This window comes from Pseudomonas fildesensis (genome assembly GCF_001050345.1).
GTDB classification, from domain to species: Bacteria; Pseudomonadota; Gammaproteobacteria; order Pseudomonadales; family Pseudomonadaceae; genus Aquipseudomonas; species Aquipseudomonas fildesensis.
In genome coordinates this window covers 110,308-225,125 of sequence record NZ_LFMW01000012.1, presented here as the reverse complement: position 1 = coordinate 225,125, position 114,818 = coordinate 110,308, and the positions used below count along the sequence as shown (strand labels likewise).

General features: G+C 59.9%; 102 protein-coding genes, 3 tRNA genes and 4 pseudogenes (2 of these 109 only partly in view). 56 read left to right on the top strand and 53 right to left on the bottom strand.

The window, feature by feature from the left end; all coding sequences use genetic code 11:
• The 4 genes from ACR52_RS18200 to ACR52_RS18185 all read right to left on the bottom strand — a co-directional run.
• Positions 1-151 carry the start of a virulence factor family protein gene (locus ACR52_RS18200; RefSeq protein WP_048727237.1) on the bottom strand. Its footprint begins 1,136 nt before the window's first position, so the window shows 151 of its 1,287 coding nt (coding positions 1-151); the start codon lies at positions 149-151; the stop codon falls past the left edge of the window.
• On the bottom strand, positions 151-2,793 hold the full coding sequence (mprF, locus tag ACR52_RS18195; protein ID WP_048727234.1) for a bifunctional lysylphosphatidylglycerol flippase/synthetase MprF: 2,643 nt from the start codon (positions 2,791-2,793) through the stop codon (positions 151-153). The genes ACR52_RS18200 and mprF overlap by 1 nt, the downstream gene beginning before the upstream one ends.
• A 266-nt stretch (positions 2,794-3,059) precedes the next feature.
• Positions 3,060-3,136 (bottom strand) — tRNA-Met (locus tag ACR52_RS18190).
• A gap of 194 nt (positions 3,137-3,330) precedes the next feature.
• Positions 3,331-3,407, bottom strand: a tRNA-Met gene (locus tag ACR52_RS18185).
• A gap of 279 nt (positions 3,408-3,686) precedes the next feature.
• Here ACR52_RS18185 and dinB point away from each other — a divergent pair.
• A complete protein-coding gene (gene dinB / locus ACR52_RS18180) occupies positions 3,687-4,748 on the top strand; it encodes a DNA polymerase IV (RefSeq protein ID WP_048727231.1) in 1,062 nt (353 codons plus the stop codon).
• A gap of 150 nt (positions 4,749-4,898) precedes the next feature.
• Here the strand turns inward: dinB and ACR52_RS18175 are convergent, their stop codons facing one another.
• From ACR52_RS18175 to ACR52_RS18160, 4 genes are all read right to left on the bottom strand, one after another.
• Positions 4,899-5,852, bottom strand: a complete 954-nt coding sequence (locus ACR52_RS18175) for a hypothetical protein (RefSeq protein WP_048727228.1) — start codon at positions 5,850-5,852, stop codon at positions 4,899-4,901.
• A gap of 20 nt (positions 5,853-5,872) precedes the next feature.
• The gene (locus ACR52_RS18170; RefSeq protein ID WP_048727225.1) at positions 5,873-7,588 is read right to left on the bottom strand and encodes a proline--tRNA ligase; all 1,716 of its coding nucleotides are present in this window, start codon (positions 7,586-7,588) and stop codon (positions 5,873-5,875) included.
• Positions 7,589-7,810: 222 nt separating this feature from the next.
• On the bottom strand, positions 7,811-9,343 hold the full coding sequence (locus tag ACR52_RS18165; RefSeq protein ID WP_048727223.1) for an AmpG family muropeptide MFS transporter: 1,533 nt from the start codon (positions 9,341-9,343) through the stop codon (positions 7,811-7,813).
• 43 nt (positions 9,344-9,386) lie between these two features.
• Positions 9,387-9,749, bottom strand: a complete 363-nt coding sequence (locus ACR52_RS18160) for an MGMT family protein (RefSeq protein WP_048727219.1) — start codon at positions 9,747-9,749, stop codon at positions 9,387-9,389.
• Between the two features lie 145 nt (positions 9,750-9,894).
• On the opposite strand from ACR52_RS18160, the gene ACR52_RS18155 reads away from it, so the two are divergent.
• From ACR52_RS18155 to groL, 5 genes are all read left to right on the top strand, one after another.
• Entirely contained in the window at positions 9,895-10,902 is a 1,008-nt protein-coding gene (locus tag ACR52_RS18155) for a DUF481 domain-containing protein (protein ID WP_048727218.1), read from the top strand.
• 116 nt (positions 10,903-11,018) lie between these two features.
• Positions 11,019-11,750: a HugZ family pyridoxamine 5'-phosphate oxidase gene (locus tag ACR52_RS18150; protein ID WP_048727215.1), complete on the top strand. Its 732-nt coding sequence runs from the start codon at positions 11,019-11,021 to the stop codon at positions 11,748-11,750.
• 66 nt (positions 11,751-11,816) lie between these two features.
• Positions 11,817-12,293 carry an FxsA family protein gene (locus ACR52_RS18145; protein WP_016975517.1) on the top strand — a complete coding sequence of 159 codons (477 nt, stop codon included), beginning with the start codon at positions 11,817-11,819 and terminating at the stop codon, positions 12,291-12,293.
• Between the two features lie 246 nt (positions 12,294-12,539).
• Positions 12,540-12,836 carry a co-chaperone GroES gene (locus ACR52_RS18140; protein WP_003175874.1) on the top strand — a complete coding sequence of 99 codons (297 nt, stop codon included), beginning with the start codon at positions 12,540-12,542 and terminating at the stop codon, positions 12,834-12,836.
• A gap of 50 nt (positions 12,837-12,886) precedes the next feature.
• The gene (gene groL / locus ACR52_RS18135) at positions 12,887-14,533 is read left to right on the top strand and encodes a chaperonin GroEL (RefSeq protein WP_048727209.1); all 1,647 of its coding nucleotides are present in this window, start codon (positions 12,887-12,889) and stop codon (positions 14,531-14,533) included.
• Between the two features lie 84 nt (positions 14,534-14,617).
• Here the strand turns inward: groL and ACR52_RS18130 are convergent, their stop codons facing one another.
• The gene (locus tag ACR52_RS18130; RefSeq protein ID WP_048727207.1) at positions 14,618-15,331 is read right to left on the bottom strand and encodes a phosphatase PAP2 family protein; all 714 of its coding nucleotides are present in this window, start codon (positions 15,329-15,331) and stop codon (positions 14,618-14,620) included.
• 51 nt (positions 15,332-15,382) lie between these two features.
• Positions 15,383-17,332, bottom strand: coding sequence for an LTA synthase family protein (locus tag ACR52_RS18125; protein WP_048727205.1), 1,950 nt, complete (start codon positions 17,330-17,332; stop codon positions 15,383-15,385).
• Positions 17,333-17,533: 201 nt separating this feature from the next.
• Between ACR52_RS18125 and colR the strand changes: the two genes are divergently transcribed.
• The 5 genes from colR (at position 17,534) to ACR52_RS18100 (ending at position 21,304) form a co-directional block, all read left to right on the top strand.
• On the top strand, positions 17,534-18,217 hold the full coding sequence (gene colR, locus ACR52_RS18120) for a two-component system response regulator ColR (protein ID WP_003208587.1): 684 nt from the start codon (positions 17,534-17,536) through the stop codon (positions 18,215-18,217).
• On the top strand, positions 18,207-19,487 hold the full coding sequence (locus ACR52_RS18115) for a sensor histidine kinase (protein ID WP_048727203.1): 1,281 nt from the start codon (positions 18,207-18,209) through the stop codon (positions 19,485-19,487). Before colR ends, ACR52_RS18115 begins: the two co-directional genes overlap by 11 nt.
• 188 nt (positions 19,488-19,675) lie before the next feature.
• Complete coding sequence (locus ACR52_RS18110) at positions 19,676-20,356, top strand: class I SAM-dependent methyltransferase (protein WP_048727201.1); 681 nt, start codon at positions 19,676-19,678, stop codon at positions 20,354-20,356.
• A gap of 4 nt (positions 20,357-20,360) precedes the next feature.
• On the top strand, positions 20,361-21,080 hold the full coding sequence (locus ACR52_RS18105; RefSeq protein ID WP_048727198.1) for a lipopolysaccharide kinase InaA family protein: 720 nt from the start codon (positions 20,361-20,363) through the stop codon (positions 21,078-21,080).
• Entirely contained in the window at positions 21,077-21,304 is a 228-nt protein-coding gene (locus ACR52_RS18100; protein ID WP_048727194.1) for a hypothetical protein, read from the top strand. Before ACR52_RS18105 ends, ACR52_RS18100 begins: the two co-directional genes overlap by 4 nt.
• Before the next feature lie 109 nt (positions 21,305-21,413).
• On the opposite strand, the gene ACR52_RS18095 is transcribed toward ACR52_RS18100, so the two are convergent.
• The 7 genes and pseudogenes from ACR52_RS18095 to ACR52_RS18065 form a co-directional block, all read right to left on the bottom strand.
• Positions 21,414-24,440 carry a multidrug efflux RND transporter permease subunit gene (locus ACR52_RS18095; protein WP_048727192.1) on the bottom strand — a complete coding sequence of 1,009 codons (3,027 nt, stop codon included), beginning with the start codon at positions 24,438-24,440 and terminating at the stop codon, positions 21,414-21,416.
• A 3-nt stretch (positions 24,441-24,443) separates the two neighbouring features.
• Complete coding sequence (locus tag ACR52_RS18090) at positions 24,444-25,574, bottom strand: efflux RND transporter periplasmic adaptor subunit (RefSeq protein WP_048727189.1); 1,131 nt, start codon at positions 25,572-25,574, stop codon at positions 24,444-24,446.
• A 214-nt stretch (positions 25,575-25,788) separates the two neighbouring features.
• A pseudogene (locus ACR52_RS18085) lies at positions 25,789-28,806 on the bottom strand (multidrug efflux RND transporter permease subunit); the annotation flags it as partial.
• A complete protein-coding gene (locus tag ACR52_RS18080; RefSeq protein WP_048727186.1) occupies positions 28,803-29,954 on the bottom strand; it encodes an efflux RND transporter periplasmic adaptor subunit in 1,152 nt (383 codons plus the stop codon). The gene ACR52_RS18080 and the pseudogene ACR52_RS18085, both read right to left, overlap by 4 nt.
• 193 nt (positions 29,955-30,147) lie before the next feature.
• Positions 30,148-31,260 (bottom strand): DUF1513 domain-containing protein, encoded by a 1,113-nt coding sequence (locus tag ACR52_RS18075; protein WP_048727183.1) that lies wholly within the window; start codon positions 31,258-31,260, stop codon positions 30,148-30,150.
• 2 nt (positions 31,261-31,262) lie between these two features.
• Positions 31,263-32,327 (bottom strand): imelysin family protein, encoded by a 1,065-nt coding sequence (locus ACR52_RS18070; protein ID WP_048727182.1) that lies wholly within the window; start codon positions 32,325-32,327, stop codon positions 31,263-31,265.
• Between the two features lie 31 nt (positions 32,328-32,358).
• On the bottom strand, positions 32,359-33,801 hold the full coding sequence (locus ACR52_RS18065; protein WP_048727181.1) for a di-heme oxidoreductase family protein: 1,443 nt from the start codon (positions 33,799-33,801) through the stop codon (positions 32,359-32,361).
• A 139-nt stretch (positions 33,802-33,940) separates the two neighbouring features.
• On the opposite strand from ACR52_RS18065, the gene ACR52_RS18060 reads away from it, so the two are divergent.
• Positions 33,941-34,504, top strand: coding sequence for an NAD(P)H nitroreductase (locus tag ACR52_RS18060; RefSeq protein WP_048727179.1), 564 nt, complete (start codon positions 33,941-33,943; stop codon positions 34,502-34,504).
• 163 nt (positions 34,505-34,667) lie between these two features.
• On the opposite strand, the gene ACR52_RS31800 is transcribed toward ACR52_RS18060, so the two are convergent.
• The 8 genes and pseudogenes from ACR52_RS31800 to gap all read right to left on the bottom strand — a co-directional run bounded on the left by ACR52_RS31800 (position 34,668) and on the right by gap (position 43,672).
• Positions 34,668-35,423: a methyl-accepting chemotaxis protein gene (locus tag ACR52_RS31800; protein ID WP_406956230.1), complete on the bottom strand. Its 756-nt coding sequence runs from the start codon at positions 35,421-35,423 to the stop codon at positions 34,668-34,670.
• Positions 35,424-35,525: 102 nt separating this feature from the next.
• Positions 35,526-36,665 (bottom strand): annotated as a pseudogene (locus ACR52_RS31795) (PDC sensor domain-containing protein); the annotation flags it as partial.
• A 275-nt stretch (positions 36,666-36,940) separates the two neighbouring features.
• On the bottom strand, positions 36,941-37,342 hold the full coding sequence (locus tag ACR52_RS18050; protein WP_048727173.1) for a YbaN family protein: 402 nt from the start codon (positions 37,340-37,342) through the stop codon (positions 36,941-36,943).
• 142 nt (positions 37,343-37,484) lie between these two features.
• Complete coding sequence (locus tag ACR52_RS18045) at positions 37,485-38,093, bottom strand: biliverdin-producing heme oxygenase (protein ID WP_048727172.1); 609 nt, start codon at positions 38,091-38,093, stop codon at positions 37,485-37,487.
• Between the two features lie 137 nt (positions 38,094-38,230).
• Positions 38,231-40,795 (bottom strand): TonB-dependent receptor, encoded by a 2,565-nt coding sequence (locus ACR52_RS18040; RefSeq protein WP_048727170.1) that lies wholly within the window; start codon positions 40,793-40,795, stop codon positions 38,231-38,233.
• A 116-nt stretch (positions 40,796-40,911) separates the two neighbouring features.
• On the bottom strand, positions 40,912-41,880 hold the full coding sequence (locus tag ACR52_RS18035; RefSeq protein WP_048727168.1) for a FecR family protein: 969 nt from the start codon (positions 41,878-41,880) through the stop codon (positions 40,912-40,914).
• Between the two features lie 74 nt (positions 41,881-41,954).
• Positions 41,955-42,473 carry an RNA polymerase sigma factor gene (locus tag ACR52_RS18030; protein WP_048727167.1) on the bottom strand — a complete coding sequence of 173 codons (519 nt, stop codon included), beginning with the start codon at positions 42,471-42,473 and terminating at the stop codon, positions 41,955-41,957.
• A 197-nt stretch (positions 42,474-42,670) separates the two neighbouring features.
• A complete protein-coding gene (gene gap, locus ACR52_RS18025; protein ID WP_048727164.1) occupies positions 42,671-43,672 on the bottom strand; it encodes a type I glyceraldehyde-3-phosphate dehydrogenase in 1,002 nt (333 codons plus the stop codon).
• A gap of 221 nt (positions 43,673-43,893) precedes the next feature.
• Between gap and edd the strand changes: the two genes are divergently transcribed.
• The 4 genes from edd to ACR52_RS18005 all read left to right on the top strand — a co-directional run bounded on the left by edd (position 43,894) and on the right by ACR52_RS18005 (position 49,004).
• Positions 43,894-45,720 carry a phosphogluconate dehydratase gene (edd, locus tag ACR52_RS18020; protein WP_048727161.1) on the top strand — a complete coding sequence of 609 codons (1,827 nt, stop codon included), beginning with the start codon at positions 43,894-43,896 and terminating at the stop codon, positions 45,718-45,720.
• Positions 45,717-46,673: a glucokinase gene (locus ACR52_RS18015; protein WP_048727158.1), complete on the top strand. Its 957-nt coding sequence runs from the start codon at positions 45,717-45,719 to the stop codon at positions 46,671-46,673. The genes edd and ACR52_RS18015 overlap by 4 nt, the downstream gene beginning before the upstream one ends.
• A gap of 137 nt (positions 46,674-46,810) precedes the next feature.
• On the top strand, positions 46,811-47,545 hold the full coding sequence (locus ACR52_RS18010) for a response regulator (protein WP_024077192.1): 735 nt from the start codon (positions 46,811-46,813) through the stop codon (positions 47,543-47,545).
• On the top strand, positions 47,535-49,004 hold the full coding sequence (locus tag ACR52_RS18005; protein ID WP_048727154.1) for an ATP-binding protein: 1,470 nt from the start codon (positions 47,535-47,537) through the stop codon (positions 49,002-49,004). The genes ACR52_RS18010 and ACR52_RS18005 overlap by 11 nt, the downstream gene beginning before the upstream one ends.
• A gap of 154 nt (positions 49,005-49,158) precedes the next feature.
• Here ACR52_RS18005 and ACR52_RS18000 read toward each other — a convergent pair whose 3' ends face one another.
• Positions 49,159-50,088: an AraC family transcriptional regulator gene (locus tag ACR52_RS18000; RefSeq protein WP_048727152.1), complete on the bottom strand. Its 930-nt coding sequence runs from the start codon at positions 50,086-50,088 to the stop codon at positions 49,159-49,161.
• Positions 50,089-50,416: 328 nt separating this feature from the next.
• Between ACR52_RS18000 and ACR52_RS17995 the strand changes: the two genes are divergently transcribed.
• A complete protein-coding gene (locus ACR52_RS17995) occupies positions 50,417-50,758 on the top strand; it encodes an antibiotic biosynthesis monooxygenase family protein (RefSeq protein ID WP_048727150.1) in 342 nt (113 codons plus the stop codon).
• Between the two features lie 43 nt (positions 50,759-50,801).
• Positions 50,802-51,050, top strand: coding sequence for a hypothetical protein (locus ACR52_RS17990; protein WP_048727149.1), 249 nt, complete (start codon positions 50,802-50,804; stop codon positions 51,048-51,050).
• Positions 51,051-51,087: 37 nt separating this feature from the next.
• Here the strand turns inward: ACR52_RS17990 and ACR52_RS17985 are convergent, their stop codons facing one another.
• Entirely contained in the window at positions 51,088-51,720 is a 633-nt protein-coding gene (locus tag ACR52_RS17985; RefSeq protein WP_048727147.1) for a flavin reductase family protein, read from the bottom strand.
• Between the two features lie 194 nt (positions 51,721-51,914).
• On the opposite strand from ACR52_RS17985, the gene ACR52_RS17980 reads away from it, so the two are divergent.
• Positions 51,915-52,670, top strand: coding sequence for a COG4705 family protein (locus ACR52_RS17980; protein ID WP_048727144.1), 756 nt, complete (start codon positions 51,915-51,917; stop codon positions 52,668-52,670).
• Positions 52,671-52,735: 65 nt separating this feature from the next.
• Here the strand turns inward: ACR52_RS17980 and ACR52_RS17975 are convergent, their stop codons facing one another.
• The 4 genes from ACR52_RS17975 to ACR52_RS17960 all read right to left on the bottom strand — a co-directional run bounded on the left by ACR52_RS17975 (position 52,736) and on the right by ACR52_RS17960 (position 59,155).
• The gene (locus ACR52_RS17975; protein ID WP_048727142.1) at positions 52,736-54,055 is read right to left on the bottom strand and encodes an MFS transporter; all 1,320 of its coding nucleotides are present in this window, start codon (positions 54,053-54,055) and stop codon (positions 52,736-52,738) included.
• Positions 54,056-54,351: 296 nt separating this feature from the next.
• Positions 54,352-55,677, bottom strand: coding sequence for a sigma-54-dependent transcriptional regulator (locus ACR52_RS17970; RefSeq protein ID WP_048727139.1), 1,326 nt, complete (start codon positions 55,675-55,677; stop codon positions 54,352-54,354).
• The gene (locus tag ACR52_RS17965) at positions 55,671-57,437 is read right to left on the bottom strand and encodes an ATP-binding protein (RefSeq protein ID WP_048727137.1); all 1,767 of its coding nucleotides are present in this window, start codon (positions 57,435-57,437) and stop codon (positions 55,671-55,673) included. Before ACR52_RS17965 ends, ACR52_RS17970 begins: the two co-directional genes overlap by 7 nt.
• Positions 57,438-57,631: 194 nt before the next feature.
• Positions 57,632-59,155 carry a fumarate hydratase gene (locus ACR52_RS17960; protein ID WP_048727135.1) on the bottom strand — a complete coding sequence of 508 codons (1,524 nt, stop codon included), beginning with the start codon at positions 59,153-59,155 and terminating at the stop codon, positions 57,632-57,634.
• Between the two features lie 314 nt (positions 59,156-59,469).
• Here ACR52_RS17960 and ACR52_RS17955 point away from each other — a divergent pair, with 314 nt between their 5' ends.
• The 3 genes from ACR52_RS17955 to ACR52_RS17945 all read left to right on the top strand — a co-directional run bounded on the left by ACR52_RS17955 (position 59,470) and on the right by ACR52_RS17945 (position 61,496).
• The gene (locus ACR52_RS17955) at positions 59,470-60,402 is read left to right on the top strand and encodes an iron-sulfur-binding ferredoxin reductase (protein ID WP_048727132.1); all 933 of its coding nucleotides are present in this window, start codon (positions 59,470-59,472) and stop codon (positions 60,400-60,402) included.
• Between the two features lie 30 nt (positions 60,403-60,432).
• Complete coding sequence (locus ACR52_RS17950) at positions 60,433-61,182, top strand: enoyl-CoA hydratase-related protein (protein WP_048727130.1); 750 nt, start codon at positions 60,433-60,435, stop codon at positions 61,180-61,182.
• A gap of 134 nt (positions 61,183-61,316) precedes the next feature.
• Positions 61,317-61,496, top strand: coding sequence for a hypothetical protein (locus ACR52_RS17945; protein WP_048727127.1), 180 nt, complete (start codon positions 61,317-61,319; stop codon positions 61,494-61,496).
• A gap of 429 nt (positions 61,497-61,925) precedes the next feature.
• Here ACR52_RS17945 and pyk read toward each other — a convergent pair whose 3' ends face one another.
• Entirely contained in the window at positions 61,926-63,377 is a 1,452-nt protein-coding gene (gene pyk / locus ACR52_RS17935) for a pyruvate kinase (RefSeq protein WP_048727122.1), read from the bottom strand.
• A gap of 175 nt (positions 63,378-63,552) precedes the next feature.
• Here pyk and ACR52_RS17930 point away from each other — a divergent pair, with 175 nt between their 5' ends.
• Complete coding sequence (locus ACR52_RS17930; RefSeq protein ID WP_048727115.1) at positions 63,553-63,930, top strand: tetratricopeptide repeat protein; 378 nt, start codon at positions 63,553-63,555, stop codon at positions 63,928-63,930.
• A gap of 226 nt (positions 63,931-64,156) precedes the next feature.
• On the top strand, positions 64,157-64,516 hold the full coding sequence (locus ACR52_RS17925; RefSeq protein ID WP_048728168.1) for a PilZ domain-containing protein: 360 nt from the start codon (positions 64,157-64,159) through the stop codon (positions 64,514-64,516).
• Between the two features lie 57 nt (positions 64,517-64,573).
• On the opposite strand, the gene ACR52_RS17920 is transcribed toward ACR52_RS17925, so the two are convergent.
• From ACR52_RS17920 to ACR52_RS17895, 6 genes are read right to left on the bottom strand one after another with little or no spacing between them, the layout of a single operon-like run.
• Positions 64,574-65,905 carry a DUF58 domain-containing protein gene (locus ACR52_RS17920; RefSeq protein WP_048727113.1) on the bottom strand — a complete coding sequence of 444 codons (1,332 nt, stop codon included), beginning with the start codon at positions 65,903-65,905 and terminating at the stop codon, positions 64,574-64,576.
• Between the two features lie 7 nt (positions 65,906-65,912).
• A complete protein-coding gene (locus ACR52_RS17915) occupies positions 65,913-66,908 on the bottom strand; it encodes an AAA family ATPase (RefSeq protein WP_048727109.1) in 996 nt (331 codons plus the stop codon).
• Positions 66,905-68,062, bottom strand: a complete 1,158-nt coding sequence (locus ACR52_RS17910) for a DUF4350 domain-containing protein (protein WP_048727107.1) — start codon at positions 68,060-68,062, stop codon at positions 66,905-66,907. Before ACR52_RS17910 ends, ACR52_RS17915 begins: the two co-directional genes overlap by 4 nt.
• Entirely contained in the window at positions 68,059-69,588 is a 1,530-nt protein-coding gene (locus ACR52_RS17905; protein ID WP_048727105.1) for a DUF4129 domain-containing protein, read from the bottom strand. The genes ACR52_RS17910 and ACR52_RS17905 overlap by 4 nt, the downstream gene beginning before the upstream one ends.
• On the bottom strand, positions 69,575-70,555 hold the full coding sequence (locus ACR52_RS17900) for a stage II sporulation protein M (protein WP_048728165.1): 981 nt from the start codon (positions 70,553-70,555) through the stop codon (positions 69,575-69,577). Before ACR52_RS17900 ends, ACR52_RS17905 begins: the two co-directional genes overlap by 14 nt.
• Complete coding sequence (locus ACR52_RS17895) at positions 70,552-71,244, bottom strand: RDD family protein (protein ID WP_048727102.1); 693 nt, start codon at positions 71,242-71,244, stop codon at positions 70,552-70,554. The genes ACR52_RS17900 and ACR52_RS17895 overlap by 4 nt, the downstream gene beginning before the upstream one ends.
• Positions 71,245-71,411: 167 nt before the next feature.
• On the opposite strand from ACR52_RS17895, the gene sbcB reads away from it, so the two are divergent.
• The gene (gene sbcB / locus ACR52_RS17890) at positions 71,412-72,839 is read left to right on the top strand and encodes an exodeoxyribonuclease I (protein ID WP_048727099.1); all 1,428 of its coding nucleotides are present in this window, start codon (positions 71,412-71,414) and stop codon (positions 72,837-72,839) included.
• A gap of 89 nt (positions 72,840-72,928) precedes the next feature.
• On the opposite strand, the gene mvaT is transcribed toward sbcB, so the two are convergent.
• Positions 72,929-73,303 carry a histone-like nucleoid-structuring protein MvaT gene (mvaT, locus tag ACR52_RS17885; protein WP_005790963.1) on the bottom strand — a complete coding sequence of 125 codons (375 nt, stop codon included), beginning with the start codon at positions 73,301-73,303 and terminating at the stop codon, positions 72,929-72,931.
• 351 nt (positions 73,304-73,654) lie between these two features.
• Between mvaT and purU the strand changes: the two genes are divergently transcribed.
• A complete protein-coding gene (gene purU, locus ACR52_RS17880) occupies positions 73,655-74,503 on the top strand; it encodes a formyltetrahydrofolate deformylase (protein ID WP_015885632.1) in 849 nt (282 codons plus the stop codon).
• A gap of 86 nt (positions 74,504-74,589) precedes the next feature.
• Positions 74,590-74,760: a hypothetical protein gene (locus ACR52_RS30945; protein ID WP_173439276.1), complete on the top strand. Its 171-nt coding sequence runs from the start codon at positions 74,590-74,592 to the stop codon at positions 74,758-74,760.
• A 35-nt stretch (positions 74,761-74,795) separates the two neighbouring features.
• On the opposite strand, the gene ACR52_RS31790 is transcribed toward ACR52_RS30945, so the two are convergent.
• Together ACR52_RS31790 and ACR52_RS31785 are read right to left on the bottom strand one after the other, a co-directional pair.
• Complete coding sequence (locus ACR52_RS31790; RefSeq protein ID WP_408003344.1) at positions 74,796-75,560, bottom strand: methyl-accepting chemotaxis protein; 765 nt, start codon at positions 75,558-75,560, stop codon at positions 74,796-74,798.
• A 93-nt stretch (positions 75,561-75,653) separates the two neighbouring features.
• Positions 75,654-76,685, bottom strand: a pseudogene (locus tag ACR52_RS31785) (HAMP domain-containing protein); the annotation flags it as partial.
• A gap of 194 nt (positions 76,686-76,879) precedes the next feature.
• Between ACR52_RS31785 and ACR52_RS17870 the strand changes: the two are divergent.
• Positions 76,880-78,358, top strand: a complete 1,479-nt coding sequence (locus ACR52_RS17870) for a helicase HerA-like domain-containing protein (RefSeq protein WP_048728162.1) — start codon at positions 76,880-76,882, stop codon at positions 78,356-78,358.
• A gap of 4 nt (positions 78,359-78,362) precedes the next feature.
• On the opposite strand, the gene ACR52_RS17865 is transcribed toward ACR52_RS17870, so the two are convergent.
• Positions 78,363-78,818, bottom strand: a complete 456-nt coding sequence (locus ACR52_RS17865; protein WP_048727087.1) for a DUF721 domain-containing protein — start codon at positions 78,816-78,818, stop codon at positions 78,363-78,365.
• Positions 78,819-79,124: 306 nt separating this feature from the next.
• On the opposite strand from ACR52_RS17865, the gene secA reads away from it, so the two are divergent.
• The 3 genes from secA (at position 79,125) to ACR52_RS17850 (ending at position 84,165) form a co-directional block, all read left to right on the top strand.
• A complete protein-coding gene (gene secA, locus ACR52_RS17860) occupies positions 79,125-81,860 on the top strand; it encodes a preprotein translocase subunit SecA (RefSeq protein ID WP_048727085.1) in 2,736 nt (911 codons plus the stop codon).
• A 122-nt stretch (positions 81,861-81,982) separates the two neighbouring features.
• Positions 81,983-83,200 (top strand): bifunctional glutamate N-acetyltransferase/amino-acid acetyltransferase ArgJ, encoded by a 1,218-nt coding sequence (gene argJ / locus ACR52_RS17855; RefSeq protein ID WP_048727082.1) that lies wholly within the window; start codon positions 81,983-81,985, stop codon positions 83,198-83,200.
• A 20-nt stretch (positions 83,201-83,220) separates the two neighbouring features.
• Positions 83,221-84,165 carry a Nudix family hydrolase gene (locus ACR52_RS17850; RefSeq protein ID WP_048727078.1) on the top strand — a complete coding sequence of 315 codons (945 nt, stop codon included), beginning with the start codon at positions 83,221-83,223 and terminating at the stop codon, positions 84,163-84,165.
• A 136-nt stretch (positions 84,166-84,301) separates the two neighbouring features.
• On the opposite strand, the gene ACR52_RS17845 is transcribed toward ACR52_RS17850, so the two are convergent.
• From ACR52_RS17845 to ACR52_RS17835, 3 genes are read right to left on the bottom strand one after another with little or no spacing between them, the layout of a single operon-like run.
• Entirely contained in the window at positions 84,302-84,880 is a 579-nt protein-coding gene (locus tag ACR52_RS17845) for a cob(I)yrinic acid a,c-diamide adenosyltransferase (protein ID WP_048727076.1), read from the bottom strand.
• Between the two features lie 2 nt (positions 84,881-84,882).
• Complete coding sequence (locus tag ACR52_RS17840) at positions 84,883-86,919, bottom strand: sensor histidine kinase (RefSeq protein ID WP_048727073.1); 2,037 nt, start codon at positions 86,917-86,919, stop codon at positions 84,883-84,885.
• Between the two features lie 46 nt (positions 86,920-86,965).
• Positions 86,966-87,883: a putative 2-dehydropantoate 2-reductase gene (locus ACR52_RS17835; RefSeq protein WP_048728160.1), complete on the bottom strand. Its 918-nt coding sequence runs from the start codon at positions 87,881-87,883 to the stop codon at positions 86,966-86,968.
• A 123-nt stretch (positions 87,884-88,006) separates the two neighbouring features.
• Here ACR52_RS17835 and ACR52_RS17830 point away from each other — a divergent pair, with 123 nt between their 5' ends.
• Both ACR52_RS17830 and ACR52_RS17825 read left to right on the top strand, forming a co-directional pair.
• Positions 88,007-88,492, top strand: a complete 486-nt coding sequence (locus ACR52_RS17830) for a YajQ family cyclic di-GMP-binding protein (protein WP_048727071.1) — start codon at positions 88,007-88,009, stop codon at positions 88,490-88,492.
• 136 nt (positions 88,493-88,628) lie between these two features.
• Positions 88,629-89,471 (top strand): mechanosensitive ion channel family protein, encoded by an 843-nt coding sequence (locus tag ACR52_RS17825; RefSeq protein WP_048727068.1) that lies wholly within the window; start codon positions 88,629-88,631, stop codon positions 89,469-89,471.
• Positions 89,472-89,651: 180 nt separating this feature from the next.
• Here ACR52_RS17825 and ACR52_RS17820 read toward each other — a convergent pair whose 3' ends face one another.
• Complete coding sequence (locus tag ACR52_RS17820) at positions 89,652-90,944, bottom strand: OprD family porin (protein WP_048727065.1); 1,293 nt, start codon at positions 90,942-90,944, stop codon at positions 89,652-89,654.
• A gap of 743 nt (positions 90,945-91,687) precedes the next feature.
• Between ACR52_RS17820 and ACR52_RS17815 the strand changes: the two genes are divergently transcribed.
• Together ACR52_RS17815 and ACR52_RS17810 are read left to right on the top strand one after the other, a co-directional pair.
• Complete coding sequence (locus ACR52_RS17815; protein WP_048727061.1) at positions 91,688-92,113, top strand: HIT domain-containing protein; 426 nt, start codon at positions 91,688-91,690, stop codon at positions 92,111-92,113.
• Between the two features lie 3 nt (positions 92,114-92,116).
• Positions 92,117-92,323 carry a SlyX family protein gene (locus ACR52_RS17810; protein WP_027605535.1) on the top strand — a complete coding sequence of 69 codons (207 nt, stop codon included), beginning with the start codon at positions 92,117-92,119 and terminating at the stop codon, positions 92,321-92,323.
• Positions 92,324-92,406: 83 nt separating this feature from the next.
• Here ACR52_RS17810 and ACR52_RS31605 read toward each other — a convergent pair whose 3' ends face one another.
• Positions 92,407-93,009, bottom strand: a complete 603-nt coding sequence (locus ACR52_RS31605; protein ID WP_048727057.1) for a cold-shock protein — start codon at positions 93,007-93,009, stop codon at positions 92,407-92,409.
• A 428-nt stretch (positions 93,010-93,437) separates the two neighbouring features.
• Here ACR52_RS31605 and ACR52_RS17800 point away from each other — a divergent pair, with 428 nt between their 5' ends.
• The 20 genes from ACR52_RS17800 (at position 93,438) to ACR52_RS17705 (ending at position 108,823) form a co-directional block, all read left to right on the top strand.
• Positions 93,438-93,911 carry a Dps family protein gene (locus ACR52_RS17800; RefSeq protein ID WP_003193874.1) on the top strand — a complete coding sequence of 158 codons (474 nt, stop codon included), beginning with the start codon at positions 93,438-93,440 and terminating at the stop codon, positions 93,909-93,911.
• Positions 93,912-94,091: 180 nt separating this feature from the next.
• Complete coding sequence (locus tag ACR52_RS17795; protein ID WP_048727053.1) at positions 94,092-94,433, top strand: ribbon-helix-helix domain-containing protein; 342 nt, start codon at positions 94,092-94,094, stop codon at positions 94,431-94,433.
• 169 nt (positions 94,434-94,602) lie between these two features.
• Complete coding sequence (locus ACR52_RS17790; RefSeq protein ID WP_048727052.1) at positions 94,603-94,824, top strand: FmdB family zinc ribbon protein; 222 nt, start codon at positions 94,603-94,605, stop codon at positions 94,822-94,824.
• 107 nt (positions 94,825-94,931) lie between these two features.
• Positions 94,932-96,707, top strand: a complete 1,776-nt coding sequence (gene aspS, locus ACR52_RS17785; RefSeq protein ID WP_048727049.1) for an aspartate--tRNA ligase — start codon at positions 94,932-94,934, stop codon at positions 96,705-96,707.
• A 149-nt stretch (positions 96,708-96,856) separates the two neighbouring features.
• Positions 96,857-97,603: a YebC/PmpR family DNA-binding transcriptional regulator gene (locus ACR52_RS17780; RefSeq protein ID WP_048727046.1), complete on the top strand. Its 747-nt coding sequence runs from the start codon at positions 96,857-96,859 to the stop codon at positions 97,601-97,603.
• Positions 97,604-97,769: 166 nt separating this feature from the next.
• The gene (gene ruvC, locus ACR52_RS17775) at positions 97,770-98,294 is read left to right on the top strand and encodes a crossover junction endodeoxyribonuclease RuvC (protein ID WP_048727044.1); all 525 of its coding nucleotides are present in this window, start codon (positions 97,770-97,772) and stop codon (positions 98,292-98,294) included.
• A 67-nt stretch (positions 98,295-98,361) separates the two neighbouring features.
• Positions 98,362-98,973 carry a Holliday junction branch migration protein RuvA gene (gene ruvA, locus ACR52_RS17770; RefSeq protein WP_048727042.1) on the top strand — a complete coding sequence of 204 codons (612 nt, stop codon included), beginning with the start codon at positions 98,362-98,364 and terminating at the stop codon, positions 98,971-98,973.
• Positions 98,974-100,032 carry a Holliday junction branch migration DNA helicase RuvB gene (ruvB, locus tag ACR52_RS17765; RefSeq protein WP_048727040.1) on the top strand — a complete coding sequence of 353 codons (1,059 nt, stop codon included), beginning with the start codon at positions 98,974-98,976 and terminating at the stop codon, positions 100,030-100,032.
• A 139-nt stretch (positions 100,033-100,171) separates the two neighbouring features.
• Entirely contained in the window at positions 100,172-100,627 is a 456-nt protein-coding gene (gene ybgC, locus ACR52_RS17760) for a tol-pal system-associated acyl-CoA thioesterase (RefSeq protein WP_048727038.1), read from the top strand.
• A 1-nt stretch (position 100,628) separates the two neighbouring features.
• Positions 100,629-101,324 (top strand): protein TolQ, encoded by a 696-nt coding sequence (gene tolQ, locus ACR52_RS17755; RefSeq protein WP_048727035.1) that lies wholly within the window; start codon positions 100,629-100,631, stop codon positions 101,322-101,324.
• 23 nt (positions 101,325-101,347) lie between these two features.
• Positions 101,348-101,800, top strand: a complete 453-nt coding sequence (gene tolR, locus ACR52_RS17750; RefSeq protein ID WP_161630238.1) for a protein TolR — start codon at positions 101,348-101,350, stop codon at positions 101,798-101,800.
• The gene (gene tolA, locus ACR52_RS17745; protein WP_048727029.1) at positions 101,800-102,873 is read left to right on the top strand and encodes a cell envelope integrity protein TolA; all 1,074 of its coding nucleotides are present in this window, start codon (positions 101,800-101,802) and stop codon (positions 102,871-102,873) included. The genes tolR and tolA overlap by 1 nt, the downstream gene beginning before the upstream one ends.
• A 17-nt stretch (positions 102,874-102,890) precedes the next feature.
• A complete protein-coding gene (gene tolB / locus ACR52_RS17740; protein WP_173439274.1) occupies positions 102,891-104,171 on the top strand; it encodes a Tol-Pal system beta propeller repeat protein TolB in 1,281 nt (426 codons plus the stop codon).
• Positions 104,172-104,227: 56 nt separating this feature from the next.
• On the top strand, positions 104,228-104,728 hold the full coding sequence (gene pal, locus ACR52_RS17735; RefSeq protein ID WP_048727024.1) for a peptidoglycan-associated lipoprotein Pal: 501 nt from the start codon (positions 104,228-104,230) through the stop codon (positions 104,726-104,728).
• A 6-nt stretch (positions 104,729-104,734) separates the two neighbouring features.
• On the top strand, positions 104,735-105,568 hold the full coding sequence (ybgF, locus tag ACR52_RS17730; protein ID WP_048727021.1) for a tol-pal system protein YbgF: 834 nt from the start codon (positions 104,735-104,737) through the stop codon (positions 105,566-105,568).
• A 164-nt stretch (positions 105,569-105,732) separates the two neighbouring features.
• Complete coding sequence (gene queE, locus ACR52_RS17725; protein WP_048727019.1) at positions 105,733-106,380, top strand: 7-carboxy-7-deazaguanine synthase QueE; 648 nt, start codon at positions 105,733-105,735, stop codon at positions 106,378-106,380.
• 16 nt (positions 106,381-106,396) lie between these two features.
• Positions 106,397-107,071: a 7-cyano-7-deazaguanine synthase QueC gene (queC, locus tag ACR52_RS17720; protein WP_161799306.1), complete on the top strand. Its 675-nt coding sequence runs from the start codon at positions 106,397-106,399 to the stop codon at positions 107,069-107,071.
• A 63-nt stretch (positions 107,072-107,134) separates the two neighbouring features.
• Positions 107,135-107,210, top strand: a tRNA-Lys gene (locus ACR52_RS17715).
• A 487-nt stretch (positions 107,211-107,697) separates the two neighbouring features.
• A complete protein-coding gene (locus ACR52_RS17710) occupies positions 107,698-108,276 on the top strand; it encodes an NAD(P)H-dependent oxidoreductase (RefSeq protein ID WP_048727015.1) in 579 nt (192 codons plus the stop codon).
• Between the two features lie 163 nt (positions 108,277-108,439).
• Positions 108,440-108,823: a MerR family transcriptional regulator gene (locus ACR52_RS17705; RefSeq protein WP_048727012.1), complete on the top strand. Its 384-nt coding sequence runs from the start codon at positions 108,440-108,442 to the stop codon at positions 108,821-108,823.
• Between the two features lie 102 nt (positions 108,824-108,925).
• On the opposite strand, the pseudogene ACR52_RS17700 reads toward ACR52_RS17705, so the two are convergent.
• Both ACR52_RS17700 and ACR52_RS17695 read right to left on the bottom strand, forming a co-directional pair.
• Positions 108,926-109,207: pseudogene (locus tag ACR52_RS17700) on the bottom strand (MMPL family transporter); the annotation flags it as partial.
• A 47-nt stretch (positions 109,208-109,254) separates the two neighbouring features.
• Entirely contained in the window at positions 109,255-109,824 is a 570-nt protein-coding gene (locus ACR52_RS17695) for an acyl carrier protein (RefSeq protein ID WP_048727006.1), read from the bottom strand.
• 326 nt (positions 109,825-110,150) lie between these two features.
• Here ACR52_RS17695 and nadA point away from each other — a divergent pair, with 326 nt between their 5' ends.
• Positions 110,151-111,209 (top strand): quinolinate synthase NadA, encoded by a 1,059-nt coding sequence (nadA, locus tag ACR52_RS17690; protein ID WP_048727004.1) that lies wholly within the window; start codon positions 110,151-110,153, stop codon positions 111,207-111,209.
• Between the two features lie 137 nt (positions 111,210-111,346).
• On the opposite strand, the gene ACR52_RS17685 is transcribed toward nadA, so the two are convergent.
• The 4 genes from ACR52_RS17685 to ACR52_RS17670 form a co-directional block, all read right to left on the bottom strand.
• Entirely contained in the window at positions 111,347-111,835 is a 489-nt protein-coding gene (locus ACR52_RS17685; protein ID WP_048727001.1) for an RDD family protein, read from the bottom strand.
• Between the two features lie 106 nt (positions 111,836-111,941).
• The gene (locus ACR52_RS17680) at positions 111,942-112,154 is read right to left on the bottom strand and encodes a cold-shock protein (protein WP_014339904.1); all 213 of its coding nucleotides are present in this window, start codon (positions 112,152-112,154) and stop codon (positions 111,942-111,944) included.
• 394 nt (positions 112,155-112,548) lie between these two features.
• Complete coding sequence (gene gcvT, locus ACR52_RS17675) at positions 112,549-113,673, bottom strand: glycine cleavage system aminomethyltransferase GcvT (RefSeq protein WP_048726985.1); 1,125 nt, start codon at positions 113,671-113,673, stop codon at positions 112,549-112,551.
• A gap of 39 nt (positions 113,674-113,712) precedes the next feature.
• Positions 113,713-114,818 carry the 3' portion of an L-serine ammonia-lyase gene (locus ACR52_RS17670; protein WP_048726982.1) on the bottom strand. It continues 271 nt past the right edge of the window, so only the last 1,106 of its 1,377 coding nucleotides appear in the window; its start codon lies off the right edge, out of view; it ends in the stop codon at positions 113,713-113,715.

Below are 114,818 nucleotides of genomic sequence, written 5' to 3'. Positions count from 1 at the left end.
TCACGCGGGTCATCACCGAACCGTCCGCCTGGGGCAGTTGCTCCAGGGTCGGCTGTGGGGCAGGGCGGTTCCAGTACCAATAGCCGCCACCCACGACCAGGGCGAGCAGCACTACAAAGGCCAATACATACCGCCACGAGCGTCGAATCATCAGCGTTTCACCAATCCAGTCAGGCCACCCGCGATCAGGGCGGCGGTATCGGCCAGTGCCACCAGCGGATCAAGTCCTGCGGGCACGGCCATGTAACGGGGTTCCCAGTCAGGCTGGAACTTGTCTTTGAAGCGGCGCAAGCCTTGGAAGTTATACAGTTGCTCGCCGCGGCGGAAAACCATCGAGCCCAGGCGTTGGGTCAGCGGTGCGCCACGTCGCGGTTGCAGGCCCGACAACGGCACCATGCCGAGGCTGAAGCGGGCGTAGCCGTGATTCTTATAGTGTTGAATCAGGCCGACCATCATGAACTCCATGGTCAGCTTCGGCGCGTCCGGGTGGGCACGCATCAGGTCGAGACTGGCCAGGTCGTGGTTGTAGGTCTCGAGCAGGTTGGCGAAGGCTACCGGGTGCCCTTCGAAGCGAATGATCGCGATGCGAAAGTGCTTGAGGTAGTCGTCGCTGAATCGTCCCAGGGAAAAGCCTTTTTCCCGCACGTTCTTGCCGGTCAGCCAGGCATCGGAGATGACTTTGAGCTCATCCATCGGCGCCGTGCCCGGTTCATGGATCTCCAGGGACAGGCCGTCCCGGGTGCCACGGTTCCAGGTATAGCGCAGGTCTTTCATCTCTTTGCCCTTGGCTTCCAGGTCAAAGCGTTTCAGGTCGACGCGGGCTTCTTCGCCCAGCTTGATCGCGGTGAGGCCGATGTCCATGTAGTACGGCAGGTTCTCGGCCCGTACCTGGTAGAACACCGGGCGCGCGTGGTGGATGTCGCACAGGTCGCGGAACTGCCAGATCATCTCGGCCCGTGGTTGGGTCGGCCCGATCGGGTCGTACAAGGCAACCAGGCTGCGCCCGCGACGGGCGTACATCAAGAAGGCTTCATCGTTGGGATGGAACAGCAGCGCTTTGTCACCGGTCAGCGCCAGGCCGCCGTCGGGCTGTGACGAAGCCATCAGGATCTTGGTGGCGCGTTCCAGTTCGTCCGGGGTTGGCAGGTGGATGACCGGGCGTGCAGTGCGCAGCAGCCAGGTCAGCGACACGATCACCAGCAGCACCGCGGCACCCAGCAGCGAGCGCAGGCCGCGCGGAGCGTTGGCGTCGAGGGTGAACTGCCACCAGAGTTGGTGGCTGTAAGGCACGTCCTGATAAGCGAACAGCAGCAGCCAGATGGAGGCACCGAGTACGCAGACACTGGCCACCAGGTACAGCGGCGAGAAGGGCAGTTCGGTCAAGCGGCTGGCGCGGTAGAACGAGCGTCGGAAGATCGCCAGCAGCACCGCGGTCAGGGTCATCAGGCTGGCTTCTTCCCAGTCGAAACCTTTGAGCAACGAGAGCAGGGCGCCGGTCAGCAGCAGCACCATGGTGAGCATCCAGGCGGCCGACAGGCGACGACGCAGGCCCTGGGCCAGCAACAGGCACAACACGCCGATCAGGCTGGCACCAAAGTGCGAAGCGTCAATCAGGCGGTGGGGAATCAGGAAGCCGATGTTTTCCAGGCGTGAGTCGATTTCTGGCGTGGCGCCGGAAAACAGCAGGACCACGCCTGACAAAAAAACCAGCACGGCCAGCACTGGCGCCGCCAGGCCCGAGGCAACCCGCAGGCTCTGCTGGGTCTGGAACAGGCGCTGGGCCTCGTTGACCAGCAGGAACACGCAGGCGATCAGCAGTGGCAACACCACGTAGATCATGCGGTACAGCAGCAGGGCGGCGGCCAATGGCGCGGCGCCGAGTTTGTCGGCAAACGCGGCCAGCAGGATCGCCTCGAATACCCCAACGCCACCCGGCACATGACTGAGTACGCCAGCCGCCAGGGCCAGCAGGTAAACCAGCAGGAACGGGCCGAAGGGCGGCGCTTCCGGCAGCAGCATATAAAGGACGGTGGCGGCAGCGGCGACGTCCAGTGCGGTGATGATCAGTTGCAGCAAGGTCAGGCGTCGGCCGGGCAGGCGCAGGGTGCGGCGCCCGGCCTTGACCAGCAGGTTGTCCGGGTAAGGTTGTTCGGGCAGGCGGCGGCGATAAATGCCGATGCACAGCACGACCGACAGCAGCAACACGGCGCCGGCGATGCCGCCGAGCAAACCTTGGGATACATGCAGGGCGGACGACGCTGCCGGCAAGTTGCTCAGCGTTGCCAGGGCGGCCAGCGGCGGCAGGGCGCAGCCCAGGGCGAGGCTGGCGAACACCGTCATGCGGGCGACTTCCGAAGCCCCGATGCCGTGGCGTGCATATAAACGGTAGCGCACCGAACCACCGGAGAGCATCGATAGGCCAATGGCGTTGCCGATGGCAAAGGCAGTAAAACCACCGAGGGCCAGGGTTTTGGCGGGCAGTTTCACCCCGGCAAAGCGTGCGCCGGAAAACTCATAGCCCAAGAGAATGATGAAACCGGCAACTGCAGCGGCGAACGCTCCCAGCAAGGCGGGCTTGGGCACTTCCAGAATCGAGTCGTGGAGAGCGTAGAGATCCAGTTCCAGCAGCAGGTGCCGGCAGGCGATCAGGGCGATTGCGAACAGCAACAGAGTCACGGCCAGCCCGATGGGTTGACGGTACTTGCTCAACAGATCCAGCCAGCGCAAACGGGTGGGAGTGATCGGTTGTGTCGCTGTGACGGTGTCTTGTGGTTCAGACGAGTTGGCGCGCATCAATCACCTCGTGGATTGTGCGCGACAGGATGGGGGTATCCAGCCAAGTTACCAATCCCTATGGACAAAATAATTACAAATATTAACGCGTATCACCGGGTGCGGCGACAGCGGCCATTGGTCGTAGAGGATTAAGCATAGCGTGCGATGAGATGGACTCTACAAACCGTGTACGGTTTCATGAAAGATGCCATGCCATTGTTTCAGAAGAACTTTTTTACCGGATACAAAAAAGGCCACTCTTTCGAGTAGCCTTTTTTGATGTTTGGTTGCGGGAGCCGGATTTGAACCGACGACCTTCGGGTTATGAGCCCGACGAGCTACCAGACTGCTCCATCCCGCGTCTGTGGGCGGCATTCTACAGCCCAGCGGCGAGGTGTCAACCGTTAATGGGCTGATGGGTCAAATAAGTGTGAATTAGCGGTTTATCACCGCGCACATTCGCTAAGTGCGCGAGAGAGAAAGGTTTTTTGTCGGACAATCGAAAACATGCACGCACAAAAAAGGCCACTCTTTCGAGTAGCCTTTTTTGATGTTTGGTTGCGGGAGCCGGATTTGAACCGACGACCTTCGGGTTATGAGCCCGACGAGCTACCAGACTGCTCCATCCCGCGTCTGTGTGTCGGCATTCTACAGAGGAACGCAGGTGTGTCAACCTGTTAATAGAAGAAAAGCGCTTGTGGTTCAATCGCTTAGGTCTCCATTGGCACCTCTTGAGCCCCTCGGGGCCAGTCTGGCCGAGGGTTTCAGCTCTATCGGGATGCCAATTTCGATTGAGAAAATAAATTCATGTGGGAAATTTCCTACCGCTTAAGGGGAAGAATCAAACTACTGGTGCTATATACAGGGGTGAGTGCGATACTGGCCATCCGTTGGACTACACCTCCTTATATATGACGCAGCGCAAAATCATCCACGTCGACTGTGACTGCTTCTACGCCGCCATTGAGATGCGCGACGACCCGAGCCTGGCGCAAAAACCTTTGGCTGTGGGTGGCTCAGCGGACCGACGCGGTGTGATCGCTACCTGCAACTATGAGGCGCGGGCTTACGGCGTGCGTTCGGCGATGTCGTCACGGCATGCCTTGAAGCTGTGCCCGGACCTGACGATCGTCAAGCCGCGGATGGATGCTTATAAAGAAGCGTCAAAAGAAATCCAGACGATCTTTCGCGACTACACCGACCTTATCGAGCCGTTGTCGCTGGACGAAGCCTATCTGGACGTCTCGGAATGTTCACATTTTGGCGGCAGTGCCACGCGCATCGCCCAGGACATTCGCCGCCGGGTCTCCAATCAGTTGCACATCACCGTGTCGGCCGGCGTGGCGCCGAACAAGTTTCTGGCCAAGATCGCCAGCGATTGGAAAAAACCCAACGGGTTGTTTGTGATTACCCCGGATCAGGTCGAAGACTTTGTCTCCCAGTTGCAGGTCAGCAAATTGCACGGCGTGGGCAAGGTCACGGCCGACAAGCTGGCACGCTTGGGTATTGAAGACTGCCTGCAACTGCGCGAGTGGAACAAATTGGCGTTGGTGCGGGAATTTGGCAGTTTTGGCGAGCGGCTGTGGAGCCTTGCGCGTGGGATTGATGACCGTGCGGTGCAGAACGACAGCCGTCGGCAATCCATCAGTGTGGAAAATACCTACGATGTGGACCTGCCCGACCTTTCAAGTTGCCTGGCGAAGCTTCCCGAGCTGATGGACACCTTGGCCGGGCGTATAGCTCGCATCGACAGCAGTTACCGTGCGGGCAAGCCGTTCGTCAAAGTGAAGTTTCATGACTTTACCCAGACAACGTTGGAGCAGGCGGGCGCAGGGCGGGATCTGGAGAGTTATCAACAGCTGCTGACGCAGGCGTTCAATCGGGGCGGGAAGCCGGTGCGGTTGCTGGGGATTGGGGTGCGGTTGCTCGACCTTAGTGGTGGTAATGAACAGCTGGAGCTGTTCAGCCGATGATTGCTCATACCCACGCTCTGCGTGGGCATGCCACCCTGGGCGCCCCGCGTCCTGCTGGCGATGCAAGGTTCACGTTTTGCGCAAGGGTGACGCGGAGCGTCACGGGATGCATCCCCACGCGGAGCGTGGGAACGATCACACATTCAGGTCTTAGCGTGCGCCGGGGTCTGCGACTAATCGCCCTGCATCCTTGGTCAGCGCTTGCAGGAATTCCTGCTGCAACTCGGGATCATTGCGGGTCAGTTCGATCAGGCTTTGTTCCAGTTCGCTGGCTTCTTCTTCCAGGCCCAGTTCCGACAGGCGCTTGACCCGGTGCACCCACTGGCTCACTTCGTCATCTTCCAGGTCGTCGTAGATCAGGCCATGGGCTTCCAGCAACTTGCCGCGCAGCGTGTTGCTCACCGCCAGGGTCGAGTCCGAATGCACGTCGTCCTGGCCATCTTCCACGCTGATCTTCAAGGTCGTGACGCGGTTCAGGTCCTGTTCGGCAAACGGGCTGTCCAACAGCTTCAGGCGCAGTACGCCGTTGCGGTCGGTGGTCAGATCAAAGACCTGTTTGCCAGCGGTAACCTGGACCGGACGCTCGCTCCAGGGCAGGCTCGAATACTCCACGCGCTTGTCGCGCTGGACTTCATCGATACCCGCGAGATTCTGCTGCGCACGGCCGTGGGACTGCACGTTCATGAACGGGTTGAGGCCGTCCACACCGTAGGTCAGCCAATCGTGGGTCATGCTGGTGGGGAGGTTGCCGAGGGCGAAGATATTCGCCACGTTGGCGCCCGCGCCCGCCACCAAAGCGACCGCACCCAGGGGCATCTCATAGAGTTTGCGCCAGGGCTGGTAGGGCGTGTAGCGATCGTAACGGCGGGTGACTTCGAACTCGGTGACCTCAAAGGTCTTTTGCTCGTGAATGCGCACCCGGCGTTGCGGCAGCTCCAGCACTTTGGGCTCGCCTACATCGATCTGCAGGCTGTGGTCGAGCAACTTACGCTCAACCCGCTCCTCGTGCTCACTGCGTTGCGACATTTGGTTGGCGCAGCCGCTGACCAGCAGGGCGCCGCACAAGGCGGCGCCCCCCAGGGCTCTGGTGTTTCGCTTGAACATGACTTCTCTTGATCTGGTTTTCAGCGACGAATACGCGCCTGAAGGAAAGACAGCACGTCAGCCACCGGCAACGGTTGGGCTTCGGCTTCGGTCCGGCTTTTGTATTCCAGATTGCCATCGGCCAGGCCGCGGTCACTGACCACGATACGGTGCGGGATGCCAATCAGTTCCATGTCGGCGAACTTGATGCCCGGGCTGGTTTTCTTGTCCCGGTCATCCAGCAGCACTTCAAAACCGGCGGCCGTCAGTTCGGCGTACAGTTTGTCGGTGGCTTCGCGTACTTGTTCGGTTTCATAACGCAGCGGTACCAGAGCGACCTGGAATGGCGCCAGGGTGTCACTCCAGATGATGCCGTTCGCGTCGTTGTTCTGTTCGATGGCCGCCGCAACGACACGGGATACGCCAATGCCGTAGCAGCCCATTTCGAGGATGACCGGCTTGCCGTTCTCGCCCAGCACTTTGCAGTTCATCGCTTGGCTGTACTTGTTGCCCAGCTGGAAGATGTGCCCGACTTCGATGCCGCGCTTGATTTCCAGGGTGCCCTTGCCATCCGGGCTTGGGTCGCCGGCGACCACGTTACGCAGGTCGGCCACGGTCGGAACTGGCAGGTCACGCTCCCAGTTCACGCCGAAGTAGTGCTTGTCGTCGATGTTCGCGCCGATACCAAAGTCGCTCATCAGCTCGACCGAACGGTCGATGATGATCGGCAGCGGCAAGTTCAGCGGGCCCAGCGAGCCAGCACCGGCACCAATGGCGTCGCGCAGTTCGGCATCGGAGGCCATGACCAGCGGGCTGGCCACGCCAGGTTGCTGGGCGGCCTTGATTTCGTTGAGTTCGTGGTCGCCACGAATTACCAGGGCGATCAGCTTGCCTTCTTCTTCGGCGTGCACGATCAGAGTCTTGATGGTCTTTTCAATCGGTAGATTGAATTTTTCCACCAGGGCCGCGATGGTCTTGGTCTCAGGGGTGTCCACCAAACGCAGCTCTTCAGCCGGCGCTGGACGGGCCGTTTCCCGTGGCACAGCTTCGGCTTTCTCGATGTTCGCTGCGTAGTCGGAACCGTTGCTGAAGACGATATCGTCTTCGCCGGATTCGGCCAGTACGTGGAACTCGTGGGAGCCTGCACCGCCGATGGAACCGTTGTCCGCTTCAACCGGGCGGAATTTCAGGCCCAGGCGCGTAAACACGTTGCAATAGGCCTGGTGCATGCGGTCGTAGGTGACCTGCAGGGACGCCTGGTCAGCGTGGAACGAATAGGCATCCTTCATGATGAATTCACGGCCGCGCATCAAACCGAAGCGTGGGCGGATTTCGTCACGGAATTTGGTCTGGATCTGGTACAGGTTGAGGGGCAGCTGCTTGTAGCTGCTCAACTCATTGCGCATCAGGTCGGTGATCACTTCTTCGTGGGTCGGGCCGGCGCAGAAATCGCGGCCATGTCGATCCTTGAAGCGCAGCAACTCAGGGCCGTACTCTTCCCAGCGCCCGGATTCCTGCCACAGCTCGGCCGGTTGGGTGCTCGGCATCAACACTTCCAGAGAGCCGGCGGCGTTCATTTCTTCGCGAACGATCGCTTCGACCTTGCGCATCACCTTCAAGCCCATGGGCAGCCAGGTGTACAGGCCGGAGGCCAGTTTGCGGATCATACCGGCGCGCAGCATCAGCTGATGGCTGATCACAACCGCGTCGGAAGGCGTTTCTTTCTGTGTGGCGAGCAAATATTGACTGGTACGCATGGTAGGCCGTTGTCGGTTGCTTGGACTTGAAATGACTTGGGATTGTACGGGCGGTTGCTACTGGAGTACAGGATGGCGGCAGACATGTAACTGTAGGAGCCGGCTTGCTGTGGCGAGCAAGCTTGCTTGCGCTGGGGTGCGACGCCCCTCCAAAAGGCCGACTCCAGCTGCGCTGTCGAACGTGCGCGAGCTGCCTCGCCACAGCAAGCCCGCGTCCAGAGGTCAGTCTTCCTCGGGAGGGTTCAACCGAATCCGCCGATTTTCCTGGAACCAGTGCAACGCAATCAGCAGCAGCGTCGGTACACCGAGCATGCAAGTGATCAGGAAGAAGTTGTGGTACCCAAACTTCTCCACCATCACCCCCGAATACCCGCCGATCAGGCGCGGCAGCAACAGCATGATCGAGCTGAGCAGGGCGTATTGGGTGGCGGAGAACTTGAGGTTGGTCAGGCTCGACAGGTAGGCGACAAACGCCGAGGTCGCCAGGCCCGAGCTGAAGTTATCCAGGGAAATGGTGAAAATCAGCATCTGCAGGTCCGGGCCCATGTCGGCCAGCATCACGAACAGCAGGTTGGTACCGGCCGAGGCTATGCCGCCGATAAACAGGATCGGCAGGATACCGAAACGCACAATCAGCAGGCCGCCCATGCCGGCGCCGACCAGGGTCATGATCAGGCCGAAAACCTTGCTGACCCCGGCAATCTGGTCCTTGGTAAAGCCTTGATCGATGTAGAACACGTTGGCCATCACGCCCATCACGGTGTCGGACATGCGATAGGTGGCAATCAACCCGAGCAGCAGCAGCGCCTGCCAGCGGTAGCGCATGATGAAGTCGTTGACCGGCGTCAGCACCGGCGCCAGGCCTCGGCGGCCCATGGCCGAGAGGCACATCGCGGTGAGGATGATATAGAGGATGGCGCGCAGGAAGGCGCGGTCTTCCATCAGCAGTTCCCACGGGCTGACGCCGTGAAACAGCACGCTGGCGAAGTCTGTGTTGTAAAGCTGGGTGAACATCGCCGGTACCGACACCAGCAGCACGATCAGCACGAACACCGACATCAGTTGATGCATGAAGCTGTACCGGCCGGCCTGCAACTGGGTGCGCAGGGGCACATTCGGTTCGCGCATGAACAGGGTGGTCAGCAGCGCCGGAACCATCAGCAAACCGAACAGCACGTAGGTGCCGGTCCATGCCGAGTGCTTATAGTTGAAGCCGGTAGAGCCGAAACCTTCGGCGAAGAACAGGGCACCGGCAGTGGCCAGCAGGGCAGCGATGCGGTAGCCGGACATATAGCTTGCAGCCAGCGCAGCCTGGCGGCTGTCATCGGCGATTTCCAGGCGATAGGCGTCGACCGCGATATCCTGAGTGGCCGAAGCAAAGGCGACCACAACCGCGATAGCGATCAGCCAGGACAGGTGTTTCTGCGGATCGCAGAACCCCATGCCGATCAATCCAAGGATCACCAGCGATTGGGCAAGCACCAGCCAGGAGCGACGACGTCCGAGTTTGCCGAGCAGCGGCAGGCGCCATTGGTCGAGCAGCGGCGACCAGACCCATTTAAAGGCATACGCCAAACCGATCAGGCTCGCATAGCCGATGGTCTCGCGGGCCACACCGGCCTCACGCAACCACACCGAAAGCGTCGAGAACACCAACATGTAAGGCAAGCCGGCGGCAAAGCCGAGCAACAACAGCACTAACGTCGAGGGGCTGGCATAGGCGGCGAGCGCGGCGCGCCAGGTTTTACGGGGCATGGGCTGGAGTCTGCCTCAGATTCACGGAAACAAAGCGCGCACTCTAACCGCTGTGCTCTACCGGGCGCCAGCCATGGCGCTGAATATCAACGCGATTATTCAGGATAGTGACGCCTTCGCCGCGCAAACGCGCGCGTTGCTCGTCACCCGAGGCACTGCCCACTGGCAGACTTATCCGACCACCGGCACCCAGCACCCGGTGCCACGGCAAACGTGTGTCCTCGGGTAGCTGGCTCAACGTGCGCCCCACCCATCGCGCGGCGCGGCCGAGCCCGGCCAGATGTGCGAGTTCGCCGTAGCTCACCACACAGCCTGCGGGCACTTGCGCCAAGGTTAGGTATAGCGCGGTGCGGCGCATTTCGGCAGGGCTTTGCGGCGTGTCGGCAGGTGGATTCACTGTGGGCATATCCGTTTAGATCGTCGGTCTTTTTGTAAGAAACGTCTGTAAACATGGTGCTGAGGATGGAACTCAACATAAATCCTTGAGTCAGTCCTAGCTATCTAACACGATAACGCCCCTTTTTCGCCAACCTCGAGCCCCGTATCTGCTTATGTTGTCCAGAACCCTGCTGTGCCTCGCTGTTTTCAGCGCCTCCACGCCCTTGCTGGCCGATACCGTCTGGTTGAAGAACGGTGACCGCCTGACCGGCAAAATCAAGGTCTTCGATGGTGGCAAGCTGCTGATCCAGACCGACTACGCGGGCGCGATCCCGGTGGACTGGAAACAGGTGAAAACCCTGGAAAGCGATCAGGAATTGCTGGTCAAGCAAGACGCCTACACCGGCGAGAAAGCCAAATCCCTGCAAGCAGCGGATGACGGCAAGGTGGTGCTGGCCAATGGCGAGGCGCCCAAGACCGTGGACCTGGCCAGTATCCAGCAGATCATCAAGCCCAAGCCTGTGATCGAAGACCTGGTGTGGAAAGGTAATGTCGACATGGCGCTGGACTACAAGCGCGCCGAGAAAGATACCAACGACTACGACATCGACTTCAAGACCACCGCGCGTCATGGCCAATGGCGCCACACCGGGCTGGGCGAATACAACCGCGAGTTCCAGGACGACGTCACCACCACCGACAACTGGGCCCTGGAGTACGACCTGGACCGGTTCATCACCGAGCACTGGTTCTGGCAGGGCCGCCTGACCTACAAGCGCGACAAGGTTGAAGACCTGGCCCGCCAGCGCACCGTGGGCACGGGCCCGGGCTACCAGTTCTGGGATGACGAACTGGGCGCGTTCTCCCTGGGGTCGCTGGTTAACCGCACCGATTACGAATACTCCGACGGCGGCAAGGACAACTTCTATTCCCTGGCGATGAAGTGGAACTACAACCGCTACCTGGTGGGCAAGACCGTCGAGTTTTTCACCGCAGGCGAGTTGGGCAAACCCATCGGCGGGCCGGCCGAATACTCCCTCGATGCGGAAATGGGCCTGCGCTACAAAGTCACCGAGTGGGCCTCGCTTAATCTCAAAGCCGAGCGCGACGTGATCAGCGGTGATTCGGAAAGCAGTTTGAGCAAGACCCGCTACACCGCAGGCTTTGGTGTGGCCTGGTAATCGGGCTCGACAAAACCTGCAAGGGCGCCTCTGGCAACCTGCGCTTAGATTGATTACCTTGTGTTGAGATCCATTCCCATAGGCTATGGGCAGCGGAATACCCGAGGAGTCATACGTTGAGCGCGCACGTTGCCAAGAACGCCCGAGAGCTGTTGCTCAAGGAATACCGTGGGGCTCTCTCCACATTGTCCAAAGCCATGCCCGGCTTTCCCTTTGGCTCGGTGGTGCCTTACTGCCTGGACGAGCAGGGCCGGCCACTGATCCTCATCAGCCGCATTGCCCAGCACACCCATAACCTGCAGAAAGACCCCAAGTGTTCGTTGCTGGTCGGTGAGCGTGAAGCGGATGATGTGCAAGCGGTAGGGCGCCTGACTTACCTGGCCGAAGCCGAGAAGCTGGAGGACGATGCAGCCATTGCAGCCGCTGCCGAGCGTTATTACCGCTACTTCCCCGATTCGGCCAACTACCACAAGGCCCACGATTTCGACTTTTGGGTGCTCAAACCCGTACGCCACCGTTATATCGGTGGGTTTGGTGCGATTCACTGGGTGGATCAATTGACCCTGGCCAATCCCTTCGCGGGCAAGGCCGAGCGCAGCATGATCGAACACATGAACAGCGATCACACCAAGGCCATCGCCCATTACGTCAAGTTGACCGGCTTGCCCGAAACCGAGCCCGCACAATTGGCCGGTATCGACAGCGAAGGCATGCACCTGCGTATTGGCCAGTCGCTGCATTGGTTGCCCTTTGCAGAGACTTGCAACACGCCGACACAAGTGCGCGAGGCCTTGGTTTCATTGGCTCACGCCGAGGCTTGGCCGAAAAAAAGCGTGGCTGAAGCTTGAATTCACGAAACGACGACGTCATCTAAGGTGGACTGGCAAGGTATTCTTGCGTTGAGGAACCATTTGATGCGCCCTTTTTTGTTGCTCTTTCTGCTGTTCCCGGTGTTGGAGCTGTTCGTATTCGTTCAAGTCAGCAGTGCGATCGGGTTTTTCCCGGCGCTGTTATTGATCATTCTCGGCTCGATGCTCGGCGTCCTGGTGCTGCGCGTCGCCGGCCTGGCCACCGCGCTGCGTGCCCGTGAAAGCCTGAACCGTGGCGAGCTGCCCGCGCAAACTATGCTCGAAGGCTTGATGATGGCGTTGGCGGGTGGCCTGTTGATCCTGCCGGGCTTTATCAGCGATGTGGTCGGCCTGGTCATGTTGCTGCCGTTCACCCGCAAGCTGCTGGCCGGCAAAATGCGCCAGCGCGCCGAAGAAGCGGCGATTCGCCAGCGTGCGTTCGCCGATGACCTGCAACCCCGTGGCGGCCCGGCCCCGCGCCAGCCGTTGGGGCGTGAAGGTGATGTGATCGAAGGCGAGTTCGAACACCGCGACAGCAAATAAACGCTTTATTGACACGGCACCTTCGGGTGCCGTGTTGCTTTTACCGCCTGGCAGATGCAAAAAAATCCGCCGAGGCCCCTTGTAATAAGCTTATGCGCCCTTATGTATCGGTCACCGCAAGGTTTCTGGTGGCGACACCAGACAGACTTCCGCGTTTCGCTTGGCGAGGCGCGACCGGCACAGCCGGAATACAACCCGCCGGTACAGACACCGGCCGATGAAAAACACAATTAGGAGAGATCGACAATGAGCAAGCTTCGTCCTCTGCACGACCGCGTCGTAATCCGTCGCAGCGAAGAAGAAAAGAAAACCGCTGGCGGTATCGTTCTGCCAGGTTCGGCTGCTGAAAAAGCCAACCACGGTGTGATCGTCGCTGCTGGCCCAGGCAAGACTCTGGAAAACGGTGATGTACGTGCGCTGGCCGTTAAAGTCGGTGACAAGGTTGTATTCGGCCCTTACTCCGGCAGCAACACTGTGAAAGTCGACGGCGAAGACCTGCTGGTTATGGCTGAGAACGAGATTCTCGCTGTTCTGGAAGACTGATTTTCCCGCTCATTTTCCCGTTACTAGAAAGTATTTAAGGAATATCGATCATGGCTGCTAAAGAAGTTCTGTTTGGCGACTCCGCCCGTAAAAAAATGCTCAAAGGCGTCAACGTCCTGGCTGACGCGGTAAAAGCGACCCTGGGTCCGAAAGGCCGTAACGTGATCATCGAGAAGAGCTTCGGCGCTCCGACCATCACCAAGGACGGCGTTTCCGTCGCTAAAGAAATCGAACTGGAAGACCGTTTCGAAAACATGGGCGCGCAGCTGGTCAAAGACGTTGCCTCCCGTGCCAACGATGACGCAGGCGACGGCACCACCACCGCTACCGTTCTGGCTCAGGCAATCGTCAACGAAGGCTACAAAGCCGTCGCTGCCGGCATGAACCCTATGGACCTCAAGCGCGGCATCGACAAGGCGACCATCGCCGTTGTTGCTGAGCTGAAAAACCTGTCCAAGCCATGCGCCGACACCAAGGCCATCGCTCAGGTAGGCACCATCTCCGCCAACTCCGACAGCTCCATCGGCGACATCATTGCCGAAGCTATGGAAAAAGTCGGTAAAGAAGGCGTGATCACCGTTGAAGAAGGCACTGGCCTGGAAAACGAACTGTCGGTTGTAGAAGGCATGCAGTTCGACCGTGGCTACCTGTCCCCGTACTTCGTCAACAAGCCAGAAACCATGGTTGCCGAGCTGGACAGCCCGCTGATCCTGCTGGTCGACAAAAAGATCTCCAACATCCGCGAAATGCTGCCAGTGCTGGAAGCCGTTGCCAAAGCCGGCCGCCCACTGCTGATCGTTTCCGAAGACGTTGAAGGCGAAGCCCTGGCAACTCTGGTTGTGAACAACATGCGTGGCATCGTTAAAGTCGCAGCCGTCAAGGCTCCAGGCTTCGGCGACCGTCGCAAGGCCATGCTGCAGGACATCGCTGTTCTGACCGGCGGTACCGTTATCTCCGAAGAGATCGGCCTGAGCCTGGAAAGCGCCACCCTGGAAAACCTGGGCAGCGCCAAGCGCGTGACCATCTCCAAGGAAAACACCATCATCGTTGACGGTGCTGGCGTTGAAGGCGACATCCAGTCCCGCATCACCCAGATCCGTGCCCAGGTTGCCGAGACCTCCTCGGACTACGACCGTGAAAAACTGCAAGAGCGTCTGGCCAAGCTGTCCGGCGGCGTTGCAGTGATCAAGGTTGGCGCGGGTTCCGAAGTTGAAATGAAAGAGAAGAAAGCCCGCGTTGAAGACGCCCTGCACGCAACCCGCGCAGCCGTTGAAGAAGGCGTGGTACCTGGCGGTGGCGTTGCGCTCATCCGTGCTCTGGAAGCCCTGACCAACCTGACCGGCGACAACGCTGACCAGAACGTCGGTATCGCTGTGCTGCGTCGTGCTGTTGAAGCACCGCTGCGTCAGATCGCTGCCAACTCCGGTGACGAGCCGAGCGTTGTGGTTAACGAAGTCAAGAACGGCAAAGGTAACTACGGTTACAACGCTGCGACTGGCGTCTACGGCGACATGATCGAAATGGGCATCCTTGACCCTACCAAGGTGACTCGTTCCGCGTTGCAAGCAGCAGCCTCCATCGGTGGCCTGATCCTGACCACCGAAGCTGCAATCGCCGACAAGCCGAAGGCAGATGGCGGTGCTGGCGGCGGTATGCCAGACATGGGCGGCATGGGTGGTATGGGCGGCATGATGTAAGCCAGCCTTACCCGGCGCTTAAAAAAACCCCGCCTGCAGCGATGCAGGCGGGGTTTTTTATTGCCGTTTTAATACACCAGGCCCTTACGGGCTGCGGGTTGATGGCCGATAGAGCAGCAGGCAGTACACGCCCAGGCAAATCAACCAACAGAAAATCGCCGTCCACACATTGTGGGAGAAGAAATGCGCGCCTTGCATCATGCGGCTTACTGAAAAGGCGCTGCCCAGAACCACGGCGAAGATAAACGCGTTGCGCGCCATCCGCGGCCGGTGATCACGTAGCGCGAAGAACCAGGCGAACAAGGCAAACCCGGTGGCCGCATGGCCACCGGGCCAGCAACGGCCGGGTTTATCTGTGGGCGGGCGGGGGCTCAGCAGTTCGCTGTAGGTTTCCTGGCCGCCGAACTCCTTGAGGCTCCAGGGGCACTGCACGGCGGTGATGGTTTTCAGCGGTGAGACGAAGGCAGTCGCCAGCCCCAGGGATAACACCAGGCAGCCCAGTTCGCGCCGGTAAGGCTTGAGCCGTTGCAGGATGAATGTGCCGGCAAGGCCTAGAATTGCCAGTACCGAAAACAGGATAACCAACTGTTTGGCGCGGTCATGCAGGATGTCTTCGAGGAAGAAGCTGTAACGCCCGATGAAGCCGCCATCCGCTGCATTGTAGAAGCGTTTGGCAAGGTCCATGTCCAGCGAGGTCATCTCAAGCAAGAGCATTACAAGTGCGACGCCGAAGGGGATACCCAGGCACAGCCAGAAATTGAGAGGTTTTGAAACGGTCACTGCGGAGGGGGAAGCCATGGCGAACTCTGGTGAAAAACGTCCCGTACTCAGCCGTACGGGACGTTTTGGTTAGCGAGTGCTCAGCGCTGGCGCCGCGTCCCTGGGTGCCCTCCAGCTCAGCAATTGTTGTTTGAACCCATAGCTGGCGGCCTGGTAGTAGGTGATCGCCCGCTGTATCAACGGGTCATCGCTGTCTACCCGCAGTTCCTGGCTCTCGCCCAGTGCCTGGTCGTGGCGCCGCAGGCCGAGGCGCGGGCTGAGGATCGCCAGGTCTTTGCCGTCGAACAACCCCAGGTGTTGATAGTTGCCGACCACGACGCGCGGTGGCAGCGGGTTGTCTTGCAACAGGTTGCGACCAAAGAAAGTCGACTCGTAGCTCAGGTTGATCAGGCCTAGCAGGGTGGGCGCTAGGTCGATCTGGCTGGCCAGTTGCGCGGTTTCCCGAGCTTCGATCAGCTTGGGTGCATAGATGAACAGCGGAATCTGGTAGTTGGTGATGGGCAGGTCTTCCTTGCCCGCGCTACCGGCGGTGTGGTCGGCAACGAACACAAAGATCGTATTATCAAACCACGGCTTCTGGCGTGCGGCGGCGAGGAATTCGCCGATGGCGTGGTCGGTGTACTTCACCGCACCGTCACGGCCGTTACCGGATTTTATATCGATGCGCCCGTCCGGGTAGGTGTAGGGGCGATGGTTGGAGGTGGTCATCAGTTGCAGCAGGAAAGGCTGCTGCTTGGCGTAGTCCGCGTCGGCCAGTTTCAGCGTTTGTTTGTAGAGATCCTCGTCGGCCATGCCCCAGGCGTTTTTGAACGAAATCTCCGACTCGGGCACGCTACTCTGGTCCACGACCCGATAACCGTTGCCGCTGAAAAACGCGTTCATGTTGTCGAAATAACCGCGCCCGCCGTAGACGAACACGCTGTCGTAACCGATTGCGCTGAGTTGCTGCCCCAGGCTGGCGAAACCGCTTTCGCGGCCGATGCGCTTGACGATCGAGCGCCCCGGCGTCGGTGGAATGGCCAGGGTGATCGCCTCCAGGCCACGATCGGTGCGGGTGCCGGTGGCGTAGAAATTATTGAAGTACAGGCTCTGAGTACGCAAGGCATCGAGGTTGGGCGTGAGGTTGCGCCCGTCGCCGTTGCTGCCCATGTACTTGGCGCTGAAGCTTTCGATGGTCACCAGCACGATGTTGGGTTTGCGCAGCGTGCCCGGGTTGGTGATGGCGCGGCGGATATCCAGCGGGTCTTCGCCGATAAAGCGGGCGTTGGGTTCGCTGAGTTCGGCGCGCAGCTGTTTGGCGACGACCTCGGTCGGCAGGCTCTTATAGAACTTCGAGTAGTCCAGCTCGTTGTTACGGAACGCCGCGAAAAACTGATACGGCCCATTACTGGCCAGCTCGTTCTTGTAGGCGTTGCCGCCTTGGGTACGCGGGCTGTCCTGGCTGATCAGTTGCAGGCTGAGGCCGGCGACGACCACCAAGGCCACTGCATTCAGCAAACGGCCGCGCATCGCCGGCAGCGGAGCGCTCATCGCCGCGTTGAACGGCTTGCGCAAGGCCAGGCTCAACACAATGGCCAGCATCGCCAGCAGGCTGAGCAGTTTGCCAATCGGGTAGGACTCCAGCAGGTTGTTCAATACTTCGTTGGAGTAGACCAGGTAGTCGACCGCGATAAAGTTGAAGCGCACACCGAACTCATCCCAAAACAGCCACTCGGCCACCGACGTGAACAGCATCGCGAACAGGCTGACCGTGAGCACGCCTTGCAGGAACCAACGGTGGCCACGCCGGCGCCACAGCGCGGGCGGGCACAGCAGCAGGTACAACCCGAGGGGCACGGCGGCATAGGTCAGAAAACCCAGGTCATAGAGCAAACCCACGCCAAATACCGGCAGTAGATTGCCACCGACTTCGTCCAGGTGAGTGAGGAGCAGCACGCTGCGCGTGAGCAGGAAAATAACCAGCCAGGCACCGGTTACCAACAGCAAATAGCGCATTGGCGCTGTTTTGACAAAACCCATGTCTATGTTCCTTAGATCGATGGGCGGCGATCTTCTGCCTGACACTGTAGTCAGTTTGTGAAGCTATAGTGAAAAACTCGTTCAACTCTTTAATCGGTTGAAAACCTTTATTGGCTGACCGCTCAGCTCTATCCCTGAGCCCCACTTGGCCTTAAGCTGCGCGAGCCAACACGGCTGCTACTGCGTACGGAGACACTGCCCATGCGAATTTTATTGGTTGAAGACAACCGCGATATTCTGGCCAACCTGGCGGACTACCTCGGGCTCAAGGGCTACACCGTGGACTGTGCGCAGGACGGTTTATCGGGCCTGCACCTGGCCGCCACTGAGCATTACGACCTGATCGTGCTCGACATCATGCTGCCCGGCATCGATGGCTACACCCTGTGCAAACGCCTGCGTGAAGACGCACGCCGTGACACGCCGGTGATCATGCTCACCGCCCGCGACCAGTTGGATGACCGGCTGCAGGGCTTCAAGTCCGGCGCCGATGACTACTTGCTCAAGCCGTTTGCCCTGTCGGAGCTGGCCGCACGCATCGAAGCCGTGCTGCGCCGCGCCCAGGGTGGCGGTCGCCGTGCCCTGCAGGTAGGCGACCTGAACTATGACCTCGATACCCTGGAAGTCACCCGCGAAGGGCGCCTGCTCAAACTCAACCCGGTTGGCCTCAAGCTGCTGGCGGTGTTGATGCAAAAAAGCCCCCATGTGCTGCGTCGGGAAATTCTCGAAGAGGCGCTGTGGGGCGATGACTGCCCGGACAGCGACAGCCTGCGCAGCCATGTCCACCAATTGCGCCAGGTGATCGATAAACCTTTCGCCAAGCCATTGCTGCAAACGGTGCATGGTGTGGGTTATCGCCTGGCCGAGGGTCGTGATGGAGTTTAAGCAAAGCCTTGCCCAGCGGATCATCATCGCCTTTGCGTTGATGAGTGCGCTGGTGGCGGGTGCCTTCGCCATGGGCATCGTCGCGACGGTGCACCTGGTGGAAGAGAAGCTGATTTCGGCAGGGTTGGGCGGCGACTTGCAACGCCTGCTGCTGATGGACAGCGTCGAAGACTGGCTGCATCGGCCCGAGCCGGATCAGCTGTTTTATTTCAGCGGCGGGCGCGGCGATTTCGAACTGCCCAAGGACCTGCGGCACCTGGAACCCGGCTTTCACGAAGTGTTCCGCGAGGCGCTGTCGTATCACGCTATGGTCGAAGTGGTCGACGGCCGGCGCTATGTGTTGCTGCAGGATCAGAGCGATTTCGAAGAACGTGAGCGCGTGCTGTTTGCCGTGGTGCTGGTGGGCTTCGTGCTCAGCCTGGCGCTGGCGGTGTTCCTCGGCTGGGTGCTGGCGCGTAAGGTGATGGCGCCGGTAGTGCGCCTGGCCCGCCAGGTTCGCCATCGCGACCAACTGCTCGGCCTCGCGCCGCCGCTGGCGCCGGATTATGCCGCCGATGAAGTGGGTGAGCTGGCCGTGGCCTTCGATGCCACCTTGGGCCGTTTGCGCCAGGCGCTGTCCCGTGAGCAATTGTTTACCAGCGACGTGAGCCACGAATTGCGCACGCCGTTGATGGTACTGGCCAGCTCCTGCGAACTGCTGCTGGAAAACCCTGCCATCGACCAGCGTGGGCGTAATCAGGTGCTGCGTATCGCCCGGGCCTGTGAAGAAATGCGCGAGCTGGTGCAGACCTTCCTGATGCTGGCCCGCGCCCAACACAACGACGCTGCCATGTCCCCCCAAGTGACCCTCACCCAAGTGGCGGACGATTTGCTCGGCATCTGGCGTGAGCCTATCGAGCGCAAAGGCCTGGAATTGATCTACCAGCCGGGCAATCCCCTGGACACGCGCTACAACACCACCTTCCTGCATGCGGTGATGGGCAACCTGTTGCGCAATGCCCTGCATTACACCGAACACGGCTTTATCCGGCTCACCCTGGAGCCGAGCGGTTTTGTGGTGGAAGACTCGGGCGTCGGTATTCCGGAAGATAAACGTGAAGCCATGTTCGAGCCGTTCGTGCGCGGCAGCGAGAAGCGTGGCGAAGGCCTTGGCTTGGGGTTGTCGCTGGTGCAGCGCATCTGCGAGAACCAGGGCTGGAATGTCAGCCTGAGCACCATGGAGCCCAATGGTTGCCGCTTTCACGTTGAGTTGAGCCAGGTCAAACCCTGACGTCCCACCCTGCCGCTATCCTGCGGCAGACTCTGCGCTTTTCGGCGAAGATGGCCCCGTGCTACTGAATGTGTCTGTAAAGTCTTGAAATGTATGAGATTGGACAGGACAAGTTTTTCACACTTGGTTGACCTGTTGATCACACTTCGCTGCTTAAGGTTGTAGGCATCAGTAACTGGAGGTCAGTGATGTCTACCCCGATCAAGCTCGAATTTTCCGAAAAGTACGACGATCAGCACGCGCAGAATTATTTGCTCAAGCATCAGGACAATCTCGCTCGCCGGCTGTCCCACAAACGCGACGAGCAATTGGCGCGCGGTGCACTGGCCATGGCCGGTGAGCCGGGCCTGGTGTTGGACTTGCCTTGTGGGGCCGGCCGTTTCTGGCCGCTGCTGGCGGAAAAACCCAACCGCGTGATTATCGGTGCCGACAATTCCGAGTCGATGTTGAAGGTCGCGACGCTCGCCCAACCGGCGGATGTGGTGAAACGGGTACGACCCTTGCAGACATCTGCCTTTGATATCGATTTGCCAGATAACTCGGTCGACAGCATTTTCTGCATGCGCCTGATGCACCATATTGGTGATCCTGAGCACAGGCTGGCGATTCTGCGGGAGTTTCAGCGTGTTACCCGCGACAGCGTAATCATTTCGCTGTGGGTGGATGGCAATTTCAAGGCCTGGAAACGTAAGCGTGCCGAAGTGAAACGTCGCAAGAAAGGTGAGCAGGACGGTTACCAAAACCGGTTTGTGTTACCGGCTGCTACTGTTGAGGCAGAGTTTGAGCAGGCTGGTTTCCGGGTTCAGGAATCCCTGGACTTCATACCGCTCTACGCCATGTGGCGAGTGTATGTATTGCGCAAGAGGTAACAGGATGGCAGTTGAGTGCGTAGCGGGCAGTCACGTAGCTCCCGAAGAACGATTTGATTATTTCTGGCGCAAGCAGGGCGAGTGGGTCGAGGAACCCAATCGTCGGCGCGGTGGTGAAAGTGGTGTGCAACGGGTGATGGGCCCCAATGGGCGCTTGCTCTACAGCAAACGCCAAACCGGGCATATCTACCGCAGTTGGCTCCACCCTTTTGGACGCCCGACCGTGTTGCGCGAACGTGATGCCCTCAAGGGCCTGCGTTTGTTGGACGTGCGGGTGCCGGAACTGGTGTTCTGCGAGGCGCGTCGCGACCCGGAGCACCAATGGAAGGCATTATTGGTCACGGCTTCGCTGGACGGTTTCGACGAGATTGAAAACTGGTATGCCGCGGGTGGCCGCGAACAGTACGGCGAAGGGGTGCATGAACGCCTGCTCAAAGAGCTGGCCAACACTCTGGCGCGTATGCACAAGGGCCGCTGGCAGCATGGTTGCCTGTATATCAAGCACATCTTTGTAAGGGTCACGGGTGAAGGCGACTCGGCCAATGTGGAAGTGGCGCTGCTGGATTTTGAGAAGTGCCGCCAGCGCCTGACCGCTTATCGGGCGGCGTCCCACGACATGCTGCAATTGCGTCGCCATTCGTCGTGGAACGGTAGCGACTGGCAAAAACTCAGCTACTTTTACGAGACGGCGTTTGGCAGCGCTATCAAGGGTTTAACCAAATGAAGCTAGAAATAGCTAGAAGTTTGTTCCTGGTGGGGGCGTTGGGCGTTGCAGCCCTCGCCCTGGCAGCATGGGAACAACCTCGGACACAAGTACTTAGCGCGGTGCAAGGCGGTGGGCAATGCCTGCTGCCGCGCGTCGCCAAGGCGAGTGTGGCGGTCAAGCCCGATCATGATTTGCTGCTGTTCATGTTCGGGATGTCTCAAGGGATGAGGCCGCAGAGTTGAAACGATTCAAACCCCCGGAAAGGGCCTTGCGATGCGAGGCCCTTTTTTTTCGCTTGTTCCCACGCGGAGCGTGGGAGCAATCATATGAATCCGCCTCCTACTCGATGGTTTAATTTTTATCCGGCTTGGCCAGTAACGTATAAACGCAGGGCAACACAAACAGCGTAAACAGCGTTCCAATCGACATCCCCGTCGCAATCACCATCCCGATATCGAACCGGCTCACCGCACCCGCGCCGGTTGCGAAAATCAATGGCACCATGCCGAACACCATCGCAGCAGTGGTCATCAGTACCGGTCGCAGGCGAATCGCCGCCGCTTCCTCAACCGCCTGGCGTGGCGTCAGGCCCTTGTCCTTGCGTAGTTGGTTGGCAAATTCAACGATCAGGATCCCGTGCTTGCTGATCAGCCCGATCAACGTGACCAAGCCCACCTGGGTGTAGATATTCATGCTCGACCAGCCCAGGAACAGCGGAATCAATGCCCCGCAGATCGACAGGGGCACCGTCACCAGAATCACCAGCGGGTCGCGGAAGCTCTCGAACTGGGCCGCCAGCACCAGGAAAATAATCGCCAGGGCCAAGGCAAACGTGACCCACAACGCGCTGCCTTCCTGGACAAATTGCCGGGACGCGCCGCTGTAGTCGAAGGCGTAGCCTGGCGGGGTTTCCTCAATCGCAATCTGGCGCACTGTGTCGATGGCCTCGCCCATGCTGACGATGGGAAAACCCGATATCAGCGCCGAGTTGAGTTGCTGGAACTGGTTCAACTGGCGCGGGCGAGCGCGGTCGGTGAGGGTGATCAGGGTCGACAGCGGTAACAATTCGCCCTGGGCGTTTTTCACGTAGTAGTTGTTCAGCCAGTCGGGGTTATCGCGGTAAGCGCGCTCGACCTGGGCGATCACCTTGTAGCTGCGCCCGTCGAGGGTAAAACGGTTGATTTCCGCCTCCGCCAGCAGTGTCGCCAGAGTGCCTCCGAGGTCTTGCATCGACACGCCCATCTGCGCCGCTTTGGCGCGGTCGATGTCGACCACCACTTCCGGTTTGTCGAAGGCCAGGTCGATGTCTACAAAAGCGAACTTGCCCGACGCCATCGCACGCTTTTTCACGCGGTTGGCCACTTCCAGCAACGATTCATAATCGTTGGCCGTATTGATCACGAAGCCGAACGGCAAGCCTTCGCCGGTGCCGGGCAGGGAGGGCAGGTTGAATCCGAATACCTGCAGGCCCGGAATCTGCTCCAGACGGTGCTGCACGTCGGGCAGGATTTGCATCTGCGTGCGGTCGCGCTCGTTCCACGGCTTGAGCAGGAAACCGCCGATGCCCGATTGCACGCCGTTGAAGCCGTTTATCTGGAACGACGAGTAGTACTCCGGGAACTCCTTGAAGATCTTGATGAACTCGTCGGTGTAGGTGTTGAGGTAGTCCAGGTTGGTCGGCTGCGGTGCGCTGGCCATCATGAAGATGATGCCCTGGTCTTCGTCGGGGGCCAGTTGCGACTGGGTGAACTTGAGGAACACCGGGATCAGGCACAACACGATCAACGCAAACACGATCACCACCGGCCGGGTGTTGAGCGTGCCGTGCAGCATGCGTTGGTAGCGGCGCTTGAGGCTGTCGAACGCCCGGTCGAGGCGATGGGAAAGGCCGGACGGGTTCTCGTCATGGCGCAACAGCAGCGCGCACATCATCGGCGAGAGGGTCAGGGCGACGATGCCGGAAATGATCACCGCGCCCGCCAGGGTCAGGGCGAACTCCTTGAACAGTGCCCCGGTGAGCCCTTCCAGAAATCCAATCGGCGCATACACCGCCGCCAGGGTGATGGTCATCGACACCACGGGCAAGGCGATTTCCCGCGCACCTTCCAGCGCGGCATCCAGCGGCGTCTTCCCTTCCTCGATGTGCCGGTGAATGTTCTCCACTACCACAATCGCGTCGTCGACCACCAAACCGATGGCCAGCACCATCGCCAGCAAGGTCAGCAGGTTGATCGAGTAGCCCATCAACTGCATGAAGAACAGCACGCCAATCATCGACAGCGGGATAGTGATCACCGGGATCACCACCGAGCGTAGCGCCCCGAGGAACAGGAACACCACCACGATGACGATCAGCACTGCTTCAAACAGTGTCTTCACCACCTCGTTGATGGACGCCTGGATAAACAACGTGGCGTCGTAGGCGATTTCCGCCTTGAGGTTGGGCGGCAACTGGGCTTCCAGCTCCGGCATGATCTTGCGCACTTCCTTGATCACGTCCAGCGGGTTGGCGCTGGGGGTGGCCTTGATGCCGATGTACACCGACGGCGTACCGCCGAACGAGCTGATTGCGTTGTAGTTCTCGGCGCCCATTTCCACCCGTGCCACGTCCCGTAGGAGCACGCGGCTGTCGCCGTCGGTTTTTATCGCGATGGCGCCAAAGGCTTCGGCGGACTTGAGATCGGTGTTGGCGTTGATGCTGGTCACCACGAACTCGCCCTTCACCTCGCCGGCTGCGGAGAGGAAGTTGTAGCGGCGCACGGCGTCGGTGATGTCGCTGGCGCTGAGGCCGAAGCCTGCGAGCTTGACCGGGTCGAGCCAGATACGCATGGCAAATACCTGGTTTCCGAGGATCTCGGCTTCGGCCATGCCGGGCAGGGTGGCAAGCTTGGGCTGGATGACCCGCGACAGGTAGTCGGTAATCTGCGGGTTGCTCAATTGCTGGCTGGAGAAGCTGATGTACATCAGCGCCGAGGCGTCGGCGGCCTCCTTGCTCAACACCGGGTCTTCGGCGTCCTGGGGCAGCTTGTTCTTGACCTCATTGGCCTTGGCCAGCAGTTCGGTAAACAGCCGGTCGCTGTTGGCGCCGATGCGCGCGTAGATCGAGATCACCGAGAAGTTCTGGCGACTCACCGAGGTCATGTAGTCGATGCCCTCGGCGCTCGCCAGACTTTGCTGCAACGGTTGAGTGATATAGCCCTGGATGGTCTCGGCATTCGCGCCGGGGTAGGCGGTGGTCACCGTGATCAGGGCGTTTTCCATGCTTGGGTATTGGCGCAACGGTAGCTTGCTGTAGGCCTGGAACCCCAGCAGCACTATCAGAAGGCTGACCACCATCGCCAGCACGGGCCGGCGGATAAACGCGTCAGTGAACTTCATGGCTCAGTGCCCTGCCGGCAGGTTTTTGTCCGGGCTGATGGCGATGGGCGTGCCGTTGTCCAGTTTCAACTGACCGGCGCTGACCACCTGTTCACCGGCCTTCAAGCCCTTGCTCACCAGCACCAGGCCACCGCGCCGTTCGCCGGTTTCGACAAACCGGCGCTCGGCGATCAACCGGGGCTTATTGTCGGCGTCTTTTTCCACCTCGCCGTTTTCGTTGTTTTTCTCGGCCACGGCGTACACCGAATTGCCGTAGAGGGTGTAGGTAATCGCGCTTTCCGGCACCACGATTTGCGCGGTCGGGTTGGGCAGTATGACCTCCAGGCTGGTGAACATGCCGGGCAACAGCTTGCTGTCCGGGTTGGCCAGGGTGGCGCGCACCAGCACATTGCGTGTGCTGTTCTCAACCTTAGGGTTAATCGCGCTGATGCTGCCGGGGAATTGCTGGCCGGGGTAGGCCGAGACTTCCACCTGCACGCGTTGGCCGATGGCAACCTTGGGCACCGCATGTTCCGGGATATAGAAGTCGACGTAGAGGCTGCTGATGTCCTGCAGCGTGGCGATCATCGTGCCGCTGGCCAGGTAGTCACCGACGTCTACCTGACGAATACCGATGGTGCCGCTGAACGGCGCGACGAGGTGTTTCTTGGCCAGGGACGCCTTGAGCTGGTTGACCGTGGCCTTGTTCTTTTGCAGTTGTGCGTAGAGGCGGTCGAACTCGCCTTTGGAGATCGCCTGGCTGCCGACCAACTGGCTGCCACGCCCGTAATCCAGTTGCGCGAGGCCGAGGTCCGCCTGCGCGGTTTCGAGCAGGGCGCTTTCCACGGCGCTATCGAGTTGTACCAGCGGTTGGCCCGTCTTTACCTTCTGCCCGGAAATGAACTGCACATCCTTCACCGTCCCCGCCGTTTCCAGGCTCAGGTTCACTCCCTGCAGGGCCTTCAGCGTCCCCACCGATGGCAAGCGTTGTTGCCAAGGCTGCTCGATCGCTAGTGCGACGGCGACGCTCACCGGCGGCTTGGGTTTGGAAAAGACCTGGATCTGCCGGTAGATGGAAAAGGCTTTGTAGCCCGCCAGCAGCAGGACGATTAACAGGACGACACCCAACATGATCAACATGCGACGGCGCAGCATATTCCGATTCCTTGGAAAGACTTGGGCAGACGAATCGAAACGTTACTCCGTCTTTGCCAGGGATTCCAGCTGGGAATGTTGACAGGTCTGGCGTGGGGCCGGGCATCGAATAGTTGAGCAGCAAGGGCGCTTGCGGGATGACTTCAAGCCGCCCATAACCCTTGGCTGATGAGGAATCAACAGGTAGCAGGAGGGGCCGGCCGGGTAGCATTTGGGGATTCGCCAGCAGCGTGTAGAAGCAGGGCAATACAAATAACGTGAACAGGGTGCCCACGGACATGCCGGTGGCAATCACCAGGCCGATATCAAATCGACTGACCGCCCCGGCACCGCTGGCCAGGATCAGCGGAACGACGCCCAGTACGGTGGCGACGGTGGTCATCAAAATCGGCCGCAGACGAGTAGCGGCGGCTCGTTCCACGGCTTCGCGAGCTGTCAGCCCATGCTCCCGGCGCAACTGGTTGGCGAATTCGACGATCAGGATCCCATGTTTGCTGATCAGGCCGATCAGTGTGACCAGGCCTATCTGGGTATAGATATTCAGGCTCGACCACCCCAGGAACAGGGCGATCAAAGCCCCGCAAATCGACAGGGGAACACTGATCAGTATCACCAACGGGTCACGAAAGCTTTCAAACTGGGCTGCCAGCACCAGCCCAATGATCGCCAGCGCCAGGCCAAAAGTGCTCCATAAGGCGCCGCCTTCCTGAACAAACTGACGCGTAGCGTTGCTGTAGTCGAAGGTGATGCCCGGTGGCGCTTCCTCTTGCACAATGGCGCGCAGGGTGTCGATGGCATCGCCCATGCCGACGATTGGAAAGCCGGAGATCACTACTGAGTTCATTTGTTGGAACTGATTGAGTTGGCGTGGGCGTGCCTGCTCTTCGGACACTGTGATCAGCGTGGAAAGGGGCAGCAACTGTCCTTTAGCGTTTTTGAGGTAATAGTGGTTCAACCAGTCCGGCGTGCTTCGAAACGCTTGCTCGACTTGAGCTATCACCTTGTAGTGACGACCATCGATGCTGAAATGGTTGATTTCCGTTTCCGCCAGCAACGTCGACAGCGTCAGCCCGAGGTCTTGCATCGAAACACCCATCTGTGCAGCCTTGTTTCGATCAATGTCGATAACCACTTCCGGGCGGTCGAAGGCCAGGTCGCTGTCGAGATACGCGAACTTTCCAGAGTCGATTGCTCGCTGCTTGACCCGTTCTGCCAGTTCCAGCAGCGATTGATGATCGTCGGGCGTGCTGATCACAAAGCCAAAGGGCAGGCCTTCTCCGGTGCCCGGCAATGCGGGCAGGTTGAAGGCAAGCACCTGTAGACCTGGAATGCTGTTGAGCTTCTCGCGCAATTGCGTCAGGACTTGCATTTGCGTGCGGTCGCGGTCCTCCCAGGGTTTAAGCAAAAAACCGCCGATGCCGTATTGCGCGCCGTTCAGTCCATTGATCTGGAAAGAGGACTGGTATTGCGCAAGCGTCTTGAACAGTGGGATGAAGTCCTTGGTATAGGCATTCAAATACGCGAGGTTGGCGGCTTGCGGCGCATGGGAGAGCATAAAGACAACGCCTTTGTCCTCATCTGGAGCCAGCTCTGAGGTCGTAAACTTGAGCATCGCCGGAATCAGCAGCAGCACAATCAGTGCGAACACCATCACTACCGGCCGTGCACTCAGTACCTTCTTCAGTGCGCGCAGGTAACGCTGCATGAGTCGTTCGAATGACCGGTCCAGCACCAATGCAAACCCTCGGGAAGGGTGCGTGCTGCGCAGCATCAGTGCGCACATCATCGGTGACAGGGTCAGCGCTACGATGCCGGAGATCACGACAGCTCCGGCCAGGGTCAAGGCAAATTCCCTGAACAGTGAACCCGTGAGCCCCTGCAAAAAGCCGATGGGGGCGTAGACCGCTGCGAGTGTAATCGTCATGGCGACGACCGGGGCGCACACTTCCCGCGCCCCGGCTATCGCGGCTTCAAACGGTGGCAAGCCTTTCTCAATATGCCGATGAATGTTTTCCAGCACCACAATCGCGTCATCCACCACCAGCCCGATGGCGAGCACCATCGCCAGTAGCGTCAGTACGTTGATGGAGTAGCCCATCAAATGCATGAAAAACATCACCCCGATCAACGACAGTGGAATCGTGATGATCGGAATGAACACTGCGCGCAGTGAGCCCAGGAAAAGAAACACCACGACCACAACGATCAGCACTGCCTCCAGCAACGTGATGAGCACCCCGTCGAGGGACGCGAGGATAAATTGCGTGGAGTCAAAGGCAATGTCGGCATTGAGGTTGGGTGGCAGCCTCGATTGCAAGTCGAGCATGAGCTCGCGCACCTGCCGGGCCAGTTCAAGAGGGTTGGCGTCCGGCGCTGGCTTGATGCTGATGTACGTGGCGGGTACGCCATTGAATGAGCTGAAACTGTCGTAGTTTTCGGACCCCATCTCAACCCGTGCCACATCCCCCAGGCGAACCTGGCTGTCTTGTTCGTTCCTCAAGGTGATCGCCTTGAAGTCTTCGACCGTGCGTAGTTGAGTGTTGGCGTGAACGCTGGTGACCACATAGTCGCCGGTAACCTCGCCGGCTGTTGATTGCACGTTGTAACGGCTGACAGCCTGGCTGACATCGCTGGCGCTTAAGCTGAAACCGGCGAGCTTGATGGGGTCCAGCCACAGGCGCATGGCCAGGGTGCGGTTGCCGATAATGTCGGCGCCGGCCATGCCTGGCAGCGTCGCCAGTCGAGGTTGAACCACCCTCTGCAAGTAGTCGGTGACCTGGGCACTGTTCATCGTGTTGCTGGAAAAACTGAGATACATCAGCGCAGTGGTCTCAGCCGCGACCTTACTCAGTACCGGGTCTTCAGCTTCCCGAGGCAATTTGCTGCGCACTTCGTTGACCTTGGCCAGCAACTCGGTAAACAAGCGATCACTGTCGGCACCGCTGCGGCCGTAGATCGAGATGACCGAGATGTTCTGGCGGCTCGTGGCCTTCATGTAGTCGATGCCTTCGGCACTGGCCAGGTTTTTCTGAAGCGGCTGGGTGACAAGGCTCTGGATTGTTTCGGCATTGGCTCCGGGGTACAGGGTAGTGACAGTGATCAGGGCGGTTTCCATCTGCGGGTATTCCCGCATCGGCAACTGGTGGTAGCCCTGCAGTCCCAATAGCAGGATCAACAGGCTGACCACCATCGCGAGCACCGGGCGACGAATGAACAGGTCGGTAAACTTCATGGGGCGGCATCCGCGGTACCCACGCGCGAGGACGCGCCGGGTGACAGGGGTGCGTCATCACTGACGATGACAACTGTGCCGTGCTTGAGCTTGTGCTGGCCCGCTGTGACCACCTGTTCACCCGGCGCCAGCCCTTTGGTGATGATCACTTGGCCGTTAAGCCGCTCGCCGGCCTCGATCTGGCGTTGTTCGGCGGCCAGTACCGGCAGACCTGCTTGATCGGCCTGTTCATCATTATGTCGAGAAACTACGTAAACGTACTGGCCCGAAGGTGTGTAGATGATTGCTACCTCTGGAACAACGACCTGCAGCGTCGGTTGCGCCAATTGCACCTGCAAACTGGCGAACATTCCCGGCAATAATCGGTTGCGCGAGTTGGGCAGTGTTGCCCTCACCCTGACGTTGCGGGTGTTGTCATCGACGACAGGGTTGATGGCGCTGACCAGGCCAAGGGTGTGTTGCCCGGGCCGTGCGGAAACCTCAACCTGTATAGGTTGGCCAACCTCAATGAACTGGACCGCTTGCTCCGGTACGTGGAAGTCGACATAGAGGCTACTGGTGTCCTGCAGGCTGGCGATTATGGCGGTGCTTTGCAGATAGTCGCCGATACTGACCTGGCGAATACCGATGGTGCCGCTGAAGGGGGCGGTGATGTGTTTCTTCGCCAGCGCCGCGGTGTACTGGCTTACCAGTGCATTGTGTCGATTGAACTCTGAAGAGAGCCGATCGAACTCACCTCTGGAAATCGCCTGGCTTTCCACCAGCTTCTCTGCTCGCTCGAAATCTTGTCGGGCAAGGCGATGGTTTGCCAAGGCGACGTCCAGTTGCGCCTTCTCCATCTGGTTTTCCAATTGCAACAAGGATTGCCCGGCTGTGATCTTTTGTCCTGATTCAAAATGCACCTGCGTGACGACGCCGGGGACTTCGATTCTCAAGTCAATTCCTTGAAGCGCCTTGAGACTGCCGGCGGCTGGCAGTTGGCGTTGCCAGAGTTGCTCGATGGCGGGCACCACTGCCACGCTGACGGGCGGTTTGGGAGCGTGCAGCAATGTCAGTTGCTGGTTGATCCAGAACGCTTTGTAGCCTGCCAACATCGACACCACTATGAAAACGATGCCTAGCATCGTGACCATACGGCGACCAGGCATAGACGACTCCTTGGGGGACAATAGCGAAGGCGCTGATTGTCACCAAGGCAGCGAGGGCAAATAAGCCGGAAAATCGCTTGGAGTGGTGGGAGCTGTGATTATCAGGAGAAAGAAATCTCTCCTTATTTCGTAGGAACAAGCACTGTCAGGCGCTCCCGTCTGCGAATCGGGGAGCGGCCATTCGGGAGGGGGGTCAGATCAGATGCAGATGGTTGTCCCAAAGCCCTGCCGGCAATTCCAGCGGCTTGGCCAGCAGTTCTTTTTGGCGGCAATCGTAGAAGCGGCAACGGCCTTGGCCTGAGGTCACGACAAACCCGTCCGCCACCGCACCGACGCCGGCGCAGTCGGGCAAAGGTCCGTCAAGACGCAGCTCGCCGCTGTCCATGTTCCAGATAAAGAAGCGGTTGCCACGCGGTGCCGTCAGTGCCACCAGGCGCAGTTCGCTGTGCACCGCGACGCTGGCGGTGTAGTGCCCCATCGCCTGCAACTGCTCATCTGCCACCGGGAACGCCACAAATGGCTGCCCCGGACGCTTGATCGCCAGTAACTCGGAACGCTCCTGGGACGGCCCCATGAACTGCTGCCCCGTGAGGATGGTGCCATCGCTGGCGATCCCCATGTGGCGCACGCTGTTCATCTGCTGGCCCAGGGTTTCCTTGCTGATCAGCGTGCCGTCGCGGTGCATCAGCACCAGGCTCGGCGCCATGGCATTGAGGTTCATCTCCACGCGGCTTTCGGCTTCGGTGCGAATGCCGCCGTTGGCCACCACCAGGGTCTCGCCATCGGGCATCCAGGACACCTGGTGCGGGCCGATGCCGTGCGTGGAAATCTCGCCGCTGTGCACCAGCCGCTCGCCTTCGAATTTGTACACGCCGAGCAGGCCACGGCCGGGGTCGGACGTGTCGTTCTCGGTGGCGTACAGCCAGTCGCCGCTCTTGTGGATCACCGCATGCCCATAGAAGTGGCGATTGGCATGGGAGGTGATGGTTTGCAGCAGCGCGCCATCACGCAGGTCGATCAGGTAACTTTCGGTGCCCGGGCGACGGGCGACAAACAGTGCAATCGGCAGCGTCGGGTGGTTGATGATGTCGTGGCAGCGTTGGCCGACCTGGGTGGCAAATACCTGCTTGCCGTCCAGGCGATAGCCCACGGCGTAGTGCTTGCCGTCCGCATCATCCCGTGCCGACAGCAGCAGCGGGCCATGCTCTTTTTGCAGAAAACCCTTTTGCTTGAACAGCGTCCAGCCACCCAATGTGAGTGCGGTGAGCAGCACGCTGCCAATGGCCAAAGCCTGTCGCCTGAGCATCATCAGTCACCGTCGTTGGCATTGAAGCCCAGTTGGATGCCCAGCGCCTTGGCCAGTTCGCCTTCGTGCAGGCGGTGGACAACGTTGAGGCTGTCGTAGATGTCGTTGAGCTGTTGTCGCCCGGCGTCGTCGGCCAACAATTCATTGAGCGTGCGCTGGTTGCTGGCGAACAGTTTCAGCGCCGCGGCATAGGCCGCGTCGATCTTGTCAGCCAACGGTTTCTGATCGGCAGGCAACAGGCCACGCAGGCCTTTGTTGTCGACACCGACCCACACGGTCTGGGCGGCGGCGAGGCTGGCGGCGAGGCTTTGCAGGGACGACTGGCTGCGCCATGCATCGGCCTGGAACGGCTGCGGGATGCCCTTGGTCTGGCGGCCCATTGGCGTGCCGAGTTTCTTCTTCAAGGTATCCAGCGCGGTGACTTGCACGCGCAGCAGATCGGCGATGGCTTCGTGGGAATCGGCGTAGCGCTGGTTCGGAAACTTGGTCATCTGCGCGAGCATGCCGTCAGTGCTGTTCCAGCTGGCCAGGATCTCTTCGGCCAAGGCTTTCTGACGATCGCCAATGGCGACCAGCAGCGGGCAGTAGCGGGCTTTTTGCGCTTCGTCGGCGACGTCGGTCTTGGCGTCGTAGAGGATGTATTCGTAGGCCGACAGGCCCTGCACCACCACGCTCGACTTGGCCAGGGCGGCACCGTCGATCTGCGGCTGTGCGGTGACCAGTTGCTCGACCTGACGGCCCACCAGGTTTTTCTTGTCCGGCCAGAACTGCACCTGCCACGAACGGTTACCCTCGGCCAGCGGGCCGATCAGCAGCGGTTGTAGCTCGGCCCAGGCCTTTTGCGCGTGGAGGAAGTCGGCGCGCGCGGTCTCCAGGCTTTCCTTGCCCTGGCAGTAGGCAAGGGCGCTGACGGCCAGTTGGCGGTCGGCTTCAACCCAGCGGCTGTAGGTCGGCAGGATCACTTGCTTGGCGATGGCGGCCGAGGTCACCGCTTGCGGGTCCTGGGGCGAGCAGGCGCCGAGGGCGAGGGCGGCCAGGCTGGTGAACAACAACTTGGGACGGAACATGTCGAGCTCCCTTCTGTAAGTGGGGCGAAGCTTATAGAGAATTCAGGAACGCAAGCAACGCGGCGCGCTGCTCGGCGTTAAAAGACAACACATGCTGCTGCGCCGCTTGCGCTTCACCGCCATGCCAGAGCACGGCTTCCAGGGGGTTGCGGGCGCGGCCGTCATGCAATAACTGGGTATGGCCACTCACGGTTTGCGTCAGGCCAAGGCCCCACAACGGCGGCGTGCGCCAGTCGCGGCCACTGGCCTTGAATTCGCTGCGGTTGTCGGCCAGGCCGTCGCCCATGTCATGCAACAGCAGGTCGCTGTAGGGGCGGATCACTTGGTTGGCCAGTTCAGGTTCAGCGGCATTGGCCGCTGTGGTGAAGGATGGCTTGTGACAGCCCTGGCAACCGGCCTGGTAAAACAGGTTTTTCCCGGCCAGTACCTGCGGCGCGTTGACGTCGCGGCGCACAGGTACGGCCAGGTTACGCGTATAGAACAGCACCAGGCGCAGTATGTTATCGCTGACTTCCGGCTCGCCCTCGGGGCCATTGCCGTTGGGCGCCTGTTTGCAGGCGACTTGGGCGTCGGTGCAGTCATCGAAGGGTCTCAGGGACGTGGTGAGGCCCATATCACCAGAGAACGCGTGAACATTTTGTTGATTGAGGTTGGGTTGCCCGGCTTTCCAGCCAAATCGCCCGAGGACGGTTTTGTGTTGGGCATCATCCCAGACCCAATTCGCCCGCCCGACGATGGCTTCTTTGTCGGCGGTTTTCGGGTCGGTGTTGCGCAGGACATCCGCGTCGGCAATTGCTTCGAGCAAGCCCAGGCCGATCATCGGCGGGGCGATGCGTGCGGAAAAACGTGTGTCCGGGTGCATCGGGCCGTAGCCGAGTTGGGTGATCTGCAAGTCCGGCTTGCGTAACTCGACGACGGTGCCGTCCTTGAACCTGACGTTGACGGGTGTGTAGTCGACCCGCACCTTGCCTTCCGGCACGACGCCCGGCACGGCCATGTCTTGCAGTTGCCCACCGTAGACCGGTTCGGGCACTACGCCAATCTGCTCGATGAGCTTGGCGTAGGGGGATGCGTCCGGGATCGACAGGCGCACCAGCATAGACACCGCATTCGCTGCGTCGGGCAGCGGCGGATGGCCACGGCCGTCCTTGATATGGCAGTTCTGGCAGGCGTTGGTGTTAAACAGCGGGCCCACCCCATCGCGCGCGGTGGTGGTGGACGGCGCGATCACCCAGGGGCTGCGAAAGAAACTGTTGCCGACGCTGAAATCCAGGCGGCGCGTCGGCGACAGGTTGGCCGAGGGCAGGGAAAACGCGTTCTGGTCTCGCTTGTTCACCGTCGTCGCGCCGCCGGCCCGCGCTTCACCCGGCTCAGCCTTGGTACTGTTTAGAGACGCTGGGGGCGGGGCGTCATCACAGGCTGCCAGGCTCAAGGCCAGCAACGCTGCAGACAGGCGAAGAAGCGAACGGAACATCGACTTTCCTGGACGAAGGCGAAAAATGCGGTCGCAAAGTCTAACAGGGCAGGGCGGTTTGAATAAGAGCAATTATCGTTTGGTGGAATCCGATTCATTCCCGTTAGAATGGCCGCACATTTTTCTCTGGAGGTGGCCAATGCAGGCTCTCGACGCTTTGCTCAACCGTGTTTCCGTGCCGCGTTTGCTGGAGCCGGCACCGACCCAGGAGCAGCGTGATGTGCTGTTCGCCGCCGCCATGCGTGCCCCCGACCACGGCCAGCTGCGCCCTTGGCGCTTCCTGACCGTGGAAGGCGCGGCCCGTGAGCAAATGGGCACGTTGCTTGCCGAAGCCGCGCGCCTGCAGGATGCCGACGCCCCGCAAGCTGCCATCGATAAAGCCCAGAACGGCCCGCTGCGTGCCCCGTTGGTGGTGGTGGTGATTGCTCGCCTGCAAGACCACTTCAAAGTGCCGAAGTCCGAGCAACTGCTGGCGGCCGCCTGTGCGGCCCACGGGATTTTGCTGGCGGCTTACGCACAGGGGATTGGTGCGGTGTGGCGTACCGGCGACTTGTCCTACTCGGCCCACGTCGCCCAAGGCCTGGAGCTGACGGCAGGCGAGGAAGTAATTGGCTTCCTTTACCTGGGCACGCCGCAGAACCCGCCGCGCACCGCGCCGAAAGAAGACCTGGCAGCGTTCGTTCAGGCCTGGCCTGGCGCCTGATTATCGATCGTTGATCGTTCCTACGCTCTGCGTGGGAATGTCGCCCTGGACGCTCTGCGTCCCGCCGTCAATGCCAGCGTGACGCGGAGCGTCACAGGATGCATTCCCACGCGGAGCGTGGGAACGAGCGACAGCCCCCTCCCACATTGGACTGTGGTGTTTCTTAAACCCTGAACTGATCCATCAACTTCATCTGTTGGCTGGCCAACGCATTCAGTTGGCTGCTGATGGCCGCCGACTCGGTGGCCTGGCTGGTGAGGGTCTCGGTCACGGTGCGAATCGCCGAGACGTTGCGGTTGACCTCTTCGGCCACCGCGCTCTGTTGTTCGGCAGCGCTGGCGATTTGCAGGTTCATGTCGCTGATCACCGTCACTGCGTCACTGATCTTGCCCAGTGCCTGCACCGCCTGATGGATCTGCCCGGCATTGCTCTGGGCCTGGTGCTGGCTGGAATGCATGGTCGCCACCACCCCACGGGTGCCGCTCTGGATGCGTTCGATTACCAGGCGAATCTCTTCTACTGAATCCTGTGTGCGCTTGGCCAGGTTGCGCACTTCGTCGGCTACCACCGCAAACCCACGTCCGCTTTCGCCGGCGCGTGCCGCCTCGATCGCCGCGTTCAATGCCAGCAGGTTGGTCTGCTCGGCGATGCTGCGGATCACCTCCAGCACTGAACCGATCTGCTCGCTGTTGACGGCCAGGGCTTCGACTTCGCTCACGGCTTTGCTGACTTCTTCGGCGAGGGTGGTGATGTCGCGGGTGCTTTGCTCGATGATCGACATGCCTTCACGCGCAGACTGATCGGCGCCGCGTGCCGCACTGGCAGCGTTGGATGCGCTGTTGGCGACGTCATGGGCGGTGGCGCTCATTTCATTGGAGGCGGTGGCCACCTGGTCGATTTCGCGGAACTGCACCTGCATGCCTTCGCTGGTCTGGCGCGCGATGGCCGATGACTGATCCGCAGTGCCACGCGCTTCGGTGATGCTTTGCTTGATCTGCGCGATGGTCGGTTGCAGCTTGTCGAGGAAACGGTTGAACCAATTCACCAGTTCGCCCAACTCGTCTTTCTTGGCGTAAGCCAGGCGCTGGGTGAGGTCGCCGTCGCCGCTGGCGATGTCCTTGAGCATGGCGGCCACGCTGTTTATCGGCCGGGTCACGCCGGTGGCCGTCAGCCAGATCAGCAGCAAGCCCAGCAGGCCGGCTGCGGCACCGACGAGCAATGCCTTGAGAGTGCCCGCCGCCTGGGCCTCGTCGAGTACGCCTTGCAGCTTCACCGTATCGGCGAGCATCACTTGCTTGGGCAATTTGATTACCACGCCCCAGGACTTGGCATCGGCAATCGGCTTGACCGGGTACACGGCGCGAATGGTGTCGCCTTGTTCGCGGTTCACATGGCTGCCACTGGCCAGCAGTTGTACGATTTCCTTTCCTTCGGCGCCGAGGGTATCGATCAGGTTCTTGCCGACGTTGGCCGGTGCGCCGCTGTAGGCCGCGATCAAGCCGGTGCCCGACAGAATCTCCAGGTGCGCGGCGCCGTCGAACAGGTCTTTTTGCGCCGCATCGGTTGCGGCTTGCAGGGCATTGAGGGCGATGTCGACACCCACCACACCGATAACTTTGCCGTCCACGATCAGCGGCAGGGAAATGGTCGTCATCAACACGGGTTTGCCGGCCACCGTATCTTCGTACGGGTCCAGCAGGCACGTATTACGCGTGTCCCGTGGGCAGGTATACCAAATGTTGTAGGGCGTGCCGCTGAGGTTGAGGGTGGTCTTGGTCAGGTCGTCCTCGACCATGATCGTGTTCAAGCCTTCGCCGCCGGCGCGGCTCCAGTAGCTGGAGAAGCGGCCTTTTTCATTGGATACGCGGGCCTTGTCGTCAATGAACTCGCTGTCCTTGCCATCCAGGCCGTTGGGCTCGAACGACAGCCAGATACCGAGCACTTTGCTGTTACGGTCGAACGCGGTCTTGAGGCTCTGGTTGAGCTCTTCGCGCAGGGCGCCTGGCTCCAGGGCACGTTTGGCGGCGAGGTTGCGCAGGTCTTTGATCTGGTCGGCCAACGCCGTGACCACCACGAGGTTTTCGCCAAAGGTTTTCTGCAACTGCACGGCCTGTTCAGCGGCCTTGGCTTGCAACAGGTCTTGCACGCTGCTGCTGAGCATTCTCGAGCTTGAATCGCTGATCAGGTGGTCGTTCTGATCGGTCTCGTACAGGTTGATGCTGATAATCAGCGCAATCACCCCCAACAGGCAAAGGCCGGACAGCAGCACAATTTTCAAGCGGATGGAGAGGGTGTCGAACATAGGTTCACTCGCGAATGGACTTATTGGTATACAAGCTGGGCCAAGTCCATTCGGCGCATACCCGGAGCATCGGCGCAGTGTGTTAATTCATGAGAGGGAGGCGATGAGCGGTAGGAAAACGCCTGTACGCAGCGTTATACGGGCTGTGTAAGCCGTTCCGGGCGCGACCAGATCCACAGGTTGCCCAGGCTCATCCCGGCAATCGCCAGGTAGATCGGCCAGCCATGATCGAGCATCACCAGCATCAAAATGGCGCACAGCAACATGCTCACGGTTGCGCTGACTTTGGCGCGGCGCGCAATGATTTTGCCATTGCGCCAATTGGACAGGATCGGCCCGAACAGCCGGTGATTTTCCAGCCAGGCACTGAGGCGCGGTGAGCTTTTGGTAGCGGCCCAGGCGGCCAGCAGGATGAATTCGGTGGTAGGCAAACCCGGCACGACAATCGCCACCAGCCCGATGCCCAGGCTGACGTAGGCCAGCAGGCCGAAGAGCAACTGTGCGATTTTTGAGGTGGATTGGGTTGTGCCGGTCATTTACGTGGAGTTTTCAGATAGGTGATAACTGTAGGCGCGAGCTTGCTCGCGAAGGTCGTAAACGATAACGCGCCCTTCCTGGATGAACGCGGTGTCTGAACGTTTTTCGCGAGCAAGCTCACTCTTACGGTAACAACGTGGGTCAGGCCAGTTCGGGGGCGCTAGCGTACGCCTGTTCCAGCAACACGGTGAAGCGCACAAACGCATCAACCGCGCCTTTTTCCACGTCTGCTTCTTCTTCGGCACTGAATTCCAGGCTGTCGAGGGTACGGGTGAAGCTCTTCCAGCCTTCAGCGCGACCACCGGCCGGTTCGCCGAGGTGGCGGGCGCCGAAGGTATCGCTCAGGCCCAGGCCCACGGCGCGCTTGATAAGGAAGGCAGCGCCCAGCTTGGAACCCTCGGAGACGAACAGCCAGCCCAGGGCTTCGGCCTTGCTCGGGCTCTTCACGGCGCCCGCGACCGGTGCCGGGACTTCAGTGTCCAGGTCGCCGAGGTCCAGCTTGGCGGCGTCGGCGCGGCAGCGTTCGGCCAGGTCGGGGACGATCTTGATCAATTCGGCATCGTTGTACAGGGCCACCAGTTCCGACTGGAACAAGTACTGCGCCACCACGAAACGGGCGAAGTTGGCCTGGGTTTCGAACGGGGCGTGGGCCTTGACCAGTGCGTCGAGCTTGGTGTGAGGCTCGTTTGTGATCTGGTTCAGGCGCTGGGAGCGCAGGCCTGGGCGTTCTGCGGTAGGAGAAACGGTCATCGAAAAGGTCCTTGAGAAGGGAAGCGCCTGGGTGCCCTAAAGAGAGCTGTTATCAACTAGACGAACAAGAAGACGCGGCACAGTAAAAAATCCTCACCTCGCCGGTGATTAAATCCGGCGGGGCGAGGTGGGTGGTATCAGATGTCCCAGATCACGTTGATCGCAAAATTGCGGCCGGGCTGGGTCAGGCGGTCGAGGTTGGCCGGACCGGTCACTGCGGCTTCGCCGACGCTGTCGTAGCTGCGCACGTCGTCCCAGTTCCAGTATTTCTTGTCGGTCAGGTTGTAGAGGCCGCCGTTGATGGTTACATCGTGGGTGACCTTGTAGAACGCGGTCAGGTCGAGGATGCCGAAGCCTGGGGTCTTGAACGGGCCGTCGGTGCTGCCGTCGGGCGCGTGGAAGGTCGTGCTGTCGACGCGATCCTGTTTCTTCACCAGGGTCCAGCTCAGCAGGCCGCCGTAGTTGTCCTGGTCGTAACCCAGGCCGAATACGCCCTTGAGCGGGTTGACGCTGTTCAGCGGCTCGCCGTTGTCGTCGTTACGGCCATAGGCGTAGGAAATCGATCCTTGGGTGTACAGGCCCTGAGGGGCGCCGAACGCATCCAGGTTCAGACGACCTTTGGCTTCTGCACCCTTGATGGTGGCGCGCTTGATGTTGACGGCCCTGAACTGTTCGACGGTGCCGCCGACCACAGCGTTGTCTTCGTCGATAAAGTCGCGGTACTTGTTATAGAACACGGCGATGTCGAAGGAGCCCTCGTCGAAGTTGCCGCGAATCCCGGTTTCGATGCCTTTGCTGGTTTCTGGCTTGAGGTCGGGGTTTGGCTCGACGGTGTAGCCCAGGTTGAGGTTTTCAAAACGTCCGTACAACGCTTTGGCTGACGGGGTACGGAAACCCTCGGCGTATTGGCCGAACAACGTGTATTGATCGGTCAGCGCATACGTCAGGCCGAACTTGGGCGTGACACGGTGCCAGGTTTTTTCTTTGTCGCTCACCGGGTCCGTGCCCGTGGGGTTTACGGTATTGAGGAACTCCTGGGTCAGCTTGGGTTTGAGCTGGGTGTAGTCGTAGCGCACGGCGGGCAGGAAGGTCCATTTGTTCCAGGTGATCTGGTCCTGCGCGAACAGTGAATAGGTGTTGATGGTCGGGTCAGGGAAGTCGCTGGACTTCTTCACACTGTCGGTGGCTATTGGGCTGGGCGCGCCGATGGCGGTGCAGCCGCTGCCGACGGCAAGGCACGTGGCGGTGCCTTCGCGCGAGCCGGTGACTTTCTGTTGCTTGAGGGTGGTGCCGTAGGTCACTTGGTGATCGGTCTCGGCGAGGCTGAACGCTTTGTCCAACTGTGCGTCGAAAATCCACTGTTTTTCCTGGTAAAGCGTATCGCGGGTACGCAAGACACGACGGCCAGACTGATAGATCTCGGCCGTGGTCTGATCAGTCTTGGCGATCTGGTAATTGAGGCTGGTCTTGATGCGGTCGGCAATGGGTGACTCAAGCGCAAAGGTGTTTTCCAGGCCAAAACGTTCACGGGTGATGGTGTCGTTACCCCGGCGGTCACGGTAGAGGTTGAAGCCTCGGCCGCCAATGAACGGGCCGCCCACCGCGTTCTTCAGGTTGACGTCGCGATCATCCTTGTACTTCTCGTACGTCAGGCCCAGGCGGTTGTCATCGCCATAGTTCCAGCCGAGTTTCGCCAGAATGTTGGTGGTGCGCGCCTCTTCTGGGTTGGCGCCGGTGCGGGCCAGGCCGGTGGCGTTGTTGCCGTCGTAGGATTCGGTTTCATGGCCGTTGCGCTGGCTCAGGTGCAGCAAGCCGTCGAAGTCCTGTACACGGCCGGCGACGGTGCCGGAGGTCAGCCAGCTTTCGTCGGCGGAGCTGTAGCCGGTTTTCAGGCGGGCGCCGAAGTCCTGGCCGGGCTTGATGATGTCGTCCGGGTCGAGGGTGAAGTAGCTCACCGCGCCGCCAATGGCGCTGCTGCCGTACAGGGCCGAGGCCGGGCCACGGAGGATTTCCACGCGCTTGACGATTTCCGGGTCGACGTAATTGCGACGGGTCTTGGCGTAGGGGCCGTTAAAGAAGTTGTCCGGCACTTCCACACCGTCCACCTGAGTGAGGATACGGTCGCCGTCGATGCCGCGAATGTTGAAACCTGCGTTACCGGCACGGGTGCCTGCGCCGCCCACCGAGACACCGGGCTCATAGCGCACCAGTTCGCGGATATTGTTGACGTTCTGGCGGTCCAGTTCCTCGCGGTCGTGCACGCTGACGGTGCTCGGTACGCTGGTCACGTCCTGCTCATTGCGGGTGGCGCTGATGGTCACCTGTTGCAGGTTGAGGGTGCTGCCGGCCGCGCGCTTTTCAAGGACGATGTTGTTATTGCCCAGTTTGCGGTAGCTCAGGTTGGTCCCCACCAACAAGCGGTCCAGGGCTTTTTCCGGCGACAGTGCACCACGTACTCCAGGAGACGACACACCCTGGCCCAACTCGGCCGGCAGGCCGACTTGCCAGCCGGTCACGGCGGTAAAGGCATTGAGTGCCGACACCAGTGGCTGTTGCTCGATGCTGAAACTGTAATTGCCCTGGCTGCGCGGCGCAGGTTCGGCGGCGGTGGCGCTCAGTACGGGCGCGCCGGCCAACAGGATGGCGGCGGTCAGCAAGGACAGCACGGGCGAAGAGGACCGGCGGTTGAAACGAGAGGACATCGAGAGCGCTCCGGAGGTACGAATCTTATAGTTGCGAACCGATTCAAATAGGAATCAGTTGCATTGGCTAAGACGAGACGTACCAGCGTTGGCTATCGAGTAAAAATAATTCTCATTTAGTTCAAGATCACCAGTGCCGGGTATTCAGAAAGCTTGGCCGAGGTGATGTGGGCCAATGAGCGCACCACGTCCAAGGGTTGGTCGAGGCGGTAATTGCCGGTGACGGCGACGCTGGCGAGCTGGTCATTGGTGTTGACGATCCAGCCCGGGTAATACCTGCGCAGCTCGGCGAGCACTTCGCTCATCGGGCAGTTTTCGAAAATCAGCCGGCCCTGCACCCAGGCTAGGTCCTTGGTGGCATCCAGCTTGGCGGGTTGGCCGAAACCCTTGGGACCGATGCGGATGCTTTCACCGGCGCTCAGGCGCACGCGGGCATCGTCGAACGTGTTGCTCAGGTCGACATCGCCGCGTTGCACTTGCACCTGGGCTTCACCGTTGAGGTAGCGCACGGCGAATGCGGTGTCGCGTACGCTGGCGCGTACAGGGCCGGCGTCGATTTCCAGTGGCAGGCCACGGTTGGGCACCACTTCGAAAAACGCTTCGCCCTGATACAGGCGGGCGATGCGTTGGTGGTCCTTGATGCTGCTGGAAAACGCCGAGTTGGTGTTCAGCAAGACTTGCGAGCCATCGTCCAATTGCAGGCGCTGGCGTTCGCCGACCACGGTGAGGTGGTCGGCCTGCAGACGCACGGGCAGGTTGCTGAAGCTGAACAGCCCCAGCAGCAGGACGGCGGCGGTGGTCAAGGGTTTCCAATGCGGTTTGATACGGCGCCAGGCGCTGGGCTTGCGCGGCGCGGCCAGGGCCACAGCGGCGCTGTGCACCGGCGCGCCACCCCAGGCGGCCTGGGCTTTGCCGAAGGCATGGACGTGCGCCGGGTCGCTGGCCAGCCAGGCCTCGAACTCGGCCTGCTGCCCAGGCTGCGGGCACTGCAAGGCGATCAGCCAGTCGAGGGCTTGGTCCATCGCCGTGTCTTGCAACACCTCATGAGCCAGCTCATGGGGGCGCAGTTTATTGGGGTCCGTCACGGTGTGCCTCGGGTCTTCGCCACGTTCTATTCATCTTTCCTACAGCGAGGATCGACATCTCTGTCGGGTGAAGCTTAAGGCCGATCCAGCCTTTCGGCCACACCTACACAGATGGCCATGATCAATTTCAGTTCCTTTTGCACCGTGCTCAAGGACACTTCCAACTGATCGGCAATCTCCTGGTAGCTGCAACCGTGCAGGCGGCTGAGGATGAAAATCTGCTGCTGGCGGGCGCTCAACTGACCGAGGCTGACGCTCAGGTGCTCAAGCAAGCGCTCGGCCTGAATGGCGTCTTCGGGCGTGCTGATGGGGGCGGCGACGCTTTGCAGCACGTCCAGCGGAACATCTTCCTGCAGCGTGCGGGCCTGAATCCGACGCGAACGCAGGTGATCCAGCGCGAGGTTGCGCGCGGTTTGATAAACAAAAGGTTCGAGGTGATCGATGGGCCGCTCGGTCAAGGCCCGGGTGACGCGCAGGTAAGTTTCCTGCAACAGGTCCTCGGCAGTGCTGTGGTTATTCACCATCCGCTGCAAGGTGCGTAGCAGAATCACCCGTTGGGTGAGAAAGACTTGGTTGAAGCGAGATTGGCTCACAGTGATACCAGACCGGTTTGCAGTTAATGATAATGCTTATCATCAACTCAAATGGCAAGTGGCACGATCGTTCCCACGCTCTGCGTGGGAATGAATCCTGTGACGCTCCGCGTCACGATCTTGAGACCGGGACGCAGAGCGTCCAGTACAGGGCTGCATTCCCACGCAGAGCGTGGGAACGATCCCCTGGCCGAGCATTACTCGGCGTTGCACAGCGCCAGGCAGTTATCCAGCATCCGGTTGGAGAACCCCCACTCGTTGTCGTACCAGGCCAGCACTTTCAGCAGTTTGCCGCTGACTTTGGTGTGGTTGGCATCGAAGATCGACGACAGCGGGTTGTGGTTGAAGTCGCTGGAAACCAGAGGCAGGGTGTTGTAGCCAAGAATTTTCGAGTGCTGGCTGGCTTCTTTCAGCAGTGCGTTGACTTCCTCTGCCGTCGCTTCTTTTTTCAGCAGCACGGTGAGGTCGACCAGCGACACATTGATCACCGGCACCCGCACGGCCATGCCGGTCAGCTTGCCCGCCAATTCCGGCAGCACCAGGCCAACCGCTTCAGCGGCGCCGGTCTTGCTCGGGATCATGTTCTGGGTGGCCGAACGCGCGCGGTACGGGTCGGTGTGATAAACGTCAGTCAGGTTCTGGTCATTGGTGTAGGCATGAATAGTGGTCATCAAGCCGCTTTCGATGCCCAGTTCGCGGTGCAGCACCTGGGCGACCGGCGCCAGGCAGTTGGTGGTGCACGACGCGTTGGAGATGATCTGGTGCGATTGACGCAAAATGTCATGGTTTACCCCGTAGACCACGGTGGCGTCTGCGCCTTTGGCCGGGGCCGAGATGATCACCTTGCGCGCGCCGGCGGTAATATGGGCGGCAGCCTTGTCACGGTCGGTGAACAGACCGGTGCATTCGAACACCACGTCGATCTTGTGGGCAGCCCACGGCAGGTCGGCCGGGTTGCGAATGGCGCTGACGGCGATCCGGTCACCATTCACGGTCAGGCTTTCCTGATCGTGAGCGACCTCTGCATCGAAAGTACCGTGGACGGTGTCGTATTTGAGCAGGTGGGCGTTGATCGAGCTGTCGCCCAAATCATTGATGGCGACGATCTGCAAATCCTGGCGATAGCCTTGGGTATACAGTGCGCGCAGGACATTACGGCCGATACGGCCAAAACCATTGATTGCGATACGAAGAGTCATTGGAAAGTGCCTGTCGTCGATTTGTTGTAAGAATTACAAGATTATTCGCATAAAAATAGAAAACAAGCCTTTTTAGTGGCAATATTTTGTTCAATCTACAACGAGTGACCTGAATCAACTGGTCCGATGATTCAAGCGACTCCCTGCCATCCCATGAGCAGCGGGCGTTTGATCAGCATAGGAACGAGGGTCGCCACATCCGTTAGCCTGGAGTTCTATACATGCATCCCCGCGTACTTGAGGTCACCGAACGGCTTATCGCCCGTAGCCGAGCAACCCGTGAGGCTTACCTTGCGCTCATTCGCGGCGCTGCCAGCGACGGTCCGATGCGCGGCAAGCTGCAATGCGCCAACTTTGCCCACGGCGTGGCCGGTTGTGGCACCGAAGACAAAAACAGCCTGCGCATGATGAACGCCGCCAACGTGGCAATTGTTTCTTCATATAACGACATGCTCTCGGCGCATCAGCCGTACGAACATTTCCCTGAACAGATCAAGAAAGCCCTGCGCGAAGTCGGCTCGGTCGGCCAGTTCGCCGGCGGCACCCCCGCCATGTGCGACGGCGTGACCCAGGGCGAGCCCGGCATGGAACTGAGCCTGCTCAGCCGTGAAGTCATCGCCATGTCCACGGCGGTAGCGCTGTCCCACAACATGTTCGACGGCGCGCTGATGCTGGGCATCTGCGACAAGATCGTCCCCGGCCTGATGATGGGCGCCCTGCGCTACGGTCATCTGCCGATGGTCTTCGTACCGGGCGGGCCGATGCCGTCGGGCATCTCCAACAAGCAGAAGGCCGACGTGCGCCAGCGCTACGCCGAAGGCAAGGCCACCCGTGAAGAACTGCTGGAATCGGAGATGAAGTCCTACCACAGCCCCGGTACCTGCACCTTCTATGGCACCGCCAACACCAACCAGCTGTTGATGGAAGTGATGGGCCTGCACTTGCCGGGCGCCTCGTTCGTCAACCCGTACACGCCGCTGCGTGACGCGCTGACTCGAGAAGCCGCACACCAGGTCACGCGCCTGACCAAGGCTAACGGCAACTTCACGCCGATTGGCGAGATCGTCGACGAGAAATCCCTGGTCAACTCGATCGTTGCCCTCAACGCCACCGGCGGCTCGACCAACCACACCCTGCACATGCCGGCCATCGCCATGTCGGCGGGCATCATCCTCACCTGGCAAGACATGGCCGACCTCTCCGAAGTGGTGCCGACCCTGTCCCACGTGTATCCAAACGGCAAGGCCGACATCAACCACTTCCAGGCTGCGGGCGGCATGTCGTTCCTGATCCGCGAACTGCTCGAAGCCGGTCTGCTCCACGAAGACGTCAACACCGTGGCCGGCAAGGGCCTGAGCCGCTACACCCAGGAACCGTTCCTGGTCGACGGCGAACTGGTCTGGCGCGACGGCCCTATCGAAAGCCTCGACGAAACCATCCTGCGCCCCGTGGCCCGTGCGTTCTCGCCGGAAGGCGGCTTGCGCGTGATGGAAGGCAACCTCGGCCGTGGCGTGATGAAGGTGTCCGCTGTGGCGCCGGAGCACCAGATCGTCGAAGCGCCGGCGGTGGTGTTCCAGGACCAACAGGACCTGGCCGATGCGTTCAAGGCCGGCCAACTGGAAAAAGACTTTGTTGCGGTGATGCGCTTCCAGGGGCCGCGCTCCAACGGCATGCCGGAACTGCACAAGATGACCCCGTTCCTCGGCGTGTTGCAGGACCGTGGCTTCAAAGTGGCGTTGGTGACAGACGGGCGTATGTCCGGCGCGTCGGGTAAAATCCCCGCTGCGATTCATGTCAACCCCGAAGCCCAGAGCGGTGGGCCGCTGGCACGGGTACAGGATGGCGATATCATTCGCGTCGATGGCGTGAAGGGCACCCTGGAGCTTAAGGTGGACGCCGAAGAATTTGCAGCGCGCACGCCTGCCACGGGCCTGTTGGGCAATAACGTGGGGGCCGGTCGCGAGCTGTTTGCATTTATGCGCTTGGCCGCAAGCTCCGCAGAGCAAGGCGCCAGCGCCTTTACCTCTGCCTTGGAGACGCTTAAGTGAAGCTAGCGCTGGTCGGTGATATCGGGGGTACCAACGCCCGTTTTGCGTTGTGGCGGGATCAGGAACTGCATTCGATTCGGGTGCACGCCACGGCGGATCACAAAAGCCCTGAGGACGCGATCAAGGTCTATCTGAAGGAAGAAGGCCTGGCAATCGGCGACATCGGTGCGGTGTGCCTTTCTGTAGCGGGGCCGGTGAGTGGGGATGAATTTAAATTCACCAACAATCACTGGCGCCTGAGCAAGACTGCGTTTTGCCAGACCTTGCAGGTGGATGAGCTGCTGCTGGTGAATGACTTCTCGGCCATGGCCCTGGGCATGACCCGCCTGCAGCCCGACGAATTTCGCGTGGTCTGCGAAGGCACGCCGGAGCCGTTGCGCCCGGCGGTGGTGATCGGCCCGGGCACTGGCCTGGGTGTCGGCACGTTGCTGGACCTCGGCGCCGGCCGTTGGGCGGCGTTGCCGGGGGAGGGCGGGCATGTCGACCTGCCCCTGAGCAGCCCGCGGGAAACCCAGCTGTGGCAGCACATCTACACCGAGATCGGCCACGTCAGCGCCGAAACCGCCTTGAGCGGTGGCGGTTTGCCGCGTTTGTACCGGGCGATTTGTGCGGTCGACGGGCACGCCCCGGTGCTGGACACGCCCGAAGCCATCACGGCAGCGGGCCTGGCCGGCGACCCGGTGGCGATGGAAGTGCTGGACCAGTTCAGCATCTGGCTGGGCCGGGTAGCCGGTAACAATGTACTGACCACCGGTGGACGCGGTGGCGTGTATATCGTGGGCGGTGTTATACCGAGGTTTGCCGACTTCTTTATCAACAGTGGCTTCGCCAAAAGCTTCAGTGACAAAGGCTGCATGAGCGACTACTTCAAAGGCATTCCGGTGTGGTTGGTGACCGCGCCGTATTCCGGATTGACCGGGGCGGGTGTGGCGCTTGAACAGGCTTTTGCGTAGGCAGTAATGGCGCCATCGCGAGCAAGCCCGCTCCCACATTTGGAATGCGTTCCAAATGTGGGAGCGGGCTTGCTCGCGATGGCGCCTTTAAGAGCAACCAATGACTTAAGCTTGGCCATAACAACAAGGAGGACCCCGTGAGCGTAATCAGTAAATCGATTCTCCTTGTCGATGACGACCAGGAAATCCGCGAATTGCTGCAAACCTACCTCAGTCGCGCCGGTTTCCAGGTGCGTGGCGTGCCGGATGGCGCGGGGTTCCGCCAGGCGATGAACGAGGCGCCGTGTGACTTGGTCATCCTTGATGTGATGTTGCCGGACGAAGACGGTTTCAGCCTTTGCCGCTGGATCCGCCAGCACCCGCGCCAGGCGCAGGTACCGATCATCATGCTCACCGCCAGTTCCGACGAAGCCGACCGCGTGATCGGCCTGGAGCTGGGCGCCGATGACTACATCGGCAAGCCCTTCAGCCCCCGCGAGCTGCAAGCGCGGATCAAGGCGTTGTTGCGCCGCTGCCAGTTCGGCCAGGAACGCAGCGGCAACGGCGACGTGCTGGTGTTCGATGAATGGCGCCTGGACATGATCAGCCACCGGCTGTTCCACGTTGACGGCGAAGAGGTGATTCTCTCGGGCGCCGACTTTGCCCTGCTCAAGCTGTTTCTCGATCACCCCCAGCAGATCCTCGACCGCGACACCATCGGCAACGCCACCCGTGGCCGCGACCTGATGCCGCTGGACCGTATCGTCGACATGGCCGTCAGCCGCCTGCGCCAACGCCTGCGCGATACCGAAAAACCCCCGAGGCTGATCCGCACCGTGCGCGGCAGCGGTTATCAACTGGCAGCCAGCGTGGTTGCCGGCAATGCCCACTGAACACCTGACGGAACGCCATCGCCGCTTCCCGGTACCGCGCTCGTTGCTCGGGCGCATGCTGCTGCTGACCCTGCTGGCGGTGTTGTTTGCCCAGGCGCTGTCCAGCGTGATCTGGGTGTCGCAACTGCGCGCTACCCAACTCGAAGGCCTGGTCACCAGCGCCCGAAGCCTGGCGCATTCGATGACCGCCAGCGTGAGTTACTTTCGCTCACTGCCGGTGGCGTATCGCCCGTTGGTCCTCGACCAGTTGCGCAGCATGGGCGGCACTCGGTTTGTGGTGACCCTCAATGACCGCCCGCTGGACATGGCGATACTGCCGCAGACCCCGCGCAAGCAGGCGGTGCTGGAGGCGGTCGATGAAGTGCTGCGCCAGACCCTGGGCGCCGACGTGCATATCTCGGTGGAATTTGTCAGCGCCGAAGACCTGCGCATCTTCAATGCCGGGCTGAAGCTCGATGAACTGCCACGCTCCTGGGCGCATTACGCACTGACGCTGGAACCGGTGAACCCGCCGGTACTGGTCACCCAGATCCAACTGGCTCCTGGCGAATGGCTGTACATCGCCTCGCTGTTGCCCGAGCCCTACACCAGCCTCGAAGAACAGGGCCTGCCGTCCCAGCAGGTGTGGTTCATTGTGTTGACCAGCGGCTTTTTGCTGTTGTTTATCGGCTTGCTGGTGCACTGGCAAAGCCGGCCGCTCAAGCGCCTTGCGCGGGCGGCGCGGGACATGTCCCTGGGCGCGGATGTGGAGCCGGTGGCCGAAGGCGGCGGCAGTGAAGTGGTCGAAGTGGGCCGCGCGTTCAACGCCATGCGCGAACGTATCAGCCGCTACCTCACCGAGCGCAGCCAGTTGTTCAGTGCGATTTCCCACGACCTGCGCACACCGATTACCCGCCTGCGCCTGCGCGTGGAATTGCTCGAAGACGAAAATCTGCAAACCAAATTCGGCCGCGACCTGGATGAACTGGAGTTGCTGGTCAAAGGCGCGCTGCAATGCGTGAAAGACACCGATATCCACGAAAACATCGAACCGGTGGATTTAAACCACGTACTCGACTGCCTGGTGGAGCCGTACCTGGCGCCCAACGGCAACGGCCGCGTGACGCAACACGGGCGCGCGCTGACGACCTATCCGGGCAAGCCGCTGGCGCTCAAGCGCTGCATCGGCAACCTGATCGACAACGCCTTGAAGTATGGGCAGAACGCGCATCTGCATATCGAGGACGATGGCGCCGAGTTCATCCTGCATGTGGATGACGAAGGGCCGGGCGTACCGGAACAGCGCCTGGAACAAGTCTTCGAACCGCACTTCCGCCTCGCCGGCCAGCAGCAGGGCTACGGCCTGGGCCTGGGGATTGCGCGCAACATTGCCCACAGCCATGGCGGTGAAGTGAGTTTGCAGAATTTGCGCGAGGGTGGGTTGCGGGTGACCTTGCAGCTACCCCGAACCCTGGACTAAAGAACACCGAGGATCAAATGTGGGAGGGGCGGTGCGACGATTCGACTTGCTCCCGATAGCAGCGTGTCAGTCAGCATATTTTTAGCTGATCCACCGCTATCGGGAGCAAGTCGAATCGTCGCACCGCCCCTCCCACATTTTGATTCCCCGTGTGTCAGACGCTTTGGCGTAGACGCGCCAGGTCTCTTAAGGGCGGTGCCCCAAACAACCGGCTGTACTCCCGGCTAAACTGCGACGGGCTTTCATACCCCACCCGATACCCCGCCGCCGACGCTTCCAGCCCTTCGGCGATCATCAACCGTCGCGCCTCCTGCAAGCGCAGTTGCTTCTGGTATTGCAGCGGGCTCATGGCGGTGATCGCCTTGAAGCGGTGGTGCAGGGTCGAGACGCTCAGGTTGACTTCCTTGGCCAGGTCGTCGATGCGCAGCGGCTGTTCGTAGTTGCTGTTCAGCCACTTGATCGCCTGGCTGACCCGATGGCTCTGACTGTTGGCCACGGCGATTTCATACAGCCGATAGCCCTGCGGGCCACGCAACAAACGGTAAAGAATTTCGCGATTGATCAACGGTGCCAGCATTGCCACGTCTTTGGGCGTGTCGAGCAAGCGCGTCAGGCGCAGCACGGCGTCGAGCAGTTGGGTGTCGATGCGGTCGACATACATCCCGCGGGAGGTTGGGCGCGACGGCACACCCATCGGCCCGGCCTCTGCGATCAGCGCGGTGAGCTGTGCCGGGTCGATGTTGATCCTGATCGACAGGTTGGGGTCCTCCGGCGTGGCATCGATGATCCGCCCGGCCACCGGCATCGACACCGAAAACACCAGGTAATTGAGCGGGTCATAGGCAAACACTTCATCCGCCAGGCGCACTTCCTTGCGGCCATGGGCCAGGATGCACAGGGCGGGCTCCACCAGCACCGGCATGAAATCCCGTGGCGTGTTGTGGCGGTTGAGGAACAGCGAGGTGATCGCCGTACCGTAGGAACCCTCTTCCCAGGTATGGCGGCAGACAATACTGGCCAGTTCGGCGCGCTGCTTTTCCATATCAGCATCAAGGGGCATGGCGTGTTGTTCGGGCGACGACATGGAGCGTCCTCTGAATGCTTTTACGATGGGCTCAGCTTAGTGGCGGTGTTTCAAACAGTGTTATGTCGATTCTGCTCAATCCTTGCCTGATCCTGCGACACGTTGCGAATCAGGCAAGCGTAGGGGCTGTCATCTGCCTGAAACACGGCGATTGCGCATGGAATAAAACCTGCGAGCCAAACGTCCTATCTACGCTTTTCGCAGGATTGTGCAATAAGCCTGCAGGAATCGACTAACCAGGCCCACAGCGGCGCCGTTATCTTTGATCCTGTGGCAACACGCCCTCACAGTGCTTGCCGAGCATCACTTCTCAACGGGAGAGTCGAACATGTCCACCCCCATTCCCGCGAGCCATATGGCCTTCATCCGCGCCCGCACCGGGTGCAGCACCGAACTCGGTGCACGCTTGAGCAGTTTGATCGAACCGGGCCGCGAGGCTCAGGGTTGCCTGCAATTCTCGTTGCAGCATTCCCAGTCGGACCCCGATGTATGGCTGGTCTCGGGTTTCTGGAGCAGCGAGCAGGCGATGAGTGCCTACTTCAATTCGCCTGCCCTGATGATCTTCACCGAGCTGTTGAACGATAGGGTCGTTCGTAGCATGGACTTCCAGACCTTCACCGATGCGTCCGCCGTCAATGCTTACGGCGAGTACCTGCAACTGGCGGGTTAGTGCTTTAGAATGGCCGCCTTTCCCATTGGCCAGGACCTGCAACATGGCACGTAAAGAGTTTGCCCACCACGAAGCCGTTTCCGCCCTGGTGCGTGAAGATGAGGGTGGCTACAGCGCCGCCATCGCCGTCAAGGCACTGGATGGTATGGGCGCACCGCGCTTTCACAAGATCCTTGATGGACAGACCTTCAAGACCGCCGATGACGCTGACGATGCGGCTGCCCAGCAACTGGGGCGGTTGGTTGACGTCGACGAAGAAGGCCAACTCACCTGGGCAACTGCCGCAAACTAACGAACGCCGCCCCTCCCACATTTGACTGTATTTCCAGTCAGGGCTTTGTGGCGCCCGGGCGATACATTTTGAACAGCGCCTCCGGCCCCACCTGGAAATAATCCGCCGGGCCACCGCCGCGCAAAATCGGCTCGGCGGCGGCGGTGTCGTAGACCCCATCCTTGAGCAGCCACTTGGCAATGTGCACCGCGACCACCTCGCCCAGCACCAGCCAGCTTGGCACTAACTGCTTGTCGGCGCGCTGCAACTGGATGATCTGCGTCACCTTGCACTCGAACGACACCGGGCTCTCACCCACCCGCGGTACGCCGACGATCTTCGAGGCCACCGGCGTCAGGCCGGACAACTCGAACTCATTCACCTCTGGTGAGACGGCGGCACAACTCTGGTTCATCTGCTCGGCCAACGGACGGGTGGCCAGGTTCCACACAAACTCGCCGGTCTGTTCAATGTTGTTCAGGCTGTCTTTGCGCCCGACGCTGGAAAACCCAATGATCGGCGGAATGTAGTTGAACGCATTGAAGAAACTGTAGGGCGCCAGGTTCAGGCGGCCCTCGTTGTCGTGTGACGAAATCCAGCCGATCGGCCGTGGGCCAACAATGGCATTGAACGGGTCGTGTGGCAGGCCGTGGCCGTTGGCGGGTTCGTAGAAGTGGATATCGTCAGACATGGGCCGGGGTTCCTGCTGCGGGTGGCGGGGAGGCAGTCATAGTGCAATCCATGACAGCGAATTTCCATCAGCCTATGGAATTTTCATTCAACGCCCACCTATTTTTCACAGCGCCCCGTTCAGTCTGCGCGCAAGGTCGACACCCCCTATAAGTCGGCCCATTGACAGACTGAGCTTCGGAGCCTTCCCACCCTATGAACAAACTTCCTCAGATCACCCTGGCGTTCTGGGTCATGAAAATCTGCGCAACCACCCTGGGCGAAACCGCCGGTGACTTGCTGTCGATGACCCTGAATGTCGGTTACGCCATCAGCTCGATGATCCTGATCAGCGTGTTCCTGGTCACCCTGGTGACGCAACTCTGGTCGAAAACCTACAACCCGGTGCTGTACTGGATCGTGATCCTGTCCACCAGCACCGCCGGCACCACGATGTCGGACTTCATGGACCGCACCCTGGGCCTTGGGTACGCCGCGGGGTCGATGATCCTGATCGTGATCCTGATGATCATCTTTGCGCTGTGGCACCTCAGCGGTGACTCGCTGAACGTGAACAAGGTGCAGACCTTCCGGGGCGAGCTGTTCTACTGGATGGCGATTCTGTTCTCCAACACTCTGGGCACCGCCTTGGGCGACTTCCTGGCGGATGATTCGGGGCTCGGTTTCGCCGGTGGGGCGCTGTTGATCGGCTCGACCATTGCGGTCGTGGTGGCCCTCAAATACTTCACCCAAATCTCCTCGGTGCTGTTGTTCTGGGTGGCGTTTGTGTTGACCCGGCCGTTTGGCGCGACCCTGGGCGATTTCCTGACTAAACCCCATGAAAAGGGCGGGCTGGATTTCGGCACTATCGGCTCGTCGGCGGTGTTGGCGGCGGTACTGGTGCTGATGATTGCCGGGGCGTCGTATGCGCAGCGGCGGTATGGGCGTCAGGCGGCCGCAGAGCTGTCCTGATCCCGATGAAAAAAGGGGCTGTGTCATTTACTGACACAGCCCCTTTTTTTGTGGCTGGCGAACCGTTAGTCCGTAGTAATCCGTGAATGCTTGCGGGTGTCTTTCATGGTCACGTAGACCACCAGCGACACCGCAATACATGCGGTCACATACCAGTAGTAGCCGGTTTCCATGCCGATGCTCTTGAACCACAGCGCGATGTATTCAGCGGTGCCGCCGAAGATCGACACGGTCAAGGCATACGGCAGGCCGACGCCCAGCGCACGGATTTCAGTCGGGAACAGTTCAGCCTTTACCACTGCGTTGATCGAGGTGTAGCCACTGACGATGATCAGCGCCGCCATGATCAGGAAGAACGCGCCCCACCAGCTCTGGACCGTGTGCAGGGTGGTGAGGATAGGCACGGTGAACAGGGTGCCGAGGACGCCGAAGGCGATCAGGATTGGCCGGCGGCCGACCTTGTCCGACAGCCCGCCGACGAGGGGTTGCAGGCACATGAACAGAAACAGCGTCGCCGCCGAGATGGTGGTGGAGTCGGAGATGCTCATGCCGACTGTGTTCACCAGGTATTTCTGCATGTAGGTGGTGTAGGTGTAGAAGGCCAGGGTGCCGCCCATGGTCAGGCCGACCACGGTCATCAGTTCCTTGGGGTGACGCATCAAGGTGCGCATTGCGCTTTCCTTGGCTTTTTCCTTCTTGGTGAACGACTCGGTTTCTTCCATGCCGCGACGCAGGTACAGCGCGACCACTGCGCACAGGGCGCCGATGGCGAACGGGATACGCCAGCCCCAGTCGTACAGTTGCTCGGTGGTGAGGGTCTGTTGCAGCACGATCAGCACCGCCAGCGCGATGAGCTGGCCGGAGATCAGGGTCACGTACTGGAAGCTGGAGAAGAAACCGCGACGCTCCTTGGTCGCCATTTCACTCAGGTAAGTGGCCGAGGTGCCGTATTCGCCACCGACCGACAAGCCTTGCAGCAGACGGGCGAACACCAGCAGGATCGGTGCGCCGACGCCGATGGTTTCATAACCCGGGCTCAGGGCGATGACCAGCGAGCCGAAGCACATCAGCAGTACCGAGGCCATCAACGCGGCCTTGCGACCTTTGCGGTCTGCGTACAGGCCCATCAACCAGCCGCCGATCGGGCGCATCAGGAAGCCCACGGCGAAGATCGCGGCGGTGTTGAGCAGTTGTGCGGTGGTGTCGCCTTTCGGGAAAAAGGCTTTGGCGAAGTACAGCGAGAAGGCGGCGTAGACGTACCAGTCGTACCACTCGACCATGTTGCCGACTGATCCGCTGAAGATCGATTTGATCCGGCTGGAGGTGGTGCGTACCTGCGCAGGCGCAGCCGCCGACCCCAGAGGCAAGGTGTTGGAGTTATCCATTGAAGGATCCTTCATCTAATTGTTTTTGTGGAGCGTGCTCAAGCACAGCCTGGTTGGGGCTATAGCAGGAGCTGTGCCAGTTAGATGAAGGCCCGGAATAGAAGGGTTACAACTTTTTTTTGAGCGGAAAGTCGCTGACGATATGAAGGCCGTGAGCGGAAATCCGCCTACGCTGACCTTGATCGTTCCCACGCTCCGCGTGGTAATGCAGCCCTGGACGCTCTGCGTCTGCTTTTAAAAGCGTGACGCGGAGCGTCACAGAATTCATTCCCACGCAGAGCGTGGGAACGATCGGGTTAGAGGAATGTGTCGCGGGCCAACCCATGGCGCTGCATCTTTTCATTAAAGGTGCGTCTGGGCAGTTGCAGCTCCGCGAGCACCGCCTTGATATCGCCTTTGTGCCGGGTCAACGCGGCTTTCAGGCAATGCGCCTCGAACGCCTCCTGTTGCGCCGCCAACGATTGCCCGGCTTCGATGCCTTCCGGCTCCGACTCGCCAAGGCCCAGCACCTGGCGCTCGGCGACGTTGGCCAGTTCGCGCACATTGCCCGGCCAGTCGTGGCTGAGCAGGCGTCCCAACTGTGCGCCGCTCAGCGGTTCAACGCTGCGGCCCAAACGCTCGGCGGCGCTGTGGGCAAAGTGATCGAACAGCAACGGAATATCTTCGCGGCGCTCGCGCAGGGGCGGCAGGCGCAGTTGCGCGACGTTCAGCCGATACGCCAGGTCTTCACGAAAACGCCCGGCGCGGGCCTCTTCCAAAAGGTCCGGCTTGGTGGCGGCGATGATGCGCAAGTCCACATGAATGCTCTGATTGGAGCCGAGCCGTTCCAGCTTCTGCTCCTGCAACACCCGCAACAGTTTCACCTGCTGGGCCAGCGGCATGCTTTCGATTTCATCCAGGAACAAGGTGCCGCCGTGGGCGTATTCCAGCTTGCCGATGCGCTTGCCCTGGGCGCCGGTAAAGGCGCCGCTTTCATGGCCGAACAGCTCGGCTTCAAATAGCTGCTCGGGGATCGCGGCGCAGTTGAGCGCCACAAAAGGCTTTTTCGCCCGTGGTCCGAAATCATGCAGGCAACGGGCGACCAGCTCCTTGCCACTGCCGGTCTCGCCACGGATCAGCACGTTGACCGGCAACGTCGCCAGGTCCAGCACCTGGCGCCGCAGGTTTTGCAGGCCACGAGACACGCCCAGCAAGCTGGACTCCAGCTGCATCCGATGGTCGGCCTGTTGGTGCAGGCGGCGGTTTTCCAGGATCAGCCCGCGCTTGTCGAGGGCTCGGCGCAGGCTGTTGAGCAGGGCCTCCGGGCTGAAGGGTTTTTCGAGGAAGTCGTAGGCGCCGTCGCGCATGGCTTCGACGGCCATCGGCACATCGCCGTGGCCGGTGAGCAGGATCACCGGCAAATCGGCATCGCGCCGCTGCACTTCGGCGAGCAGCTCCAGGCCGCTGAGCCCGGGCATGCGCACGTCGCTCAAGATCACGCCGGGGAAGTCCTTGGGCAGGTGCGTCAGGCATTCCTCGGCGCGGCTGAACAGCTGCACCGCAAACCCCGACAGGCTCAACCATTGCTCGACGGCCGTGCGAATGCTTGCTTCGTCATCGACCACAATCACCGCGTTCAACATAGGTCGGGCGTCTCCAGCGCGATAGGCAGGGTCAGGGTAAATACCGCGCCGTCGCCACGGTTGCCGGCGATCAGGCGTCCGCCCAATTCGTGCACGATAGCGTAGGACACCGCCAGCCCCAAGCCGAGGCCGTCACCCACCGGCTTGGTGGTGAAGAAAGGGTCGAAGACGCTGTTCAAGTGTTCATCGGCAATGCCGCCGCCGCTGTCGCTGACGGTCAGTTGCCACAGTTGTTCGTCGGCATGCAGGCGGATTTCCAGGCGTTTGCGCGGCTTGTCGGCCATGGCGTCGAGGGCGTTGCGCAGCAAGTTGATCAGTACCTGTTCCAGGCGAATGGCATCGCCGCGTACCCAGGCAGGGCGGGTCAGGTCCAGCACGGTGCCGATGGCTTCATCACGCAACCGCGCGTCGAGCAGGTGCAGCGACTGGTCGACCACCGTGGCCAGGTCCAGGCGTTCGCGCAGGCCGCTGGGGCTTTTGCGGGCGAAGGTCTTGAGGTGGCCGGTCAGCGCGGCCATGCGTGTGAGCATGTCGTCCAGCGGCGTGAGCGCCTTGTAGGCGTCGTCCACGCGGCCGTGGTCCAGCAACAGCCGCAGGGTGGCCAGTTGCATACGTTGGGCGGTCAGCGGCTGGTTGATCTCATGGGCGAGGGCGGCGGACATCTGCCCCAGCGCCGCCAGCTTGGCCGATTGCACCAGGCCGTCCTGAGCGGTGCGCAGCGCCTGGGTACGCTCCTCCACAAGCTGTTCGAGCTCTTCGCGGCTGCGCTGACGCAAGCGGGCCAGGCGCCAGCGCTGGGTCAGGAACAGCACCAGGAACACCAGCGCCAGCCAGGAACCGGCAGCGGCGAGACCGGCGTTGCGTTGGTCTTCAAAGGCGAACTGGGGTTTGCGCAGCAGGTGCAGGGTCCAGCCCTCGGCTTTCAGCGGCAGGGATTCCCAGATGTAGTTGGCGTTGCCGTCGGGGCCATTGACGCGCATCAAATGGCTGTTTTCGTCGAAGCGCTGCAAGGGCAGGGTGTCCAGCGATTGCAGTTGTTTCTTGTCGTATTGGCGGGTGGCCTTGAGTTCGGCCAGGTCGCTGGCCGACAACGGCCGCAGGTTGCGATAACGCCAGCCCGGCTGATTGGCGATAAACACGATGCCGCGCGCGTCACTGACCAGCAGCAGGTCATTGCCCTGGGCCCACTCGCGCTCCAGTTCGGGGAACTCCAGTTTGACCACCATGGCGCCGAGGAACTGCTCATGTTCATCGACCACCGCGCTGGAAAGGAAGTAACCCGGTATGCCCGTGGTCACCCCCACCGCATAAAAGCGCCCGGTGCCCTGGCTCAGCGTCTGGCTGAAATACGGCCGAAAAGCGTAGTTGTGCCCGACGTAACTGCTGGGCAGGTTCCAGTTGCTGGCTGCCACGGCCAGGCCGGTGCGGTCCATCAGTTCCAGGGTTGAAGACTGCGCGGCGCCGTTGATGCGCTCCAGCTTGCGGTTGAGCACGTCCTGGGTGGCGGCATCCAGCGGGCCTTTCAACGCGCTGATCATCTCTGAGTCCAGGGCCAGCACGGCGGGCAGGGCGCGGTAGCGTTCGATCAGGGTGTGCAGTGAGTTGGCATACAGCGCCAACTGCTGATTGGCGCGAGCGGCGTCGTCCACCAGCACCTGGCGTTCGGCATGGCGCGTGGCCAAGGCGGCGGCCAGCACCGCACCGGCGATGATCAATAGTGAGTAGAAGGTCAGGCGCAGGGGGCGAGGGATCACGATCATACGGTGATGAGCAGGCGCAGTAAGGGGGAGCACCATACCATGTGCGGCTTGGATCTTGTGGCGAGCGGGCTTCCTGTGGAGGGCGGGCTTGCTGTGCACTTCAGGAAGCCCGCTTGCCACAAGGGAATCAGCAGGCAATAAAAAGGCGACTGGGCTTATCGCCTCAGTCGCCTTTTTATTTCAGTCAGAGGTGCTTACTGCACTTCTACCGCCAGGCTTTCACTGATCTTTTTCTGCCAGATGGCAGGACCGGTGATGTGGACGGATTCGCCCTTGCTGTCCACCGCCACGGTGACCGGCATGTCTTTCACGTCGAACTCGTAGATCGCTTCCATGCCCAGTTCGGCGAAGGCCACCACGCGCGACTTCTTGATGGCCTGCGCCACCAGGTAGGCGGCGCCGCCCACGGCCATCAGGTACACGGCTTTGTGGTCCTTGATCGCTTCGATCGCAGTCGGGCCGCGCTCGGATTTGCCGATCATGCCCAAAAGGCCGGTTTGCTCGAGGATCTGACGGGTGAACTTGTCCATCCGCGTCGCGGTGGTCGGGCCCGCAGGGCCAACCACTTCTTCGCGCACCGGATCAACCGGGCCGACGTAGTAGATGAAGCGACCCTTGAGGTCCACCGGCAGGGTTTCGCCCTTGTTCAGCATCTCGACCATACGCTTGTGCGCAGCATCGCGGCCGGTGAGCATCTTGCCGTTGAGCAACACGGTTTCGCCCGGCTTCCAGCTTTGTACGTCTTCCGGAGTCAGGGTGTCGAGGTTGACGCGGCGGGCCGACGGGCCGGCTTCCCAGACGATTTCCGGGTAGGCGTCCAGCGATGGCGCTTCCAGCGACGCCGGGCCCGAACCGTCGAGCACAAAGTGCGCGTGACGGGTGGCGGCGCAGTTGGGGATCATGCACACCGGCAGTGAAGCGGCGTGGGTCGGGTAGTCCATGATCTTCACGTCGAGCACGGTGGTCAGGCCACCCAGGCCCTGGGCGCCGATGCCCAGTTGGTTGACCTTTTCGAACAACTCCAGGCGCATCTCTTCGATACGGTTGGAGGGGCCGCGCTTTTTCAGCTCGTGGATGTCGATGGATTCCATCAACACTTCCTTGGCCATCACTGCGGCTTTCTCGGCGGTGCCGCCGATACCGATGCCGAGCATGCCCGGTGGGCACCAGCCGGCGCCCATGGTCGGAACGGTCTTGAGCACCCAGTCGACGATCGAGTCGGACGGGTTGAGCATGGCCATTTTCGACTTGTTCTCGGAACCGCCGCCCTTGGCCGCCACGTCCACTTCCACGGTGTTACCCGGGACGATGGAGTAGTGGATCACGGCCGGGGTGTTGTCCTTGGTGTTTTTACGCGCGCCTGCCGGGTCGGCAAGGATCGACGCGCGCAGGACGTTTTCCGGCAGGTTGTAAGCCTGGCGCACGCCTTGGTTGATCATGTCGTCCAGGCCCATGGTGGCGCCATCCCAGCGTACATCCATGCCCACGCGCACGAACACGGTAACGATACCGGTGTCCTGGCAGATCGGGCGGTGGCCGGTGGCGCACATGCGCGAGTTGATCAAAATTTGAGCGATTGAGTCACGAGCTGCTGGCGATTCTTCGCGCAGGTAGGCTTCGTGCATCGCCTGGATGAAGTCAACGGGGTGGTAATAGGAAATGAATTGCAGGGCGTCTGCAACGCTCTGAATCAGGTCGTCTTGCTTGATCACGGTCATGAGTCGCGCTCCTCTATAAGGGAACATTCAATAAAGGTGGCTTCAGTGGTGTGCATCGGTCGGCTGAAACCACCTTCCACAGGCACGCCGTATGGTGCTGGCGCGACGCTAAAAAGGCGCGGCAGTATAACCCGACGCGGTGGCCGATACACCCGACTATGGTCATGATTGCCTCGCCCCATTCACCGTAGGCGCTAGGGGGACGCCCAGTTCTTGCTCGCGAAAAAACGTGAATCTGGTGGGTTTCGTCAGGCAGCTCGCGTTATCGTTAGCAACCTTCGCGAGCAAGCTCGCTCCTACAGTTGAATAGTTTTATGCCTGAAATGCACGTCGGTGAACGCCACTGGTCGGTATCCACCGGCAGTAACCTGCTGGATGCCTTGAATCAGGCGGGTGTGGCCGTGCCCTACAGTTGCCGGGCGGGCAGTTGCCACGCCTGCCTGGTACGTTGCCAGGGTGAGGTCGAGGACAAACAACCCGACGCCCTGAGCCCGGCGCAACGCCAGGACGGCTGGCGCCTGGCGTGCCAGTGCCAGGTGATTGCGGATGTGCAGGTCGAAACGTTTGATCCGACGCGCGACGGTTTGCCGGCCAAGGTGGTGAGCACCGACTGGCTGAGCGTAAACGTATTGCGCCTGCGCGTTGAACCGGAGCGTGGCCTGCGTTACCGGGCGGGCCAGCATCTGGTGCTGTGGGCGGGGACTGTGGCGCGTCCATACTCGTTGGCCAGCTTGCCCCAGGAAGATCCCTTTCTTGAGTTTCACCTCGATTGCCGCCATCCCGGCGAATTCAGCGACATTGCCCGACAGTTGCAGGCAGGCGATCACCTGCGACTGGGCGAGTTGCGCGGCGGGGCGCTGCAATACGATCCCGACTGGCAATCCCGACCGCTGTGGCTGCTCGCATCCGGCACAGGCCTGGGCCCGTTGTGGGGGGTGTTGCGCGAGGCCTTGCGCCAGGATCACCAGGGCGCTATCCGCGTGATTCACCTGGCCCATGATGCCGGCGGTCATTACCTGGCCCAGCCCTTGGCGGCGTTGGCTGCGAGCCATCCGAACCTCACCGTGGAACTATGGACCGCGGCTGAGTTGACCCAGGCATTGGCGCAACTGCGGCTTGTTTCCCGGCAAACGCTGGCCTTACTCTGCGGGCACCCCGTCAGCGTCGAGGCGTTCTCCAAGCGCTTGTTCCTGGCGGGATTGCCGCGCAATCAACTGCTGGCCGACGTGTTCCTGCCGCGTGGTTGAGCGCTGAATTTTCCAGCCGCGAGATTCGCCATGACCGACGCCATCCTGCAGCAACGCGAACGTGGGCTGCTGACCCTGCAGCTCAATCGCCCCGACAAGAAAAACGCCCTGACCCGAGCCATGTACACCCAACTGGCCGAGGCGCTGGAGCAGGCGGATGCGGATGCTGACATCCGCGCCGTGCTGATCCAGGGCAGCAGCGACTGTTTTACCGCCGGCAACGACATCGGCGACTTCCTCGAACAGCCGCCCAGCGACCTCGACAGCCCGCCCTTTCACTTCATGAAAAGCCTGCTCAACTGCCGCAAGCCCGTGATCGCCGCAGTGGCGGGTGCGGCAGTGGGCATCGGCACCACACTGCTGCTGCATTGCGATCTGGTGTACGTCAGCCGGGATGCGCGGTTGCGCATGCCGTTCGTCAACCTGGGGCTGTGTCCGGAATTTGGCTCCAGCCTGATCCTGCCGCGCTTGTTGGGGCATGCCAAAGCGGCGGAGTTGTTGCTGTTGGGCGAAGGCTTTACCGGTGAGCAGGCGGCTGCGTGGGGGATCGCTACCGAGGCGTTGGGCAGCGGCGAAGCGGCGCTGGCCAAGGCGCGGGAAGTCGCCGGACGGTTCGAAACCCTGGCGCCGGGCGCGGTGCAGGTCAGCAAGCATCTGATGAAAAGCGTTGATCGCGAGCAGTTGCGCCGGGTGATCGAGGAGGAGGGTGGGTTGTTTATTCAGCGTTTGAAGTCGCCGGAGGCGATTGCGGCGTTGTCTGGGTTTATCAGTAAGCGGTGAAGTTGCTTGTTGGGTTGATTCTTATAGACGATTTCAATATGGATAACTGTGACAACTGACAGTTATATGACCTTTCCAGCCTCCGTATGCTGGTTGTTCAAGCGTTCGTTTGTTCGATCGTCAGGGAGGCTGCAATGGATACTCGCGACTCTGTCGTAACTGCGCATCATGGTGGGGAGTTGGATCTTTCGTTCGGTGAGCAAGGCTGTGTCTTGCTGCTCAAGATGGAAGACGGTCAAGCCAAGGCGCTGAGTGCCAGCTTCACGAAAAGCCGGATTGCGGGATACGGATTTCGGCTCGCTAGGCTTTCTTGAATTGAAACATGACGGGCGACCCATAATGCCGAGCGCGTTGTGTCGGCAACCTGATGAAAAAATAGTAGTGGCTGGGAATATCAGCGACGCAACCCCCAAGGGGTTGGTCTGTCGGTTTGATGTCGCTGGCAAGGCAGACGAGGGGTTTGCCGATAAGGGCGTTTATGTGCTCGGCAACCTGCACGTGGGTGCTATGAGCATTCGGGCTGACTCGACTATTGCGTTAGTAGGGGCTGGCACGCGGCAGGAGGAGAGTAAGTGCCTTTTCCTGGTGAAACGGGATGGCTTGGGCAAACCCGATCCGACTTTCAATAAGGGGCAAATGCTTCAGGTGTGTGTGGCAGTGGCTTAGTCGCACGGTCCCATCACATCAGAAAGCAAAAAGCCCCGCCATGTGAATGGCGGGGCTTTTGTTTTTCAGCGTGTCACTCAGACCATTGGGTCGCCAACGTGCAGGATTTTCATGCCGTTGGTGCCGCCGATGGTGTGGTAGCTGTCGCCCTTGGTCAGGATGACCCAGTCGCCTTTCTCCACGACGCCGCGCTTGAGCAGTTCGTCGATCGCAGCCTGGCTGACTTGCTCAGGCGGCAACGAAGCCGGGTCGAACGGTACGGTGTAGACACCACGGAACATCGCCGCGCGGGCCTGTGTTTCGCGGTGCGGGGAGAACGCGTAGATCGGAATCGAGGAACGGATACGCGACATGATCAACGGCGTGTAGCCACTTTCGGTCAAGGCGATGATCGCTTTAACGCCCGGGAAGTGGTTGGCGGTGTACATGGCAGCCAGGGCGATGCTCTGGTCGCAGCTTTCGAAGACCTTGCCAATACGGTGGCTGGAGGTCTTGCTGGTCGGGTGCTTTTCGGCACCGACGCAGATACGCGCCATGGCCTGGACGGCTTCCAGCGGGTAAGGGCCGGCGGCACTTTCAGCCGAGAGCATCACGGCGTCGGTGTAGTCGAGCACGGCGTTGGCCACGTCGGACACTTCGGCGCGGGTCGGCATCGGGTTCTGGATCATCGACTCCATCATCTGGGTCGCCACGATCACTGCTTTGTTGTGACGGCGTGCGTGCAGGATGATTTTTTTCTGGATACCGATCAGTTCGGCGTCGCCGATTTCCACGCCCAGGTCGCCACGGGCAACCATCACAGCGTCGGAGGCCTTGATCAGGCCGTCGAGGGTTTCGTCATCGGCCACGGCTTCGGCGCGTTCGATCTTCGCCACCAGCCAGGCGGTACCGCCGGCTTCGTCGCGCAGTTTGCGGGCGTATTCCATGTCGGCAGCGTCGCGCGGGAAGGACACGGCGAGGTAGTCCACTTCCATTTCGGCGGCGAGCTTGATGTCAGCCTTGTCTTTTTCAGTCAGGGCTGGCGCCGTTAGGCCACCGCCGCGACGGTTGATGCCTTTGTGGTCGGACAGCGGGCCGCCGATGATCACGGTGCAATTCAGCTCAGTCGGGGTTGCGGTGTCGACGCGCATGACCACGCGGCCGTCGTCCAGCAGCAGTTCGTCACCGACGCCGCAGTCCTTGACCAGGTCCGGGTAGTCGATACCCACGACTTGCTGGTTGCCGTCGGTCAGCGGATGGCTGGTGGAGAAGGTGAACTTGTCACCGATCTTCAGCTCGATCCGCTTGTCGGTAAATTTGGCGATACGGATTTTCGGGCCTTGCAGGTCACCCAGCAATGCGACGAAGCGACCGTGCTTGGCGGCCAGGTCACGCACCAGCTTGGCGCGAGCCTTGTGCTCGTCCGGGGTGCCGTGGGAGAAGTTCAGACGGGCAACGTCCAAACCAGCCAGAATCAGCTGTTCGAGGACTTCCGGCGAGTTACTGGCCGGGCCAAGGGTGGCGACGATTTTGGTACGACGGACGGACATGCACAGACTCCTGAGTTCAAGCGCTGGGGAAGGCTACTATGCTCTTTGGTTGTAGTCATTGTTCGTTTGCACTACTTATCAATGATTCGCTTGTTTTCACTTCGATTGAATAGATGAACGTTCTTGAAGATTTTCGACGAGGGGTCGATACACTGCACAAGACAGGAGAACCTTCATGCGAATTTTGCTCATTGCTGCCCTGGCCGTCAGTGTTGTCGGCTGTACCCGCTGGTCGATGGACCACCATTTGAACAACGCCTACCGCGCGTACGGGGTTGGTGACTGCGAGCGGGTCACCCTGGAATTGTCCCAGGTCGACCGTGAAAGCCGCACCCGGCGCTACGTGCAACCGGAGGTTTCGATGTTGCGCGGGCAATGCCTGGAACGGCAGAAACTGTTTGTCGATGCGGTGCAAACCTACCAATTCATCATCAACCAGTACCCTTCCAGCGAATACGCCTACCGTGCCCGTGCGCGGCTCGACACCCTGCAACAACTGGGGCATTCCCCCGGTGCCAGTGTTGCGCAGCCTCGTCCGGCGGCGTCCTTGTGATGATATTTGTCATTCTATAGCTGGCCCGACACCAGTCTTGAGCTATTCTTTGGAGGTTCGTTTGTACAACTTTAAATTCAAGCGGATGGAATGCTTGGGATTGGCAGCTGTAAAGTGACAAAGCGTTTGCTGTTGTCGCACCGATCTCCAGGGAGAGCGGGCGTGTTTCGCCTGTTCCGAATCACTGGCACGGCCAGAGTCATGGCCAATGTATGGCGATTTCATCATGTTTACCGACCGACGGATTGAGCGGCATCAGTTGTCTTGTTTCCTGCAAGTGTTCAACCGGCTTACGGACAAGCCCATTGGCTACTTGGGTAACGTGTCCGAACATGGGCTGATGTTGATCAGCCAATTGCCGATGATGGTCGACGTGGAGTTCGAGCTACGCTTGAAGATTCCCACGGCCGACGGTGATTTCCAGGCAATTGACCTCACCGCCAGCTGTCTATGGAGCCATGAGGACATCACCCCGCAGCATTACGACTCAGGCTTCAGCGTCGTTAAGGCACCTAAGGAATACAGCCAATTGATCAACGCCTTGTTGCACTACTTCAGTTTTGATCCCTTGCAGGCTTCCGCCTAGACATTGCGCGCTGTCGACTCGGCTCGGCTATATCGCCCAAGCCCGAGTCGTGCGCTTTCACAGCACCCCGGCTTTTTTCCAACCCAAATAGCGTGTTACCAGAGCTGGGCCCAGCGCTGAAGGCGGCGTATCCAGCACGGATAAACCGTGGGCGCTCAAGCGCTCGTGCAGTTCATTCCGTTTGTTGAGGTAGTCGACTGTGCCGCTGTAGGCCAGCGCTTCGGGCAAGGTTTGCACGGGTGACTGACGCAGTTGGTCGAGTACGTCTTCTCGCAGGCTGGCGACGAGTACCCGGTGTTGCCGGCTGATGCGTTTGACCGCCGTCAACATTGCCTCATCGTCCTCGTCCCGCAGGTTGCTCACCATGATCACCAGCGCCCGGCGTTTCTGCCGCGCCAACAACTGGCTGGCAGCAGCCTGGTAATCGGCTGTACGCCGGGTGGTGTCCAGGTCGTAGACGGCGTTGAGTAAGAGGTTCAACTGGCCGGTGCCTTTTACGGGGGCCAGGTAGCGCGGTTGGTCGCAGGCAAACGTGCACAGCCCGACGGCGTCGCCCTGGCGCAAGGCCACATAGCTCAGCAGCAGGCAGGCATTGAGTGCATGGTCGAAATGCGACAGCTCGTCATCCTGGCTGCGCATGCGCCGACCACAATCGAGCATGAACACGATCTGCTGATCGCGTTCGTCCTGGTATTCCCGAGCGATAGGCGTGCGTTGGCGCGCGGTGGCCTTCCAGTCGATCTGCCGCAGACTGTCGCCCTCACGAAACTCCCGCAACTGGTGAAACTCCAGCCCCAACCCTCGCCGTTGGCGTTGCCGCACGCCCAACTGGCTCAGCCAGTTATCCACACCCAACAGCTGTGCGCCATACAAGCGGGCGAAATCCGGGTAGACGCGAATGGCATCGCTGACTTCCACAAAGCGCCGCGCGGACCAGAGCCCCAAAGGGCTGGGCAGGTGAATCTCGCAACGACTGAAACTGAAATGCCCGCGCCGTAAAGGACGCAGTCGGTAGCCCAGTTCGCTGCGTTCGCCGGGACGCAGTTCGATGGCCTGGGGCATGTTCTCTACGTTCAGACCGTCGGGCACATGATCGAACACCTGCACGATCAATGGCTGTGGGTGATCGTGTTCAAGCGTCAGGCGTACTTCTCCCCAGCGCCCCAGCGCCAGGCTGCCGGGCATCTGTCGTTGCACCCGCGCGGACGGCAGGCGGTGTAGCCGGACTGCGTCCAGCAGCGCCAACAGCAACAGCGCCAACATCAGGCCCCACGCCACCGAATGCAGGGTATCGGGCACCTTGAGCTGCAACGCTGCCGCGATGCCCAGCAGCGTGTTCAAGCCGAGCAACACGCCAAGCCAGATCAACAGCAGACGAGTCGGTTTCATAGGCGGGTCATTGCCGAGGTGCCGGAATCTGGTCCAGCAGTTGCTGGAGTACCTGGTCCACTTCCAATCCATCGATGTCCAGTTCGGGGGCGATGCGAACCCGATGGCGCAGCACCGCCAGGGCGCACCCCTTGATATCGTCCGGGGTGACGAACTCACCCCCGCGCAGCAAGGCTCGGGCGCGGGCGCCGCGCACCAAGGCGATGGAGGCGCGTGGGCCGGCACCGATGGCCAGCCCCGGCCAACTGCGGGTGGCCCGAGCCAGGCGCACGGCATAGTCGAGCACTTGCTCGTCCAGCGCCAGTTCGCTGGCGATCTGCTGCAGCCGCAGCACATCCTCGGCGTGCAACACGGTGCGCAGCGGTTGTACATCCAGCATGTCGGCGCGGGATGAGCGGGTTACTTCGCGCACCATGTCCAGTTCCTGCTGGGCGTCGGGGTAGCCCATGCGCACCTTGAGCATGAAACGGTCCAGCTCGGCCTCGGGCAGCGGGTAGGTGCCTTCCTGCTCAATCGGGTTCTGGGTGGCCAGCACCATGAACGGTTGGCCGATGGGCAGTGCTTCGCCCTCAAGCGTGACTTGGCGCTCCTGCATGGCTTCGAGCAGCGCCGCCTGCGTCTTGGCCGGCGCGCGGTTGATTTCGTCGGCCAACAGCAGGTGGGTAAACAGTGGCCCCTTGCGCAGCTTGAACTGTTCGGTGTGCAGGTCGTACACGGCGTGGCCGGTGACATCGCTGGGCATCAGGTCCGGAGTGAACTGGATGCGCGCGAAGTCGCCATCAAAGCAACGGGCCAGTGCACGTACCAGCAAGGTCTTGCCCAGCCCCGGTACGCCTTCAAGCAGTACATGGCCGCCGGCGATCAGAGCGGTAAGTACGTCATCGATCACCTGATCCTGGCCAATCACTGCCTTGCGCAGTTCGACGCGCAAAGCCTGGGCTTGTTGGCAGGCGTTCTGCAGGGCTTCGGTGGTCAGGGCAGTGGCCGCTGGATATTCGCTCATAGGGCATTCCTGAGAGTTTGCAGGCACGCCACCTGACGGCTGAAATCGGCACTGGAAAGCCGTTTTGCCGGAAGTGGGCCGAGGGCCTGACGGATGACGTGGTTGGGTTGGCGCGTCAGGTGCTCAAGCACCCGCCACTGTTCTGCGCTGTCGAGGTGTTCAAAGCCAGGGTGACGATGCCGGGCGGCACGCTGGATATCGCGCTGCAGCGCATTCAACAACGTGCCCTGGCCGCTGCGGCGCAGCAGGAAGTCGGCGCTGGCTTTCAAGTGTTCCTGCAATTGTCGGCGTGCCTTTTGGGTTGGCGCCTGGATCGGGCCTTGGCGCATACCGGCCTGCCAGAGCGCCAGCGCAATCAATGCCGCGAGTGCCACCAGTGCCTGGGGGAAATAGCGCATCAGCAGGGTGAGCAAATCGTCCGCGTCGCTGTTGAACAGCAAGGTTATGTCAGTGCCCTGGTTCAGGTACCACAGCAGCCAGGCGTTATCGTGTTTACCGATTCCCGGATTCTTCCACAGATCGCTGTCGGTGATCACCGTCATACGGCCTTGCCCGAGGTCGAGTTGCATGAGGTGGCTGGACCTGGCGCTATTGGCGGAAAACTGCGCCAGATGCCTGGGGTCGATGAGGTTGAAGTCGGTATCGAAGCTGAAATACGCCGGGGCGGTTTCATTGTCGACGTAGAGCTTGGTCAGGTCCGGCGCTTTCTTTTTACGTGCCGGAACGGGCTCTTCGGGTTCGTCACTCAATGCTTGCTGGATGTGCAGGCGATCGAGCAACAGGTCGCCGCTTTTTCCGGCTTCTTCATCCCACAACGCTTCGGCTACCAGCAGCAGGTGGCCGCCGGACTTTGCCCAATTCAGCAATTGATCCACCTGGCGTGGCGTCATGTTGCTGCGTTCGCCGAGCAACAACAGGCTGTGGCCTTTGGCGGGCAGGTCGGAGAGCCGCTCAAGACTGTTGGCGTGTTCCACTGCCAGGCCTTGCTGGCGCAGAAAGTGCTCGGCCGCCAGATAGGGGTTGGCCAACACTTGCGGCGATGGACCGCGATCCACCACTTCGTCGTAGGGGATTGCCTTGTGCCAGAGGTACAGGCCGCCCGCGGCCAGCAGGCATGCCAGCAGCAGTCCTGTCCACAGCAATGGCCGTTTCATTGGGCGGCTCCCGAGCTGAACAGGGCCCGCCAATCGTTGCACAGTTGCTGTTGTGCCGACGTCGGAGGAAGACGGTGACCATAGGCCAGGTTTTGCCAGTGCCGGGTCAGTTCATCACTGAATGCCAGCAATTGCGGTAGTTGCAACTGGTGAACGCGTTCCAGGACCTGGCCTTCGGTGTCGGCGCTTTTCAGTGGCAGGTTGAAGTCATGCAGTAGCCGGCTGAGCAGGCCTCGATACAACAGGCCGAGGGCCTCCCGTGGTTGGGTGGACCATAGTTGCTCGACAGTGCTGGCGATATCGGCGGGCAAAGTTTCGGTACCCAACTCCAGGCCGAACAGTTGCGTGGGCACCGGTTTGGCAGCGTTGGGTTTGCGTGGCCCCTGTCGGCTGACAAAGGTGCGTAGCCAGTCGCGATAGCGCCAAACCAGCAAGGCGAGGCCGCCTGCCAACAGGCTCCACAGCAATACCTCCAGGCCCAGTGCGACGTGTTTGAAGGAATTGCTGTTGAGGTTGTCCAGCAACGCCTGCAGCCAGGCCGGAAGCTTGCCTTCGCCGTGCGCTTTGTTTTTAGCGGTGGGTTTTTCTTCGCCAAAGCGATAGCGGGTGACGGTCTCCGGGTTTTTGAAGGGGGGCTTGTCCAACAGCGTCTTGATCGATTGGCTGGCAGCCTGGGTGCTGACTTCTTTGGAAGGTTTGGAGTCATCAGCCACGGCGGGCGGGCTGAATGGCAGCAGCATCAGCGCACTCACCAGCAGTAACAGGGGCGCGACGCTGCTCAGGCGTTGGCGCAGACGGCGGAATACCAGTTCCAGGTCCCAGGCCTCCAACACGGTGCGGCGGTTAAGGTACAGGCTGAAACCGCAGGCGACATAGATGGGCTCCCAGAACACCAGGATCAAGGCATAGAAGGCGTTGCCCAGGTGCTCCAGCCATAGCCCCTCCGAACTGGTCGCCAGCGCCAGCCGTTGCCAGTCCCAATCCAGTTCAAGTTGTTGGGGGATGAATAGATAGAACAGCGCCATGCAGCCGAACCACAGGCCGATCTCCAGGTGCACGCCGAGGATGGTCAGCCAGCGCGCGGCACCGGCGTTGCGTTGTTGCAGCACCCCCAGGCGTTTTTGGCGTGCCTCGCCATCCAGGCCTTCAAGTTGACTCACTGGCATTACAAAGCTGCGGCTCAGGCTGAGCCGCCGCCAGGTCAGGCTCGCCAGCAGTTGGCCTTTGAGCAGGCGCGGCCATTCGCGTATGGCCTGCTTGAGGCTTGGCGCCTCGCCAAACAAGGTCTTGGACAATATGTAGAGCGGCAAACGGTCGAAAGCCGGCTTTAACCACCAGAACAGAAACATGGCGGTGGAGGGAGATTTCCACAGCAGCGCGGTCAGCAAGACGAAGACCGGTAGGGTGATCAGCGCCCAACTGGCCATCAATAGTGTGCGATGTTCCCGGGCCATTAAGACGCCAAGGTCCATGGCCTCCCAGGACGTACGCGGCCGAATCACCACGCTGGCATCACTCAGGCGCATGGGGCGTCCGTCCGGTAAAGGTCAGGTAAGCGGCCACCAATAGCCACAGGCCAGCGCCCACCAGGTATTTGACCCAGGGCGCGATTGAGGTGGAGGAAGACCAATACGCTTCGATAAATGCCGCGATCAACAGGAACACCATGACGCCGCAGAGCATCTGTACGCTTTTGCGTGCCGCCAGCCGCAGGGACTCGCCGCGTGTCAGGTGCCCGGGAGCGATCAACGCCCAGCCCAGTTGTAAGCCAGCCGCACCGGCCAGGGCAATGGCGCTGAGTTCGAAAGCACCATGGCCGATGACAAATGACCAGAAGGTCTGGCCATAGCCGATTTCCGTGAGGTGCCCGGAGATGGCGCCGATGATCAGGCCGTTGAAAATCAGGAAGAACACGCTGCCCAGGCCGAACAGCAAGCCGGCGGCAAAGGTCTGGAAGGCGATACCGATGTTGTGCATCACGTAGTAGCCAAACATCATCCAGTCTTCACTGGATGCGCGTTCGGCGACGCGGCCCAGGCGACTGGCGTCGGGGTCGTACATGCTCTGCATCTCGGCCACCTGCTGGGGGCTGACGATGCTGTAGATCAGGTCGGGGAACAGGTACACCAGCAGCGCAATACCCACCAGGCTGCCAAAAAACAGCAGGCTGGCGATCAACACGAAGTGCCACTGCTCACGCACCAGTCGAGGGAAATCGGCCAGCACAAAACTCAACAGGTTCGCGCCTAATTGGCTGCGATGACGATACAACTGTTGGTGGCCGCGCAGGGCCAGTTGTTGCAGCGGGTCCACCAGGTAGCTGCTGTAGCCCCGCTCCTGTGCCAGGGCGAGATGTTGGCACAGGCGTCGATACTGATGAGGGAAGTCGGCCACGTCACTGCCCCTGGCTTTGCCTTGCTCCAACCCCTTCAGTTGTTCGGCAAAGGCCTGCCACTGCGGCTGATGACGGCTTTCGAACAGGCTCTGCTTCATGTCGGCCCCAACAGGCCACGGGCCACGCCATTGAGTTGCTCCACGGCGCGAGCCGGAGACACTTGCAGGGGCGTTGCGAGAATGCTGGCCAGTTCGTGCACACGCTCGGCGGACAGTTCACCCTGGCGCTCGGCAAAACCCAGGATGGCGCGTTGTTCACTGAGCTCAAGGGCAAAGGGCAGGCGCAAGGCAGCGGCTTGCGGTACCTGGGGGCGGGCCAGCAGTTGTTCGCGGTAGACCACGAGCGTACCGGCGGCCAGGTCGCCGAGCCGTTTGAAGTGGGGGTGTTGCAGGCAACTGATGGCGCCGAGAAAGTACCCGAAAGGCAGCATGTCGACAAAGCGCAGCAGGTTGCGAATGAGCGACGCGGACCAGCCGATGGGCGTGCCGTCATCCTGCACCACGCGCAAGCCCATGACCTGCTTGCCGGGCGAGCAACCCTGGTTGAGCACTTCAAACAGCACCATGTACCACCAACTGACCAAAAACAGCAGCAGTGAGCCCAGGCCTATACCGATGTTGCCGAGCAGGGCCAGCGGCACGAGCAGGATGCCCATCACCAGCCCGCGCACGCCGAGGTCGAAGGCGAAGGCCAGTGCCCGAGGCAGCAGGCCAGCCGGGCGCAAGGGCAGGTCGATGCCCTCCGGGGTCTCGATCTGGTAGAGGGTATCCAATGGGGCTGATGGCATCGCGGTCCTTGGCAGTGCGGAGCGGCTTGAAGACACGGATGCTAGCAGTGTCGACGGTGGAAGCAACCATTCAAGGTTTTGCTGGATGTTTGTACAGTTAACGTAGCGCTGGCCGAGGACGCCTTGCAGCGCCTAGACTTTGTCTATCTTCAGCACAGGAACAGCCCGTGACCTCCATTTTCTGGTACGACTATGAAACCACCGGCATCAACCCACGCAGCGATCGCCCCCTTCAGGTTGCCGGTATTCGCACCGACCTCGACCTTAATGAGATAGCCCCGCCGGTCAACCTTTATTGTCACCCCAGCGACGACATCCTGCCCCATCCGGTAGCGTGCGCAATCACTGGTATCACTCCGGGCATACTGGCGGAGAAGGGCTTGGCCGAGGCTGATTTCATGACCCGGGTGCACGCAGAACTCGCGGCGCCAGGTACCTGTGGTGCGGGTTACAACACGCTGCGGTTCGACGATGAAATGACGCGCTACAGCCTGTACCGCAATTTTTTCGACCCTTATGCACGCGAATGGCAGGGTGGTAATAGCCGCTGGGACCTGATCGATGTGGTCCGCACCGCCTACGCACTGCGCCCGGAAGGAATCGTCTGGCCCGAGCAGGATGGGCGCGTTACCCTTAAGCTCGAACGTCTGACCGAGGCCAACGGCATCGATCATGGCCAGGCCCACGATGCCTTGTCCGACGTACGCGCCACCATTGCCCTGGCTCGATTGGTCCGCGAGAAACAGCCCAAGCTTTACGACTGGCTGTTTCAACTGCGCAGCAAACAACGGGTGATGGATCAGGTGCGCCTGCTGCAACCGATGGTGCATATCTCCGGGCGCTTTTCCGCCGAGCGCCATTACCTGGGCGTCGTACTGCCACTGGCCTGGCACCCGCGCAATCGCAATGCGTTGATCGTCTGCGACCTGGGCCTTGACCCACAAGGGCTGCTGGACCTCGACGCCGATACTTTGCGCCAGCGCCTCTACACCCGTCGTGATGACCTGCTCGAGGGTGAGTTGCCGGTGCCGCTCAAGTTGTTGCATATCAACCGCTGCCCGGTGGTCGCCCCATTGAACGTGCTGCGGTCGCAAGATCGTGAGCGCCTGAATGTGGATATGGACAGTTATCAGGCTCGCGCGCTGCGGCTAACTGACGCACAAGAAGTTTGGCGCGACAAGTTGGCAGCAATTTACGCCGAGGAAGATTTTGCACCGACTACAGACCCGGAGCAGCAGCTCTACGATGGTTTTATTGGTGACCGCGACCGTCGTTTATGCGAGCAAGTGCGGGCGGCAGAGCCGGCACAACTAGCGCGCCAGCAGTGGCCTTTTGATGATCATCGTTTGCCGGAATTATTATTTCGCTACCGTGCGCGTAACTTTCCTGAAACCTTGAACAGCGAGGAGCAACAACGCTGGAAACTTTTCTGTCAGCAACGTTTGTCGAGTGCCGAATGGGGCGCGCCGAATACCTTGGATGCATTTAATCTGGCGCGGCAAGAGTTGGCTGTTAGTGCTACACCGTTTCAAGGCCAGGTATTGGATCAATGGCAGGAATATGCCGACTCTTTAGCGGCTCGCTTGAACCTGTAGTCAGGTCATTGAGGAATATTCAGGCAATAAAAAACGCCAGCAAGCTGGCGTTTTAATGTGTCGCGTATCAGGCCAAAGCCTGGCGAGGCTTAGCCCAGCAGGGTAGCCCAGCCTTCAACCACGTCACCGCCCCACTTGGCTTTCCACTCTTTCAGAGTCTTGTGGTTGCCACCTTTGGTTTCGATGACTTCGCCGTTGTGCGGGTTTTTGTATTGCTTGACCTTGCGAGCACGTTTGGTGCCGGTAGTTTTCACGGCGCCACGCGGTGCTTTAACTTTCGATTCCGGGTCCAGCAGTGCGATGATGTCACGCAGGGATTTGGAATATTCGCCCATCAGTGTGCGGAGTTTGCCTTCGAATTCCAGCTCGGTTTGCAGCTTGTCGTCTTGGGACAGATTCTTCAAACGGGCTTGCAGCTCTTTGATAGCTTCTTCGGTGGCACGGTATTCGTTGATCAGAGACATGTGGACTACCTTAATGTAGAGCGCTGATTGACAGGGATAGTGGCCCAATAATAGTCAGGCAATTTCCTCAAGTAAACATTTAAGACTGCATTTATGTGAATTACTTTGAATGTTTGTCGCAATCCTGTGCAATCGAGTTAATTAGTAGGTGGTACGCCTAAAGGTAATCACCTTAAATTCTCGATAACTGCATGAGTTTACCGTTGCACATTCATATAGCAGCGGTAAATCCTTACGCTATTAAGGGATGTGGGTCGGGCCGGGGATCAGCATAGGCCTCAAGGAATACTGCAGTTTTTCTGCGTACTCGCTAGAATGGCGGCCTTTGCGAAGTTCTGGAGTTTCCCCCTAATGCGCACTTTTCGGCTGGTGATTGCTTGCCCGGACCGGGTCGGCATCGTTGCCAAAGTCAGTAACTTTCTGGCCTCCCACAACGGCTGGATCACCGAGGCGAGCCATCACTCGGACAATCTCAGCGGTTGGTTCTTCATGCGTCACGAAATCCGTGCCGACACGCTGCCCTTCGGTCTTGAGGCCTTTCGCGAGGCGTTTGCGCCGATCGCCGAAGAGTTTTCGATGACCTGGCACATCACCGACACCGAGCAGAAAAAGCGCGTGGTGCTGATGGCCAGTCGTGAATCCCACTGCCTGGCCGACTTGCTGCACCGCTGGCACAGTGATGAGCTGGACTGTGAGATCGCCTGTGTGATTTCCAACCATGACGACTTGCGCAGCATGGTCGAGTGGCATGGCATCCCGTACTACCATGTACCGGTCAATCCGCAGGACAAGGAGCCCGCGTTTGCCGAAGTGTCGCGACTGGTCAAGCAGCATGAAGCGGATGTGGTCGTGCTGGCGCGTTACATGCAAATCCTGCCGCCGGAGCTGTGCCGCGAATACGCCGGCAAAGTGATCAACATTCACCACAGCTTCCTGCCGTCGTTTGTCGGTGCCAAACCGTACCACCAGGCCTCCCTGCGTGGCGTGAAGTTGATCGGCGCAACTTGCCACTACGTCACCGAAGAGCTGGACGCCGGCCCGATCATCGAGCAGGACGTGGTGCGTGTCAGCCACAGCGACAGCATTGAAGACATGGTGCGTTTCGGCCGTGACGTCGAGAAGATGGTGCTGGCCCGCGGCCTGCGCTATCACCTCGAGGACCGCGTGCTGGTGCACGGCAACAAGACGGTCGTGTTCTGATCACCGCGTTTTGATTGAAGAATGAAGGGCCTGGGCGTTAAATCGTTTCAGGCCCTTTTTCTTTGCCCGCTGTTGAGGATTTGACGATGAATAACCCGCTGGATAAAGCCACTTCCAAAGCCCCGGCGACGATGGGGGAGGGATGTTTGAGTCGATATGACCCGGATGACCTGGACAGTGACGACGGCACGGAATTTCCAGGTGCCGCCGAGTTGTGGGAGCAAGAGCAGCGCAAATCTGAGTCCAGTGAAGAATAACCGAGCGCCGCGTTGGCAGGCGGCGTGCGCTTGGGTCAGATCCGGAAACTGCCCACCAGTTGTTTCAGTCGTGCCGCTTGCTGTTCCAGGTCGGAGCAGGCGCGCAGGGTCGACTGCAGGTTTTCCACACCCTCCTGGTTAAGCGTGTTGATTTCGGTAATGTCCATGTTGATCGACTCGACGACCGAGGTCTGCTCCTCGGTGGCAGTAGCGACTGACTGGTTCATGCCGTCGATCTCGCCGATGCGCTGGGTCACACTGTTCAAGCGCTCGCCGGCGAGGTTGGCGATCTCCACGCTGTCGAGGCTGTGGCGCTGGCTTTCGCTCATGGTGCTCACCGACTCCCGCGCGCCGACTTGCAGTTCCTCAATCATCTTTTGGACTTGTTGCGCCGACTCCTGGGTGCGATGGGCCAGGTTGCGTACTTCATCGGCTACCACCGCAAACCCGCGTCCGGCTTCCCCTGCGCGGGCCGCTTCGATAGCGGCGTTGAGTGCGAGCAGGTTGGTTTGTTGCGAGATGCTGGTGATTACCTCGAGAATCTGCCCGATATTGACCGTCTTGCTGTTAAGCGCTTCGATATTGCTGCTGGAGGCGCTGATCATCGTCGACAGCTGCGTCATCGCCTTGATATTGCGCTCTACCACCTGTTGACCGTCTTCGGCCAAGTGGCGCGCATCGCTGGCCTGGCTTGAGGCTTGCGCGGCGTTACGGGCAATTTCCTGGGCAGCTGCGCCGAGTTCGTTGATTGCGGCGGCGACGCTGTGGGTGCGGTTGGCCTGCTCGTCGGAGTTGACCATCGACGAGTTGGAGGCGCTGACCACCCGCTGGGCCACTTCGTTGACCTGTTCGGTGGCCGAGGACACTTCGCGGATTGATGTATGAATCCGCTCCACGAAGCGGTTGAACGCATTGCCCAACGTGCCGAACTCATCATGATTCTGGATGGTCAGCCGGCGGGTCAGGTCGCCCTCGCCATCGGCGATGTCCTGCATGGCGCGGGTCATCAAATGCAACGGCTGCATCAGCACGCTGATCAGCATGCCGAGCAGGGCGATGATGATCAGCACGGCAATGATCGTGGCGATCACCGCCGAGGTGCGGAAGTCGCTGAGCATTGCGAAGGATTTGTCTTTATCCACCGAAATGCCCAGGTACCAGTTCACCGACGGCAAGCCCTTGATCGGCGTAAAGGTCACGATGGTGTCCTTGCCGTTGGCCTCGACTTCACTGAATTCACCGCTGATCTTCGGCGTGTGCTTCGGGTACACGTCAGCCAGGGTCTTCATCACCAGGTTCTTGTCCGGGTGTACCAATACTTTGCCGTCGGCGCTGACCAGAAACGCATAACCCATGCCGCCGAAGTTCAGCGCGCCAATGTTATCCACAAGCGTTTGCAGGCTCAGGTCACCGCCGACTACGCCGATGCTCTGGCCGCCCTTGGCGCTGGGGGTGGCGATGGAAATGATCAGTTGCCCGGTAGCCGCGTCGATATAGGGTTCAGTCAGCGTCGGTCCGTTAGCGCTTTGGGCGCCTTTGTACCAGGGGCGAACACGCGGATCGAAGCCGTCCGGCATCTTGGTGTCGGGGCGGATGGTGAAGGCGCCTTTGCTGTCGCCCACGTAGGTTGCCATGAACGAGGATGTCAGGGCTTTCTGTTCCAGCAGGTTGGCAACCAGGCCAGGTTCGGGATTGATGGCGATGTTTTGTGCTGCGTTTTCCACCAGGGCAATGCGCCCGGTGAGCCAGGTTTGAATGTTGCTGGCGGTGACATCACCCATTTCATGCAGGTAGTTGTTGAGGTCGTCGCGAATAGCATTGCGTTGCAGATAATCGTTGTAGAGGCTAAACAGCGCGAAAGCGGCGATGACGATAAGGGAGGCTGCAAGCAGGATTTTGTGGCTGAAACGCAGATTTTTATTCATGGTTTGAAGGGTCCGCTAAGGTCTTAATATCCGAAACGCGTTCTTGTGGAACGCGCCAAATAGCAGCGTCAAAAAAAGTGTGATATTTCCTTTGGCCCCTGGAGAACTATCCGACTTGATTTTTTTAGACTTCTTGGGTCTGACGTATCTCTATATCGACCTTGCAGCGCTAAAGCTTAACCATGGGTGACGAAATGCCTGATTCCACGCAACTCCTTATCGGTGCCGGTCTCGACGCCCAGCCCATCGCCCAGGCCATGCGCCTGGCCAATCGTCACGGGTTGATTGCCGGTGCCACAGGCACGGGCAAGACCGTCACCCTGCAACGCCTGGCGGAAGCCTTCAGCGACGCAGGTGTGGCGGTGTTCGCCGCCGACATCAAGGGGGATCTCTGTGGCCTCGGCGCCGCCGCCAACCCTCAGGGCAAGGTGGCCGAGCGCATCGCCGGCATGCCTTTTCTTAATTACACGGCCAAGGCGTATCCGGTCACGCTGTGGGATATTCACGGCGAGTCCGGTCATCCCTTGCGCACCACCATCAGTGAGATGGGCCCGCTGTTGCTCGGCAGCCTGCTGGAACTTACGGACAGCCAGCAGTCGGCACTCTACGCCGCGTTCAAGGTCGCAGATCGCGAAGGCCTTTTGCTGCTGGACCTCAAGGACCTCAAGGCGCTGCTCAACCACCTGCGTTATCACCCAGAATTGCTGGGCGACGATGCCGCGCTGATGACCACCGGCTCCAGCCAGGCCTTGTTGCGGCGCCTGGCGATACTGGAACAGCAGGGCGCCGAAGCCTTGTTTGGCGAGCCGGCCCTGCAGCTTGAAGATATTTTGCAACCTGGCAGCGACGGTCGCGGGCGCATTCATTTGCTCGACGCCAGCCGCCTGGTGCATGAGGCGCCGAAGGTGTACGCGACGTTCCTGCTGTGGTTGTTGGCGGAATTGTTCGAGCAGTTGCCGGAGCGTGGCGATGCTGACAAACCGCTGCTGGCACTGTTTTTCGACGAAGCGCACTTATTGTTTGCCGATACGCCCAAGGCGTTGCAAGACCGCCTGGAGCAAGTCGTGCGGTTGATCCGCTCCAAGGGCGTTGGCGTGTATTTCGTCACTCAATCCCCGGGCGATTTGCCGGACACTGTGCTGGCGCAACTCGGGCTGCGTATCCAGCATGGCTTGCGGGCGTTCACGACTAAGGAGCAGAAATCCCTGCGGGCTGTGGCAGACGGTTTCCGCCCGAACCCTGCGTTCGATGCCTTGGCGGTACTGACCGAGTTGGGCACGGGTGAGGCATTGGTGGGCACTTTGCAGGAAAAGGGCACGCCGGAAGTCGTCCAGCGCGTGCTGGTAGCGCCGCCGCAATCGCGGATCGGGCCGCTGAGCGAGGCCGAGCGTGGGGCGTTGATCGCCAGTTCGCCGTTAAAGGGCCGATATGACAAGCCGATCGACCGGGAGTCCGCCTATGAAGTGCTGATGGCGCGCAAGGAGTTGGGGCCGACCGAAGAGGCCAAGCCGACCGCCGAGGAGCCGAGCTTTACCGACAAGGCCGGGGCGTTTCTCGGTACCACGGCGGGCAAGGCGCTGAAATCAGCCATGCAGCAGGCCGCCAATCAGATGGGACGGCAATTGGTGCGGGGTTTGTTGGGGTCGTTGCTGGGCGGTAGCAAGCGCAAGTAGGGTGTCAGGGTTTGGGCTTGGCATGGGCGGCCAAACGTTCCAGTGCCGCGCGCAAACCCGGATCGCTGATCCCGTCGGCCGTGGCCTGAATGGTTTCGGCCGCATTTGCTGACAAGTCCATCGTGTGCCCCACCGCGCCTTGCTGCACGGTGGGCGGCTGTACTTTGAACTGGATGCGCGTCAGGCTGGCGAACTCATCAAAGGCCATCAATTGCCGCTGCAGGCGTTTTTGCTGATAGCGCAAACGCGTCGCCCAATGGCCGTCGGTGACGATCAACAGCAAATTACCTTCACGCCAGGACGCTACATGGCAGTGTTCTCGCGCGGCAGGTTGCAACTGGCTTTCAAGCAGGCGTTGCAAATGGCCCAAGCGTTGCGCATGGCCGAAGATGGCTTTCAAGGGCTTGGCTTCGCGAAGCAACACGCTGGGCGCGCGGGCCGTAAGAGGGCGAAATGCCATGATCAGACACCTAAAGTAACAGAGCGGCCATCTTAGCAGAAACGGCCCAGGCGCCCTCCAGGCAATGCATTGCAGCGGCTTTACCCGTGAAATCAATAGTTAACTTCTGTGCTCCATGGGTTGAAGTTCGCGCAAAAGCCCTTATTTTAAACATGCCCTCTCACAGCACCATGCCAGCATCGGGGAACAACGCCACTTTCCTCACCCACGATTCCGGGTAGAATGCGCGTTCGCATGCGGCCGTGAGGGCTGCTCGGGCCACTGACGGTGCGCCCTCCATCCCTATGTGTGGAAGAACCTGCCGATATGTTTGCGCCTTTGTTAAAGAAACTTTTTGGAAGCAAGAATGAGCGCGAAGTTAAACGCATGCTCAAGACGGTGCAGTTGGCAAATGCCTTCGAAGAGCAGATGGTTGCCCTTTCGGACGAGCAATTGCGCGCCAAGACCGAAGAGTTCAAGGCCCGCATAGCCAAAGGTGAAACCCTCGACAAGCTGCTTCCCGAAGCCTTTGCGGTCGCCCGTGAAGCCGGCAAGCGTGTCATGGGCATGCGTCACTTCGACGTCCAGTTGATCGGTGGCATGACCTTGCACGAAGGCATGATTGCCGAAATGCGTACCGGTGAAGGCAAGACCCTGGTGGCAACCCTGGGTGTTTACCTCAACGCACTGTCCGGCAAGGGCGTGCACGTTGTGACGGTGAACGACTACCTGGCCCGCCGGGACGCCAACTGGATGCGCCCGCTGTATGAATTCCTCGGCCTGAGTGTCGGCGTCGTGACGCCGTTCCAGCCGCCGGAAGAGAAGCGTGCCGCCTACGCTGCCGACATCACCTACGGCACCAACAACGAATTCGGTTTCGACTACCTGCGTGACAACATGGCGTTCAGCATGGAAGAAAAATTCCAGCGCGAACTCAACTTTGCCGTGATCGACGAAGTCGACTCCATCCTGATCGACGAAGCCCGTACCCCACTGATCATCTCCGGCCAGGCCGAAGACAGCTCGCGCCTGTACACCGAGATCAACAAGTTGATCCCGCGTCTGGAGCAGCACATCGAGGAAGTGGAAGGCGTCGTGACCAAAGAAGGTCACTTCTCCATCGACGAGAAGACCCGCCAGGTCGAACTCAACGAAGCCGGTCACCAGTTTGTCGAAGACATGCTGACCCAGATCGGCCTGCTGGCTGAAGGCGAAAGCCTCTACTCGGCACACAACCTGGGCCTGTTGACCCACGTGTATGCAGGCCTGCGCGCCCACAAGCTGTTCCATCGCAACGTCGAATACATCGTCCAGGACGGCCAGGTCGTACTGGTTGACGAACACACCGGCCGTACCATGCCCGGTCGTCGTCTGTCCGAAGGCCTGCACCAGGCCATCGAAGCCAAGGAAGTGCTCAACATCCAGGCCGAAAGCCAGACGTTGGCGTCCACGACCTTCCAGAACTACTTCCGTCTGTACAACAAACTGTCCGGCATGACCGGTACAGCCGACACCGAAGCGTTCGAATTCCATCAGATCTACGGTCTGTCGGTGGTGGTTATCCCGCCGAACAAGCCACTGGCACGTAAAGACTTCAACGACCTGGTGTTCCTGACCGCCGAAGAAAAATACGCGGCGATCATCAACGACATCAAGGACGGTATGGCCCAGGGCCGTCCGATCCTGGTGGGTACCGCTACCATCGAGACTTCCGAGCACGTGTCCAACCTGCTCAACAAGGAAGGTATCGAGCACAAGGTCCTCAACGCCAAGTTCCACGAAAAAGAAGCCGAGATCATCGCCCAGGCCGGTCGTCCAGGCGCGCTGACCATCGCCACCAACATGGCCGGTCGTGGTACCGACATCCTGTTGGGCGGCAACTGGGAAGTGGAAGTGGCTACCCTCGACAACCCGACCCCTGAACAGATCGCCCAGATCAAGGCCGACTGGCAGAAACGCCACCAGGCCGTGCTGGAATCCGGTGGTCTGCAGGTGATCGCGTCCGAGCGTCATGAATCACGCCGTATCGACAACCAGTTGCGTGGTCGTGCCGGTCGTCAGGGTGATGCCGGTTCCAGCCGCTTCTACCTGTCCCTTGAAGACAGCCTGATGCGTATTTTCGCCTCGGACCGGGTGAAGAACTTCATGAAGGCCCTGGGCATGCAGTCCGGCGAAGCGATCGAGCACCGCATGGTGACCAACGCCATCGAGAAGGCCCAGCGCAAGGTTGAAGGCCGCAACTTCGACATTCGTAAGCAACTGCTTGAGTTCGACGACGTCAACAACGAACAGCGTAAAGTGATTTATCACATGCGTAACACGTTGCTGGCCGCCGACAACATTGGCGAGACCATCGCTGATTTCCGTCAGGACGTGCTTAACGCCACCGTCAGCGCACACATTCCGCCACAGTCCCTGCCTGAGCAGTGGGATGTTGCCGGTCTGGAAGCCGCGTTGAAGAGCGACTTCGGTGTCGAACTGCCGGTTCAGCAGTGGCTGGACGAAGACGACCACCTGTACGAAGAGACGCTGCGCGAGAAGCTGATGACCGAGCTGTTGGCCGCGTACAACGAGAAAGAAGAGCAGGCGAGTGCCGAGGCACTGCGCACCTTCGAGAAACAAATCGTACTGCGCGTGCTCGACGACCTGTGGAAAGACCACCTGTCGACCATGGACCACCTGCGTCACGGTATCCACCTGCGTGGCTATGCCCAGAAGAACCCGAAGCAGGAGTACAAGCGCGAGTCGTTCACGCTGTTCTCCGAACTGCTCGATTCGATCAAGCGCGATTCGATTCGCGTGCTGTCCCACGTTCAGGTGCGTCGCGAAGACCCGATCGAGGAAGAAGCTCGCCTGCGTCAGGACGCCGAGGCACTGGCTGCGCGCATGCAGTTCCAGCACGACGAAGCGCCGGGCCTGGAATCCCCTGAGGTGTTGGGCGAAGAGGTCGATGTGGCCCTGGCTCAAACCCCGGTTCGCAACGAGCAGAAGCTGGGCCGCAACGAACTGTGCTGGTGCGGTTCGGGCAAGAAGTTCAAACACTGCCACGGCGAAATCAACTAAGATTTTTGCCTGACGCTGCAACACCCCGCGCCGCGACCGGCTTCAGCCGTCGCGGCGTTTTGCCATTAATTCACCGTCGAACGCGACGGCACAGACATCACCTATTTTTAAGGAGCGCATTCATGGCTGTTGGTCTTGGTCCTTTGCCCACATTGCACCCGGTTGCCGGTTTTGAACTCGGTATCGCTTCGGCCGGCATCAAGCGTGCGGGGCGCAAGGATGTGGTGGTGATGCGCTGTGCTGAAGGCTCGACCGTCGCCGGTGTGTTCACCCTCAACGCGTTCTGCGCTGCGCCGGTGATCCTCGCCAAGCAACGTGTTGCCGGGCCGATTCGTTATTTGCTGACCAACACCGGTAATGCCAACGCGGGTACCGGCGAGCCAGGACTGGTTGCTGCTGCGCGCACCTGCGCCAAGCTGGCGGAACTGACCGGCGTGGACGCCAGCCAAGTGCTGCCTTACTCCACCGGCGTGATCGGTGAGCCGTTGCCTGTGGAAAAAATCGAAGGCGCCCTGCAGGCTGCGCTGGATGACCTGTCTGTGGATAACTGGGCGGCAGCCGCGACGGGCATCATGACCACCGACACCCTGCCAAAAGGCGCGAGCCGTCAGTTCGTGCACGAAGGCGTGACCGTCACCGTGACCGGCATCAGCAAGGGCGCCGGCATGATCCGCCCGAACATGGCCACCATGCTCGGCTACATCGCCACCGACGCCAAAGTCTCCCGTGAAGTGCTGCACAGCCTGATCCTGGATGGCGCCAACAAGTCGTTCAACCGCATCACCATCGATGGCGACACCTCGACCAACGACTGCTGCATGCTGATCGCCACCGGCAAAGCCAACCTGCCGGAAATTACCTCCGCCAGCGGCCCGCTGTTCGCAGCGCTGAAGCACGCGGTGTTCGAAGTGTGCATGGACGTGGCCCAGGCCATCGTGCGCGACGGCGAAGGCGCGACCAAGTTCGTGACGGTTGAAGTCAACGGTGGCGGCAACCACCAGGAATGCCTGGATGTTGGTTACACCGTGGCCCATTCGCCACTGATCAAGACGGCACTGTTCGCCTCCGACCCGAACTGGGGCCGCATCCTCGCAGCCGTTGGCCGTGCTGGTGTGCCGGACCTGGACGTGAGCAAGATCGACGTGTTCCTCGGCGACGTGTGCATCGCCAGTCGTGGCGCGCGCGCCGAAACCTACACTGAAGCTCAGGGCTCGGCGGTGATGCAGCAGGAAGAAATCACCATCCGCATCGAGTTGGGTCGTGGCGAGTGCAGCGAAACCATCTGGACCACCGACCTGTCCCACGAGTACGTGAAGATCAATGCGGAATACCGCACCTGATAGCCAAGAGGATAAGCGCGGTGAAACGAGTGCATGTAGCAGCAGCGGTGATCCGCGGTGTCGACGGCAGGATCCTGCTGGCGCGCCGTGCCGATACCCAGCATCAGGGCGGTCTCTGGGAATTTCCCGGTGGCAAGGTGGAGGCCGACGAGTCGGTCGCCACGGCGCTGTCCCGCGAGTTGCAGGAAGAGCTGGGTATCCAGGTCACCACGGCACGGCCGCTGATCAAGGTGCAGCATGATTACCCGGACAAGCAGGTGTTGCTGGATGTCTGGGAAGTCTCGGCCTTCACCGGCGAGCCTCACGGTGCAGAGGGTCAGCCGCTGGAGTGGGTTGCGCCTCGAGATCTCATCAACTATGAGTTCCCGGCGGCAAACGCTCCGATCGTCGCTGCCGCGCGTCTGCCGGCCGAATACCTGATCACCCCTGGGGAGTTGGAAAGCCCCACGTTATTGCGTGGCATCCAGAAAGCCATCGCGGGCGGCATCAAGCTGGTTCAGCTACGCGCGCCCAACGGCTACGACCCCAAATACCGTGACCTAGCGGTGGACGCGGTAGGCCTGTGTGCTGGCAAGGCGCAATTGATGCTCAAGGGGCCGTTCGAGTGGCTGGGGGATTTCCCTGCCGCCGGCTGGCACATGACCTCGACACAACTGCGTAAATACGCGAGCAAAGGCCGGCCGCTGCCGAAGGATCGCTGGTTGGCCGCCTCGTGCCACAACGCCGAAGAACTGGCGCTGGCGCAATTGATGGACGTGGATTTTGTCACGCTGTCACCGGTGCAGCCGACCCAGACTCATCCCGATGCGCAACCGTTGGGTTGGGAGCAGGCGGCAGAGTTGATCCGTGGGTTTAGCAAGCCGGTGTTTCTGCTGGGCGGGGTAGGGCCTGCGGAGCGGAAAAAGGCGTGGGAAGCAGGAGCCCAAGGTGTGGCCGGTATCCGAGCGTTCTGGCCACAAGATTGATGTCGCTCTGAACGCATGTTGATCGTTCCCACGCTCCGCGTGGGAATGCAGCCCCGGACGCTCTGCGTCCAAAGCGTGACGCAGAGCGTCACAAGAGGCATTCCCACGCGGAGCGTGGGAACGATCTTCGGTCCTGTCAGTGGGGTTTTGCGGCGGCCTGCCACAAAATCTCGGCAACTCCCTGGCGCTTGGCGATCACCCGTGCTGCAACAAACAGTAAATCCGACAGCCGATTGATATACGCCAACCCAACCCCTTCCAACGGTTCCACCGCATTCAGATGCTGACACCGCCGCTCCGCACTGCGCGCCAGGCTGCGGCACACGTGGGCTTGGGCAATCAGCGCTGAGCCACCAGGCAAGATGAAATTTTCCAAATTCCCCACTTCCTCGTTCCAGCGATCAATCGCCGCTTCCAGCCGATCCACTTCCGCCGCATTCAATGCCTTGTAGACCGGCATTGCCAGTTCACCGCCCAAGTCAAACAGGCGATGCTGGCAAGGTGTCAGCACTTCAATGACATCCTTGAGTTCAGGGTGCTTGCCGCTCTGTTCTTCAAGGCCCGCCAGTAACAAGCCCAGCTGACTGTTTAGCGTATCGACCTCGCCAATCGCCTCCACCCGTGGGTGGTCCTTGGGTACGCGGCGTCCATCGCCGAGGCCGGTTTCGCCCTTGTCGCCGGTACGGGTGTAAATCTTCGACAGGCGAAAGCCCATGGTCAGTGCTCCAGTTGGGTAAATTCAGCGGGGGACATTTGGCTGCCGGCCAAGGGCAGGCGCAAGGTGAAGCAGGTGCCCTGGCCCAGGGTGGAATGCACTTCCATCTGGCCCTTGTGGTTGTTGGTGATGATGAAATACGACACCGACAGCCCAAGCCCGGTGCCCTGGCCGATTTCCTTGGTGGTGAAGAACGGTTCGAACGTGCGTTTGCGCACGTTTTCGCTCATGCCGATGCCGTTGTCTTCCACCTGGATCTCGGCCCAGGGCGGGTTCAGGCGAGTGCGCAAGATGATGCGTCCCGGCTCGCTGTCGCCTTCGCGCAGGTGAATCGCCTGGGCGGCGTTTTTCAGCAGATTGAGCAGTACCTGTTCCAACTCGTTGGCGGTACCGGGCACCGGGCCCAGTTGCGGGTCGAACTGGCGGGTGATCGCCTGGCCCCTGAAGTCAAAGCCAATGGCCAGGTCGAAGTCATTGCCGGCGATTTCCACTGCCTGGTCGATCAGCGCCGGCAAGTCGCAGGGTGCCATCTGCCGATTGCTCAGGCGGCTGAAACTGAGCATGTGCGTGACAATTTTCGCCGCCCGCGCACCGGCTTGTTGGATACCGTCGAGCAATTTCGGCACTTCGCGGCCTTGCAGGTAGCGGTTGACCGTCTCCAGTTCGATGCCCGCCTGTTCGGCATGTTCGAGGTTTTTGGGCAGATCGGGCGACAGGCGACGACGGATGTTCTGCACGTTATGCAGGATCGCTCCCAGTGGGTTGTTGATCTCATGGGCCATACCCGCAGCGAGTCCGCCGACGGAAAGCATTTTCTCCGACTGCACCATCATTTCTTCAAGGGACAGGCGCTGGGTAATGTCATCGATGCGGATCACCACGCCACGCCCGGCACCGCCTGTCAGCGGATAGAACGTCAGGGCGTAATGCCTGGGCTCATCGTCCTTGATCCAAGTGACACGCTCGATGCGCTCCACCGTATGTTGCTCCACCGTGGCCTTGATCTGCGGCAGGTACGGCTTGAGCGGTTGGAAGGCAAGGTAAATCGGCTGGTTCAGGGCTTCGTCCAGGCGCGTGCCGGAAAGTGCGCTGGCTTCCTGGTTCCACTGCGTGACATAGAGCTGCTCATCCAGTGCGATCAGCGCCGAGGGCATCGAGTCAATGATGCTGTTCAGATAATTCTGAAACCCCGTGAGTTTTTTCTCGATCTTGCTGCGAACCTGGACTTCCAGTTCCAGCTTGCGGTTGGTATGGCGGGTTTCCTCGGCCAGGCCTTGGGCCTGGTCATAGGCGGCCTGGGAGTCGTCGCGCGCGCGCTTGAGCTGCTGCTCGCGGGCTTCGATGCGCGACAGCATGGTGTTGAAGGCCTCAGCCAGGCTGCCGATTTCGTCATGGTTGCCACGGCCGGCGCGCAGGGCGTAGTTCTCTTCGCGGGTCACCTGGCGGGACAGTTCCTCCAACTCGTGAATCGGCCGGGTGATCAGGCGTTTGATTTGCCGGGCGATGATCAGCCACAGCAGCACACTGAAAATCAGGATGCCCAGGCTGGCGGTCAGCGTGCCGGTATAAAAGGCCACCGGCAGCTCACTACTGGCCACCAGCAACAAATGCCCGGAAGGCAAGCCGGGGCGGGGCAGGGTGATCACTTGGTTGCTGCGAAACTCGGTCACGCGCCAGGCTTCGATGTGCCGATAGTTGTCCGGCAAGTGCAGGCGGTCGCCGTGTTGCATCTGCGCCAGGCGGTTGCCTTCAGCGTCGTACAACGCGGCGGCGCGCAGCGGCGAATAGCTGGTCAGCTCATTGAGTAGTGCGTTTGCTTTGTCGGGAGATTCGAGGGCTTCGGCGGCGAGGGCCGGGTTGGATACCAGGCGCCCGATGGCCTGCAACGCCTGGGGCGCCATGCTTTCCTGGGAGATCCAGTAGGCCGCGCTGATAAATGTCAGGTTGGCCACCAGCAAGACGGTGGTCAACAGCACCAGCAGGGCGGCCAGCAACTTTTGCCCAACCGGGAGGTTTTCAAGTCGCTGGCGCAGTGGCATCAGGGTTTTCCGAGGCAATAGACAAGTGGGCAGGGTAGCGCGTGCCTCAGTCGCTGGGCAATCCGCGTGCAATCAACTGCTCGACGAGGCGAGTCTGAACCTGTTGCAGGTGCGGCAGGACCAATTGGTGACGGGCGGCCGCCTGGCAGGCATAGCCCAGCAGGTAGCTGATTTCGGTGCGCCGGGCGTTGGCCACGTCCTGGTACATCGATGAGTAATTGGCGGCCGTGGCCTGGATCACCCGTTCCACTTCACTGTGCAGGTCTTGCGCGGCGGCAGGCTGGCCGCAGCATTCCAGCAGCTCGGTCAATTCGGCGCACAAGGTCGCGACTTCACATTGGTGCGCCTGCAGGCCGCCGTTGCGGCATTGGTACAGCACGGTCAACGGGTTGATGGCGCAATTGAGGGCGAGCTTGCGCCACAGGCGTGTGAGGATATCCGTGCTCCATTCGTGTGGGATTGCGGCGGCGCGCAGGTCATCCAGCCACAGCGGCGGAGTGGGATGGGTCGCGTCCCCCAGCCAGGTGTAGCCATGGCCGGCAAATACCACGCGCCAGTCGCCATCGCGAAACGCGCCTTCGGTGCTGGAGGCAAACATGCAGCGGGCCTGGGGCAACTGCGCGGCCACTGCGTCCTGGCTGCCGAGGCCGTTTTGCAGCAGGACCAGTTCGGCGTCCGGCGCGAGGCGATGTTGCAGCTGTGCGATGGCGCTTTGGGCGTCGTAGGCTTTGCACGCGACCAGCAGGCGATGAATCGGCTCGGGGCTGTCAGGCGTTTCGCCAATCACTGGATAACTATGTTCGACGCCTTGCTCGACCAGCGTCAGCCCTGGACCGGCCTGATAACTGGCCAGGCGCGCATCATTGCGCAGGATCAGCCGCACGGGCACGCCGGCGCGCGCGAGGCGGGTGGCCCAGAGTGTGCCAAGGCTGCCGGCGCCGAGAATATGCCAGGTGGTCGACATCTGTTTTTGCTCCGTGGGATCGCTCACAGTGAACGGGGCGAAAGAACCGTTATAATGCTCCGGCATTTTAGCTTGGGCGCGCTCCATCTCTACTGAGCCCGCCCCTTATATTGGAGAAATGACATGCCTTCGTTCGACGTGGTATCCGAACTGGACAAACACGAAGTCACCAACGCCGTCGAGAACGCCGTCAAGGAACTGGACCGTCGCTATGACTTGAAAGGCAAGGGCAGCTTCGAATTCAAGGAAAAGGAGCTGACCGTCAACCTGACCGCTGAAGCCGATTTCCAGCTGGAAGCGATGATCGAGATCCTCAAGCTGTCCCTGGTCAAGCGCAAGATCGACGCGCAGTGCCTTGAAATCAAAGACGCCTACGCCTCCGGCAAACTGATGAAGCAGGAAGCCGTACTCAAGGAAGGCATCGACAAGGAGCTGGCGAAGAAGATCGTCGCCCACGTCAAGGATGCCAAGCTCAAAGTCCAGGCCGCCATCCAGGGCGAGCAGGTGCGTATCACCGGCAAGAAACGTGACGACCTGCAAGACGCCATCGCGGCCCTGCGCGCCAAGACTTTCGACATGCCGCTGCAGTTCAATAACTTCCGCGACTGATGGCACTTCGGGGAACCTGTGGGCGTTTTTGACGTCCCACGCCCCAGCACCTGCGTCTACCATTGAGCCCTACGGGGCTCAATTGCGTTAGTGAGCAGTCAATCAAGCCGCACACCCGGTAAACAGGAGAATGTAGATGGATTTGAACGCTGAAATGGATCACCTGATCAAGACTTCGCAGTCATGGATCCCGATGATCATGGAATACGGCAGCCGGTTCTTGCTGGCGGTGATCACCCTGGCCATTGGCTGGTGGCTTATCAACCGACTGACCCACCGGGTGGGGCGCTTGTTGGCCATCCGTAACGCGGACCTGGCGCTGCAGCACTTCATCACCAGCCTTGCGAACATCGCGCTGAAAGTCATGCTGGTCGTGAGTGTGGCCTCGATGATCGGCGTGGCAACCACTTCGTTCGTCGCGGCGATCGGTGCTGCTACCCTGGCCATTGGCCTCGCATTGCAAGGCAGCTTGGCCAACTTCGCCGGTGGTGTGCTGATTCTGTTGTTCCGCCCGTTCCGCATTGGCGACTGGATCGAAGCCCAGGGCACATCAGGTACCGTCGACAGCATCCAGATTTTCCACACCGTGCTGCGTACCGGCGACAACAAGACTGTGATCGTGCCTAACGGCATCCTGTCCAACGGCATCATCACCAACACCAACCGTCAGCCTACCCGCAAGGTGGTGTTTGATGTGGGTGTGGACTATGAGGCTGACCTGCAGAAAGCCCGTGAAGTCTTGCTGGAACTGGCGAAAGACTCGCGCGTATTGGCCGACCCGGCACCCGTGGCAGTCGTGTCGACCTTGGGCGATAGCTCGATCACCGTTTCTCTGCGCTGCTGGACCAATACCCCGGATTATTGGGACGTGGTGTTCATGCTCAATGAGCTGGCGCGTGACCGCTTGAAAGCGGCAGGGATTGATATTCCCTTTCCGCAGCGGGTTATTCGTGTAATGCAGGAAGCGGTAGCTAAGTAACGGTGTTTAAGTTGGCCGACAGGCCAGGTTCAATACGAGGGTTTAGTCTAGATAGTTAGCTTGCTAGTTACTTTGCTATGGAAATAAAACTGCAATAAAAAAGCCGCTCCCTTGCAAACAAGGGAGCGGCTTTTTAGTTAAGGCCGAAGCCTTAAGTCATCGTTGTAATCAAACAGCCAGTTACAAGATGTTCAACGGGTATTGCGCGATCAGACGCAGTTCGTCGAGAGAACCCGAGTAAACCTGATCAGACGAGCGATAGGTCGCTTGGCGTACGCGCAGGCTCAGGTCTTTGGCCGGGCCACTCTGGATCACGTATTTGGCTTCGATATCGCGTTCCCACTCTTTGCCGTTGCTAGTGCTGGCGATGTTGGCGCCGGTACCTTTCACGTAACGAGTCATGAAGCTCAGGCCAGGAATACCGAAGGTAGCCATGTTGATGTCGTAACGTGCCTGGTAGGACTTCTCGCCTTCGGCGTTGAAGTCGGAACGGGCGATGGAGTTGGCCAGGAAGATCGTGCCGCCGCCGTCTACGCCGTAGCCGTATTGGCCGTCGCCGCTGACCTTCTGGGCTGCCAGGGTGAAGGTGTGAGCGCCAATGGTGTACGCACCTTGCAAGCTGAACGCGCGGTTGTCGAGCTTGGTAGTGCTGTCTTTGTCAGCACGTACCAGGCCTGCGCCGTCGCTCTTGGTGTCGTAGATGTTGAAGTCGACAGCCACGGATTGGTCGTCACTAAGTGCGTGGGTCCAGTTCACGTTGGCGTAGAGTTTCTTCCAGTAGTCTTCCACTTTGGAGTAGTAGAGGCTGGTGGTGAACTCTGGAGACCAGGCGTAAACACCGCCCACGAAGTTGGCGTCTCGCAGGCCACGGCTTGAGCCAGGCTCGGAGCTGGAGATACTGTCCTTGTAGGTTTGATCTTGGGCAACGATCGAGGTGAAGTGACCGGCTTCCAGTTTCAGGTCTTTGATTTCGTTGCTGGTGATAGAGACGCCTTGCGGCAATTCCGGAAGCAAACGGCTGTCATCGGAAGCGAACACTGGCGCGGTGGTGTATTGATCACCGACCTTCAGGACCGTATTGGAAATGCGGAACTTGACTGCAGCGCCGCCTTTGGAATAGTCGTCCTGCGAACGGCCATCGGAGCCCTCTGGGAACAGACCGGTGCCGGCACGACCCTTGCCGCTGTCGAGTTTGACGCCCAGCAGGCCGATCACATCTACACCGACACCGATAGTGCCTTGGGTGTAACCCGAGCTGAAGAGACCGTGGAAGCCGAGACCGGTTTCCTCTATACGGCTTTGTTCTGCACCTTGGTTACGGCGGTCACGGCTGAAGTACAGGGCACGAGTCAGAATACTGGCTGTGCTGTCCTCGATAAAGCCCTTGGAATCGTCTTGGGCGGACGCCATTGCGAACTGCGAGGTGCCTGCTGAAACAGCCAGGGCGATCATGCTCCACTTCATCACGCGCATCGTGATTTGCTCCTTTGGTTTTAGGAAGAGTACTGCCGTCCCACCTGTATTTTTGTCTGGGCGGCTCTTTCTTTTTTTGTGTCGGCGCAAAGTTATATCACGCAGACCCTATTGACGATACTTGCCTATCTTTCCTTTCAGCTTCTTTACGAGGCTGTCGTAAATTGCTAGCTCCATGTCGCAAATTCACAGCCCGAATGTAACCGGACTGACAACTTCAATGCTGTTTTCAAACCCTCTTACAGTTTGAATTCTTCCTTGGTACGCATTGAAACGCTGCTGTGTTTTATCGCGAAACACCTGCTTCCGCACGGGTGTCGTTGCCGACGATATGAGGTTGAATGCAACAAGCGCGCCCAAACCGATAACCGAATGTCATTTTTTCGTGAAAAGCGTGAAACCAGTGTAAAAACCGCATAAGTACGGGCTTTTTGCGCCGTTTGGTTTGGGCTTGACGCCCGCTCGTAGCACCTGCGAAGTGGGGCATAAATCCTCCGTCTGAGAGAAACGTTACCGGTTGACCCCTCTGAGTGGGTAATCGGCGGATCCCTTTGAAGCACAGGTGAGTCATTTTGGTGCATCCCGTTGAGGCCCGAGTTAGCGTAGCTCAAATAATCGTCTGCCTCGAAAGGGTGCATGTTTTTTATCTGGCCGCGTCGGTATGCCGGCAATCGCCGTGAAGCGCAGAGCATTCGAAGGTATGCTGAGGCCCTGAAACTGACCAGCCGAATGGAGTGCCCGCGGTGTTCGCCTTAGATCAACGCCTGCAAGAAGATACAGTGGCCATCGGGGACTTCCCGCTGTGCCGCCTGCTGCTGTCCAATGACTCGAATTACCCCTGGTTCATCCTGGTGCCACGCATCGACGGTATCAGCGAAGTGTTTCAGCTGGATGTCCTAGATCAACAAACGCTGTGGCAGGAAACCACCACCCTGGCGCAGTTACTTAACAAGGGCTTGGCCGCCGACAAGATGAACATTGGTGCACTGGGTAACGTCGTCAGCCAACTGCATGTGCATGTGATCGTGCGCAGGCGCGATGACGCTGCCTGGCCTGCTCCGGTATGGGGCAAGCACCCGGCGCAGCCTTATACTGAACAACAGGTAGCGGCTATTCGCGCGCGCATGCGTGAGTTGTTACCTGCCGATTTTATTTTTGCGCAGGACTGAACCATGGATTTGCAAGACCGTGTGACGGACCTGGAAAGCCGTCTGGCATTCCAGGACGACACCATTGAAACCCTCAATGACATCCTGGTCGCCCAGCAGCGGGCGGTCGAGCGCCTGCAACTGCAGATGACGGCGCTGCTCAAGCGTCAGGAAGAAATGGGTGGACAGTTCGAGACCTCCGAAGAAGAGGCGCCACCGCCGCACTATTAATTGCCCCGCAATTAATAGCCGCGCATAAAAAACCGCGATCCAGTCAACGCTGGATCGCGGTTTTTTTGCTGCGAAAGCTGGAGTCAGCGACGCGGGAGCGCGGCGATTACATCTTCAGCTTGCAGGCCTTTGTCGCGGTTCATTACGGAGAATTCCACGCGCTGGCCTTCGACCAGGACGCGATGGCCTTCGCCACGGATGGCCCGGAAGTGGACGAAGATATCGTCGCCCGAATCGCGGGAAATAAAGCCGAAGCCTTTGGAGGTGTTGAACCACTTGACGGTCCCGGTATCCCGGTTGGTCATGTCGTAGTTTTGCGACGAGGCCGCAGGGGACGAACGGTAGAAGCTGATGGCCAGATGAAGAACGATGGCGACCAGCGCAATCACCAGGCTGAGCAGGATGGCCGGGTGGCCGCCCACTTCAGGCATAGGTGCCAGGAGGGTGAGGGTTTGAACGACAACGGTCAGTACCAGCAGCGCGCTGACCAGGTTTTGCAGTTGATGACGGGTGCCTTTGTTCCAGTAAGGAATGACAGGTGCGAGCGTCAGGTTAAGAAGGCCGAACAAGGCCAGGTACAGAGCGTCGTGTTGTTGCAGGTAGGGCAGGCTTTCAGGCTGCAGGCTCGGGATAAAGGACAGCAGCAAAGCTGCAACGCCCGTTAGCAGGTGGACGATTTTCAACATTTTGATTGACTCACGTTAAGACGGATCACAAGGAGGAGCTGACTGGCACGGTTCGCTTCTGAACAATAGGAGGCGGTGAGCACGTGCGCGGGTATCAGCCTATGCGCTGGCCGAAGAAAAGAACGGCAGCGACACCCCGTCTATTTAACAGCAAAGGCTGTGCCTACTCAAATCAAGCATTTGCGAGTGTTGCAGGTGAGCAGGGCATTTCTGTGGCAAACGCTTGTCCTAGACAGTTGCGGGCTTTTTGAGCGGTGCCAGAGAAATTTCCTATGGCGCGCAAGGCCTTGCCTGACGCAGGCCGGCGAGCACGAGCGGGGCGATTTGCCGCACGTCGCCAGGGTGTGTCGGGCTGCACAAGGTGGGCACTCTTGCTAGAGTGGTCCTGCACCTGATCAATGAATGCTTGTCAATTGAAGGGGATAAACATGGCAATCGATATCGGTATCAGTGAAGAAGATCGTAAATCCATCGTCGACGGGCTTTCGCGACTACTTTCCGATACTTATGTACTGTACCTGAAGACCCACAACTTCCATTGGAACGTCACGGGCCCCATGTTCCGTACGCTGCACTTGATGTTCGAAGAGCAGTACAACGAGCTGGCGCTGGCGGTGGATTCCATTGCCGAGCGTATCCGTGCCCTGGGTTTCCCTGCGCCGGGTGCCTATTCGATCTATGCCCGCCTGTCTTCTATCAAGGAAGAAGAGGGTGTGCCGAGTGCAGAAGAGATGATCAAGCAGTTGGTGGCGGGCCAGGAAGCGGTCACGCGGACTGCGCGTGGGATCTTCCCGCTGCTGGACAAGGTCAGCGATGAGCCGACAGCCGACTTGTTGACCCAGCGTATGCAAGTTCACGAGAAAACCGCGTGGATGCTGCGTTCCCTGCTCGAAAATCAGTAAATATCGAGTCTGAGCGGCGCCGTCCTGGCGCCGTTTGCTTGTTTCCGCGCATTTCCTGGCGTTGTCCTACGCCTTTCAAATCCACGTCTTCTGGCTAGCTGTTGGCTCCTGCTGTTCTATAGGACCACTGTCCAATGGGAGAACCCATGGGCTGTTGTTTGGCAATGGAGTGTCAGTTGTATGTCACGTGGAGTGGGTAATGGAGTGATGGAAACCTGTGGTTTTCATAAGTTGAAGGTCGACCCCTTTGTTAAAGGGTTCGACATGGGGCTGGCCAGGCCATTGTCCCGATCAGTCAGGCTCAATGGTTTTTCCACCTGTCTGCGTCTGGAACAGATCTATTGGAATATCCTCACGGAAATAGCCAGGATCAATGCCTGCTCGGTCAGCGCGTTGCTGTCTTATGTCGATCGGGAAGTGCACTTGCGTTATGGAGGGGTGAAGAACTTCAGTGGCCTGGTCAGGGTGGTGTGCGTGGTTCACGTATTAAAAGGCCGTGAAGCCTCGTTGGACCCTGGGTAATTCGACAGTTCCGGGGCCGGTCCGCTGTCCAGGCGGGCAAGGCTCCGGGCAGAAAGCCGGCTGCGCTGCCTCGATTTACCAGATATAATCCCGCGCTTTGCTGCGCATGCCCGGGTTTACTCCTTGGGCAAGCGTGGCGCAGTAACGTTCTGATCGCCGAGACATCTCCATGCCCATGTACGACTATCAATGTGCTTCCTGTGGTCATCAGTTGGAAGCCATTCAAAAGATCAGCGCCGCGCCGTTGGTCGATTGCCCGGCCTGCAAGGCGCCGGAGCTCAAGAAGATGTTGTCCATGCCGGGCTTCCGCCTGAGCGGCAGCGGCTGGTACGAGACCGATTTCAAGACCGGCTCGAAGAAGAATCTGGCGGGCGGCGACAAAGCTGACTGAGTTGAACTCTACGCGCAGGCTCCTGCATTATCCGTCCCCTGCTTAAATGTACGGTGACGAGGCAGGCCTCCACCGAATTTCGAATTACGAGAAGTGAAACCACGACCATGATGCGCAGCCACTATTGCGGCCAACTGAACGAGACCCTGGAAGGTCAGGAAATCACTCTTTGCGGATGGGTTCACCGTCGCCGCGACCACGGCGGGGTGATCTTCCTCGATATCCGTGACCGTGATGGTCTGGCCCAGGTGGTGTTCGACCCGGATCGCGCCGAGAGCTTCGCCGCCGCCGATCGCGTGCGCAGCGAGTACGTCGTGAAGATCACCGGCAAGGTTCGCCTGCGTCCGGCCGGTGCGGTGAACCCGAACATGGCGTCCGGCGCGATCGAAGTGCTGGGCTATGAACTGGAAGTGCTGAACGAGTCGGAAACCCCGCCGTTCCCGTTGAACGAATATTCCGACGTTGGCGAAGAAACTCGCCTGCGCTACCGCTTCCTGGACCTGCGTCGTCCGGAAATGGCCGAGAAGCTGCGTCTGCGTTCGCGCATGACCACCAGCATCCGCCGCTTCCTCGACGAAAACGGCTTCCTGGACGTCGAAACGCCAATCCTCACCCGGGCCACCCCGGAAGGCGCGCGTGACTACCTGGTGCCGAGCCGCACCCACCCTGGTTCTTTCTTCGCCCTGCCGCAATCGCCGCAGCTGTTCAAGCAATTGCTGATGGTGGCCGGCTTCGACCGTTACTACCAGATCGCCAAGTGCTTCCGTGACGAAGACCTGCGTGCTGATCGCCAGCCGGAATTCACCCAGATCGACATCGAGACCAGTTTCCTCGATGAAAAAGAGATCATGGGCCTCACCGAGAAAATGATCCGCAACCTGTTCAAGGAAGTGCTGGACCTGGAATTCGGCGAATTCCCGCACATGACCTTCGAAGAAGCCATGCGCCGCTACGGTTCCGACAAGCCAGACCTGCGTAACCCGCTGGAACTGGTGGACGTGGCCGACCAGCTCAAGGACGTCGATTTCAAAGTATTCAGCGGCCCGGCCAACGACCCGAAATGCCGTATCGCCGCCCTGCGCGTGCCTGGCGGCGCGAGCATGCCGCGCAAGCAGATCGACGACTACACCAAGTTCGTCGGCATCTACGGTGCCAAGGGCCTGGCGTACATCAAGGTCAACGAGCGCGCTAAAGGCGTTGAAGGCCTGCAGTCGCCAATCGTGAAGAACATCCCTGAAGCCAACCTCAATGTGATCCTGGATCGTGTTGGCGCGGTTGACGGTGACATCGTGTTCTTCGGTGCCGACAAATCGAAGATCGTCAGCGAAGCCTTGGGCGCACTGCGGATCAAGCTGGGCCACGACCTGGACCTGCTGACCTGCAAGTGGGCACCGATGTGGGTAGTCGACTTCCCGATGTTCGAAGAGAACGACGACGGCAGCTTCAGCGCTCTGCACCACCCGTTCACCGCGCCGAAGTGCACGCCGCAAGAGCTGGAAGCCAACCCGGCTGGCGCTCTGTCCCGTGCCTACGACATGGTGTTGAACGGCACCGAGCTGGGTGGCGGTTCGATCCGTATCCACCGCAAGGAAATGCAACAGTCGGTCTTCCGTCTGCTGGGCATCAACGAAGCGGAACAGGAAGAGAAGTTCGGCTTCCTGCTCGACGCCCTGAAATACGGCGCGCCGCCCCACGGTGGCTTGGCCTTTGGCCTGGACCGCCTGGTGATGCTGATGACCGGCGCCCAGTCGATCCGTGAAGTGATTGCCTTCCCGAAAACTCAGAGTGCTGCCGACGTCATGACGCAGGCTCCGGGTGTGGTGGATGCCAAGGCATTGCGCGAGTTGCATATCCGTCTGCGCGAGACGCCGAAGGCTGAGTAAGGCTGCTGCGTGAAAGCGCACTGAGGTTTACGCAGTCTTAAAGGCGCATCTTCGGATGCGCCTTTGCGTTACAAGGGCTGTGCTTTAAAGAAAGAGGTCCGGCCTGGGGCGGGATTGATAAGGTTTCTAGAGAATTTCGGAGTTGTGTTATGGCTGGCCATTCCAAGTGGGCGAACATCAAGCACCGCAAAGAGCGTCAGGATGCCAAGAAAGGCAAGATCTTCACCAAGTGGATTCGCGAACTGACCGTCGCTGCGCGCCAGGGTGGCGGTGATCCGGGCTCCAACCCGCGTCTGCGCCTGGCGCTGGACAAGGCCCTCGGCGCCAACATGAGCCGTGACATCATCGACCGGGCCGTGGCCCGTGGTGCCGGCGCCGCCGATACCGACGACATGGTCGAGTTGAGCTACGAAGGCTACGGCCCGGGCGGCGTGGCGGTGATGGTCGAGTGCATGACCGATAACCGCAACCGCACCGCAGCAGCTGTGCGCCATGCGTTCAGCAAGTGCGGCGGCAACCTAGGCACCGACGGTTCGGTGGCCTACCTGTTCGAGCGCAAGGGGCAGATTTCCTTCGCGCCGGGTGTGGATGAAGATGCGCTGATCGAAGCTGCGATGGAGGCGGATGCCGACGACGTGGTGACCAACGAAGACGGTTCCATTGACGTGTTTACCTCGTTCGCAGGCTTCTATGCGGTGCGTAACGCGCTGGAAGCCGCTGGTTTCAAAGGTACCGACGCGGAAATCGTGATGCTGCCGACCACCAGTGCCGAGCTGGATCTGGACGGCGCGCAGAAAGTGCTGAAGATGCTGGATATGCTCGAAGACCTGGATGATGTGCAGAACGTCTATTCCAATGCCGACATTCCGGAAGAAGTGGCCGAACAGCTCACCTGAGAACGAAGAAAAGCCAATGTAGGAGCGGGCTTTTGTGGCGAGGGCGCTTGCTCCCGCTGGGGTGCCAAAGCCTGCGCCTGCTACGCAGTCGAGCGGGAGCAAGCTCCCTCGCCACAAAAGCAGCTCCCACATTGGATCTATGTGTATCCACAAAACTGCAGGCGTTATGACTTTAATCCTAGGTATCGACCCCGGTTCGCGCATCACCGGCTTTGGCGTGGTGCAACACACCCCGCGCGGCTGCGTTTACGTCGCCTCGGGTTGCATCCGCACCGGCGCGGGCGAGTTGGCCGAGCGCCTGCAGATCGTCTATCGCGGCGTGCGTGAAGTGATCCAGACCTACAAACCCGTGACCATGGGCATTGAAAAGGTCTTTATGGCCAAGAACGCCGATTCGGCGCTGAAACTCGGCCAGGCCCGTGGCGCCGCCATTGTGGCTGGCGCCGAGGAGGGCATGGGAATCGCCGAATACACCGCGACCCAGGTCAAGCAAGCGGTGGTCGGCACCGGCGCGGCCAATAAAGAGCAGGTGCAGATGATGGTCATGCACATGCTCAAGCTCACCTCCAAACCGCAGATCGACGCCTCCGACGCCCTGGCCATCGCCATTTGCCATGCCCACACCCGTTCCAGTCTGCTGCCTCACGGCCTGGGCACGGCACGCAGTCGTGGCGGGCGCCTGCGTCTCTGATAGCATCAGCGCAATCGTATTTTTCGGTCAGGCCTTGATCTGACCCCAAGCTTTAAGGATCTGAACCGTGATTGGACGCTTGCGCGGCACACTGGCTGAGAAACAGCCGCCGCACCTGATTGTGGATGTAAACGGGCTGGGGTATGAGCTGGAAGTGCCCATGACCACTCTGTATCGCCTGCCGTCGATTGGTGAGCCGCTGACTTTGCACACCCACCTGGTGGTACGCGAAGATGCGCACTTGCTCTATGGTTTCATTGGCAAGCGTGACCGCGATTTCTTCCGCGAATTGATTCGCCTCAATGGCGTCGGACCGAAGCTGGCGTTGGCACTGATGTCGAGCCTGGAAGTGGATGAATTGGTACGTGCTGTTTCGGCCCAGGACACCTCGGCGTTGACGAAGGTGCCGGGCGTGGGCAAGAAAACCGCCGAGCGCCTGCTGTTGGAACTCAAGGACCGCTTCAAGGCCTGGGAAGTGGTGCCGAGCATGTTTGCCCTGGTGCCCAATCAGCCGGACATGCCGGCGGGCCAGGTTGCGAGCGCCGAGAGCGATGCGGTCAGCGCGCTGATTTCCCTGGGCTATAAGCCGCAGGAGGCCAGCAAGGCAGTATCGGCCATCAAGGACAAGAACCTGAGCAGCGAAGACATGATCCGCCGAGCCCTGAAGGGAATGATTTAAGTGATTGAAGCTGATCGTCTGATCGCGGCCACCGGCCCCCGTGACCGTGAAGAAGTCCAGGACCGGGCTATCCGCCCCCTGAGCCTGGCCGACTACATCGGCCAGCCCACCGTGCGCGAGCAGATGGAGTTGTTCATCCAGGCCGCGCGGGGGCGCAATGAGTCTTTGGACCACACCTTGATCTTCGGCCCGCCAGGGTTGGGCAAGACCACCCTGGCCAACATTATCGCCCAGGAAATGGGCGTGTCGATCAAGTCCACCTCTGGCCCGGTGCTGGAGCGTCCGGGCGACCTGGCAGCCTTGCTGACCAACCTGGAACCCCATGACGTGCTGTTTATCGACGAGATCCACCGGCTGTCGCCGATCGTTGAGGAAGTGCTGTACCCGGCCATGGAAGACTTCCAGCTCGACATCATGATCGGCGAAGGCCCTGCGGCCCGCTCGATCAAACTCGACCTGCCGCCGTTCACCCTGGTGGGCGCGACGACGCGCGCGGGTATGTTGACCAACCCGCTGCGAGACCGTTTCGGCATTGTTCAACGTCTAGAGTTCTATAGCACGGCGGACCTGGCGACCATTGTCAGCCGTTCGGCGAGCATCCTCGGCCTGCCGCTGGACCCGGAAGGCGCGTTTGAAATCGCCCGCCGGGCCCGTGGCACGCCGCGGATTGCCAACCGTTTGCTGCGCCGCGTGCGCGACTTTGCCGAAGTGCGTGCCCAGGGGCATATCACCAAGGCCGTCGCCGACCTGGCCTTGAACCTGCTGGATGTGGACGAGCATGGCTTCGATCACCAGGATCGACGTCTACTCTTGACCATGATCGAGAAGTTCGACGGTGGCCCGGTGGGTGTCGACAGCCTGGCGGCCGCCATCAGTGAAGAGCGTCATACCATTGAGGATGTGCTGGAGCCGTACCTGATCCAGCAGGGTTACATCATGCGTACGCCGAGGGGCAGGGTGGTGACTCGGCATGCCTATCTGCACTTCGGGTTAAACATTCCGTCACGATTGGGTGAGATGCCCGTGGTAGACGAATTCCTCGATGCAGTAGACGATTAAAAAGACCACGCGGGTCGATTTATTCAAGGTTTGTGCTGTCCTAGTGGCTGGCGTCGTCATTCAGTCACAGGAAATGTTTCATTGAATGAAAAAACAGTTGCCTGACCGGATTGGCAACCTGAGGAGTAAGCACTAGAGTATGCGCGCGCAAAACGGGGATCAGTCGTTCGCACATCGCTGTCGCGTTTATTACGAGGACACCGATGCTGGCGGCATCGTGTATTACGTCAATTACCTCAAGTTCATGGAGCGGGCTCGAACCGAGCGGCTGCGGGAGCTGGGCTTTGCCCAATCCACGCTTGCAGGGGAGGACCTGTTGTTTGTCGTGCATTCCAGCGAGGCGCGTTATTACGCGCCGGCGCGGCTCGACGATGAGCTGCTGGTCAGCGCAGAAGTAATCGAATTGAACCGTGTCAGCCTGCGCTTTAAACAGCAAGTCAGGCGGGCGTCGGATGCAACGCTGCTCTGTGAGGGGCAGTTCCTGGTGGCGTGTGTGCGCACCAACAGTTTGAAACCTCGGGCCATTCCCGAAACTCTACGTGCGGCCTTTGCTGCCGTGAGCGGCGCGGGTAAACAATCAAAGCAGGAGATTTAGCGTGGAACCTACCGTCGTCGACCATTCCTCCATGTGGAGCCTGGTCAGTAATGCCAGTGTCGTGGTTCAACTGGTGATGCTGATCCTGGTAGCCGCATCGGTTACCTCTTGGGTCATGATTTTTCAGCGCAGCAACCTGCTGCGTGCCGGTCGACGTGCCCTGGAGAGCTTTGAAGAGCGCTTCTGGTCGGGTATCGACCTGTCCAAGCTCTATCGTCAGGCCGGCAGTAACCCTGACCCGGATTCAGGCGTCGAGCAGATCTTCCGCGCTGGCTTCAAGGAATTCTCCCGTCTGCGTCAGCAGCCAGGCGTTGACCCGGAAGCGGTCATGGAAGGCGTGGCGCGTGCCATGCGCGTGGCCATTTCCCGTGAAGAAGAGAAACTGGAGCAGAGCCTGCCGTTCCTCGCCACCGTCGGCTCCGTCAGCCCGTACATCGGCCTGTTCGGTACCGTATGGGGGATCATGAACTCCTTCCGTGGCCTGGCCCAGGCCCAGCAAGCGACTCTGGCCACTGTGGCCCCGGGTATCGCAGAAGCCCTGATCGCCACCGCGATCGGCCTGTTCGCTGCCATTCCCGCAGTAATCGCCTACAACCGTTTTGCTGCTCGCGGCGAGACCTTGATCAGCCGTTACTACACCTTCGCCGACGAATTCCAGGCGATCCTGCACCGTAAAGTGCACACCAGCGAAGAATAAGCAGGTAATTCCCAATGGCTTTAATCGCTCGAGCTCGCAAAAAGCGCAAGCCGGTCGCCGAGATGAACGTAGTGCCTTACATCGACGTGATGCTGGTGCTGCTGGTGATCTTCATGGTGACCGCGCCGATGCTCAATCAGGGCGTGAAGGTTGATCTGCCCAAGGTTTCCAGCGAAGCCTTGCCGCAAGACAACAACACTCAGGTCCTGACCATTTCGATCAAGGCTGACAAGACCTATTACTGGAACCTTGGCAGCGAAGTCGACACCCAGAAACAGCAGGACAAGGCCATGACCTTGCCGCAGATGACCGATGCCGTGACCAAGATCATCCGGTCCGGCAACGAGGGCGGCAAGCACACCCAGGTGTTCATTCGCGGCGACAAGGTCGTCGACTATGGCTCCGTCATGGGCGCCATGGGCGGGCTGCAGAAGGCCGGCGTCGGCAACGTTGGCTTGATTACCGAGGCGCCCTGATGCACCAACAGCGAGAGCCGTCCGCCTCGGAAAGCTTCTTCTGGCCTAGCGTCTGGGCAATTGCCCTGCACGTCCTGGTGTTTGGCATGCTGTTTGTCAGCTTTGCCATGACGCCGGACCTGCCGCCAGCCAAGCCGATCGTGCAGGCGACCCTGTATCAGCTGAAATCGAAAAGTCAGGCTACCACCCAGACCAATCAGAAGATTGCGGGTGAGGCCCAGAAGTCGGCTGCGCGCCAGACTGAAGTCGAACAGATGGAACAGAAGAAGGTCGAGCAGGAAGCGGTGAAGGCTGCTGCGGAACAAAAGAAAGAAGAGGCGGCTCAAAAGGCCGAGGAATCGAAAAAGGCTGACGAAGCGAAGAAAGCCGACGAGGCCAAAAAGGCTGATGAAGCCAAGAAGTCCGAGAAAGCTGCCGAAGCTAAAAAAGCTGAAGAGAAACAATTGGCTGATATAGCCAAGAAGAAAACTGAAGAAGAAGCCAAGAAAGCTGCCGAAGAAGAGGCCAAGAAAAAGGCCGCTGAAGAGGCCAAGAAAAAGATAGTCGAAGACGCGAAGAAGAAAGCCGCCGACGACGCCAAGAAAAAAGCTGAAGCAGACGAGGCGAAGAAAAAAGTCGCCGACGACGCGAAGAAGAAAGCTGCCGCCGACGCCTCCAAGAAAAAGGCCCAGGAAGCAGCGCGTAAATCCGCCGAAGAGAAAAAGGCCCAGGCCTTGGCAGATTTGCTCTCCGACACGCCGCAGCGTCAGCAAGCCTTGGCCGATGAACGTGGTGATGAAGTCGCGGGCAGTTTCGACGACCTGATTCGGGCACGGGCAGCGGAAGGCTGGACACGTCCACCTTCGGCACGCAAAGGCATGACAGTAGTGCTGCAGATCGGCATGTTGCCGGACGGTACGGTGACTTCGGTCAGTGTGGCCAAGTCCAGTGGTGACGGTTCGTTCGACAGTTCGGCGGTTGCCGCAGTCAAGAACATTGGCCGGTTGACCGAGATGCAGGGAATGAAACCAAGCGACTTCGCTCCCTATCGTTCATTCAAGATGACATTCACACCTGAGGATCTAGCCTTGTGAGAAACCTTCTTCGAGGAATGCTTGTCGTTATTTGCTGTATGGCAGGGATAGCGGCGGCGGATGAAAAGAACATCCTGGTCACCAGCGGTAGCGATCGGGCCACCCCGATTGCGGTTGTACCGTTTGGCTGGCAGGGCGGCAGCGTACTGCCGGACGACATGGCCCAGATCGTCAGCGACGACCTGCGCAACTCGGGTTACTACGCACCGATTCCAAAAGGCAACATGATCAGCCAGCCGAACCAGGCCAGTGAAGTCGTGTTTCGTGACTGGAAGGCAGTAGGTGCGCAGTACCTGATGGTCGGCAATATCGTGCCGGCTGGCGGTCGCCTGCAAATCCAGTACACGTTGTTCAACGTGGCCACTGAGCAGCAGGTATTGACGGGTAGCGTGTCCGGCACTGCCGAACAACTTCGCGACATGGCTCACTACATTTCGGACCAGTCGTTTGAAAAGCTCACGGGTATCAAGGGTGCTTTCTCGACGCGTCTGCTTTATGTAACGGCTGAACGCTTCTCCGTAGACAACACTCGCTACACGCTGCAGCGTTCGGACTACGACGGTGCGCGGGCTGTGACCTTGCTGCAATCGCGTGAGCCAATTCTGTCGCCGCGCTTCGCGCCGGACGGCAAGCGTATTGCCTACGTGTCCTTTGAACAGAAGCGTCCGCGCATCTTCGTCCAGCACATTGATACTGGTCGTCGTGAGCAGATCACCAACTTCGAAGGCCTCAACGGTGCACCAGCCTGGTCGCCGGATGGTTCGCGCCTGGCATTCGTGCTGTCCAAGGACGGCAACCCGGACATCTACGTAATGAATATGGCTTCGCGCCAGATCAGCCGTGTTACGAGCGGCCCTGGTATCAACACTGAACCGTTCTGGGGCAAGGATGGCTCGACCATTTACTTCACCTCTGACCGGGGCGGCAAGCCACAAGTTTACAAGGCGAGTGTGAGCGGCGGTGGCGCAGAACGCGTGACCTTTATTGGTAACTACAACGCCAATCCTAAGCTTTCGGCTGATGAAAAGACGTTGGTGATGATTCACCGTCAGGATGGTTTCACTAATTTCCGGGTTGCGGCCCAGGATTTGCAGCGCGGAACCGTAAAAATCCTCACAGATACCAACCTTGATGAGTCAGCCACTGTTGCGCCCAACGGCACCATGGTAATCTACGCCACCCGCCAGCAGGGCCGGGGAGTCTTGATGCTCGTGTCCATTAATGGACGCGTAAGGCTCCCACTTCCTACCGCACAAGGCGAAGTCAGAGAACCATCCTGGTCCCCTTACCTGAACTGACGCGGCGCTACAAAAAAGATTTGCTTAACACACTGGGGTTCATTAGGAGTTTCACGATGGAAATGCTGAAGTTTGGTAAGTTTGCTGCTCTGGCTCTGGCTTTGTCCGTAGCCGTTGGTTGCTCGTCTAAAGGCGGCGACAATGCCGGTGAAGGCGCAGCTGTTGATCCAAACGCTGGTTACGGCGCTAACACTGGTGCAGTTGACGGCTCCCTGAGCGAAGAAGCTGCTCTGCGCGCTATCACCACTTTCTACTTCGAATACGACAGTTCGGACCTGAAACCAGAAGCCATGCGCGCTCTGGACGTTCACGCGAAAGACCTGAAAGGTAACGGCGCTCGCGTTGTTCTGGAAGGTAACACCGACGAACGTGGTACTCGTGAGTACAACATGGCACTGGGCGAGCGTCGTGCGAAAGCCGTTCAGCGCTACCTGGTACTGCAAGGTGTTGCTCCAGGCCAACTGGAACTGGTTTCCTACGGTAAAGAGCGTCCAGTTGCTACTGGCCACGACGAGCAGTCCTGGGCTCAAAACCGTCGCGTCGAACTGCGTAAGTAATTCGTCATGCGAACGTGCCGTCGTGCTCTAACTGTATTGGCTCTCAGCTTCGCACCGCTTGCGGTGTGGGCTGCGGTTCCTGTGGAAGATAGCAACTCTGGCTATAACAATAGCGGGAGCAGTTATCCGCCAGCGGGTTATGGCACGAACGGCGCCTATGCTGGGGGGGCGGCTACGTCTGCCCCCTCCGCACAGGGCGAACTGTTCAACCAGCTGCAACGCATGCAGGATCAATTGGCGCAGCAACAAGGCACCATTGAAGTTCTGCAGAATCAAGTGAACCAGCTGAAGCAAGAAGGCCTGGAGCGATACCAGGATCTTGATCGACGTATTGGAGCCGGCGTTACACCAGCCGCAACTCCTGATAATTCTTCTGCCGGTGGCGCACCCAGTGCTGCTATCGGTGGTGCAGCAGGGGCTGCGGCTGCAAGCCAAGCCCCTGCCGCCAGCAGCGAACCGGGTGATCCGGCGAAGGAGAAACTGTATTACGATGCAGCCTTCGACCTGATCAAGGCCAAGGACTTCGATAAGGCCAGCAAGGCCTTTACCGCATTCCTGGGTCGTTATCCAAACAGCCAGTACGCGGGCAATGCCCAGTACTGGTTGGGTGAGGTGAACCTGGCAAAGGGTGATTTGCAGGGGGCAGGCCAGGCATTTGCCAAGGTCAGCCAGCTGTACCCCAAGCACGCCAAGGTGCCGGACTCGCTGTACAAGCTCGCTGACGTAGAGCGCCGCCTGGGTCATACCGACAAGGTCAAAGGCATTTTGCAGCAGGTGGTTGCCCAATATCCGGGCACTTCCGCCGCTCAGTTGGCCCAGCGGGACTTGCAGCGCTTGTAAGCGATGCAGCCCGTTCAGAAGAAACCCGCGCCTGGCGCGGGTTTTTTCGTTAGAATCCATGCCCTTTTATGAAACACGCTTCCTGGGGTTTACGCGTTGGCGCAATCCCTTGAAGTGCCTGACGGAGGCGGACAGCCTGTTTAGCTGTTACGCCCGTGGCGACTATGCAAGACACATTACGCATCACCGAAGTTTTTTACTCGTTACAGGGTGAAACGCGAACCGCCGGCCTGCCCACAGTATTTGTGCGCCTGACCGGTTGCCCTCTGCGTTGCCAATACTGTGACAGCGCCTACGCCTTTAGCGGCGGTACCGTGCGCACCCTTGAAGACATCCTTGAGCAGGTTGCCAGTTACCGGCCGCGCTACGTCTGTGTGACGGGTGGCGAGCCATTGGCGCAGCCGAATGCCATCCCCTTGCTCAAGCAGTTGTGTGATGCCGGTTACGAGGTGTCCCTCGAAACCAGCGGCGCCCTCGATATTTCCGCTGTGGACCCGCGTGTGAGCCGAGTGGTCGATCTCAAGACGCCGGGCTCCAAAGAGGCGCACCGCAACCTCTACGAGAACATGGACCTGTTGACGGCCAACGATCAGGTCAAGTTCGTGATCTGTTCCCGCGACGACTACGACTGGGCCAGCTCCAAGCTGATCCAGTACGGTCTGGACCGTCGCGCCGGCGAGGTACTGTTCTCCCCCAGCCACCACGACCTGAACGCCCGTGACCTGGCTGACTGGGTGGTGGCTGATAACCTGCCGGTACGCCTGCAATTGCAACTGCACAAATATCTTTGGAACGATGAGCCGGGACGCTGACATGACTGAACAAACGATCGATCAAAAACGTGCTGTCATCCTGTTGTCCGGTGGCCTGGACTCCGCCACCGTGGTAGCGATGGCGCAGGCTGAAGGTTATAGCTGCTACACCATGAGCTTCGACTACGGCCAGCGCCATCGCGCCGAACTGGACGCGGCTGCCCGTGTAGCCCGTGATATGGGCGTAGTCGAGCACAAGGTTATCGGCCTGAACCTCAACGGCATCGGCGGCTCGGCCCTCACCGACAGCAGCATCGATGTGCCGGAAGCACCGAGTGAAGGCATCCCTGTCACTTACGTGCCGGCGCGCAACACCGTGTTCCTGTCCCTGGCCCTGGGCTGGGCAGAAGTGCTGAAAGCCCGCGACATCTTTATCGGGGTCAATGCGGTGGACTATTCCGGCTACCCGGACTGCCGCCCGGAGTTCGTAGAGTCGTTCGAGCGCATGGCCAATCTGGCGACCAAGGCCGGTGTAGAAGGGCAGGGCTTCCGTATTCAGGCGCCGCTGCAGAACCTCAGCAAGGCCGATATTGTGAAGGCTGGTGTAGGACTAGGCGTGGATTACTCGCTGACTGTTTCCTGCTATCAGGCAGACAATGACGGCCGTGCTTGTGGGAAATGCGACAGCTGCCGACTGCGCGCAGAAGGGTTCCAAGCGGCCGGAATTGCGGACCCAACGCGTTATTTCTGATTTATTTCAAATAAGGTGTTGAATAATCCTTAGAAATCAGTATTATACGCGCCACCACACAGCGGGTCGTTAGCTCAGTTGGTAGAGCAGTTGGCTTTTAACCAATTGGTCGTAGGTTCGAATCCCACACGACCCACCATTTTTATAGCAGTTTAGAAAATCCGGAAGGCCCACGTAAGTGAGGATTTCCGGGTTTTTTTTTGTTCGCGATTTGGTAGTGAGGCGCATCGGCAAAGGTTCGCAAACGCCTATTCAATCTGTCTGGCATGCAGCCGTCCGAGGGGCAATCTAATGTTGGCTTTTGGTGATGTCGATAGGGGACTGCCCGTAAAATTGGCGTTTGCGGCGGGTCTGTCAGTCGTCCAGTCGTCGGCTTGAAGTGAATTAAGAAAAATCCTCAGAGCTTGTAAGCTCCACCTCAGTTCTTACACTCCTACACGCAAAACGTCGACCTTGATTGAGGGGATGAATGTTTTTGCAGGTCACTCATGGGCCACCTACGTGGGGAAGTGGGCGGACAGGATTCAACGCTACGTCCCACGACGTGGCTTTTGCCAAACCCTCCTATTGACTCTCCTGTTACGGGCACACCCTATTCTGAACGCTCAACTTTTCAGGATGCAGTGATGATGAGCAAGCGAGTACTGGTGATTCTGGGGCACCCCTCAACCGACAGTTTCTGTGGGGCGTTGACTGAAACTTATGTGAAGGCGGCCACACGTGCCGGGCACGATGTGCGTGTGTTGCGGCTGGATGCACTGCGCTTTGATCCAGTGCTGCACGATGGCTACAAACAGGTTCAGTTGTTGGAGCCCGATCTGCTCAAGGCTCAGGCTGATATCACGTGGGCCGAACACCTGGCGTTTGTCTATCCCATTTGGTGGGGCGGAATTCCGGCCTTGATGAAAGGCTTTTTCGATCGGATATTCCTTCCCGGGTTTGCCTTCAAGTACCGCGAAGGTAAAGCTTTTCCCGACAAGCTTTTGAAGGGGCGCACGGCTCACCTGCTGGTCACGATGGATACCCCGCCGTGGTACTACAAATGGGTCTATCGCATGCCAGGTCTGCACCAGATGCGCAAGACGACGTTGGAGTTCTGCGGCATCAAACCGTTGAAGACCCTCACGTTCGGGCCAGTGCTCGGTTCTGATCCCGCTCAGCGTGAAGTCTGGCTAAAGCAAGCCGAGGCTATCGCTGGCCGCTGACACCGCTGTTGCACAGCATCGCCTTGCAACAGGCGATGCCGGCTTCATCCCTGCCAATACACTGCCTTTTGACACCTTCGGGTTTCCGACCCCGTAGACATGTGTGAAGATGCGGCGCGCCAAAGTACGCGCCTCTTCTTGTGCCATAAAAAAGGATTTTTACATGTATATCGGCAAAGCCGCCCAGTTGTCGGGCACGACAGTCAAGACGATCCGCCACTATGAAGACATTGGTTTGCTGCCGCCGCCCGTGCGCGAAGGCAAATATCGGGTCTATAGCCAGCAAAGCGTTGAACTGCTGACGTTCATCAAATGCGCTCAGCAGCTGGGCTTCAAGCTCAAGGAAATGCAGGCGATCCTTCAGGATCACCGCGGCCAGGAGCTGCCGTGGGATTTGGCCAACCAGGCCATTGCGGATAAAAAGCTGGAGCTGAAAACCCAGATCGAAGGGTTGCAAAACATCTACGATGGCCTTGAGCAGTTCGAAAGCAGCCTCAAGGACGCCCAGTACCAATGCCAGTTTGAACATCTTTCCAAAACGGCCTGAACGACCTTGCTGCGTGACCTCATGAGGCGTTGTGCGCTGTTCGGAAACGCCGGCAACCGTTGGTTACTTAATGGCTATGGCCGGCGTCGCCCTTTGCAGCGTCTAGCTCAAGGCGCCCTCGCGTTCTGGGTGTTCGCGTTCATCTGCCCGATGCTCGGGCACAATGGCTGCAAAGAACCACGGAGATATCAGCGTTACTAACAAAATGGTCATGACGCCGCTGGAGAAGAGGGCCAGCGCCACCAGTGTTCCCAAGTCAATGACCGGTTTGTAGGCGGAAAACAGCAGGGCGAGAAAACCCACGGAGAAAATCACCACGTTGACCACTGTCGAACGCCCGACACTGTGCATCGCCGTCAGAATCGCTTCGTCCACGTGGATACCAGCCCATAGCCCGTGACTAAAACCTCTCGCGGCCCCATGCAGATCTCCTAGACCGTTTCCGGCAAGCGGGATGCGGCGAACTGCTCCACCAGATTGCGAGAAATTTCGTCCCCTTCCATCGGCGTCAATCGTGCACTGCAACCGCCGCATACCACCTGGCGACGCTCATTCAGACGTGCCTGGTCGGCATTGCACTCTGGGCAGGTCGCGGGCAGGTAGTCGAACATCCGGTAGCACTGCACGGCCCAGTTACGCACGGTCGTGGCCGCGAACACATCCGCCGGTTGCATGCCTGCGCGCAATTGCCCGGGTGCAAATGTGCTCAGGCTTTGCTCCAGGAGTTCTACCCCTGCGTGGGTGATACGGCCTTTTTCGACCAGGTCGCTGACGTCGCCAAACACCGCTACCGCATGATCCAGCACGCTGGTTTTAGGCAATGTGCAGCCATAGTTGCGGCCTAGTTGAAAACTCAGGTCGGCGATATCCAGGGAGTCGGCATTGAGATCTTTCACGATGCTGCTGTGCTCATCGACATCTGCGACGTCCATCACCAATAGCTGCGCGAGGATCTCGCGGGTAGTGGTAATGACGCTGTCCAAGTCCAATGGATTGTTCATCGGCTATCTCCCTATAACGCGTAAATGAGGGGGGTAAACAGTGGCCCTGAGGGCTATTTGCTTGAGGTGATTTCTGAAGGCGGGGGCGCGTAAACCCTCCCCCGGAGGGGAGAGTCAATGTGCCATTAGCGTTTTTTTTGCCCGACAGGTGCACGCGTCAAAGCCAGATTAGGCTTTTGAATCCACTGGATATTCTGTAGCCTTGCGCAGCTTCACTTTTAGCCGTGCTTGATGAACACAATCACTTCGTCCGGCGGCGCCCGAAGGGCTCCAGAGCCGGTGGTACACTCGACTTTCGCGCAACTGCGCCTGCAGGTCTTGCGAACATGACGCAAATTTCCGAACGCCTACTGGTTCAAGCCCACCTCGACGCCAAGCAGCCCAAGGTGCTCAGCGCCGATGAAGAGGCAAGCCTGCGCGCCGCCATCGCTGCCGAGCTGAAAGCTCAAGACGCGGTGCTGGTCGCCCACTTCTATTGCGACCCGGTGATCCAGGCCCTGGCCGAAGAAACCGGTGGCTGTGTCTCCGACTCCCTGGAAATGGCGCGCTTCGGCGCTGCCCACCCGGCCAAGACCGTACTGGTGGCCGGCGTGCGTTTCATGGGCGAGACCGCCAAGATCCTCACCCCCGAAAAACGCATCCTGATGCCGACCCTGGAGGCCACGTGCTCCCTGGACCTGGGCTGCCCGGTGGATGAGTTTTCGGCGTTTTGTGATCAGCATCCCGAGCGCACCGTGGTGGTGTATGCCAACACGTCGGCGGCGGTTAAAGCCCGTGCTGATTGGGTGGTGACGTCCAGCTGCGCGCTGGAAATCGTCGAAAGCCTGATGGACAACGGCGAGACGATTATCTGGGGCCCGGACAAACACCTGGGCACCTACATCCAGCGCCAGACCGGTGCCGACATGTTGCTGTGGGACGGCGCCTGCATCGTCCACGAAGAGTTCAAGTCCAAGCAGCTGGAAGACATGAAGGCGCTGTACCCGGATGCAGCGATCCTGGTGCACCCGGAATCCCCGACCGCGGTGATCGAGCTGGCGGACGCCGTGGGTTCCACCAGCCAACTGATCGCCGCCGCGCAGCGCCTGCCGAACAAGACCTTTATCGTCGCCACCGACCGCGGCATCTTCTACAAGATGCAGCAGCTGTGCCCGGACAAGGTCTTTGTGGAAGCGCCTACCGCCGGTAACGGCGCGGCCTGCCGCAGTTGCGCGCATTGCCCGTGGATGGCGATGAACACGCTGGAGCGCACGCTGCAGTGCCTGCGCGAGGGCAGTAACGAGATATTCGTCGAGCCGTCGGTGATTCCGCATGCGGTAAGGCCGCTCAAGCGCATGCTCGACTTTACCCAGGCCGCCCGCCTGAAGTTGGCCGGCAACGCCTGATCCTGTTGTGAACACTGTCAAAAATGTGGGAGGGGGCTTGCTCCCGATAACAGTTGTACATTCAACATCTCTGTTGACTGACACACTGCAATCGGGAGCAAGCCCCTTCCCATATTTGGATCTCTAGTGTTCTGGGCTTACTTTTTCTGCTTCGGAATCCGCACCAACTGCGTGTCGGAATAGATGTCATGCCAGCTGCGTTTCTGCTTGTCGAACAACGACCAGATAAACCCCAGCCCCACGCACAGCCACGACGCAATCGACACCACAAAGCGCAATAGCGCCTGCCACAGGCTGATTCGCGAGCCGTCGACGTTCTGCACGCGCACGCCCCACACCTGCATGCCCAGGGTCTGCCCGGTATGGGTCCAGAACTTGGCGAAGAAACCAAACAGCACAAACAGCAGAATCGTCGACAGCAACGGGTCGCCGTCCAACGCGCCGGATTCGGTGAGGGTGCGCATCTTGGCTTCGCCCACAAAAGCGATCCATACCAGCTTGTAGATAAAGGCCGTGACGATCAGCAGGGCCGTGCACAACAGAAAGTCATAGAACATCGCTGCCAGACGACGGCCCAGGCCAACGGCGGGGAACTCGCCTTGGGGGCTAAGCAGGGGTTTGGACATGGCAGGGCTCTCTTGAGAAAAAAGCCATTCTACGGAGCTATACCCATACGGCGTCCATAAAAAAGCCCCTGATGTCACCATCAGGGGCTTTTTGTCGCAGGAAGGATCAGCCTTCTGCTTGTACCTCGTCAGCCTGCATGCCTTTCTGGCCTTGCACAGCAACGAACGTCACTTTCTGGCCTTCTTTCAGGCTCTTGAAGCCGTTGCCCTGAATAGCGCGGAAATGCACGAACAGATCCGGACCGCTTTCTGGAGTGATAAAACCAAACCCTTTCTCGTCGTTAAACCACTTGACGGTACCGCTCTGACGATCAGCCATTTTCTTCTTTCCTTTGACGCTAAAAATTAATGACAGCCCCTTTCACATGAAAGAGTACTGGGCTGAGTTGCAGGAAAGTAAGAGACGTCGAACGGGTTGTAGCACAACTACTTCAGCTACTGCCCAGGTCCAGGTTCCAAGCGACCCATGCAAACACAGTGAGCAAACTCTACGCCAACTAACGGAGAAAAAACAAGCCCTGCCAAAAGCCCAGGTTTTGCTTGGCTTTGTGCCACTTAGGTCAACAATGTCGAGCCCACTTATTCGATAGAGTTGGTCACTTGTTATAGGGTGCTCCCTATAATAATGACTATCGTGAGTGCACTGTTTTATGGCGGTTGCGTTACAGTTTAGTGCACGTTAACGCAACCGCGTTACTTATAGAAACAGCCAATCAGCCGCGGTAGTAACGTTGCGGTACAAATGGCATTTTACTTACACGGAGTGGCACCTTTTTCCCACGCACCAGCGCAGACACTTCGGTGTCGAGTGCGATGAATGCGCTGTCCAGGTAACCCATGGCCAGCGGGCCGCCCAGGCTCGGACCAAAGCCGCCGCTGCAGACGCTGCCGATCACGGTGCCGTGTTCGTCGACGATTTCGGCGCCTTCACGCACTGGCGTGCGCTCCTGGGGCAGCAGGCCTACGCGCTTACGGCTTACGCCGGCTTGTTGCTGGGTGAAGATCTGGTCCGCGCCAGGGAAGCCGCCGGCACGGGCGCCATCGGCACGACGGGCTTTGGATATCGCCCACAGCAGGCTGGCTTCGATCGGCGTGGTCTCGGTGTTCATGTCGTGGCCATAGAGACACAGCCCGGCTTCCAGGCGCAGGGAGTCACGGGCGCCCAGGCCGATGGCCTGCACTTCGGTCTCGGCCAGCAGGCTGCGAGCCAGGCTTTCGGCGTTGGCAGCCGGCACGGAGATTTCAAAGCCGTCCTCACCGGTGTAGCCGGAACGGCTGACGTAACAGTCCACGCCCAGCAGGCGCAGCGAAGCGAACTGCATGAAGGTCATCTTGGTCACTTCGGGTGCCAGGCGCGCGAGTACCTTGACCGCCTCAGGGCCTTGCAGGGCCAGCAACGCACGCTCTTCAAACAGCGGCTCAATGGTGCACTGGTCGCCAATGTGTTTGCGCAGGTGCGCCAGGTCCTGGTCCTTGCAGGCGGCGTTGACCACCAGGAACAGTTCGTCGTTGCCCAGGTTGGCCACCATCAGGTCGTCGAGAATGCCGCCCTGCTCATTGGTAAACATGGCGTAGCGCTGCATGCCCACCGGCAGGTCGATGATGTCGACCGGCACCAGGGTTTCCAGGGCCTTGGCGGCATTGGCGCCGGTCAGGCGGATCTGGCCCATGTGGGACACGTCGAACAACCCGGCCTGTTCACGGGTGTGCAGGTGTTCTTTCATCACACCCAGCGGGTATTGCACCGGCATGTCATAGCCGGCGAAGGGCACCATGCGCGCGCCGAGCTCAACGTGCAGGGCGTGCAGCGGGGTTTTCAACAGGGTTTCGGTGGACATATTCAGCTCCTGAAAAACGTGCGGACGCGCTTGTAGGCGTCAGCACTCGATAATGTTGACCGCCAAACCGCCACGGGCGGTTTCCTTGTATTTGCTTTTCATGTCGGCGCCGGTCTGGCGCATGGTGCGGATGACCTTGTCGAGGGACACAAAGTGCTGCCCGTCGCCGCGCAAGGCCATGCGCACCGCATTGATCGCCTTGACCGAACCCATCGCGTTGCGCTCGATGCAGGGCACCTGTACCAAGCCGCCGATGGGGTCGCAGGTCAGGCCGAGGTTGTGTTCCATGCCGATCTCGGCAGCGTTTTCCACTTGGGAAACCGTACCGCCCAACACTTCGCACAGCGCGCCGGCGGCCATGGAGCACGCCACGCCGACTTCACCCTGGCAACCCACTTCGGCGCCGGAGATCGATGCGTTTTCCTTGTACAAAATCCCGATGGCAGCGGCGGTGAGCAAAAAGCGCACCACGCCGTCTTCATTCGCGCCCGGGATAAAGCGCATGTAGTAATGCAGCACCGCCGGCACAATCCCGGCCGCGCCGTTGGTGGGCGCCGTGACCACGCGCCCGCCGTTAGCGTTTTCTTCGTTGACGGCCAGGGCGTAGAGGTTGACCCAATCGAGCACCGACAGCGGGTCGCGCAGGGCCGATTCCGGGTTCTTGCACAGCTGGCGATGCAGGGCGGCGGCGCGACGCTTGACCTTCAAACCGCCGGGCAGGATCCCTTCGTTGCGACAGCCCGCATCCACGCAGTCCTGCATCACCTGCCAGATCTTCAACAGGCCTGCGCGGGTCTCGGCTTCCGGGCGCCAGGCGCTTTCGTTGGTCAGCATCACCTGGCTGATGGACAGCCCGTAGGTGGCGCAATGGCCGAGCAAGTCCTTGGCGTGTTTGAAGGGGAAGGTCAGGGGCGTGGTGTCTTCGACAATCCGGTCGGCGCCGGCAGCGTCTTCATCCACCACAAAACCGCCGCCGACCGAGTAGTACTCGCGGCTGCGAATCTGGATGCCGGCCGCATCAAAGGCACGAAAGATCATGCCATTGGGGTGATAGGGCAGGGGTTTGCGAATCATCGCCAGGTGTTCTTTCTCGTTGAACGCAATGCTGTGTTCGCCGAGCAGGTTCAAGCGTCCGTCGCTGCGCA

Bases quoted from the DNA above. Each gene is read 5' to 3' on its own strand.
- mprF (WP_048727234.1), bottom strand. From the start codon at position 2,793: ATGCGCGCCAACTCGTCTGAACCACAAGACACCGTCACAGCGACACAA.
- dinB (WP_048727231.1), top strand. From the start codon at position 3,687: ATGACGCAGCGCAAAATCATCCACGTCGACTGTGACTGCTTCTACGCC.
- ACR52_RS18175 (WP_048727228.1), bottom strand. From the start codon at position 5,852: ATGTTCAAGCGAAACACCAGAGCCCTGGGGGGCGCCGCCTTGTGCGGC.
- ACR52_RS18170 (WP_048727225.1), bottom strand. From the start codon at position 7,588: ATGCGTACCAGTCAATATTTGCTCGCCACACAGAAAGAAACGCCTTCC.
- ACR52_RS18165 (WP_048727223.1), bottom strand. From the start codon at position 9,343: ATGCCCCGTAAAACCTGGCGCGCCGCGCTCGCCGCCTATGCCAGCCCC.
- ACR52_RS18160 (WP_048727219.1), bottom strand. From the start codon at position 9,749: ATGCCCACAGTGAATCCACCTGCCGACACGCCGCAAAGCCCTGCCGAA.
- ACR52_RS18155 (WP_048727218.1), top strand. From the start codon at position 9,895: ATGTTGTCCAGAACCCTGCTGTGCCTCGCTGTTTTCAGCGCCTCCACG.
- ACR52_RS18145 (WP_016975517.1), top strand. From the start codon at position 11,817: ATGCGCCCTTTTTTGTTGCTCTTTCTGCTGTTCCCGGTGTTGGAGCTG.
- ACR52_RS18140 (WP_003175874.1), top strand. From the start codon at position 12,540: ATGAGCAAGCTTCGTCCTCTGCACGACCGCGTCGTAATCCGTCGCAGC.
- groL (WP_048727209.1), top strand. From the start codon at position 12,887: ATGGCTGCTAAAGAAGTTCTGTTTGGCGACTCCGCCCGTAAAAAAATG.
- ACR52_RS18130 (WP_048727207.1), bottom strand. From the start codon at position 15,331: ATGGCTTCCCCCTCCGCAGTGACCGTTTCAAAACCTCTCAATTTCTGG.
- ACR52_RS18125 (WP_048727205.1), bottom strand. From the start codon at position 17,332: ATGGGTTTTGTCAAAACAGCGCCAATGCGCTATTTGCTGTTGGTAACC.
- colR (WP_003208587.1), top strand. From the start codon at position 17,534: ATGCGAATTTTATTGGTTGAAGACAACCGCGATATTCTGGCCAACCTG.
- ACR52_RS18115 (WP_048727203.1), top strand. From the start codon at position 18,207: ATGGAGTTTAAGCAAAGCCTTGCCCAGCGGATCATCATCGCCTTTGCG.
- ACR52_RS18110 (WP_048727201.1), top strand. From the start codon at position 19,676: ATGTCTACCCCGATCAAGCTCGAATTTTCCGAAAAGTACGACGATCAG.
- ACR52_RS18105 (WP_048727198.1), top strand. From the start codon at position 20,361: ATGGCAGTTGAGTGCGTAGCGGGCAGTCACGTAGCTCCCGAAGAACGA.
- ACR52_RS18100 (WP_048727194.1), top strand. From the start codon at position 21,077: ATGAAGCTAGAAATAGCTAGAAGTTTGTTCCTGGTGGGGGCGTTGGGC.
- ACR52_RS18095 (WP_048727192.1), bottom strand. From the start codon at position 24,440: ATGAAGTTCACTGACGCGTTTATCCGCCGGCCCGTGCTGGCGATGGTG.
- ACR52_RS18090 (WP_048727189.1), bottom strand. From the start codon at position 25,574: ATGCTGCGCCGTCGCATGTTGATCATGTTGGGTGTCGTCCTGTTAATC.
- ACR52_RS18080 (WP_048727186.1), bottom strand. From the start codon at position 29,954: ATGCCTGGTCGCCGTATGGTCACGATGCTAGGCATCGTTTTCATAGTG.
- ACR52_RS18075 (WP_048727183.1), bottom strand. From the start codon at position 31,260: ATGCTCAGGCGACAGGCTTTGGCCATTGGCAGCGTGCTGCTCACCGCA.
- ACR52_RS18070 (WP_048727182.1), bottom strand. From the start codon at position 32,327: ATGTTCCGTCCCAAGTTGTTGTTCACCAGCCTGGCCGCCCTCGCCCTC.
- ACR52_RS18065 (WP_048727181.1), bottom strand. From the start codon at position 33,801: ATGTTCCGTTCGCTTCTTCGCCTGTCTGCAGCGTTGCTGGCCTTGAGC.
- ACR52_RS18060 (WP_048727179.1), top strand. From the start codon at position 33,941: ATGCAGGCTCTCGACGCTTTGCTCAACCGTGTTTCCGTGCCGCGTTTG.
- ACR52_RS31800 (WP_406956230.1), bottom strand. From the start codon at position 35,423: ATGCAGGTGCAGTTCCGCGAAATCGACCAGGTGGCCACCGCCTCCAAT.
- ACR52_RS18050 (WP_048727173.1), bottom strand. From the start codon at position 37,342: ATGACCGGCACAACCCAATCCACCTCAAAAATCGCACAGTTGCTCTTC.
- ACR52_RS18045 (WP_048727172.1), bottom strand. From the start codon at position 38,093: ATGACCGTTTCTCCTACCGCAGAACGCCCAGGCCTGCGCTCCCAGCGC.
- ACR52_RS18040 (WP_048727170.1), bottom strand. From the start codon at position 40,795: ATGTCCTCTCGTTTCAACCGCCGGTCCTCTTCGCCCGTGCTGTCCTTG.
- gap (WP_048727164.1), bottom strand. From the start codon at position 43,672: ATGACTCTTCGTATCGCAATCAATGGTTTTGGCCGTATCGGCCGTAAT.
- edd (WP_048727161.1), top strand. From the start codon at position 43,894: ATGCATCCCCGCGTACTTGAGGTCACCGAACGGCTTATCGCCCGTAGC.
- ACR52_RS18005 (WP_048727154.1), top strand. From the start codon at position 47,535: ATGCCCACTGAACACCTGACGGAACGCCATCGCCGCTTCCCGGTACCG.
- ACR52_RS18000 (WP_048727152.1), bottom strand. From the start codon at position 50,088: ATGTCGTCGCCCGAACAACACGCCATGCCCCTTGATGCTGATATGGAA.
- ACR52_RS17995 (WP_048727150.1), top strand. From the start codon at position 50,417: ATGTCCACCCCCATTCCCGCGAGCCATATGGCCTTCATCCGCGCCCGC.
- ACR52_RS17990 (WP_048727149.1), top strand. From the start codon at position 50,802: ATGGCACGTAAAGAGTTTGCCCACCACGAAGCCGTTTCCGCCCTGGTG.
- ACR52_RS17985 (WP_048727147.1), bottom strand. From the start codon at position 51,720: ATGTCTGACGATATCCACTTCTACGAACCCGCCAACGGCCACGGCCTG.
- ACR52_RS17980 (WP_048727144.1), top strand. From the start codon at position 51,915: ATGAACAAACTTCCTCAGATCACCCTGGCGTTCTGGGTCATGAAAATC.
- ACR52_RS17975 (WP_048727142.1), bottom strand. From the start codon at position 54,055: ATGGATAACTCCAACACCTTGCCTCTGGGGTCGGCGGCTGCGCCTGCG.
- ACR52_RS17970 (WP_048727139.1), bottom strand. From the start codon at position 55,677: ATGTTGAACGCGGTGATTGTGGTCGATGACGAAGCAAGCATTCGCACG.
- ACR52_RS17965 (WP_048727137.1), bottom strand. From the start codon at position 57,437: ATGATCGTGATCCCTCGCCCCCTGCGCCTGACCTTCTACTCACTATTG.
- ACR52_RS17960 (WP_048727135.1), bottom strand. From the start codon at position 59,155: ATGACCGTGATCAAGCAAGACGACCTGATTCAGAGCGTTGCAGACGCC.
- ACR52_RS17955 (WP_048727132.1), top strand. From the start codon at position 59,470: ATGCCTGAAATGCACGTCGGTGAACGCCACTGGTCGGTATCCACCGGC.
- ACR52_RS17950 (WP_048727130.1), top strand. From the start codon at position 60,433: ATGACCGACGCCATCCTGCAGCAACGCGAACGTGGGCTGCTGACCCTG.
- ACR52_RS17945 (WP_048727127.1), top strand. From the start codon at position 61,317: ATGGATACTCGCGACTCTGTCGTAACTGCGCATCATGGTGGGGAGTTG.
- pyk (WP_048727122.1), bottom strand. From the start codon at position 63,377: ATGTCCGTCCGTCGTACCAAAATCGTCGCCACCCTTGGCCCGGCCAGT.
- ACR52_RS17930 (WP_048727115.1), top strand. From the start codon at position 63,553: ATGCGAATTTTGCTCATTGCTGCCCTGGCCGTCAGTGTTGTCGGCTGT.
- ACR52_RS17925 (WP_048728168.1), top strand. From the start codon at position 64,157: ATGTTTACCGACCGACGGATTGAGCGGCATCAGTTGTCTTGTTTCCTG.
- ACR52_RS17920 (WP_048727113.1), bottom strand. From the start codon at position 65,905: ATGAAACCGACTCGTCTGCTGTTGATCTGGCTTGGCGTGTTGCTCGGC.
- ACR52_RS17915 (WP_048727109.1), bottom strand. From the start codon at position 66,908: ATGAGCGAATATCCAGCGGCCACTGCCCTGACCACCGAAGCCCTGCAG.
- ACR52_RS17910 (WP_048727107.1), bottom strand. From the start codon at position 68,062: ATGAAACGGCCATTGCTGTGGACAGGACTGCTGCTGGCATGCCTGCTG.
- ACR52_RS17905 (WP_048727105.1), bottom strand. From the start codon at position 69,588: ATGCGCCTGAGTGATGCCAGCGTGGTGATTCGGCCGCGTACGTCCTGG.
- ACR52_RS17900 (WP_048728165.1), bottom strand. From the start codon at position 70,555: ATGAAGCAGAGCCTGTTCGAAAGCCGTCATCAGCCGCAGTGGCAGGCC.
- ACR52_RS17895 (WP_048727102.1), bottom strand. From the start codon at position 71,244: ATGCCATCAGCCCCATTGGATACCCTCTACCAGATCGAGACCCCGGAG.
- mvaT (WP_005790963.1), bottom strand. From the start codon at position 73,303: ATGTCTCTGATCAACGAATACCGTGCCACCGAAGAAGCTATCAAAGAG.
- purU (WP_015885632.1), top strand. From the start codon at position 73,655: ATGCGCACTTTTCGGCTGGTGATTGCTTGCCCGGACCGGGTCGGCATC.
- ACR52_RS30945 (WP_173439276.1), top strand. From the start codon at position 74,590: ATGAATAACCCGCTGGATAAAGCCACTTCCAAAGCCCCGGCGACGATG.
- ACR52_RS31790 (WP_408003344.1), bottom strand. From the start codon at position 75,560: ATGGTCAACTCCGACGAGCAGGCCAACCGCACCCACAGCGTCGCCGCC.
- ACR52_RS17870 (WP_048728162.1), top strand. From the start codon at position 76,880: ATGCCTGATTCCACGCAACTCCTTATCGGTGCCGGTCTCGACGCCCAG.
- ACR52_RS17865 (WP_048727087.1), bottom strand. From the start codon at position 78,818: ATGGCATTTCGCCCTCTTACGGCCCGCGCGCCCAGCGTGTTGCTTCGC.
- secA (WP_048727085.1), top strand. From the start codon at position 79,125: ATGTTTGCGCCTTTGTTAAAGAAACTTTTTGGAAGCAAGAATGAGCGC.
- argJ (WP_048727082.1), top strand. From the start codon at position 81,983: ATGGCTGTTGGTCTTGGTCCTTTGCCCACATTGCACCCGGTTGCCGGT.
- ACR52_RS17845 (WP_048727076.1), bottom strand. From the start codon at position 84,880: ATGGGCTTTCGCCTGTCGAAGATTTACACCCGTACCGGCGACAAGGGC.
- ACR52_RS17840 (WP_048727073.1), bottom strand. From the start codon at position 86,919: ATGCCACTGCGCCAGCGACTTGAAAACCTCCCGGTTGGGCAAAAGTTG.
- ACR52_RS17835 (WP_048728160.1), bottom strand. From the start codon at position 87,883: ATGTCGACCACCTGGCATATTCTCGGCGCCGGCAGCCTTGGCACACTC.
- ACR52_RS17830 (WP_048727071.1), top strand. From the start codon at position 88,007: ATGCCTTCGTTCGACGTGGTATCCGAACTGGACAAACACGAAGTCACC.
- ACR52_RS17825 (WP_048727068.1), top strand. From the start codon at position 88,629: ATGGATTTGAACGCTGAAATGGATCACCTGATCAAGACTTCGCAGTCA.
- ACR52_RS17820 (WP_048727065.1), bottom strand. From the start codon at position 90,944: ATGCGCGTGATGAAGTGGAGCATGATCGCCCTGGCTGTTTCAGCAGGC.
- ACR52_RS17810 (WP_027605535.1), top strand. From the start codon at position 92,117: ATGGATTTGCAAGACCGTGTGACGGACCTGGAAAGCCGTCTGGCATTC.
- ACR52_RS31605 (WP_048727057.1), bottom strand. From the start codon at position 93,009: ATGTTGAAAATCGTCCACCTGCTAACGGGCGTTGCAGCTTTGCTGCTG.
- ACR52_RS17800 (WP_003193874.1), top strand. From the start codon at position 93,438: ATGGCAATCGATATCGGTATCAGTGAAGAAGATCGTAAATCCATCGTC.
- ACR52_RS17795 (WP_048727053.1), top strand. From the start codon at position 94,092: ATGTCACGTGGAGTGGGTAATGGAGTGATGGAAACCTGTGGTTTTCAT.
- ACR52_RS17790 (WP_048727052.1), top strand. From the start codon at position 94,603: ATGCCCATGTACGACTATCAATGTGCTTCCTGTGGTCATCAGTTGGAA.
- aspS (WP_048727049.1), top strand. From the start codon at position 94,932: ATGATGCGCAGCCACTATTGCGGCCAACTGAACGAGACCCTGGAAGGT.
- ACR52_RS17780 (WP_048727046.1), top strand. From the start codon at position 96,857: ATGGCTGGCCATTCCAAGTGGGCGAACATCAAGCACCGCAAAGAGCGT.
- ruvC (WP_048727044.1), top strand. From the start codon at position 97,770: ATGACTTTAATCCTAGGTATCGACCCCGGTTCGCGCATCACCGGCTTT.
- ybgC (WP_048727038.1), top strand. From the start codon at position 100,172: ATGCGCGCGCAAAACGGGGATCAGTCGTTCGCACATCGCTGTCGCGTT.
- tolA (WP_048727029.1), top strand. From the start codon at position 101,800: ATGCACCAACAGCGAGAGCCGTCCGCCTCGGAAAGCTTCTTCTGGCCT.
- tolB (WP_173439274.1), top strand. From the start codon at position 102,891: ATGCTTGTCGTTATTTGCTGTATGGCAGGGATAGCGGCGGCGGATGAA.
- pal (WP_048727024.1), top strand. From the start codon at position 104,228: ATGGAAATGCTGAAGTTTGGTAAGTTTGCTGCTCTGGCTCTGGCTTTG.
- ybgF (WP_048727021.1), top strand. From the start codon at position 104,735: ATGCGAACGTGCCGTCGTGCTCTAACTGTATTGGCTCTCAGCTTCGCA.
- queE (WP_048727019.1), top strand. From the start codon at position 105,733: ATGCAAGACACATTACGCATCACCGAAGTTTTTTACTCGTTACAGGGT.
- ACR52_RS17710 (WP_048727015.1), top strand. From the start codon at position 107,698: ATGATGAGCAAGCGAGTACTGGTGATTCTGGGGCACCCCTCAACCGAC.
- ACR52_RS17705 (WP_048727012.1), top strand. From the start codon at position 108,440: ATGTATATCGGCAAAGCCGCCCAGTTGTCGGGCACGACAGTCAAGACG.
- ACR52_RS17695 (WP_048727006.1), bottom strand. From the start codon at position 109,824: ATGAACAATCCATTGGACTTGGACAGCGTCATTACCACTACCCGCGAG.
- nadA (WP_048727004.1), top strand. From the start codon at position 110,151: ATGACGCAAATTTCCGAACGCCTACTGGTTCAAGCCCACCTCGACGCC.
- ACR52_RS17685 (WP_048727001.1), bottom strand. From the start codon at position 111,835: ATGTCCAAACCCCTGCTTAGCCCCCAAGGCGAGTTCCCCGCCGTTGGC.
- ACR52_RS17680 (WP_014339904.1), bottom strand. From the start codon at position 112,154: ATGGCTGATCGTCAGAGCGGTACCGTCAAGTGGTTTAACGACGAGAAA.
- gcvT (WP_048726985.1), bottom strand. From the start codon at position 113,673: ATGTCCACCGAAACCCTGTTGAAAACCCCGCTGCACGCCCTGCACGTT.